This is a genomic window from Phaeodactylibacter xiamenensis (genome assembly GCF_965229835.1).
GTDB classification, from domain to species: Bacteria; Bacteroidota; Bacteroidia; order Chitinophagales; family Saprospiraceae; genus Phaeodactylibacter; species Phaeodactylibacter xiamenensis.
Genome location: NZ_OZ245931.1, coordinates 1,845,484 through 1,960,826, shown reverse-complemented (window position 1 = coordinate 1,960,826; position 115,343 = coordinate 1,845,484). Strand labels below are relative to the sequence as shown.

General features: G+C 52.3%; 80 protein-coding genes and 1 tRNA gene (2 of these 81 only partly in view). 39 read left to right on the top strand and 42 right to left on the bottom strand.

The genetic code is table 11. The annotated features are described in order from the left end of the window. A protein-coding gene (locus ACO08I_RS07205) for an OmpA family protein (RefSeq protein WP_421948918.1) crosses the window boundary here: on the bottom strand, positions 1-982 show its 5' portion. It extends 1,547 nt beyond the left edge of the window; only the first 982 of its 2,529 coding nucleotides appear in the window; the start codon lies at positions 980-982; its stop codon lies beyond the left edge, outside the window. Between the two features lie 124 nt (positions 983-1,106). Here ACO08I_RS07205 and ACO08I_RS07200 point away from each other — a divergent pair, with 124 nt between their 5' ends. The 6 genes from ACO08I_RS07200 (at position 1,107) to ACO08I_RS07175 (ending at position 12,026) form a co-directional block, all read left to right on the top strand. After that, positions 1,107-6,098, top strand: a complete 4,992-nt coding sequence (locus ACO08I_RS07200) for a hypothetical protein (RefSeq protein ID WP_421948917.1) — start codon at positions 1,107-1,109, stop codon at positions 6,096-6,098. Continuing rightward, positions 6,095-6,787, top strand: a complete 693-nt coding sequence (locus tag ACO08I_RS07195; protein WP_421948916.1) for a hypothetical protein — start codon at positions 6,095-6,097, stop codon at positions 6,785-6,787. The genes ACO08I_RS07200 and ACO08I_RS07195 overlap by 4 nt, the downstream gene beginning before the upstream one ends. A gap of 66 nt (positions 6,788-6,853) precedes the next feature. Continuing rightward, positions 6,854-7,228 (top strand): BlaI/MecI/CopY family transcriptional regulator, encoded by a 375-nt coding sequence (locus ACO08I_RS07190; RefSeq protein WP_044229401.1) that lies wholly within the window; start codon positions 6,854-6,856, stop codon positions 7,226-7,228. Further along, positions 7,215-10,157 carry a M56 family metallopeptidase gene (locus ACO08I_RS07185; protein ID WP_421948915.1) on the top strand — a complete coding sequence of 981 codons (2,943 nt, stop codon included), beginning with the start codon at positions 7,215-7,217 and terminating at the stop codon, positions 10,155-10,157. The genes ACO08I_RS07190 and ACO08I_RS07185 overlap by 14 nt, the downstream gene beginning before the upstream one ends. 7 nt (positions 10,158-10,164) lie before the next feature. Continuing rightward, the gene (locus ACO08I_RS07180) at positions 10,165-11,076 is read left to right on the top strand and encodes a DUF6624 domain-containing protein (protein ID WP_421948914.1); all 912 of its coding nucleotides are present in this window, start codon (positions 10,165-10,167) and stop codon (positions 11,074-11,076) included. A 26-nt stretch (positions 11,077-11,102) separates the two neighbouring features. Next, a complete protein-coding gene (locus ACO08I_RS07175) occupies positions 11,103-12,026 on the top strand; it encodes a DUF6624 domain-containing protein (RefSeq protein ID WP_421948913.1) in 924 nt (307 codons plus the stop codon). A 5-nt stretch (positions 12,027-12,031) separates the two neighbouring features. On the opposite strand, the gene ACO08I_RS07170 is transcribed toward ACO08I_RS07175, so the two are convergent. Further along, positions 12,032-12,508 (bottom strand): hypothetical protein, encoded by a 477-nt coding sequence (locus ACO08I_RS07170; RefSeq protein WP_421948912.1) that lies wholly within the window; start codon positions 12,506-12,508, stop codon positions 12,032-12,034. Between the two features lie 18 nt (positions 12,509-12,526). After that, entirely contained in the window at positions 12,527-13,750 is a 1,224-nt protein-coding gene (locus ACO08I_RS07165; protein WP_421948911.1) for a hypothetical protein, read from the bottom strand. A gap of 739 nt (positions 13,751-14,489) precedes the next feature. On the opposite strand from ACO08I_RS07165, the gene ACO08I_RS07160 reads away from it, so the two are divergent. Then, positions 14,490-14,618 carry a hypothetical protein gene (locus tag ACO08I_RS07160; RefSeq protein ID WP_282783865.1) on the top strand — a complete coding sequence of 43 codons (129 nt, stop codon included), beginning with the start codon at positions 14,490-14,492 and terminating at the stop codon, positions 14,616-14,618. 19 nt (positions 14,619-14,637) lie between these two features. On the opposite strand, the gene ACO08I_RS07155 is transcribed toward ACO08I_RS07160, so the two are convergent. Further along, positions 14,638-14,850, bottom strand: a complete 213-nt coding sequence (locus ACO08I_RS07155; RefSeq protein WP_282783866.1) for a hypothetical protein — start codon at positions 14,848-14,850, stop codon at positions 14,638-14,640. A gap of 36 nt (positions 14,851-14,886) precedes the next feature. Here ACO08I_RS07155 and ACO08I_RS07150 point away from each other — a divergent pair, with 36 nt between their 5' ends. From ACO08I_RS07150 to ACO08I_RS07100, 11 genes are all read left to right on the top strand, one after another. Beyond that, positions 14,887-15,876 carry a TOMM precursor leader peptide-binding protein gene (locus ACO08I_RS07150; RefSeq protein ID WP_282783868.1) on the top strand — a complete coding sequence of 330 codons (990 nt, stop codon included), beginning with the start codon at positions 14,887-14,889 and terminating at the stop codon, positions 15,874-15,876. Further along, positions 15,869-17,176: a YcaO-like family protein gene (locus tag ACO08I_RS07145; protein WP_282783869.1), complete on the top strand. Its 1,308-nt coding sequence runs from the start codon at positions 15,869-15,871 to the stop codon at positions 17,174-17,176. The genes ACO08I_RS07150 and ACO08I_RS07145 overlap by 8 nt, the downstream gene beginning before the upstream one ends. A gap of 21 nt (positions 17,177-17,197) precedes the next feature. Next, complete coding sequence (locus ACO08I_RS07140; protein WP_282783871.1) at positions 17,198-18,082, top strand: SagB/ThcOx family dehydrogenase; 885 nt, start codon at positions 17,198-17,200, stop codon at positions 18,080-18,082. Further along, on the top strand, positions 18,060-18,953 hold the full coding sequence (locus tag ACO08I_RS07135) for an ABC transporter ATP-binding protein (protein ID WP_282783872.1): 894 nt from the start codon (positions 18,060-18,062) through the stop codon (positions 18,951-18,953). Before ACO08I_RS07140 ends, ACO08I_RS07135 begins: the two co-directional genes overlap by 23 nt. Continuing rightward, the gene (locus ACO08I_RS07130) at positions 18,950-19,672 is read left to right on the top strand and encodes an ABC transporter permease (protein ID WP_282783874.1); all 723 of its coding nucleotides are present in this window, start codon (positions 18,950-18,952) and stop codon (positions 19,670-19,672) included. The genes ACO08I_RS07135 and ACO08I_RS07130 overlap by 4 nt, the downstream gene beginning before the upstream one ends. Positions 19,673-19,675: 3 nt before the next feature. Beyond that, complete coding sequence (locus tag ACO08I_RS07125; protein ID WP_282783876.1) at positions 19,676-20,161, top strand: hypothetical protein; 486 nt, start codon at positions 19,676-19,678, stop codon at positions 20,159-20,161. Positions 20,162-20,179: 18 nt separating this feature from the next. Continuing rightward, a complete protein-coding gene (locus ACO08I_RS07120) occupies positions 20,180-20,965 on the top strand; it encodes a hypothetical protein (RefSeq protein WP_282783878.1) in 786 nt (261 codons plus the stop codon). A gap of 120 nt (positions 20,966-21,085) precedes the next feature. Further along, positions 21,086-23,248 carry a TonB-dependent receptor plug domain-containing protein gene (locus ACO08I_RS07115; protein ID WP_282783880.1) on the top strand — a complete coding sequence of 721 codons (2,163 nt, stop codon included), beginning with the start codon at positions 21,086-21,088 and terminating at the stop codon, positions 23,246-23,248. A gap of 41 nt (positions 23,249-23,289) precedes the next feature. Next, entirely contained in the window at positions 23,290-23,499 is a 210-nt protein-coding gene (locus ACO08I_RS07110) for a hypothetical protein (RefSeq protein WP_421948910.1), read from the top strand. A 53-nt stretch (positions 23,500-23,552) separates the two neighbouring features. Next, positions 23,553-24,749 carry a glycosyl hydrolase family 18 protein gene (locus tag ACO08I_RS07105; protein ID WP_421948909.1) on the top strand — a complete coding sequence of 399 codons (1,197 nt, stop codon included), beginning with the start codon at positions 23,553-23,555 and terminating at the stop codon, positions 24,747-24,749. A 2-nt stretch (positions 24,750-24,751) separates the two neighbouring features. Continuing rightward, the gene (locus tag ACO08I_RS07100) at positions 24,752-25,966 is read left to right on the top strand and encodes an aspartyl protease family protein (RefSeq protein WP_421948908.1); all 1,215 of its coding nucleotides are present in this window, start codon (positions 24,752-24,754) and stop codon (positions 25,964-25,966) included. Positions 25,967-26,014: 48 nt separating this feature from the next. Here ACO08I_RS07100 and ACO08I_RS07095 read toward each other — a convergent pair whose 3' ends face one another. The 4 genes from ACO08I_RS07095 to ACO08I_RS07080 form a co-directional block, all read right to left on the bottom strand. Then, on the bottom strand, positions 26,015-29,305 hold the full coding sequence (locus tag ACO08I_RS07095) for a T9SS type A sorting domain-containing protein (RefSeq protein WP_421948907.1): 3,291 nt from the start codon (positions 29,303-29,305) through the stop codon (positions 26,015-26,017). Between the two features lie 164 nt (positions 29,306-29,469). Beyond that, positions 29,470-31,710, bottom strand: coding sequence for an ATP-binding protein (locus tag ACO08I_RS07090; RefSeq protein WP_421948906.1), 2,241 nt, complete (start codon positions 31,708-31,710; stop codon positions 29,470-29,472). A gap of 1 nt (position 31,711) precedes the next feature. Then, positions 31,712-32,461, bottom strand: coding sequence for a LytR/AlgR family response regulator transcription factor (locus ACO08I_RS07085; protein WP_282779204.1), 750 nt, complete (start codon positions 32,459-32,461; stop codon positions 31,712-31,714). A 200-nt stretch (positions 32,462-32,661) separates the two neighbouring features. Next, positions 32,662-33,048, bottom strand: a complete 387-nt coding sequence (locus ACO08I_RS07080; protein WP_044229326.1) for a hypothetical protein — start codon at positions 33,046-33,048, stop codon at positions 32,662-32,664. A 119-nt stretch (positions 33,049-33,167) separates the two neighbouring features. Here ACO08I_RS07080 and ACO08I_RS07075 point away from each other — a divergent pair, with 119 nt between their 5' ends. Then, a complete protein-coding gene (locus ACO08I_RS07075; protein ID WP_282779208.1) occupies positions 33,168-34,382 on the top strand; it encodes a dipeptidase in 1,215 nt (404 codons plus the stop codon). Positions 34,383-34,388: 6 nt separating this feature from the next. On the opposite strand, the gene ACO08I_RS07070 is transcribed toward ACO08I_RS07075, so the two are convergent. Then, the gene (locus ACO08I_RS07070; protein WP_282779210.1) at positions 34,389-34,952 is read right to left on the bottom strand and encodes a DJ-1/PfpI family protein; all 564 of its coding nucleotides are present in this window, start codon (positions 34,950-34,952) and stop codon (positions 34,389-34,391) included. 52 nt (positions 34,953-35,004) lie between these two features. After that, complete coding sequence (locus ACO08I_RS07065) at positions 35,005-35,754, bottom strand: DUF5995 family protein (protein ID WP_282779212.1); 750 nt, start codon at positions 35,752-35,754, stop codon at positions 35,005-35,007. Positions 35,755-35,904: 150 nt separating this feature from the next. On the opposite strand from ACO08I_RS07065, the gene ACO08I_RS07060 reads away from it, so the two are divergent. The 3 genes from ACO08I_RS07060 to ACO08I_RS07050 are packed head-to-tail and all read left to right on the top strand — an operon-like array spanning position 35,905 to position 39,210. Continuing rightward, the gene (locus ACO08I_RS07060) at positions 35,905-37,188 is read left to right on the top strand and encodes a S28 family serine protease (RefSeq protein ID WP_421948905.1); all 1,284 of its coding nucleotides are present in this window, start codon (positions 35,905-35,907) and stop codon (positions 37,186-37,188) included. Positions 37,189-37,203: 15 nt separating this feature from the next. Continuing rightward, entirely contained in the window at positions 37,204-38,286 is a 1,083-nt protein-coding gene (locus tag ACO08I_RS07055) for a TonB family protein (RefSeq protein ID WP_421948904.1), read from the top strand. A gap of 12 nt (positions 38,287-38,298) precedes the next feature. Beyond that, positions 38,299-39,210: an alpha/beta fold hydrolase gene (locus ACO08I_RS07050; protein WP_421948903.1), complete on the top strand. Its 912-nt coding sequence runs from the start codon at positions 38,299-38,301 to the stop codon at positions 39,208-39,210. 8 nt (positions 39,211-39,218) lie between these two features. Here the strand turns inward: ACO08I_RS07050 and ACO08I_RS07045 are convergent, their stop codons facing one another. Both ACO08I_RS07045 and ACO08I_RS07040 read right to left on the bottom strand, forming a co-directional pair. Then, complete coding sequence (locus ACO08I_RS07045) at positions 39,219-40,466, bottom strand: hypothetical protein (RefSeq protein WP_421948902.1); 1,248 nt, start codon at positions 40,464-40,466, stop codon at positions 39,219-39,221. Positions 40,467-40,527: 61 nt separating this feature from the next. Continuing rightward, positions 40,528-41,259 carry a DUF5694 domain-containing protein gene (locus tag ACO08I_RS07040; RefSeq protein WP_421948901.1) on the bottom strand — a complete coding sequence of 244 codons (732 nt, stop codon included), beginning with the start codon at positions 41,257-41,259 and terminating at the stop codon, positions 40,528-40,530. Positions 41,260-41,842: 583 nt separating this feature from the next. Between ACO08I_RS07040 and ACO08I_RS07035 the strand changes: the two genes are divergently transcribed. After that, positions 41,843-42,886, top strand: a complete 1,044-nt coding sequence (locus ACO08I_RS07035) for a sensor histidine kinase (protein ID WP_421948900.1) — start codon at positions 41,843-41,845, stop codon at positions 42,884-42,886. Beyond that, positions 42,871-43,569, top strand: coding sequence for a LytR/AlgR family response regulator transcription factor (locus tag ACO08I_RS07030; RefSeq protein ID WP_421948899.1), 699 nt, complete (start codon positions 42,871-42,873; stop codon positions 43,567-43,569). The genes ACO08I_RS07035 and ACO08I_RS07030 overlap by 16 nt, the downstream gene beginning before the upstream one ends. Before the next feature lie 34 nt (positions 43,570-43,603). On the opposite strand, the gene ACO08I_RS07025 is transcribed toward ACO08I_RS07030, so the two are convergent. The 3 genes from ACO08I_RS07025 to ACO08I_RS07015 all read right to left on the bottom strand — a co-directional run bounded on the left by ACO08I_RS07025 (position 43,604) and on the right by ACO08I_RS07015 (position 47,802). After that, positions 43,604-44,857: a tetratricopeptide repeat protein gene (locus ACO08I_RS07025; protein WP_421948898.1), complete on the bottom strand. Its 1,254-nt coding sequence runs from the start codon at positions 44,855-44,857 to the stop codon at positions 43,604-43,606. Further along, the gene (locus tag ACO08I_RS07020; RefSeq protein WP_282779233.1) at positions 44,854-46,191 is read right to left on the bottom strand and encodes an AAA family ATPase; all 1,338 of its coding nucleotides are present in this window, start codon (positions 46,189-46,191) and stop codon (positions 44,854-44,856) included. The genes ACO08I_RS07025 and ACO08I_RS07020 overlap by 4 nt, the downstream gene beginning before the upstream one ends. Positions 46,192-46,686: 495 nt before the next feature. Beyond that, entirely contained in the window at positions 46,687-47,802 is a 1,116-nt protein-coding gene (locus ACO08I_RS07015; RefSeq protein WP_282779236.1) for a PLP-dependent cysteine synthase family protein, read from the bottom strand. Between the two features lie 348 nt (positions 47,803-48,150). Between ACO08I_RS07015 and ACO08I_RS07010 the strand changes: the two genes are divergently transcribed. Beyond that, positions 48,151-48,579: an NUDIX domain-containing protein gene (locus ACO08I_RS07010; RefSeq protein WP_052516480.1), complete on the top strand. Its 429-nt coding sequence runs from the start codon at positions 48,151-48,153 to the stop codon at positions 48,577-48,579. Positions 48,580-48,582: 3 nt separating this feature from the next. Here the strand turns inward: ACO08I_RS07010 and ACO08I_RS07005 are convergent, their stop codons facing one another. From ACO08I_RS07005 to ACO08I_RS06960, 10 genes are all read right to left on the bottom strand, one after another. Continuing rightward, on the bottom strand, positions 48,583-49,374 hold the full coding sequence (locus ACO08I_RS07005; protein ID WP_421948897.1) for an OmpA/MotB family protein: 792 nt from the start codon (positions 49,372-49,374) through the stop codon (positions 48,583-48,585). A 72-nt stretch (positions 49,375-49,446) separates the two neighbouring features. After that, complete coding sequence (locus ACO08I_RS07000) at positions 49,447-49,935, bottom strand: hypothetical protein (protein WP_282779242.1); 489 nt, start codon at positions 49,933-49,935, stop codon at positions 49,447-49,449. A gap of 35 nt (positions 49,936-49,970) precedes the next feature. Further along, positions 49,971-50,939: a Gfo/Idh/MocA family protein gene (locus ACO08I_RS06995; protein ID WP_282779244.1), complete on the bottom strand. Its 969-nt coding sequence runs from the start codon at positions 50,937-50,939 to the stop codon at positions 49,971-49,973. Between the two features lie 15 nt (positions 50,940-50,954). Continuing rightward, complete coding sequence (locus ACO08I_RS06990) at positions 50,955-51,536, bottom strand: acyltransferase (RefSeq protein WP_421948896.1); 582 nt, start codon at positions 51,534-51,536, stop codon at positions 50,955-50,957. 47 nt (positions 51,537-51,583) lie between these two features. Continuing rightward, positions 51,584-52,633, bottom strand: a complete 1,050-nt coding sequence (locus tag ACO08I_RS06985; RefSeq protein WP_044229275.1) for a PorP/SprF family type IX secretion system membrane protein — start codon at positions 52,631-52,633, stop codon at positions 51,584-51,586. A 42-nt stretch (positions 52,634-52,675) separates the two neighbouring features. After that, positions 52,676-58,204 carry a proprotein convertase P-domain-containing protein gene (locus ACO08I_RS06980; RefSeq protein ID WP_421948895.1) on the bottom strand — a complete coding sequence of 1,843 codons (5,529 nt, stop codon included), beginning with the start codon at positions 58,202-58,204 and terminating at the stop codon, positions 52,676-52,678. Positions 58,205-58,217: 13 nt separating this feature from the next. Further along, positions 58,218-58,559: a hypothetical protein gene (locus tag ACO08I_RS06975; protein WP_044229270.1), complete on the bottom strand. Its 342-nt coding sequence runs from the start codon at positions 58,557-58,559 to the stop codon at positions 58,218-58,220. A 174-nt stretch (positions 58,560-58,733) separates the two neighbouring features. Next, a complete protein-coding gene (locus ACO08I_RS06970) occupies positions 58,734-59,324 on the bottom strand; it encodes a hypothetical protein (RefSeq protein ID WP_421948894.1) in 591 nt (196 codons plus the stop codon). A 156-nt stretch (positions 59,325-59,480) separates the two neighbouring features. Beyond that, positions 59,481-60,218, bottom strand: a complete 738-nt coding sequence (locus ACO08I_RS06965) for an RluA family pseudouridine synthase (RefSeq protein ID WP_282779251.1) — start codon at positions 60,216-60,218, stop codon at positions 59,481-59,483. Positions 60,219-60,230: 12 nt separating this feature from the next. Beyond that, entirely contained in the window at positions 60,231-62,228 is a 1,998-nt protein-coding gene (locus ACO08I_RS06960) for a bifunctional riboflavin kinase/FAD synthetase (protein ID WP_282779252.1), read from the bottom strand. A 110-nt stretch (positions 62,229-62,338) separates the two neighbouring features. Here ACO08I_RS06960 and ACO08I_RS06955 point away from each other — a divergent pair, with 110 nt between their 5' ends. Next, on the top strand, positions 62,339-63,436 hold the full coding sequence (locus ACO08I_RS06955; protein WP_282779254.1) for an Mrp/NBP35 family ATP-binding protein: 1,098 nt from the start codon (positions 62,339-62,341) through the stop codon (positions 63,434-63,436). A gap of 5 nt (positions 63,437-63,441) precedes the next feature. Next, complete coding sequence (locus ACO08I_RS06950) at positions 63,442-63,705, top strand: NifU family protein (protein WP_044229259.1); 264 nt, start codon at positions 63,442-63,444, stop codon at positions 63,703-63,705. A 1-nt stretch (position 63,706) separates the two neighbouring features. Here ACO08I_RS06950 and glgX read toward each other — a convergent pair whose 3' ends face one another. From glgX to ACO08I_RS06930, 4 genes are all read right to left on the bottom strand, one after another. Continuing rightward, positions 63,707-65,761, bottom strand: coding sequence for a glycogen debranching protein GlgX (gene glgX, locus ACO08I_RS06945; RefSeq protein ID WP_421948893.1), 2,055 nt, complete (start codon positions 65,759-65,761; stop codon positions 63,707-63,709). 80 nt (positions 65,762-65,841) lie between these two features. After that, entirely contained in the window at positions 65,842-66,123 is a 282-nt protein-coding gene (locus tag ACO08I_RS06940) for a hypothetical protein (protein ID WP_421948892.1), read from the bottom strand. A 3-nt stretch (positions 66,124-66,126) separates the two neighbouring features. Then, the gene (locus ACO08I_RS06935) at positions 66,127-66,894 is read right to left on the bottom strand and encodes a Rossmann-like and DUF2520 domain-containing protein (protein ID WP_421948891.1); all 768 of its coding nucleotides are present in this window, start codon (positions 66,892-66,894) and stop codon (positions 66,127-66,129) included. An 11-nt stretch (positions 66,895-66,905) separates the two neighbouring features. Then, complete coding sequence (locus tag ACO08I_RS06930) at positions 66,906-67,574, bottom strand: YggS family pyridoxal phosphate-dependent enzyme (RefSeq protein WP_421949712.1); 669 nt, start codon at positions 67,572-67,574, stop codon at positions 66,906-66,908. Positions 67,575-67,692: 118 nt separating this feature from the next. Between ACO08I_RS06930 and folD the strand changes: the two genes are divergently transcribed. The 6 genes from folD to ACO08I_RS06900 all read left to right on the top strand — a co-directional run bounded on the left by folD (position 67,693) and on the right by ACO08I_RS06900 (position 75,898). Further along, positions 67,693-68,571, top strand: a complete 879-nt coding sequence (gene folD, locus ACO08I_RS06925) for a bifunctional methylenetetrahydrofolate dehydrogenase/methenyltetrahydrofolate cyclohydrolase FolD (protein WP_282779269.1) — start codon at positions 67,693-67,695, stop codon at positions 68,569-68,571. 28 nt (positions 68,572-68,599) lie between these two features. After that, on the top strand, positions 68,600-69,424 hold the full coding sequence (gene prmA / locus ACO08I_RS06920; RefSeq protein WP_282779271.1) for a 50S ribosomal protein L11 methyltransferase: 825 nt from the start codon (positions 68,600-68,602) through the stop codon (positions 69,422-69,424). Positions 69,425-69,435: 11 nt separating this feature from the next. After that, positions 69,436-74,007 carry a hypothetical protein gene (locus tag ACO08I_RS06915; protein WP_282779273.1) on the top strand — a complete coding sequence of 1,524 codons (4,572 nt, stop codon included), beginning with the start codon at positions 69,436-69,438 and terminating at the stop codon, positions 74,005-74,007. A 96-nt stretch (positions 74,008-74,103) separates the two neighbouring features. Next, positions 74,104-74,247: a hypothetical protein gene (locus ACO08I_RS06910; RefSeq protein ID WP_160213975.1), complete on the top strand. Its 144-nt coding sequence runs from the start codon at positions 74,104-74,106 to the stop codon at positions 74,245-74,247. Positions 74,248-74,377: 130 nt separating this feature from the next. Continuing rightward, entirely contained in the window at positions 74,378-74,554 is a 177-nt protein-coding gene (locus ACO08I_RS06905) for a hypothetical protein (RefSeq protein WP_160213973.1), read from the top strand. 231 nt (positions 74,555-74,785) lie between these two features. Continuing rightward, a complete protein-coding gene (locus ACO08I_RS06900) occupies positions 74,786-75,898 on the top strand; it encodes a fatty acid desaturase family protein (RefSeq protein ID WP_282779280.1) in 1,113 nt (370 codons plus the stop codon). Here ACO08I_RS06900 and ACO08I_RS06895 read toward each other — a convergent pair whose 3' ends face one another. Further along, complete coding sequence (locus tag ACO08I_RS06895) at positions 75,899-76,390, bottom strand: CBS domain-containing protein (protein ID WP_282779282.1); 492 nt, start codon at positions 76,388-76,390, stop codon at positions 75,899-75,901. A gap of 61 nt (positions 76,391-76,451) precedes the next feature. On the opposite strand from ACO08I_RS06895, the gene ACO08I_RS06890 reads away from it, so the two are divergent. After that, positions 76,452-77,189 carry a DUF92 domain-containing protein gene (locus tag ACO08I_RS06890; protein ID WP_421948890.1) on the top strand — a complete coding sequence of 246 codons (738 nt, stop codon included), beginning with the start codon at positions 76,452-76,454 and terminating at the stop codon, positions 77,187-77,189. Here the strand turns inward: ACO08I_RS06890 and ACO08I_RS06885 are convergent. Then, on the bottom strand, positions 77,174-77,569 hold the full coding sequence (locus tag ACO08I_RS06885) for a DUF2177 family protein (protein ID WP_421948889.1): 396 nt from the start codon (positions 77,567-77,569) through the stop codon (positions 77,174-77,176). The genes ACO08I_RS06890 and ACO08I_RS06885 overlap by 16 nt on opposite strands. Before the next feature lie 54 nt (positions 77,570-77,623). Beyond that, entirely contained in the window at positions 77,624-78,217 is a 594-nt protein-coding gene (locus tag ACO08I_RS06880; protein WP_282779287.1) for a DUF2911 domain-containing protein, read from the bottom strand. 229 nt (positions 78,218-78,446) lie between these two features. Here ACO08I_RS06880 and ACO08I_RS06875 point away from each other — a divergent pair. Continuing rightward, positions 78,447-78,521, top strand: a tRNA-Pro gene (locus ACO08I_RS06875). Positions 78,522-78,785: 264 nt separating this feature from the next. Here ACO08I_RS06875 and ACO08I_RS06870 read toward each other — a convergent pair. From ACO08I_RS06870 to ACO08I_RS06855, 4 genes are all read right to left on the bottom strand, one after another. Further along, the gene (locus ACO08I_RS06870; RefSeq protein WP_282779291.1) at positions 78,786-79,823 is read right to left on the bottom strand and encodes an AI-2E family transporter; all 1,038 of its coding nucleotides are present in this window, start codon (positions 79,821-79,823) and stop codon (positions 78,786-78,788) included. 236 nt (positions 79,824-80,059) lie between these two features. Next, a complete protein-coding gene (locus ACO08I_RS06865; protein WP_282779292.1) occupies positions 80,060-80,509 on the bottom strand; it encodes a ferritin-like domain-containing protein in 450 nt (149 codons plus the stop codon). Positions 80,510-80,648: 139 nt separating this feature from the next. Beyond that, positions 80,649-81,761: an alanine dehydrogenase gene (gene ald / locus ACO08I_RS06860; RefSeq protein ID WP_282779293.1), complete on the bottom strand. Its 1,113-nt coding sequence runs from the start codon at positions 81,759-81,761 to the stop codon at positions 80,649-80,651. 142 nt (positions 81,762-81,903) lie between these two features. Continuing rightward, positions 81,904-82,731 carry a menaquinone biosynthesis family protein gene (locus ACO08I_RS06855; RefSeq protein WP_421948888.1) on the bottom strand — a complete coding sequence of 276 codons (828 nt, stop codon included), beginning with the start codon at positions 82,729-82,731 and terminating at the stop codon, positions 81,904-81,906. Positions 82,732-83,204: 473 nt separating this feature from the next. Here ACO08I_RS06855 and clpB point away from each other — a divergent pair, with 473 nt between their 5' ends. Further along, positions 83,205-85,823: an ATP-dependent chaperone ClpB gene (gene clpB / locus ACO08I_RS06850; protein WP_421948887.1), complete on the top strand. Its 2,619-nt coding sequence runs from the start codon at positions 83,205-83,207 to the stop codon at positions 85,821-85,823. A 64-nt stretch (positions 85,824-85,887) separates the two neighbouring features. Here the strand turns inward: clpB and ACO08I_RS06845 are convergent, their stop codons facing one another. Further along, on the bottom strand, positions 85,888-87,810 hold the full coding sequence (locus ACO08I_RS06845; RefSeq protein ID WP_282779296.1) for an ABC-F family ATP-binding cassette domain-containing protein: 1,923 nt from the start codon (positions 87,808-87,810) through the stop codon (positions 85,888-85,890). A 149-nt stretch (positions 87,811-87,959) separates the two neighbouring features. On the opposite strand from ACO08I_RS06845, the gene ACO08I_RS06840 reads away from it, so the two are divergent. Together ACO08I_RS06840 and ACO08I_RS06835 are read left to right on the top strand one after the other, a co-directional pair. Next, positions 87,960-88,106, top strand: coding sequence for a hypothetical protein (locus tag ACO08I_RS06840; protein WP_282779297.1), 147 nt, complete (start codon positions 87,960-87,962; stop codon positions 88,104-88,106). 55 nt (positions 88,107-88,161) lie between these two features. Next, positions 88,162-94,122, top strand: a complete 5,961-nt coding sequence (locus tag ACO08I_RS06835; protein WP_421948886.1) for a MopE-related protein — start codon at positions 88,162-88,164, stop codon at positions 94,120-94,122. Here the strand turns inward: ACO08I_RS06835 and ACO08I_RS06830 are convergent. The 5 genes from ACO08I_RS06830 to ACO08I_RS06810 form a co-directional block, all read right to left on the bottom strand. Continuing rightward, positions 94,112-96,103 carry an OmpA family protein gene (locus ACO08I_RS06830; protein ID WP_421948885.1) on the bottom strand — a complete coding sequence of 664 codons (1,992 nt, stop codon included), beginning with the start codon at positions 96,101-96,103 and terminating at the stop codon, positions 94,112-94,114. The two genes, ACO08I_RS06835 and ACO08I_RS06830, sit on opposite strands and share 11 nt — an antisense overlap. 180 nt (positions 96,104-96,283) lie before the next feature. Further along, a complete protein-coding gene (locus ACO08I_RS06825) occupies positions 96,284-104,473 on the bottom strand; it encodes a choice-of-anchor L domain-containing protein (RefSeq protein ID WP_421948884.1) in 8,190 nt (2,729 codons plus the stop codon). A 181-nt stretch (positions 104,474-104,654) separates the two neighbouring features. Continuing rightward, positions 104,655-107,615, bottom strand: a complete 2,961-nt coding sequence (locus ACO08I_RS06820) for a choice-of-anchor L domain-containing protein (RefSeq protein ID WP_421948883.1) — start codon at positions 107,613-107,615, stop codon at positions 104,655-104,657. A gap of 194 nt (positions 107,616-107,809) precedes the next feature. After that, a complete protein-coding gene (gene secDF, locus ACO08I_RS06815; RefSeq protein ID WP_282779303.1) occupies positions 107,810-110,884 on the bottom strand; it encodes a protein translocase subunit SecDF in 3,075 nt (1,024 codons plus the stop codon). A gap of 376 nt (positions 110,885-111,260) precedes the next feature. Then, positions 111,261-114,518 carry an amidohydrolase family protein gene (locus ACO08I_RS06810; RefSeq protein WP_421948882.1) on the bottom strand — a complete coding sequence of 1,086 codons (3,258 nt, stop codon included), beginning with the start codon at positions 114,516-114,518 and terminating at the stop codon, positions 111,261-111,263. A gap of 90 nt (positions 114,519-114,608) precedes the next feature. Here ACO08I_RS06810 and ACO08I_RS06805 point away from each other — a divergent pair, with 90 nt between their 5' ends. Then, positions 114,609-115,343 carry the 5' portion of an aldehyde dehydrogenase family protein gene (locus ACO08I_RS06805; RefSeq protein ID WP_421948881.1) on the top strand. Its footprint extends 690 nt past the window's final position, so only the first 735 of its 1,425 coding nucleotides appear in the window; the start codon lies at positions 114,609-114,611; its stop codon lies off the right edge, out of view.

Genomic DNA, 115,343 nt, shown 5'->3' with positions numbered 1-115,343 from the left:
CAATGTAATGCTGTAGGGCGAAGTAGGCTTTTTGGGTGGGCGCGCCAAGCTCAATGTACCGCTCAAAGGCATCCTTCCGGTCGTCCGTGAAACCCAGGTCAAGGTCGGGAGCCAGCTGAGCAACGGTAACGGCCCGTTTTAGGTTGAAGCTATCGGAATAGAACGGATAGCGGTTCTGGAACCCAATCAGGTCGCCCCAGTCGCCGGTGAAGTAGTGGTACAGGTAGATGACCCGCACGGTTTGGGGCAGGTCGCGGTGGTCGGCCTCACGGAGGATGTTTTCGGTTTTTGTAATCAGCGGAAATTCCGAAAGAGCCCGGCTGATGGGGGCATCGAGCAGGGGAGCGGCATCGGGGAAATCGCGGAGCAACCGGAAGAGGTCATTGAGATTGGTACTGTCCTGAGTGGTGAAGAATGCCTCAAATACGGCGCGTTCCAGTTGAGGCTGCAGGGAGGGCAGGTATTCCTTGAGCTGGGGGGCGAAGGTTTCTGCAAACGCCTTCAGGCTATCATACTGGCTTTCGGCCTGCAGCTCTTTGAAGCGGAGTTCCAAAAAGTACTTCGTACCCTCTGTGCGCAGCTCGTGGGAGAGGCGACCATAGTTATCGAGGTAATAGGCGACCCCTGCGCTGCTGCCATTGGCCTGATAATACTTTAGGCCCTCTTCCCGTATGTCCTGCTTCAGCTGATTGACCTGCTGCTCATCGTACCCCAGTTGCCCGGCTTTGCGCAGTTCCCGGTTGCTAAGCTTGCGGTACTGCCGTTGCCCTTCCCGCAGGTAATGATAGGCGGAGTCGGGCTGATAGCAGGGGCAGTCCGGGCTAAGGTACTGACGGGCGAGCTGAATGTAGGTCCAGGCCCGTTCTTCCGGTGCGGTATCCGGTGCAGACAGCTGTTGCTGCAGGTCTTCGGTTTCGGGCAGGCCAGATTGGGCAAAGGCCAAAATGGGCAATATCAAAAGGATTAGGGCAGTCAGTCGCATGTAAGGCAAGTCTTGCTGATAGAATCGTTCTCTTTATAAACGCTTTTCCGCCCTTTTTACTTTCTCCGTGGCCGAAATATTACGGATTTTCCCGGAAGGCGCAGATTTCTTACCTTCGGCAACAATGAGCAGACAAAAGAAATTCCGGGCTTTTGATGGGGTGTTTACGCCTTCCATTCTGACTATCCTTGGTGTGATCATGTACATGCGGATGGGCTGGGTGGTTGGTAATGCCGGGCTTTGGGGCTCGATTATCATCGTGGTCATTGCGCATGTGATTTCCTTTAGTACGGGGCTGAGCATCTCTTCCATCGCCACGGATAAGAAAGTAGGCGCAGGTGGAGTGTACTACGTCTTGTCGCGTAGTCTTGGGCTGCCGATTGGTGGGGCGATCGGTCTGACCTTGTTCGTGGGCACGGCTTTGAGCATTGCGCTGTACCTGGTGGGCTTTGCCGAGAGCTTCAATGCTTTCCTGGGGCTGAGTACCGATATCAATGGTATGCGGAGCACCGGGAGTTTATTCCTGTTCCTCCTGATGGTGCTGGCTTTCATTAGCACCTCTGTCGCTATCAAAACGCAGTTTTTTATCCTGGCGGCGATTTTAGCTTCCCTGGTGGTGATTTTTATGGGCGGCAGCCCGGCCGAAGCCGCTATTCCGGAAACGCTGGTCAGCGAAACAGTGCCTATGGAAACGGTTTTCGCCATCTTTTTTCCGGCGGTGACTGGCTTCACGGCAGGTATTGCGATGTCGGGAGATTTGGCTGACCCCAAGCGGGATATCCCCGTCGGTACAATTGCTGCTATCGTCGTGGGCTTCGTGGTGTACATTGCGCTGGCCATCTTTCTTTACAGCAACGTAGACCTGGAAGTCCTCCGGTCGGATTACAATATCTTGCGCAAAATATCGATTTGGGCCCCGGCGGTGATTGCCGGCATCTGGGGTGCAACGCTGTCTTCTGCTATTGGTGGCATTTTGGGTGCTCCCCGGATACTGCAGGCCATGTCGCTTGACCGGATTACGCCCCGCATTTTTGCTAAAGGTGCAGGGGCGGCCAATGAGCCCCGCAACGGGCTTATCCTCACCATCCTGATTGCGGAGGGCGGCATTCTAATCGGGGAATTGGACCTCATTGCCCGGATCGTCTCCATGTTCTATCTGGCGGCCTATGGCTTCATCAATATTGCCTTTTTTCTGGAAAGCTGGGCCAGTTCTGACTTTAAGCCATCTTTTCGCGTAAGCAAATGGATAGGGCTGGTGGGCTTCATGGCGACCTTTGCGGTTATGTTCAAGCTGGACATGCTGGCTATGGTGGCGGCGCTGGTGGTGATTGGGGGTGTATTTCTCTGGCTACAGCGCCGACAGGTAAGCCTGGGTACTGGCGATGTCTGGCAAAGTGTCTGGTCTACGGTCGTCAAATCGGGGCTCAAGCGCATGGAAGTTACAGAAGACCACAAACGGAACTGGAAGCCCAATATCATGCTCTTCAGCGGCAGCTCTGAGCAGCGCCCCCATTTGATCGAGTTTGGGAAGACGCTGGCTGGTCAGGTGGGGATGGTGACTAACTTCGACCTGGTGGAGAACCGGCAGTCCAAGGTGCTCTTCCCCAAGCATAAACAGAAAGTCAATGATGACCTCCTGCAAAAGTACGGCGTATTTGGGCGGCGCATTGAGGTCAGTAATGTATACAAAGGCATTGAGACGATAGCTACTACTTTTGGCTTTTCCGGGCTGGAGCCCAATACTGTGCTCATGGGCTGGGCCAAAAACACACAGGACCCCATCTGGTTTGCCCAAATGACCGAACGGCTGATCGACCTGGACTACAACGTGCTTTACCTGGACTATGACAAGCGCTGGGGCTTCCGAAAACGGGAGCAAATCGATATGTGGTGGCGGGGCATCAGCAATAATGCCGAGCTGATGCTGCACCTGGCCCGCTTCATCGGCGCCTCCAACGAATGGCGCAATGCCCGCGTCCGGGTGCTGCTGGTCAATGATTTTAATGTGGACCGGCGTATGATCGAGAAGCGCATTCAGGCGCTGCTGGATGAGTTTCGCGTGGAAGCCGAGATTAAGGTCATTAACAACGCACTGGACCGCACCCCTTTTTACGATCTGATGAAGACCATGTCAGCAGAGGCGGATTTGATCTTCATCGGCATTCCCAACATTCAAACCGGAACGGAAGCCACTTTCGTAAAGCAGACCAACGAACTGGTCGGGCTTATTGGCACTACGCTACTGGTCAAAGCATCGTCTACTTTTGAAACGACCGAGCTGGGCCTCAAAGATTTAGAACAGAAACAAATTTTTGAACCCGGAAAGAACCAGGCACTCGATGACCTGCAAATGCCCAAAGAAAGTCAGCTGGCGGAGGTGGTGCAGGCTCTGGATTCAGGCTTGGAAAAGGCTATGGATCAGCTATCAGCCCGGGCACTGGCGGTGTTACAGCAGCACTATCAGCAGTGGGTGACAGATCAGGAATCCGTTTTTAAGGCATTATTAGATTCGGCAGCGGAACACCAAGCCCTTTCTATACCTATGCTGGTCAGCCATTTGGAGGACCTTCGCGGGCGTTCCGCTGTTTTCCGGCATCAGGAACTGGACAGCCTGTCGCAGTTGCTTGCAGAAGCGCTGGAGCAGTATTTAACTTCCTGTGAGCAGGTTTTAGAAGCCTTGCCGCATCGTGTTCTACTGGAAAATGGCGCCGGGCGTGCAAAAAAAGTCAGGCTTAAGCGGCCTATTCTAAAATGGGCCCGCCGCCGAAACCAAATGGTCCTTCAGGAAGTCTTGCTGGATTTTGGGCAACTGAATGCCCGCCTGATGCTGGCTAGCCGGCAATTGGCCCGCAAACTTCACCAACAGCTGGAGCCAAAAAGTAACCGCCCGTTGGCAGTGTTGCTGGAAGAAGCCGCTACTCAGCTGGAGGAAGGTTTTGAACAACTCCGGCAGCAGGTGGAAGGGATGGTAGCGAAACCGCTCACCAGGCTCCGCAACGAAGACCGTGCCCTTTGCAATTCCCTTAGCCGTCAGGAACAGCCTGCTGAACTGAGCAAATGGCTAAAGCAGGAAAAACAAAAGTGGGGCAGAAGGTCTGCTAAATCGGCTGTAGAGGACATTGAAGCTTTCGGCGTTTCCTGGAAAAACAATCAGCAGCTGTTCCATCGCAATTTTGAAGTCAATCAGCAACTGACCCATACCGCGTTGTTGCTCCGCTCCGCCAAAACCGATGTACTGGACGCCCTCAGCGAGGTCTATGTAGGCGGGCTGACTGCACAAATGGCAAGCCTCAGTCGAGCCTGCCATACCTTAAAGACCCAACTGGAAAATGGGGCTACCGAAGCGCTGACCATGGCTCCTTTTCAGCGCGATGAAGAGGATTTGGACAATACAGAATCCGTACTCTGGCACTTTATGGAGCAAACCGGGCGCATCACCTCGCCGCTTCCGGTTGAAGTCGAGCTTATGGACCAGGCTACACGCCGTGACTTTAGAGCATTACAAACCAAAGGGCAGCCCCCACTGAAGTTATCCCTGCTGGAAATTGCCGACTACCTGGTCGACACGCAGTTTTCCCAAACGCTGGAGAACGGGCTCATCCGCCTGCGGCAGCAGTTGAACCCACTGAGCGGGCTGATTTTCAATATCGGGAGTTTACTCCACTACGGTGTGGATGCGGCTGAAGATGCGGAAAGTTATGAGGCCCTTTCCAGTATTCTGGATAAATCTGAGGAGCAACTCGCAGAGCTCGAACAGGAGGTGTCAGATGTATTCACGGCATTTCAGGCAGAATTGGAGGAACAATTTGAAGCCACGGAATCGGCACTGACTATTGATCATATCATAGCACAGGCAGAGGATTTATCTCAGTATGTACGCAAGGAAAGCCGCCGCCGCGGTATCGTCGCCTGGCGCCGCAAGCTGGAAGAGCGCGTAACGATGCATTGGGACCGGCTGCGGGAGTATGCTGCTCAAAAGCAGGAAGATGTGGCACAGGCTGCCATAGAGCGCCGGGAGCAAGCCCTGCGCAGTGACCGGGACCGGCTTCGGGTGTTTGCAAAATCCGTTGGCCCGGTTCAGGCTGTACGCGAAGCCTATCCTTATTATTACCGGCAGTTATTCTCGGGCAAGCACCTCAATCTACGGACCCGTTCGGAAAGCCGGGATGCGGAGTTGTTGCAGGTGCAGGAAGCCCTGGAAGACCGGAAGCAAGGGCCCGGTGGCGGTATTCTGATTACCGGGGAAGCACTAAGTGGCAAGAGCTACTTTTTGGAGTATGCCACACGGCAGATTTTCGGAGGCAGTTACCTGAAAGTCATTCCTCCGCAGGGCGGTGCCACCTCGCCCCGGGCTTTACAAAAAGCCTTTGAGCAGGCGACAGGGAAAAGAGGGGTGCTTTCGGCTTTATTGGCAGAAAGCCCGGACAGCACCGTATTTCTACTCGAAGATATTGAGCTGTGGTGGCAGCGCGGGGCAGATCAGGGGCAGGCCTTCGGGCAACTGCTGGAGGCGGTGCAGACTTTTGGAAAGCGCCATGTTTTCCTGTTGAGTTGTAATTTGAATACCCTGAAGGTGCTTCGGGCACAGAGCCCGGTGGATGAAGCCATGATTGCCACGGTTATCCTCCGGCCATTATCGCTTCAGCATTTGCGCGCTGCGGTTTGGGCCCGTCATAAGACCGGCGGAGTGCCTCTGTATATTGGTGGGCAATCCGAGGAGTTGGTGCGGATAAAGGCCTGGGATCAGTTGTTTGGCCGCCTGCACCGCCAAAGCGATGGGAATATTGGTATAGCGCTGCGCCTTTGGCTGGCCCATCTCAGAACTAATGGACAGGGCCGGAACAGGCTGGAAACCAAGATCCACCGCCCGGATTTTCCGGTTCTGGATGACGCCACATGGTACTTTATTCTGCTGCAGTTGTATTTGCACCGGGCGCTGACCCACCGGCGTTTTACCCGTTTGTTCGCTTCAGAAGGAGCAGATTGGGCAGGGAGCCGGATCAAAGAACTACAGCGCAGTCAGCTTTTGGTCCCCCACGAGCGTGAGGTGCTGGAGTTAAAGCCAGAGGTCCGATATTACCTGGGGCAGTTGTTCACCGAAAAAGGCATGCTATGATCCAATTGTCCACTTTGCCATTAGGGTTAGTGCTCATGCTTGGCCTGTTAGCCTTGCTGCTCCAGGCATTGCTGTACGCACTTAAAAAGTATGGGCTGCCTCTTGTGAAGAGCCGGCGGCAGCGGCAGCGCCTGGAGGGCTTGTTATTGAGAGCGGGCGTGGCCTTATGGCTGAGTTGGGCCGTTTTTGCATTTTACCGCCTGTTGCTGGCCTCCCCGGTTTTTGCACTGGCAACGATCATTTTGCTGATCGTGCTGGGCTGGCCCTGGTGGAAGGATTTCTACCCCGGGCTTTTGCTGCGGCTGGAAGGGGACCTGCGCCCCGGGGATTATCTGAGTTATGAAGGCCGGGCCTACAAAATTTTGCAGCTGCGTGGGAGAAGTGTGCAGCTGGCCGGAGAAGATGGTGGATTACTGGTGTTGCCTTATCATTTGATTCAGAAACCTGCAATTTACCGGTCGGTGGAAAAAACAGCACTCTCCCCGTTTTCCTTTGAGGTAACGTTGGAAGGCCCCAATGCCCAGCAGCGCCTGGAGCAATGGCTGGCCGCCTCACCCTGGACGGCACCGGCTTATCCGGCTAGCGTCGTACAGCTTGGGCCTGATACCTATCGCATCACTGCCTATGCACCAGACACCGATATTCAGGAGCGGCAGGAGGCTTATATCCGGCAGCAAATCGAAGGGTAACGATTTTTTCGTTACAAAAACGATATTTTAGTTGATATAACGAAAGTTTCGTTGTATACTTGTCCTATGAGACAATTGAACGAAAAAGAAGAAGCTGTCATGCAGGCGCTTTGGAAGCTAAAGCGGGCCTTTCTGAAAGAAATAGTAGCGGAGCTTCCACCGCCACCGCCACCAGTTACCACGGTTTCCTCCATGGTGCGCAAGTTGGAGGGGGAAGGTTTCATTGGGCATGAAGCCTTTGGGAAAAGCAACCGCTATTATCCGGCCGTGAGCAAGCAGGAGTACCGGAGCAAAGCCTTCCGGCACCTGATGACCTCCTATTTTGAAAGTTCTGCGGAGGCCTTGCTGTCCCATTTCGTACAGGAGGAGGAAGTTTCCTACGGTGAGTTGGAAGCCCTGCTTGACAAGATCAAAAAACAAGAGGATCATGATACCCAGTAGCGTCACGCAGTATTTACTGGAGTCCAGTATTTGTCTGGCGCTGTTTTACGCGCTCTATTACTTTTTACTCCGCCGCGAAACCTTTTTTCAGTTCAACCGGGCGTACCTGTTGCTGATGCCCGCGGTGTCTCTTGCTATACCTTTACTTCACATTGAGCAGGCCTCAGCTCCTTCCTCTATTGCGGGGGAGGTGCTGTTGCCAATGGTGCGGGAAGCACAGTCAACGAAGTTGCAAATTTACGGGCAGCTGGCTTCCCCAACGCCTGCTTTTGCCCTGAGCCTGGCTGATATTTTGCTGGGGCTTTATATGGCGGGAGCCTTATTCATGCTTGGCCGGCTCAGTATGCGTTTGTTTGCACTACGGGGGCTGATCCGGCGCAGCCGGCGGGAGCAAAAAGAACGTTATACTTTGCTGACGCCCGACCGGGACATTCCGGCCAGCAGTTTTTTTAGTTACGTATTTTGGAAAGGCGAAGTCCTGCCTGAAGCCAAGCGTATTATCCTTGAGCACGAACTGGTACACGTCCGGCAGCGGCACAGCCTGGATGTACTGCTGATGGAATGTTATCTGATATTGAAGTGGTTCAATCCACTGGTCTATGCCTACCGCACAGCGCTTCAGCAGGTACATGAATATATAGCGGATGCTTACGTGTCGCGGGAAATAGGCAGCCGCCATACCTACGCACAGTTTCTGGCCCTGCAGCGTATGGGGCACAGTTGTCATCCACTAGCCAATACTTTTGCCGCTCATCTGAGAAGCCGGTTGCAAATGCTGGCACAACGGTCTTCGGCTCCGTGGCGGGCGGTGAAGTACCTGTCGGTGCTGCCTGTTACAGGATTATTGGTGTTGCTGTTTGCATTCAATTTATCAGAACAACTTCCCGGAGGGGGCTTCGAACGGGCAGGTCAGGCGGTGGATGCCTTTGCCCGGCAGGACGTGTTTACCGCCTGGGGCGAACAACCGGAAGAAATGGCGGACGCCCTGGCCTGGGGACCTTATCGGTTGCCATTATTCAGCCCGGCGCAGCTCAGTGGTACGGACAATGCTCTGTCAGCTACCTTTCTGACTCCCGCTGCCCTGCGTGCCCTGAGCACTGAGCGCTTCGAGTTGGTGCTGGGGGAGCAGGTGTTGTGGCGCAATAAGACGCAGGCCTTGCTTTACAGGGGCAGTCAGCTGGTCCATTCCTTTTCGGTAAAGGGCAGGCTAAATGACTGCTGGCCAGCCGGGGTTGGCATGGAGGAGGATTTGGTACTCGTTTTGGCGGTGGAAGATGCCTGGGGGCGCCTGAGTTGCGGTATTATTGGTTTGGGTAAGGTGTATTCTGATGATCTCCGGATGGCTATGATGGAGGCAGGAGTGTACGCTATGATGGAGGTTGCTGACCCCAAGACGGAAGGCAAGAAGACCGAACTTTGTGTGGCTTTAGCTGATGAGAATATCCGGAAAATCAATACCCACCATCCCTGGGAAAGCAGCCCCTACCGGTTGCAACTGGGACAGGAATTACTGGGTGTGCAATGGTACAATCATCCGTTTGCCAGTACTGCCGGAACGATCATTCAGGAGGTTGAGCCAGGTCGATTGGCGAGGATAAAAAACACATCTTTTCAGATTACCAAAGGAGGGCAGGGCCTGGATGTTGAACAGCTGTGTGTAAACCTCATCAAAAAAAGCGGGCCTGACCGGATTTTGGAAGCGGCTTCGCCCGGTGAAGTTCAGGAAATCTGGAGGCAGGCAACGGCAGCCTTAAGCGAAGGAGATCAGTTGCACCTTCTTGCCCGTACCACAGATGAAAAAGCGTTCTACACCAGCCTGGGTGTCGGCATTTCACCGGAGCCCGGGCGGGTCTTTCAGGACGGGTTATTCAGTGAACGCTATGGCGAGTTCTCCCGCCGTAAAGTCGATCAGCTGCCCCGGCCAAAAGCATGGCTGCGCCGTTCCGGCACTGAAATCCAATGGGGGGATTACCACTGGGTTCTCCGGCAGCGGGACGGGCGGGCGAGTGAAGCGGTTCGTTACCTCCCGGCAGAAGCATTGACAGCCTTGTCGACGGCAGCGTGGTCGGCTACTTTTAATGGCGAAGCGGTGGGTACGGATAGTCTGATGTTGTGGAGTTATGACCGGTCAGATGAAGGTATGAAGTTTATGCCTTTGTTCTCCGAAACCGGGCAGCACAGGCTAAGAGTAGCTGCTCAGCGCACAGATGCCTTCGAGCTACAAGTGGTCTTTGGTTTAGACAACGGCGCCGACCGTGGGCGGCTTATTTTAAAAATCAACCAGGAACGGCCGATTGCAGCCGAAGCCGATACGCTCCGGCTGAAGCCATCTCTTGACCCTTTTCAGTTTGTTTACCGGCCGGGAGCGCCTACCCTCATCCGTTTGGATACGAGTGTGGCCCAGCACCGTTGGATGTACGAACAGTATGCCAATGATCCAAATGTCAATGTGTTGCCTATCCCCGGCTTTCGTACTGTAGAGCGCTTGCGCCGGGAAGGGGAGGCTGTAGTCCCTGAGCCGGAAATTAACAGAGTGGAACTGTTGCATGCGACGTATATTGATACGGATACCATACCGGAGTATTATGAGTTGTACGATAAGGCAATGACCTTTCATTGGCGTGGGCTGAGCGGCACCCGGAGTAATGAGGTGCAGTCCCTGCACGCCTTTCAGCATGCCACTGAGGATGGGATGCTGCTGGAAATTGGAGGTTTGGAGTACCCGGTGCTGCAATTCGAGTTGGTCATCATACCGGAAGACGGGAAGGGCGTGACGCTGAAATCTAAGTCTGCGGAGAATGCCACAGTGCAACAACACCTTGCTGACCTTAAGCCAAACAGTAGCTTATTCCTGACGGATATGGTCATTCAGGATACCGATGGGCAGCAAAAACGCCTGCCCGTCACCTTTAGTTTTAATTTAAAGTAGTGATGCAATGAAAAGAAGCTTTGTAGCCATGACCTCCATCTTGTTGATGGTGGGCTGTCAAACTACACCGGAAACCGAAGCGCCTTCGCTGAGCCCAACGGAGCAGTGGCAACTGGGCTGGCGTATGATCGTCAGTACTCTTGAGGAAGACTTTAGTACTGCTGCTCAGCAGTTTGATTCGCTTCGGGCCTATTCGGACACCGTAGAGTTACGGTTTTTAATTGCCGGATTGGAGGTACTGGAGAATCTTGGACAAGTGGAAAAACGGGATTCCATTCTGGCGTTGCAGTCAGAGCATACCTGGAGTACATTTTGCAAAAAGGGGTTATACCTTGAACAAAAGCCTAACCCTATTCCGTGTACGAGGGAGGATCAGCAACCTCAGGATACCGTGCTTCAGCGGCAACTGATCGCGATGGAAGTGCGGGACCAATTGGCGCGCGGCAATGTGCAAGACTATCTGATAGAAACGTTTAGTATTGATACTTCCGGTATGAGCTATGCGGATGGGGTAGAGGTGGATGCAGAAAACCGGGAAGCGCTAAAGGCAATCATTGAAGCGCACGGTTTTCCCACGGCCGAGCAGGTGGGGGAGGAAGGCATGCACGCTGTTTTCATCCTTATTCAGCATGCAGACCGGGACCCGGAATGGCAAAAGGCCCAACTGCCTTACATTGAAGCAGCGGTAAAAAATGGCGGCCTGGATGGTCAGGATTATGCTTACCTGTACGACCGGATTCAGGTCAATGCGGGAAAACCCCAGCGCTACGGTACGCAGTTTTCAAAAGTTGATCCGGCCACCAAAACCATCGAACTGGCAGCGGTCGAAGACCCGGACAACCTCAACCAACGCCGGATGGAAGTAGGTATGATGCCGATCGAGTCCTATCGTGCGCTGGTACTGAGCCGTTTTCAATAATTTATTATCGATAAAAACCATTTACCATGAGAAATCACCTGACTTTATTATTCCTTTTCTTGTTTACAATTTGTGCTCAAGCTCAGGAAAACCAGATGCCCGTTACCATAAAGGCAGACTCCCTCCGGCAGGCAGGGGATTTGGCGGAAGCCATCGCCCTATACCGGGAGGGCTATGAGCAGGATGCGGACGATTTTACGAATACGTACAACATGGCTTGTGCTTATGCCCTACTTAATAATCGGGATTCGGCATTCTACTTTTTGGAGCAAGCGTTGCCCTCTGATTCCACTGTGCTGATGATGCGCGACCCCGATCTCGTTTTCCTGTACGAAGATGACCGCTATCAGGCGCTGGCGGAAAAGCAGATGGAGAAAGTGCAAGCCGTGCACGGAAAGTACCAAAAACCCGAGCTGGCCCGTACGCTGTGGCGCATGATGCAAACCGATCAGGCTTTTTACGGGCATACCCGGGTAGCAGAAGGGAAGCTGGGCCGCCGCAATATAATGACACCGGCAATCTGGGAACTTAAACACCGCATCAACGAAGAGAATCAGGAAGCTTTGGTTGAAATTATAGAAGACAATGGCTGGCCCTTGCGTTCGCAGGTGGGCGGTACAGCTGCTTCTGCTGCTTTCCTGGTCATTCAGCACGCGGATTATGAGCTGCAAAAGCGCTACCTGCCCATGATTGAAGCGGCCTGCAAAGAGGGGGAGGCAAGCTGGTCGAGCTACGCGCTGATGTACGACCGCATACAGACCCGGGAAGATAAGCCTCAGAAGTATGGTTCTCAGGTACGGTTCAATCCGGAAACAGAAACCTACGAGCCTTTTCCTATTCTGGAGCCGGAATATGTAAATCAGCGGCGCGCAGAAGTTGGACTGGGCCCGATTGAGAATTACCTCAGCCGTTGGGATATCGACTGGGAGGTGGAGCAAAAGACGAAGTAGTCCTTTTAGGATTGGCGGAAAGCTTCAAAAGCTTCCATAAACCGGATGAGCGCTGGCAGAGAAAAGCGAAGTTTGTTGCTGTCCCAGTCTGAAAAGGTAGCGTTCAGGTCTTTATCCCATCGTACCTTGTCGTGACTGATGGCGTTGCGCAGCAGTTCCAGCACAAAGCTCAGCGTCATCGGCTTCCTGGAGAGGGAAGGGTGGAGGTTGAGGATTTCGAAGTCCGCCCAATCAGTAGCCATCATTTTTTTAAGCACAGACTTTTTGGGCTTGTTCCGTTTGAGGCGTTCCCAGGGGCGGGCGATTTGCCCGTAGAGTTGTTGCTGGAGGAACGCAGGGGTTAGGAGCTGCGCCTGGCCGGGGGGCACATCGGAGTGGGTATTCCAAAACTCGGCGAGGGTTTGGTTGGGGTGCTCCTGCAGGGCTTTTTGAAAAAAGGTCAGGAGCAAAAAAGTAGAGGGAGAAGCATTTTTATCAGCCATATCGCGAAGGTAACAAATCTACGTTTTTAGCTGATCGATGAGAAGATCCCAGGCATCTTCGAACGGTAGGATTTCCACTTCATGGTTGTAGACCGCCCGTTCTGTACCATGGTCACTTAGTTTTTTCAAGTGAGCTTTTGCCTTTCGGACCGCCGCAGCATGATGAAAGCCTGATTTCGGAAGTTCAAGCAAGGCCTTTAAAAAACAGTTAGCTCTGTAAAGATCGTTGTCCTTGTGCAGGTGGCGATAACAATACATGGAGATGGCTTCAATCCGGTCAATAGCTTTGAGGTGTTTATCATCAGCTATAAGAATGAGGATCTGGGCAACCAATATGGCAATATTGTACCCTTTTTTATCTTGCTGAACGGTTGTAGTGCTATTCAGAAACTTTTGAAACCGGAACCGGTTGATTGCCTGTAAGTCTTCAACACTTTTACTGGTAACCTGATCAATGGAGAGCAGGAAGTACAGGTAAGCTTCATAAATGTTCCAAACCTGTTGGTCCCGTTCTGGAAGTGTACGGAACTTTCGGTGTTTACGAGCGGAGGCAAACAGGTCAAATGCCTTTGAGTATTCCTTACAATGAAGCGCCAGATGAACCTGAATGCGAAGGGTGTTAAACCAGTTTCTGGTCCCTGGTTTATGCAACTTTAAGCTTTCTTCGCTAACCTGCCAGCCTGTATCGTACTGTTTGAGCTGTATGCACCCAATAAGGATAAAAGACCTAAGTGTCGTAAGCCCCCGGTGGTACTCAAAAGGCTTGGATTTAAAAAACTCGATACCATATTGGCATACATTTATGACCGATGCATAGTCGCGTTGCAGCATATAGCCTGAAGCCTGGACCAGGCGGGTGTAAAAATGGAAAAAGCAGGATTCATAATTGGATAGGAGAGGGGCAAGCTCCTTTCCATAAATAAGAGCCTGTTTGCCCAGGTCCCTACGGCTTAGAGAGGTGTTTATAAATTTCAACCGAATATCTTCATAGTACCCCAGCGCCAGATTTTCTGCCTGCTCTAAAGCATAAAATGTCTGGAATTCTTGCTGCAGCTCCGCATACTTTTTCTCATCCCCATCCACATTGGCACATTCGTGCTTAATAATCTTTAATAAAGATCTGCAGATAGCTGTGGCTTCATATTTCCTTGCTCTGATTAGTAGCTTCTCCGCCATTCTGGACGCAATTCGTAGTAAGCCAAAGTGTTGTAAAAGCTGGATGGCACAGTGTTCTCTTTCCAACTGAATAATGGCACGGCTATGAGGTGGGAACCGGGGATGCCCTTCATTGACAAAAAGAAGGGTATTTAGCAGCTTTTTTTTGAAGAGGCTTTTAAACTTTCGGAATCTGGGGGCAGAGGGCGTGCTATTGAATAAGTAGGCGGCTGCTTCCGTATCCGTCTTTAATTCCTGCTGGCTTACTTTTTCAAAAAAGGCAGCGTAGCGGCTCTCGTTGCCTTCATTGGTTAGAACATCGACCTGCTGCATTCGGTGTGCCTGTAGAAAATCTACAACGGGTTTTATATCTCTCATTAGTAATATACAGGTTATAAGCTCTTTGAATAATTCTGTATGCAGGTGAGTTATTGACAATAATATTTGGCTTTAGTTCAGGATTGCTGGGGTTTAAAAAGGAGTTTAGTGTAATTTGGTAGGATTATTTCGCGAGGTTCGGAGAGGACCATATAAAAAAATGTATAAGCCGATGGTTTTTATAAGTAATTGATTATTAGTTTTTTGTGAAAATCAAACCTGTGAGATAGTTTGTTTTTTCCTTTCACAGAGGCGGTTTCGTTGTTAGTGCAAATCGAAGGCAGGCCCCATATCTTTGTAATGTACTTAGAAAGAAAAGAAAGCAAATAAGCACTACAGAAAATCTTTGCCGGCAACATCCGGTTCGCTACCGGTTCCTTAAACCAATTTCAGAATCAGACCGAGGTATACCTCTCTTGGTATCCTGATCGTCGCAAAGCAACCTGTTATGCCTGTTATTACACTCGTGATTGCCCTGATCATGGGCTTCACACCAATTGACAACTACAACGCAGAGGATGGAACTACCGAAAATGAGCAAACGCACATTATTGATGAGGACATTCTCGGACTATAAGAATTTGTATTAACCATTTCTAATCATTTTCTAAATCCATTTTATCATGAAAATCCAGAACCTCACCAGCAACGCAAAGCGTAACAACCGTATTGTAGCCGCTGGCTGCAATTGTAACTGCTGCTGCTGTATCCAGATCGGTGGCAAGCGCAAGGTTAAGAACGGAGAGTAATCTTCGGCGTACAGCGATGCTAAAGGAGCAGGGCAATTGCCCAAGCAGGCAATTGCTCACTCCTTCCCTCTGGATTTATGAAAAAACTGAATGACTATGGAAAAGTTTCACGTTATTCCCGGACCTGATGAACAATATCAGGTTCGTACCCGAAATGAGCTATTCACGGTCACTTTTGATGAGCCGGAAAAGCGTGCCATATTCGAATCTATAAAAGAGCGGTACGAAAAGCCCAAACAAGGGTTCTCACTATTTCCTAACCGCTGGCTGAGCAAACTGGAAAAAGAGTATGGAAAAGAACGGGTGTTCACTGTGCTGGAAGAGCTGCGGGATTTTAATTTGCTGCCTGCTGCACTGTATAAGTACCTGGAGCCCGGAGCACAGGGGGTGTCTGAGGAGCAGGAAGCTCCGTACGTGTTGTCTCAGGTGAGGCTGGGGCTTATTGGTACAGGTACTGTACTTGAACTTTTTGAACAGCAAGCCAAGCCTATTGCATTCAGGTCGGTGGCGAAGCTGTCTACCGAAAAGCCTTTTAGTAAGCAACAGTTGGAGGACTTTTTGAGTGAAGTGGACTTTTTTATCGCAGAGGCTTCAGCCTGGAACCCTACTCAGTTCAAGGTCATCAACAAAGTAGCCATCGCGCAGAACAAGCCCTGGCTGTATATTGAAGGGCTCAATCTGGACCAGATCAAAATAGGCCCCATTTTCTACGGGAAAGAGACAGGCTGCTATAATTGCCTGATCAAGCGGATCAAAAGCAATAAGGAAGAAGCCGTACTGGCCTGCGACAGCATCTATGAGGACTACCTGGAAAAAACGGGCGAAGCGGCAAAACCAGACTATGCCCTTTATCCCCAGTCCCTCATTCACAGCACAACCGGCTCACTCGCGCTAATGGAAGTCATAAAATTCTTCAAGTACTGGTCAGTACCTGCCCTATGGCGAAACTACATTGTTTTGGATGTCAATAGCCTTCAGGTTACTTCACACCGGCTTCTGAAGGTACCGACCTGCGAGGTCTGCAAGCCGAAACTGGAATACAATTCTTCACCTTGGTTAGAATCCATAAGCTTACGCCATGAATAGTACGATCACAACTTTAAACCGCGGATATCAGATGATTTCCGGAGAATTAGGTTTGCTTTCCCACATTACTAAATTACCCACCATGAATGCCGACCCCAACCTCGTCGCATTCGGTATCTGGCCTTGTGACACCAGTGTGTTCAGCCAGGAAAAATTTGGAGGACGAAGCAGTGGCTGTGGCGCCAGTTGGGAACATGCCGTGCTCACTACAATCGGAGAAACCATCGAGCGTTACTGCCCCTCTATTTACAACCTTGAAGAGGCCACCTTTGCTTCTTACCGGGAGTTAGGCAAACCGGCAGTGCACCCCAGTGAATACGCCTTGTTTCACGAAGAGCAATACAAGTTTTATGAGGAAGATGGCTACCAAATGTACCGTTTCACGGAAGACCGCAAGCTCCATTGGTTTCCATGCAAGGACCTAACAACCGGTAAGGAGTCTTATGTACCAGGCGCATTCATTTATTTGCCCTGGACGGGCGAGGACGAGTGGATCAATATCAACACCTCCACAGGGCTGGCCGCCCACTCTGACTTTTACCGTGCCATTCTGCTGGGGCTGTACGAATGCATTGAGAGGGATAGCTTCACGATGACCTGGGCGCACAATATGTTCAGGGAGAAGATCCGTATCACGGGAGAAATTCAGGACTACCTGGATAACCTGTTCCCAACCTCCTACGAGTGGCACTTTTTTGACATCAACTACGACTTGGGAGTGCCTGCCGTGTTTGGGATTTGTTTTGGACAGGCCGATTTTGGCCCCTTTGTAGCGGTTGGCACCTCGGCAAGGGGCACCTACGGCGAGGCTTTCAAGAAGGTAACTCAGGAGATAGGGCAGGCTGTATCTTACTTCCGCTACCTGCTGGCCGAAAAAAAGGACTGGCATCCTACGGACGATTTCAACGAGATTCAAAACTTTGAAGATCACTCCATTTTCTACCTCAAGCGTCCCGAATTGCAGCACGCATTCGATCCCTGGCGGAATGCAAAGCCAACAAAGAAGATCGACTTGCACGAACCTGCGCCCGAAGGAGGAACTAAGGCTGAATTACAAAAGCTTTTGAAGCTGTTTCGGCGAAAAGGGTACAACGTATTGGTCCGTGACCTTACCCTGCCAGATGTGCGGGATTGTGGGTACTATGCTACCAGTACTTTCGTCCCTCAACTCCTGCAAATGAATGGTGCCTATCCATTCTACTTTTTGGGTGGGAAACGTCTATACGAAGTGCCGAAAGCACTTGGGTTATCCAACCGGGACTATCACAGCCTGAATAAGTTTCCTCATCCCTTTCCGTAAACCTGAAAACCTAAATTGACCATGCTCACACTAGAAGCCATAAAAGCAAAGTACAGGAAACGCGATGCATCACTGTATGCAAGTGAAGAGTACCTCAACTCCCTGGCACTGCTTTACCATGACAATTCCAAGTTTGCCTCCTGGGACTTAATGCGGCAGGGGCAGCTGGCAGAACAGATGAACAACCCCTACATTAATGAGCGGGCAAGTAAGCCTTATAAGGTACATCCGGGGACTCAATTTTTCAGTTTTGAGCCCTACGAAGCTGTGGAGGTGAATCTTTATCCGGATGCCCATTTGTTTGAATTGCAGCGCCACCGCCGCAGTGTGCGGAAGTTTCAACCCTATAGCATTTCCATGAATGAGCTTTACCACCTGCTGCATCATGCCTACGGGATTACTGCTCGTCAGGCTGGAGAAGGGGAGGCTGCTGGAAATTCAGAATGGAGCTGGCGCACTGTCCCGTCAGCCGGTGGATTATACCCGCTTGAGCTCTATGTGGTTGTGCTTGATGGGCAAATACCTAAGGGCTTGTACCATTACTGCCCGGAGCGCAATGGCTTGGAACTGCTTAGCCAAAAGGTTGATGCAGCAGCAATAGAGCAAGCCACATCCGCAAGTAGTTTCGTAGATGCTTTCAAGGCTAGTGCAGTGGTTCTTACAACGGCTGTATTTGAACGCACCTTTATCAAGTATCGGGAGCGTGCCTACCGTTTCATCCTCCAGGAATGTGGCAGCGTAAGCCAAAACCTGAGCCTAAACGCTGAGGCGCTGGGGCTGGGTAGCTGCCTGCTGGGCGGGTTTATGGACGAGTCTGTTAATGACCTGCTTGGCGTTGATGGTGTTTTTGAATCCATTTTAAGTGTACAATACATCGGAAAAAATGAAAACGACAACAATACTTAACTGTGAACGCCTTTCCTACCAGGTTCGGGGCAAAACGCTACTCAACGATGTAGGGTTTACCATCGAGCCCGGGCAGAGAGTGGCTATATTGGGGCACAATGGGGCTGGGAAGTCTACTTTAATTGACCTCCTCACCCATGCGCTGGAACCGGATACGGGATCCGTCTCGATATTCGGGCAGCCCTTTCAAAAAATCGACCGGCAACGGATCGGTGTTGTTTTTGATCGGTTGCAAGCGTTCGTTTTGCTGAAGGTCAAAGAAGTCATCCGGTATTTCAGAACGATCTATGGGTTGCCGGGCGCGCTGCCGGAACCAGAACTTTTGGAAGCGGTCCAGTTGAAGGATCACCTGGATAAGCAGATACGCTATCTGTCTAAGGGCGAACGCAAAAAGGTTTGGGTACTGCTCGCCTTAATGCATAATCCTGAATTTCTCATACTGGATGAAGCGACCAGCGAACTGGATCCGTTCAGCCGAAGGAGAGTCTGGGATAAGGGGATTCTGTCCAATCCCGACCGGACGGTACTTTTTACCACTCACTCCTGGGAAGAAGCGCAGGAACATGCGGATAGCATCATATTCCTTAGCAAAGGGGTGATGCCCATGCCTATGATTTCGACCAACCGGTTGCTTTCTGAGGAATACCTGCCTTTCGACCGGAAGGTTGTCGTTCGCCATGAGCCTGCACTGACTGCATTCCTTGAAGAGCAGCAAGCAACGTTTTACGAAGAGGATGAGCAGCTGCATATCCTGCCCTCCAACCTTGATGAACTGCTCGGGCGGATAGCGAGGTTGACCTCCAGCTACTCCATCATGAATACCAGTCTAATGGACGTCTATGCTTTATCCACTAAAAAACTTACGGTATGAAAACCTTTACTGCAACCATATATTACCGGTTAGTTACAGATTTCCGGGTGTCTCAGGCCGTCTTCTTCACCCTTGTTTTTCCAGTGTTCCTTTTCCTGATTTTTTCTATGATTTGGGGAGGAGCGGAAGACCCCGCCTATGTATCTTTTCTAATCACGGGCATTCTTGGGGCTACGCTGGCCAGCGAAGGCATGTTTGCCATCGGAGAGGTGGTCAAGGAGTACTACGAGTACAACATGATCCGATACTTTAGGGTGTTGCCAACGAGTACAGTCAGCCACTTTGCAAGCCTCGCTGTGAGTCGCTCCTTGTTCATTGTCATGATGGCGTTGCTCATGTTTGCTTTGGCTTTTGTCTTGTACGGCTACACGTTTACGCTTTCAGAACTGGCATACATAGGACTTGGCAGCGTTGTGGGGATGCTTTGTTTCGCTGCCCTGGGCCTAGTGCTCAGCTTCTCAAATATCCGGGTCCGGGTATCAAACGGGTTACTCAATTTCATCTTCTTTTTGCTGATTTTTTTGAGCAATGCCTATTATCCGCTCAGAGAGGTTAACCCCTCCCTTAACCGGATCGCTGATTTGTTGCCGCTAAACCATGTGCTAAACGTCATTCGAGGTGAGTTTCTCACGGTGAGCCTGATTTACTGTGGCGTAAGCATTGTAGTGTACTTTGCATTATTCCGTTACCTGTTTCATCACTATCAGCTAAAACGATAACTCATGTTGACCTGGATACTTACGTTTGTGACCATCCCCGTTCTCATGCTCCTCCACGAAGGAGGGCACGCGTTAAGTGCGACGCTTCTGGGCTACCGGGTAGAGGGGTTGGGGATTGCCCCACGGACTTACATGCCTTATATCAGTGTTCATATTCAAAGAAGAGAATATTGGAGAAAGATCATTTTTATGGTCAGCGGCTGCGCAGTGACCGTAGCCTTATTTGCCTGGGCTTACCACTATACATTCTGGGGGCTGGAGTGGTTGTTCTATGCGTTGTGGCTACAGATTGCCATTGAGACCAATCCCTTCTTCTCTGACTTTTCCATGCTGCTCTTCGAGAGGGACATCAAGGAAAACGCCAAGGAAGACATCACCAATATGCAGGAAGCAGTGAAAGCCTGCTGGTTTACCAACAGATGGTACGCCCACGTTATGGCCTGGACTTTGCTGATTTCCGTGTTAATGAGTGTGAAACCAGAATTTTAACTTCAAAATTGATTCATCATGAAACCTGTTTATTTCATTTTTCTGTTTCTGCTGAGCATGCAGGTCAGCGCCTGCAACCAAGGTAACTCCCAAACGGTAGAGTTAGATTATCACCTGATCGCCTCGGACTCCCTGTTCAAGGGCATACAGGATAAGATTTTCAATGCCTTCGTCTCTGCAATGCTTCAAGAAGACATTCAGCCGGTTTTGGACCAGGAGAAAAAACTGGCTGAAGCACTGCCGAAAGCCCCACAGATTGGGCCCTACTGGCTTGCTTATAACTACTTCTACAAAGCCATATTCTTCGGTGAGATCGAAGACTACGAGAACAGCGAAGCCGCCGTCCTGAAAGGAATTGAAATCCTGGAAGCCAAAGAACGCAAGAATGCCGAAGACCTGGCATTACTGGCTTACATGCAGAGCTTTTCGATTCAGTTTGTATCGGGTATGAAAGCCGGGATCATATCCAACCGGTGCAAGAAAAATGCGCTTGCTGCTGTTGACCTGGATCCTGAGAACTTAAGAGCACACTACGTTTTGGGCAGTATCGACTACTATACCCCTGCTCAGTACGGTGGTGGCAAGAAAGCAGAAGACTATTTCAAAAAAGCCATTGAACTGCCAGACCAGCGCATCGCTAATCTCTATCTGCCAAGCTGGGGAAAGGAAGACGCCTATGTACTGCTCATTGAGCTTTTGTTGGAACAGGACCGTAAGGAAGAGGCCGTTACCCTGTACAAAGCGGGCGTAGCGCAATTCCCGGATAGCTATCGACTAGGTGAGGTGGCCAAATTGTTGATTTAGTCACAATACCAGCTCCATTTTCCCGTGAGATCTGAAGGCATCTAAAATGTAATAACAGGTATTGTGCCCCGGCCAAATCCCATAAGACTATGGCGGCCGGGGTTTTAAAACCGCTGAGTCATGAAAGTGTATATCCAATATTTTGGTCTTTTGTGGATTTTGCTTGTTCCTGTTGCACTGCTTGGCCAGGAAAAGGTATCAGGCCAAATCATCGACAAAAACGGGGCACCTGTTTTTGCAGCAAACGTATACCTGAAACAGCACCCCGCCACCGGCGCACTGTCTGATATGGATGGGCGATTCTCTTTACCGTTCAGCAGCCCTGAGGACACATTGGTCGTTTCCTTTCTTGGCTATAAAACACAGGAGGTGCCGCTGTCCCGGGATGGAGAAGCCCTGCAGATCATTCTGGAGGACAACACCAATATCCTGACAACGGTACAGGTGGCAGCGAAGCGGCCCGTTGCTCAGGATTTTGCCCTTATGGAGCTCAATAGATTTGACATCTACACTATCCCCTTTTCTTTTGCTGACCCACTCAAGGCATTAACGGTTTTATCGAGTTCTACCAATACAGAGGAGTCTGCTGAAGTAAACCTTAGGGGCTCTTCCAGTGGGCGAAGTATCGTGGTACTGGACGGCGTGCCTTTAGCTAACCCGGTCCGGTCTACCAATCTGGGAGGGAACGGCTTCTTTAGTATTTTTAATACCGAAATGGTAGAGCGGGTGACTGTATTCGCCAGTAACCCTTCCCTCGCATACGGCAATGCCACTGCAGGCATGGTAGAGGTGGAAACGGTGGAGCAGGTGGACGATCCATTCTGGCAGGCTTCCGCAGGATTGGGCAATGCGGGGCTTTTCCACGGGCGCCCTCTCGGCAAGCGGAGCAGCCTGCATGTGTATGGTAATCATCAGTTCTCAGGCGCCTTCCTCGAGGTAAATGGCAGCAATATCCCTGACCTCCGGGGATTCAGCGTGGCAGACGGTGGGTTTAAGCTGCACAGTCAGCTCCGTACCAACCTTTTGCTGGATTGGTATGGCTATGGCTTATCTGAGCGCAGCGCACTCGACCTAAACTTATTTACCCATCGGGGGCCGGCGGAAGCCCAAACCAACCGCCATTTTCAGGTAGCGAGGTTGCGTTTGCTGGGAGATATTTGGTCGCTTTCGGTAAATGTCAGCGGAGATTTCACCGCATCAGCGTTTGACTTTGGTAACCTGAGAGATGATAATCAATCCCAGCGGTATTATGCCTCACTCAATGGTCAGCTCAACTTGTTTGAGACCTGGACCCTGTCAGCAGGGATCACCACAGAAGAGGTGCGGTACCAATTCCGGGGATCAGAGCCTGATTACTACTTTGCGGTAAGGCCAACAGACCCAGACCGCCCAATATTAGGTATTGCCCGAAATAATAACACGGAGCTTTACCTGTTGAGCCGAAGCCGGTTCTTCAGTGAACGGTTGTCTGTGATTTCCGGATTTAGAAAGAACATCCCGGTCCTCTCCGGCCAGCCGGATTACTTTTCCAGGCAGCTGATCACAAAGTTTCATTTCACAGACGAGCATACTTTATCGGGCACAATTGGACAATACAATGGCTATCTCAACCCCAATTTTTTCAACCGGGCATTTAACTATGTCTACAGCGATCAGGGTGCTCTGGAATATGCCTATGACACGGAAAAAATCGGCCTGAATGCGGCCATCTTTCATAAAAGTGAAGGTGGAGATGTCCGGTTTGGACAAGATGGGATCGCTACCGAAAGGCGGCTTATTAACGGCGTTGAGACGCAGGTGCGCTACCGCTTTCAGGAGCACCTGGAGCTACAGGCTTCCTATGCCTACCTGGATGTAGAAAATACAAGCCCTGAAGGTATGGTGTTTAATGGTCAGAATGACCTGGATTACTTTATCAGGGTATTCCTGACTTACGACAACCCATCCCTGTTCAACCTCTCTGCTGCCTGGGTACACCGGCAAGGCCTGTGGTACACACCGGTCATCGGGAGCCAATGGCAGCAGCAGGCCAACGCCTATGAGCCTGTCTTTGCCGCATTGCCGAATCAGGCTCGAATGGATAATTATCACAGCCTAAGCTTTAACTGGTCGAAAACGATACCGCTGCAACGGTCGTTCCTGGTCGCTTTTGTTACCCTGAATAATGCACTAAATATTGAGAATCAACAGGAACAGGTTTTTACAGCACCGGACTACTCTGAGTTCGCCTGGCAATACTTACAACAGCGATCTCTTTACTTTGGAGCCGTGCTGAATTGGTAAATCCGTTGTAAATTTGCGACCAACCAATACTGATTGTTTTTATGTCTTTGCTCAACGACTGGAAATTCGTCCTCCTGCTCTGCCTCACCCTCGGCCTGGCGCCTTTCTATCCCGAGCCCCACATCTGGGGCAAGATCAAGTGGATACGTGGCGGGGCAGTGGGCATGCAGGCACTTGACTGGTTTGATGTCGTTCTGCATGGCTTTCCCTGGGTGCTTCTGATCCGGCTGCTCATAAGACGCCTACCATAGATTCCCGAAATTTTGGTTAGCTTTATACGTCTGAATCACTAAAACCTATTGATTTGAAACGTATACTGCTACTCCTGACCTTCGCTATGGCGCTGGGTCCACTGACCGCCCAGGAAGACTTCAAAGTCATTGGCTATCTGCCTTACTACCGGTTCAACTACAACAGTCAGATTGAATATGAACGACTGACCCACCTCAACCTTGCTTTTGCCAACCCGGATATGGAGGGCAACCTGGATATCGGTGGACAGGACATCACCCCGATTGTCAATGCCGCTAAGGCGAAGGGCGTGGAAGTCTATATTTCTCTGGCAGGCGGTGCCCTGACCGACGAATGGGAACAGGCCTGGGAACACCTCATGCTGCCTGGAAACCGGTCAGCTTTCATTCACAAAATTATGCAGTACGTCGAGCAGTACGGGCTGGATGGTATTGATTTTGACCTGGAATGGGGGCATGTCAATGAAAAGTACAGCCCCTTTGTGCTGGAATTGCGCGACTCCGTGGACGCCCACGGGCTGACGCTCACTGCAGCCCTGCCCGGTACCTATCGCTACCCCGATATTTCGGACGAAGCGCTGGCCGCCTATGACTGGATCAATATGATGGTGTATGACCTGACTGGTTCCTGGGACCCCGGCAACCCCGGGCCACACTCCCCATACTCCTTCGCCCTTAATGCGATGTTCTACTGGCAGGGACAAGGTGTAGCCAAGTCAAAGCTGACCCTCGGCGTGCCATTTTATGGTTATGATTTTGGGAGCACTCCGGTTTCCTCCTACCGCTATGGCACTATTGTGGACTGGGATCCGGCTAATGCCTGGGTGGATCAGGTAAATCAGGTATACTACAATGGCATCCCTACGATTGTACAGAAAACCCAGTTGGCAGAAGCTCAGCTATCCGGCATCATGATCTGGGAGTTGGGGCAGGATCATTTCTCTGACCTGTCCTTACTGCGCGCCATTGATGAAACGCTTAATGTGGTAGACGTTGAGGAGCCAATAGCAATGACTAAAATGCTGGAGGTCTTCCCCAACCCTTTCCGGGAAAGTCTCACCGTGGCCAACACTTCCGATCAGACCGTTCAGTACCGTATCAGCAATGTGAATGGGCAGGTGCTCAGGTCTGCTGTGCTTAACGGGCAGTCTCATATGGAAGTGGGCACCTGGGACTTGCCGGGTGGTTTTTACCTGCTGACGGCTCAAACTGCTGAAAGTCAGCAAACTTACAAGCTTGTGAAACGATAGACATGCAAAAAGTAATTGGAGTACTCCTTATACTGCTGCTGTTCAGCTGCGGTAAGCAACGCCTTTGGGTCAAAGGAAAAGTACAGCAAAAATCGTTTGCCCGGGAAATCCCGGTACAGATCAAAAACGGGCTGATTTTCGTGGAGGTATTTGTAAATGGCAGGCCCTGCAATTTTCTGATAGATACCGGTGCGCCTACCCTGATAGATGCCCAATTGGTGGAGGAACTGGGGCTCAAAACCAAAGCATTCGGTACAGCTGTTGATTCTTACGACCGGCGTAACCGTATTGACTACACCGTATTGGAAACCATAACCATAGACAGTATCAACTTTATCCGGCAGGGCGCTCTGATTTCCGATTTACGGAGTGTACCTGTCTTCGATTGCCTTGATATCGATGGGTTGCTGGGGGCTAATCTCATGCGCAATGCCTGCTGGCAAATGGATTATAAAAATGAAGTAATCCGTATTCAGGAAGATTGCGAGGGCTTTATTTACAGCGCAGATTGGATCGTGATGCCCTTCCGTGTCAATAATCAGGGAACGCCTAAGCTGTCGGTAACGCTCGGTGATAGTCTGCGCCTAAGTGACGTTACCCTGGATTTTGGTTCTTCCAGTGGCTTGTCGCTTGACTTAGAAGCCGTGGAGGAGATGTTTGACCCTGCTGGAGCAGACTTGTTTACCGCTGGTGCAGCCGGTGTAGGGCTCTATGGGGTGGAACTGGATTCCATTTGGTTTATGTCTCCGAAAGGGCTTTTTACTTCCCGTCAGGATCTGATTTTACCCGATGTCCGGGCGCGCATCCGGCGTAAAGGAGGCCATTTGTTTGGCACACAAATACTCCGGGAGTTCCGTTCTACGATCGACTGGCAAAACAATGAGTTGGTACTTGAGCCTGTGCCTATGGGCGAAAAGAGGAGCCCGGTCTGGAATAACTTTGGTTGCGCGCTGCAGCCGAATGGGGAGATACTCGAAGTCGCCCAACTGGTTTATCCATCTTTGGCGGTGGAATCCGGTCTAGTGCTTGGGGATACAGTCGTGGCCATCAATAGCCGCCCGGTAGATGCAACGGATTTTTGCGAAGCCAGAGCACTCTTTGGAGCGACTGACCCAATTGAGCTGACCATCCAAAGGCAGGAGAACCATTTGACAGTGAACCTACGGCAGCAGGATCTTTTTGATGCCCCGCAGAACAAGTCTAATAAAAAGCCCTGAAGCACAAAGCATGCTTCAGGGCTGTAAGTCAATTCCCCTTTATGGCTCTTATTGTTTCATCCACTTCAGAGTTTGAGTGGTACCATCTGATTTGGGGATTTCCAGGAAGTACAAGCCATTTGGCAGGTTTTGAGTTTGCCAGGGTAGTTGCTGTGCACCTGGTTCGAACTGCCGCTGCTCAATCAGCTGTCCCATTGTATTGATTAGGGAAACAGTTATTGGGAGCAGTGTTGGCTGGCCCAGGTCCACGGTAAATTGCCCGTTGGAAGGATTGGGGAAAATACGCGCCAGAGTTTCGTGGTCAGCGGCTACTTCTGGGCCATCATGAGGCACAACAAGGCTTGGTGAAGCCCCCTGAACAGTTACGTTGCTGACAACCGCATTGACAGTGCCATTCGGAGTATGGGTGAAGGTCGCGATGCCTACTTCAGCGCACTCCGGCAAATCCATGTATACCTGATGGATCAGTACCCAGTTATTGCCAGCGTTTCTGTAGTACCCCCGGAACCAGTTGCCCTGCCGTACGATGCGTAGCCAGAAGGGGAAAGAAGCATACAGATGGGTGTCATTGTGTGGTGCACCGGTCTGATAGCGTGTTTCCCAGCGGGTCATGTTCGTGCCATTAGAGTAGAATGCAATCTTGCGGGCACCCGGAGCATCGCTCTCGCGAATCATCAGGCCAACGTATCCGCCTGTGACTTCCCGGACCCGTGCCTGTATACCGCCATTGCCGCATAAGGTTTGACCAATGAAGCTTACATCATCAGAGGTGTCGTCGCCCAGGTTGTTGGCACCTGAACTAAGGGTGAAGTCTCCGTTTGCAGGGTTGTTCCGTGTACAGGGGTCGAAGCTATAGGTGCTGCCATCGCCCTGATCACCGATGTCGGCAGTAGTCCATGGCGCTGGAAGTGCAGTACCTTCCACTACCGTGATTACGCCTTCACAGCTTACATTATTGCCATCATCGTCAGTGGCTTGCAGGGTGACAATATGCTCGCCCCGGGTGGAGCAGTTAAAGGTGTTGGGCGCTACGGAAAGCAGGTTGATGGCGCAGTTGTCAACGCTGTTGGCTTCATCAAACAGATCATCAGGAGTAAGGCTGGCATTGCCGTATGGATCAAGCTCTTTGACAAAGCTCTTGCAGAATACAACGGGGGCAATATTGTCCCGTACCGTAACCGTGGCGTTGCACTGGCTTTGATTGTCGCTGCCATCCTTCAGGCCAAGGGTAATTGTATTGGAGCCGAGGTCATAGCAGTCAAAAGTGCCCTTGGAAATGCTACGCTCACTAATGCCGCAGGCGTCAAAGGAAGCATCGTCTACATCTCCGGACGTGATGGATGCCAGGCCCTCTTCATCCAGGTAAACCGTTATGTCTTTGCAGTTGGCCGTGGGCGCTATAGCATCGATAACCTGAATGGATGCTGAATTGGAAGCCTCATTCCCGCTGAGGTCAGTCGCTTTTAGCATCACGGTTTGAGGGCCAAGGTCATTGCAATTGAATACGGACTTATCCAGTTCATAGTCCGCAATGCCACAGTTGTCGGTCGAATTGTTGTTGACATCTTCCGGGTTTAGTACCGCTTCTCCATTAGCGTTGAGGTACAGATCATAGGATTTGGTATTGACGACTGGCAGACCGGTGTCCATCAAGGTGAAATTTCGGTCATAGTCTGCCTCATTGCAACGATTGTCTGAACCTGTCCAGCTGTACACGGTAGGGCCAACATCCGCACAGGAATAGGTTTGAGCGGATGCCTCAAGGATTTGGGTGCCTCCTCCTTCCTGATCGGTAAAGGAATCCAGAAAGTCATCCAGGTCCAAATCAATAGTAGGGGTGCTCAGGTTAATGACCTGGGAGCCGGTGGTGTAGGTGGCAACCGGTGCCTGCTGGTCGGGCTGTAATTGTATGGGCGTGCCCTGAATGTCCTCAAATGCGCCATCGGTGACATCAAAGGTCTCATCATAGATAACGATATCTTCAACCGGGAAATGAAGGTCATCATCAAAGATGAAAAACTCTTCCATTATTGGTTCGAACTCAATGTTCAAACACTGTACGCCGTCGAAATTAAACGGAGGAATATTGGGCTCACAGATTTCCTGCTCAAAGCCTCCAACTTCGAGTTCCCCCTTCAGGATTTCAAGGCCCACTTCAAAAACTACCTCTTCGGTGATAGCGGTAGACAGTTTGTCGTTGACCATGATGAAAGAAGGGGTGACCATCGTTGGCTCAGGGGCACCGTCTGGGTACCTTACCCGCAATGTGTGGCCGGCTTTAATAGTCGCTGTTGACCCTGTTCCAGTATTGACCACACTATTCGTACCTGGGTCAACCTCTTCGTATTGCAGCGTCTGACTAAATGCAAATTGGATATTGACCTCCCCTTCAAACTCCACTTTTCTGCGCTGTGCTATTTCCAGCCCCAGGGGCGTATTAAATGCCGTGAAATCGACAGAGGCGATGCCGGCATCAAACCCGATACTCAGAGGGATACCTGTAAAGTACTGCTGGAAATTGAGTGGGCTGAAGTGAATATTAACGAAGTTTTTCAGGGAGTTGTCACTTAATTTTTTTCCCGTCAGGTTGTCCGGGCCATCTCCGGCAAAGGGATTATCGATTGTTCCACCCAAAAAGATAGCATCTTCAATGAAGGCAGGGATGGTAACCGGAAAGGAACCAGGTATTGCCCCGCTTGGTGCGCTCAGGCCTGGGATGTAGTCCCAGGGCCAGGTAATACCGGTATTGGTATTCAGGCCAAAGAAAGGATCTTCCCAACCATCGCCAAAGTCCTGCCAGTTACTTGAGGTAGCGCTTCCAAAGCCCTCAGGAGCCGATATTTCCTCCAGATTGCCAATCGAGGCAGAAACCCCACCGGTAAAAGAAGTCCCCAGCTCAAAGTCGAGGGTAGGTGGGGTAACCGCGAGGTCGTACCCTGCACCGACAGTGCAATCGGTTGTGATTTCGATCCAGTCGTTGCAGCCAAACGTATTGGCATCCGGGTATTGAATAGTGATGTCAAGAGGATAGGTGATGTCGACCTGTCCGCCATTCAATTCTTTGAGTTGGAAATAGGCCCCAAACTCTATGCCTCCCTTGAGGAACAACAGATCAAGGATCTTCTCATCCACGAACTGAGAGACCTTCCCATCGCCGAGAAATTGCTTATCGAGGTTTAGGCCCGCTGGCGTACCGCCGTTGGCTTCGAATAAGCTCTGTCCATTGGCTTGAAAAACAGGGTTGAAATTTGCAGTCTGCTGCCCGTAGGATAGGCCAGGCAGGATCATACCAAGCACAAGCAGGAATGCCCGGAATGTAGTGAGGTGAAAATAGTGCATGTTGATTAGTTTTGATAATGTGACTTTTCCGGGCCATAAAGGGGGCGGCCCCGGACTGAACAATACAAAACTAAATGCCGGTGATTGCAGCTAAACGGTGATGTCGCCGAAGGGCTGAAGTAGATGCATGAATGTCAAAACCAGGAGCATGAATGACATTTGCTTTAACCAGTAACGGGCAGCCGGACAAGGCATAGCGTACCGCCACCCGGTTGGGGCTCAATGGTGAATGCGCCCTGATTGCGTTCAGCAAAAGCCTTGCAGAGGGGTAAGCCCAGCCCGGTACCCCGCTCTCCGGAGGTCCCTTCCCGGGATTCAACAGACCGCCCTTCCATTACGGCAGCAATTTGATTAGCAGACATGCCTTGCCCGGTATCTTCTACAGATAACACTACCTGCTGCCCATCCTGCTTTCCCGATACCCGGATACGGCCAGATGAAGGGGTGAACTTAATGGCGTTGCTGATCAGGTTGCGCAGGATGAGCTGCACACTGTTTTGGTCGGCAAAGGCATTGAGGTTGGGCGGGACCTCATCGATCAGTTGGATGTCCTTCAGTTCAGCATGGGATTCGAACAGCTGGAGCGTATGTGCAGCTTCTTGTTGCAGATGCACAGAAGTGGGCTTCAACCGAACACCTTCCAGTTGAGTGAGCGCCCACTGCAGGAGGTTATCAAGCAATGTGTTGAGGTTGGCTGCACTTTTGTTGACCTGCCCAAATACCTGTTCTAAGCGGTCCAGGTTGCGGTTTTTGAGATGGAAACCGACGATTTGTGCCAGTTGCTGGAAGGCACTGGCTTCTCCCCTAAGGTCGTGGGCAATAATGGCAAACAACTGGTCTTTGGTCTGATTGAGCTCGGCAAGCTTTAGGTTTTGGGCGGCAATTTGGCGCCTGCCCTGAAGGACCTTGTGGTACAGTACACCCAAAACGGAGAGGAGCAACAATAATATGGCTACGGCGGCCAGAATACGGTTGCGCTGTTTGATCGTTTGCTGGTTCTCCAGCCTTAGGAATTCATTCTCTGCCTCTGTTTGCTCCGTTTCGTACCGGGTCCGGATTTCCTGTATCGCCGCGCGGTTTTCAGCTTTGGAAAGGCTATCAGCGATGGCAGTGCTTTCCTGATAGGCCACTAAGGCATTGACATGATCCCCTAATTCCTGGTACGCCTTAGAAAGTAGTTTGGCTGCATCCCCCCTGAGGTGAGGAAGCCCGATCTGATCGGCAGTGCGCTGACATTCTAAAAGTAACCCAATGGCACGCTGAGGCTGCCCCAGCTGTATGTACCCATCCGCAACATTAATTAAACTGTAAATGAAGTATCCGGGGTCCGCACCTGCTCTGGCCTGAGCTTCTGCTTCAGAAAGGTAGCCCATGCCCTGCTCTTTAGCGCCTTGCTTCAGGGACAAAAGGCCTAAAATGGACAACGCGTAGCTGGTACTGGAAGGGTCCTGCATCTTTTTACCCATGTCCAGCGCATAATCCAGAACTTCCCGGGCGGTTTCCAGCCTGGACACTTCAATCAGGTACACACCATAGTCTGACAGGCCTATCGCCAGGTCTCTGTTGACGAACTGATGGGTACGGACCAGTTGCCAGGACTGTTCCCGGTAGCGGCCCTCCTGCAGGGTATCGCCCATATTCCCATAAATGGTGCCAAGGTTCTCATATAGTCCGGCAAGGTGGTTGTTGTTGCCCAGCGCTTCATCAATGGCTATAGCCTCCAGCAGATAACTGATCCCCTCTTCCTGATCAATCTGCATATTGGCCAGGTTTTCCAGTATATAGGGCAGTATTTCTTTGAAATCAATACGTTTTGCTGCTTCAAGTGCCTGGTTATAATTGAGTATAGCAGAATCCGGTTGCCCCAGCTGCCGGAAGGTACTGCCGAGGTTGAACAAGGCAGCAGTTGCCTTTTTGCGATAGTCCGGGCTGGGGGCTTCCATACCGGATACAATGGCTTCCATTAGTGTGTAGTAGTATCTGGCGGAGTCGGGCTGGCTTTGATAGAAGAAAATATTCCCGAGCAGGTTACAGGCTTCGAGCCGGACTTTGTCTGAGGGGTTGGGGTCAAGCGAAAGCGCTTGGTGTACCATGGTTTTAGCAGGTTCAAATCCACCATTCATACACTCGTAATCGGCGAGGCAGATTTGAGCAAGGGCGAGCCGTTCTTTGTCCTGAGTAGCTTCCGCTATAGCCATAGCAGCTTCCGCAAAGGTGAAGCCAGACTCCGGATTGATTTTGAGGTACTGGTTGGCGAGTTGAAGGTTGATGGTAAACCGCTCATCTTGTGAGAGGTCATCCTTCAAAAGTTGCTCCAGGCTGTCGAGGCTGGCAGGCTGACCGCTCAGAAGGGCCGGCATTAGCAGGGTGCTCAGGCTGATGAGCAGCCAATAAGTCTGTTTCACACTACAATAAATTAAGATTGTTCAGTAATTTTTCACGGTAGGTTTTGCCAATGGTCACGGTCTTATTGCCAACGACCAGCCAGGCGCCGCTGCTTTCAATACGCTCGATGGCTGAGGCCCGGACGATGGCGGAGCGGTGCACCTGCAGAAAATCCTGCATCGGTAGTTTGGCGGCAATTTCTTTAAGCGGGCTTCTGACCAAAAAAGTGTCTTCGGCTGTGGTTACCGTGCAGTAGCGGTCTTTCGAAACCTCTACCAGCAGGATATCTTCAAAACGGACCTTGTGGATCATATCCGCGGCTTTGACAAACAAAGCTTGCTGCAATGCAATGCCACTTTCCCAATCCGGACTGACCTGCAGGGTTTCCCGCTCTATCTGATCAGCAGCAAAGCGGTAAATCGCCAGTTCCAAAGCGGCCTGTAGGTCTTGCTGTGTGAAGGGCTTTACCAAATAGCCATAGGGCAGGGTACCCTTCACCCGGTCGAGCGTAGCCTGATCAGCTCGGGCGGTAGTGTAAATGAGGGGTGTTGGTCGCAGTTGGTTGATGCGGTTGGCTAGTTCAATTCCGTCTTGCTGCCCGTTGATTTCGATATCCAACAGTACAACATCCGGCTTAGTAGCGAATAGCAACTCCAGAGCTTGTCTGGCATTGTCGGCCAGACCTGCCAGTTCGTACCCCAGCTCCTGAGTAACGACAAACAAGAACTCCTGATGAATCGGATTGTCTTCTACACCAAGTATTTTGATCATGAGTCCAGTATCCGGGGTTAATTTCCAATCGAAAACCCATATTGTAAGCTTTCTGTGCTTTTTCCTCAAATATATACGGAAGATCAGCCAGCAGGATGCAAATTTAATTCAATTTCAAGCAGTAGGGAAGGTGCCTTGTGAATACATGGCGTTTTGATTTAAGTGGGGGTACTGTATTGGTGTTCATGAAGCAATGACCACTATTCGTACGCCAGTACCTCCACCAGGTAAGCACCGGAATACCCTAAGTCTTTGAGTTCGCTGCGCATATCCTCTGCTTCCTGCCGGGAACGGAAACACTTCTTAGTTTCCACCACCCATACCTGTTCACAGGGGCGGTAGCGTGCCACCAGATATTTGTGGAAAGGGTAGTCCTTGGGATGCGTGAACTTTAGTATAGCCACCTGCACCTTGTATTCGGTTACAGGAGTGGTCTCAAACTTCGGTAAGGCCGGAGGCTTTGCCATAGCCCCCTTGTCATACATCACAGGGATTTCATCGCAATAAGAGGGGCGCTCTTGTGCCTGGCTTAGAATTGGCAACAGGCAAATGTTGATCAGGAGTACAAAATATTTAGCTATATTCATGAGAGTCTGTTTATGGTGTCACAGCTTTTTGTCTGTGTATTGACCAAGGCAAAATAACGATTTTATTGCAATAATAGTGTTAGGCGTTTTATCTTCCTGCCAGAATCAATTTATGACTAATGAATCGTTTACTGCTGCTACTGTTATTTCTTGCTTTCAGCTTCACTTTTCTTCTGGCTCAACCCGATGACCCGCTGCGTACTAAAGCCAATGAGCTCGCCCGGCAGTTTATTATCACCGATGGGCATGTGGACTTGCCATACCGTCTGCGGGTACAGAATTTCCGCCTGGAGCGGGAGTACCTGGGCATCCCGGTAGAAACGGACAAAGGCGACTTTGACTATGTTCGGGCCAAGGCAGGCGGGCTGGATGCTCCTTTCATGTCTATATTCATTCCTGCTTCACGGGAAGATAACGGAGCAAGGGCGCTGGCAGATTCCCTCATTGATATGGTGGTGGGTATTACACAAGCCCACCCGGATAAGTTTGCCCTGGCCAATTCCCCGGCTGAGGTGGAGGCTAATTTTAAAAAAGGCATCATCTCTTTGCCCATGGGCATGGAAAATGGCTCGCCTATTGAGCGGAAGCTTGAAAATGTGCAGTACTGGCATGACCGTGGCATCCGTTACATCACCCTCACGCACAGCAAAGACAACCACATCTGCGATTCCTCCTATGACACCACCGGCACCTGGAACGGCCTCAGCCCTTTCGGGCAACAGGTAGTCCGTGAGATGAACCGTGTAGGGATCATGGTGGATATCTCCCATGTCTCCGATAGCACTTTTTGGCAGGTGATGGAAATGACGGACGTGCCCTGCATCGCTTCACATTCTTCCTGCCGTAAATTTACCCCGGGTTTTGAGCGCAATATGAATGACGATATGATCCGCCGCCTGGCAGAGAACAACGGCGTCATGCAGATCAATTTCGGCTCCACTTTCCTCGATGGCAATATCTCAAAGCAGATGGATGAAAAACGGGCGGAACTTACCCGGCTACTGGAAGAAAAAGGCTTAAGTTACGACGACGAGGAAGCCCAACCGGTGATTGACAAATTCCAGGAAGACAATGAGGTGCTGATGGCGGATGTGAAAACCGTGGCCGATCACATTGACCATGTGGTGAGCCTGGTAGGCGTGAACCACGTTGGGTTTGGGTCGGACTACGATGGAGTGGGAGATACCCTTCCTACTGGTCTGAAGGATGTCTCTCAGTACCCCAACCTCATTTACGAACTACTGCAGCGCGGCTATTCAGAATCTGACATTGAAAAAATCTGTTATAAAAATGTGTGGCGGGTATGGCAGGCGGTAGAGGATGCAGCGGAGTGACCCCTGTTACCAGCGGGCGTATTCAATGTATTTGGCGATAGCATCTGCTTTGGCTTTTCCTTCAAGCCTTTCTACGAGGTATAGCGCCCCGTCAATCCCGGAAGAAACACCGGCTGCGGTGACGATCTTGCCGGAGTCTACATACTTTACGCCAGTTAATACTTCGCTCTGTGGCGCTTCCTGCTTCAAGCGCTCAATTTCCCCGTGGAAGGTAGTCACGCGGTGCCCGTTCAGCAGCCCGGCGGTGGCATAGTAAAATACGCCAGTGCAAACGCTGAAAAGTACCTGGCAGGCTGGGGCGGTCTCCTGTATCCATCGAATAACTTCCTGCTGTTGGACCGCTTCCTCCGAATTGCCCCCGAAAGTAGCGAGTATATCTATCGGCGGGCAGTCAGTGATATCGTATGGTGGCAGTATCTTCACTATCCCCTGACTGGTCACCGGGCTTTTATCCCGGGCAACGATGAAAACCTCCCATCCTGCATTGGTGAACACTTCAACCGGGCCGGCAAAGTCAAGGATTTCCATGCCTGGATGAATAAGGGCTGCTATGCGTATGGCGTTGGGCATGAGGATTGGTTTAAAATATTATAAGGTGTAGCAAGGGCAATAGTTTGGAGTTTCATCGCCGAAGGGCTTCAATGATATCGCCTACATTCCGGCGTTCAAAGGTTTGCATCAGCCTGAGCCCGTTTCTTAGTGCCCACCCCGGCGGACGGGCGACAAGGCCTCCAACCTGGTGAACCCAATAGTCTGCCTGTTCAAGCCGTTGCTCGTAGGCTGAGCCGTTAAGGCGCCAAAGCTCACAGGCCAGTTCCCAGGAAAAGGCCCGGGCGTTGCCCATACTGAAGTTGATGATGGCTTCATCTTTATCGTTGCCCAGCCAGTCTGCCAGAAAAAACAGAGGAGAAACCCGGCTCAGCCGGTCCTGTAGCTCGTTCACGATCTCAGCCAATATTTCATTGACTTTTTCGAAGTCATGTTTCAAGGGTAGGAGCGGCTTGTCTTTCATCAGCTGGCTGGCGGCAATAGCCAAATCGTAGTTGATGTGCGCATTCATACCTAGTAAGATGTGCTGAATAATTGCCACGGAGGAACGGGTGCTTTCAAAAGCCAGGCGCCAACACCGGGCGATAGGCTTACCATGCTGCCAATCCTCATAGGCATCCAGATAAAGATTGGCGAACGCTACATCGAACCGTTCCATGCGAGGCCCATCTTCGAAGGCTCTCCTGGCAATAGCCCGTTGTACCTGATCGGTAGTCCGGCGGTAGATATAGGCAAACAGCCCTACAGGGTCCCCATTGGCAATGGCTGTGGCTATGATACGGTCGAGGGCATCAAGGACCTCTCTTATGGTTGTTGGGCGCATGATCGTGGGGTATTAGGCTTTCAAAATAAGAAAAAATTGATGAACAACCTTAATCTTATTATTTGTCGATGGCCGTTAACTGTAGCCATTCAAGCGCTGAATTCCGCCAAAAATTCTATTTTTGCCCGTCAAGTCCAAAACCAAATCGCCATGCGGAATAAATTTCTTCTTTTCTTTCTGATCCTGTCTTCCTCTGCTTTACAGGCACAGTTTAGTACGCTGGAGCAGCGCCTTTTCGAATTGCCCGATGTGCTCTTCAAAGCCATTGATGCGCCTGATGGGTTCGAAGCCGCCTATGAGCTGCATATCAAGCAGCCCATTGACCATGAAAACCCGGAAAAGGGGTACTTCTATCAGCGCGCCTACCTTTCACACCGTAGCTTCGAAGCGCCAATGGTACTGGCCACTGAGGGCTACATGCGCCCTTCCAACCGTATGTACGAACTCACTGGCTACCTCAATGCCAATCAGGTGGATGTGGAGCACCGCTACTTTGGTACTTCTTCCCCGGATTCTCTGGATTATACTTACCTGAACCTGAAGCAGGTGACAGCCGATTTGCACCATATCCGTACCCTGCTTGGCCAACTGTATACGCAGCCCTGGGTGAGTACGGGCATTAGCAAAGGGGGGCAAACGACCATCTTTTACCGCTACTTCTACCCCGATGATGTAGCGGCTTCTGTGCCCTACGTAGCCCCACTCAACCTGGAGCTGACGGATGACCGGATATACGAATTCCTGGCGAATGTGGGTACTGAAGAATGCCGCAAAGGCATCCGCGATGTGCAAATGCGCGTATTAAAAAATCGGGAGGAATTGCTGCCCCTTCTTCGTTGGCACGCCAAAGGCGCAGGCATGGAATTTACCTATCTCAGCCTGGAAGAGGCTTTCGAATATGCGGTTTTGGAATACCCTTTTTCTTTTTGGCAGTTGGGGCACGACTGTGAGGCGATCCCAGGCAAAACAGCTGGCCTGGAAACCCTGCTGGAGCACTTTGTCAAGGTTGTGGGGCTGGACTTCTATTCCGATGCCTCCATGTTTGGCTATGCCTCACACTACTGGCAGGCGGGCGATGAGATGGGCTACTACGGCTTTCAGACTAAGCCCTTCAAGGGATTGCTGAAGGAAATTACAGAAGAGGAGCCTACCGCCATCTTTATGCCGGGCAAAGCTCCGATGAAGTTTGATCCTGCTTTCGTAAAGTCTGTATACAACTGGACGCAGCGCGAGGCCGATGAAATGATCTACATCTACGGCGCGATTGATACCTGGACCGCCACCGGCGTCCCCGTTTCCGATAAGGTGGACGCGAAGTGGTTTGTCATGGAAGGCAAAGACCACGGCAGTGCCCGCATCCGCAATATGAGCGAAGCGGAGCGTGCAGAGCTCCTGCAAACTCTGGAGCAGTGGATGAATGCAAGTAAACATTAAAAGATATTCAGAGCTATGAGAATTTTGCTGATTTTGCTGGCGCTAAGCCTTAATGCGATTGGGCTGATGGCGCAAGACACGCAGGCTGGCGATACGACGATTTACCGGGCACTGGAGGCCCCTCCCCGTTTTCCGGCCTGCGAACAACTGGATACCACGCTGATAGTCATACAGAAATGCGCAGAGCAGTCTTTGCTCGAGTTTATGTACAGCAACATCCGCTACCCGCAGGAAGCCCGGGAGCAGAACCTGGAGGGTAATGTTGTAGCTACATTCGTGGTGGAAAAAGACGGCAGCCTTTCCAATCTGTCCGTCCTGAAAGACATCGGCGGTGGTGCAGGGCTGGAAGTCCTTCGTGTGGTGGAAGCCATGAATAACGCTGAAATCCGATGGGTGCCTGCAGAAAAAGACGGACAACCCGTACGGTTTCAGTATACCCTGCCGATAAAGTTCAAACTGGAGGAAGCACCTCCTTACACCATGGTTGGCCGGGATTCGGTATATACCATCTATGACACGCCCCTTGAATTTACGGGCGGGCAGGATGCTCTTATGGCTTACCTGCAGGATAACCTGGATTACCCGGAGGTACCTGCTGATACCTGTATCGTGGGTCGTATCGAGCTTCAATTACTTGTGCGCCCTTCCGGCGAAGTACGCATTCTTGACCTGGTGGATTACAACGACCTGGGCTTCGATTTTTGGTACGAAGCAATAGATGCGGCTACTTCCACTTACGGTAAATGGGATATTGCCACCTATGAGGGGCGGGGAGTTTCAGCTGCATTCGATCTGAGCTTGCCCTTTATCCCCGAAAACACAGCTTGTGCTACTCTGGTGGAAGAGTACGAAGCTGCGAATACCCTGGCTCAGGAAGGTGCCAAGTTGTTTGCTGATGAGGAACAGGAACCGGGTCTCGCTAAACTGACGCAGGCCATTGATATGTTTCCGAACAATGCGGAATTCCTGCTCATGCGGGGGCAGGCTTATCTGGACATGCAGCGCTACAGTGAGGCTTGTTCTGACTTGCGCCTGGCGCGGTCCATCTCCCTCGTAACCTGGTATGATGCGGTGCTGCCGATCATTTGCCGGCAGTAAAAAATGAGGAGCATGAGAAAGTGGGGGCTGGCTATATTGATTGCAGTACTGGCCCTGCCGGTGATTTTCAACTACCATTCGGAGCAGCCGGTGGAAGCCCTGCGTGCGGCTTATACCTATCCGGAGTCTGCATTCACGGAAGTCATGGGCATGCCGGTGCACTATCGCTCCGCTGGGGAGGGCCCGGTTTTGCTGCTCCTGCATGGTACCGGCGCAACCCTCCACACCTGGGAAGGCTGGACAGCTGAATTGCGGGATTCCTTCCGGGTCATTAGTGTGACTTTACCTGCCTTCGGGCTTACCGGCCCACGTCCGGATGAGGATTATTCTATCCCTGCCTATGTGGATTTTGTGCAGGCTTTCGCCAAAAAGGCAGGCTTGGAGCGGTTTTATCTGGCTGGCAACTCACTTGGCGGGCTGATTGCCTGGGAATATGCCCTGGCCCACCCGGAGCGCGTCCAAAAGCTGGTGTTGCTTAATGCCTCTGGCTGGCCCCGCGATAAGGAAATGCCGCTGGCGATGCGCCTGGCCAGAAAGCCGGTATTCAGGCAGTTGTTGCAGCGAATTACCCCCAAAGCGCTCTTCCGGAAGTCCCTCCGCGAAGTGTACGCCAATCCTGACCATATTTCGGATACTCTGGTGGACCGGTACTTTGATCTCTTCCTGCGGGAGGGCAACCGCCGGGCCTACGTGCAGCGCTTAAATCAGTCTTATCAGCCCGATCCCGATCAGCTTTCCGAACTTAACATTCCCACCTTCATACTCTGGGGCGAGCAGGATGCCTGGATTCCTGTTGCGGATGCGTACCGGTTTGATGAGGTACTGCCCAACAGCCAACTCCTGGTTTATCCGGATGCCGGGCATGTGCCTATGGAGGAATGGCCGGCACGCACGGCGGAGGATGTCCGAAGCTTCCTGCGATAGTGGGTTGCTTAGGGCTTCACGAGTGGTGTGCCTGCATAATCAGTTGGCAGCAGGAGTTCATAATCGAACCCATCCAAAAGGGCTTGCAGGCGCTCCGATTCAGGTGGAGCAACCTGGCCATTAGCGACCGCTTCCCGGATTGGGCGGAGGTCAATGAGTGCAAAAGCATCCTTCCGGGCTTGCAGGATTAAGGGCAGGTTTTGGCAATAGTAGCGGTTGCGTTTTTCGAGCCAATCGATTACCACTCCCTCTTCAGTGCGGTAGTAGCGGTTCCAGACCGCGATGTTGATGCTTTCCAGGCCCGCTTCGCTGGCAAGTGTGTGGGTGAGTTCCCCCAGGTCGAGCTCTCCGCCTGATTCGACTTTACTGGCGTGCAGCCGGCCGATTTTGACAAAAACTTTGGGCGTCCCGCGCCTGTCGTACTGTTGTTGAAAATTGTTCCTGATGTACTGCACCCGGTCGCCGTGTGAGGCACCGCCCCGGTAGCGGTCGTAAATATCCCAGCTGATTTTCAGGTCGTGCAACAGGGCCTGGGCTTCCGGGGAATGGGCTTCCAGAGCATTGAAATAGGCTTTTACCGCTGGCTCTTGTAAAATGCGCTCAAATACGGGGAAGCCCTCATCGTCCTGATCTTCCTGTATCATCCACTTCCGGATAGTGGCAACGGCGGCTTGATGTAGTGCTGTGGGCACGTCCTCGGGTTTTAATTGGCGTTGCAGCCAATCCAGCAGAAAAAATACCGATGAAAAGTACTCCTGATCCAGCCCCCAAATGGAAAAGCCTTCCCGGCGGAGCGCCTGAAGAAAGGCGGCATCTTCCTGCAGTTCGAAAAAAGGCATGGGTACGTCAGCGATAGCTTCAAACTGGTACTGCTCATAGAATGCGGCGAGGTTGGCCGGTATATTTTCGGGCACTGTGGTCAGTTGTTCCAGGTACTGTGCAGAATGAGGCCCGATTTCGCACGCAAAGTGCCGGAAACCGTTTGTGCGGAGCATGGGGGCCAGTTGTTCCACAAAGCGGGACAGGGTAGGGGAGCCGTGGGTTTCTCCCAATACCAGGATTTGGGCAGTTTGTACGGCCTGTTCGAGCGTTTGGGCCCCTTCACCGGTAAACCCCTCCGGCGTAAGTTGGAAATAGTGCGTATGGGAAGCGACAAAGGCACTGTCGAGTGCGGGTAATGCTGAGCTTGGGATGTTGGTTTTGGGAGTCTGACAGGCCCAAACCACGAATAAGGAAAAGTATAGCAGGTATTTCATAGCTGGAGTAGTTTGTGCCCGGCAGCTGTTGTGGCCACCGGGCAGTTGTCAGTCGGGTGATTTATCGAACGGTAAAGTCGTTCAGGCTGTCGAATTCTACTAATTCATAGCGGGGGGAGCACTCGTAAAGCCAGCGCAGGATGCCCATGTGCCCGGCCCCAAAGAGGATAAGTACCCGGTCATCGTCCTGAATATCCAATTGCTGGATTTTATGAAAAATACGCAGATTGCGGTTCATCCAGAACATAGACAGCGCATCCGGTCCTTCAAAGGCCTCCGAGTCAAACTGCCCTCCGGAAATGTACGCCCCGAAGTAACGGTCGATGACCTTATCCTGATTGAGGTACAGGAAGTTTTCCAGCAGGGTATTGTGCGGCATTTGTTTGTCGCTGTAAACGTACCATTCCTTGTAGCGCTTCATCCACTCATCTTTGCCCCCAAAGTAATGGCGGTCGCCAACCTTTTTAATGTATTGATCGGCTTCCGAGTCTCCAATTTTGTCATGCAGATCGCCCAGTAACCCCCATGCATCGCAGCCGTAGATCGTATCCAGCCCCAGCTGATCCATCAGGCGAATGCCGACCTGATCGCGTTCATTGGCATATAGTTCCTCTTCGCCTTTTTTCCAGCGGCGGTAGCGGTTCATGAGGTAGCCCGTATTGGCACCCGATTCCACGATGATTTTGGTGGGCTGAAACTGGGCTACATAATCCAGGAGTTCCTGCAGTTCTTCCTGCCGCTTAGGTGTGAAAATATTGATCTTGTCTTCCTCCCTGGTCTTGTGCTCGTCCAAACCAGGGTAAGCAAAATGCAGGTGCCCATGAGCAATACCTGAGGCACCTGCCGGTCGCCAATGAGAAACTCGTCCGGCCCCTTGTAGGGCATCTCCTGGGCGTTGGACAAGTGAAGGAAACATAGAGCGATGAAAATAGGGATAATGGATTTCATTGGTGATAATTTTTTGTTTTCGGTTGAGTAGAGAAATGGTCAAAAAAGCATTTATGGATCAGTCCTGTTGAAGCAGCAAGACTTCGGAGAAGTCACATCTTAGTATCCCTTTAAACACCATAGCTGACCGACTTCGTAGAAGTCGAACGTTGCCCACTGTTAAAGGAAATAATCCAAGTACTTTCATCTGTAATCCAGCTTGTGATTGTTATAGATGACTAAGCACAAACACAAAAGTGCAGCCCCCATCCACGGCTTCCAACCGTAATCGGTAACCCTGAGGATTTCCCCGGTCAATCCCAAAATTCAAAACAGTGGGCATTCACCGGGCAATCCTACCCATTCACCGATAGAATCTCCCTGCCAGCCTATCCTTCGGGGGGATACTGCCCATGAATTGCTTAGTTTTAGCTTAAAATTGATCTGGGATGAAACCTAAATACGGCGTTTTACTCATCTGGAGTGTGGCCTTTTTCCTGATGTACGTGGAGCTTAGGGATATTGCCGACGATGGCATTCAAAGCTTTGTGGATACCTGGACCAGCCAAAAGGGCGTCTTACTTTCTTTGTCCTCCCTGATTGCGGATATTCTGTATGCCTTTGGTTGCTATTCTGTGCTTTTCTGGCTCAGGGGCAAGCCGAACCTGCTGCTTGGCGTACTGCTCGTTGGGGTTTATCCGCTAGCCACAGCTATCCGGTTTCTGATCGAGGAGGTGCTTTACCTGCGCTGGTTTGGCTTCGACAATTACTACGATCAAATGAGCACCGGTGCTTACCTGCTGGACAATTTGTACTACGCCATCCCATTTTCAGCCGTAGGTATTGTGTTTTACTTCTCACAGTATTCCCGATTCCGGGAGCGGCAAAGCCAGGAGTTGCTCATTCAAAATCAGAAGACGGAGCTGGCCTTTTTGCGGTCGCAGATCAATCCCCATTTTCTTTTCAATACCCTGAATAATGTCTATACCCTGGTTTACCAAAAATCAGATAAAGCACTGGAAGCCATGGAAAAGCTGACGGGCCTGCTCCGGTACGCTCTGTATGAGAATGCTGATCAGGTGCCCCTGGAGCAGGAAGTTAGGTACATTGAGGACTTCATTAGCCTACAGCGCCTTCGGTACGGGTACGAGGTGCAACTGCAATTTGAGGTGCCCGACAACCTGGACGGGCTGGTCATCCCTCCATTTGCGCTCCTCCCCTTTGTGGAGAATGCCTTCAAGCACGGCGAGCTGCGGAATCCGGAGCATCCGGTAGTCATCCGGCTGGAGCGTACGGCAGAGGTTTTGGTCTTTCACACCCAAAATGCCCTGCGGGTGCAGCAAAAGGATCAGGTGGGCGGCATCGGCCTGGCCAATATCCGCAAACGCTTATCTTTGATTTATGAAGATCAGCATGAGTGGACCGTCGAAGCAACCCAAAATCAATTCGAAGTCACCCTGAAAATCCCCATTGCCTTATGCTCCGATGTGTAATTGTGGATGATGAGCCCCTGGCCATACAGTTGTTGTCCGACTACGTCCGGAAAACTCCGGATTTGGAATTGGCAGAGGCTTTTTCCAACCCCATTGAGGCTTTGCAGTACCTGCAGGGGCAGACGGATTTGCTGCTTTTTCTGGATGTGCAAATGCCTGAGCTCACCGGCATTCAGGTGATGAAAATCCTGAATCAGCGCCTTCCGGTCATCCTCACCACTGCTTACGAGCAATATGCGCTGCAAGGGTACGAACACAACGTGGTGGATTACCTGATGAAACCGATCTCTTACGACCGTTTTTACCAGGCCGTGCAAAAGGTAGAGGCCGGTGAAAGGAATCCGGCTTCAGAAGCTCAGGAGGCAGAAGCGAGCGCCTCCTACTTATTTGTGAAAACGGAATACCGCCTGCAGCGCGTCGACTACGCTGAGATCGCTTATTTGGAAGGGCAGGGCGACTATGTGGCCATCCACACGCCGTCCGGCCGTATAATGACATTGGAAAACATGAAGCATTTTGAAGAAGTTCTGCCGACAGCTTTATTTGTGCGCACGCACCGGTCCTATATCGTGTCCATTCCCAAAATCGACTACATTGAGCGCAACCGGGTGGTGATTGGAAAGGAGCGCCTGCCGATTAGTGAGGGGTACCGGAAGAGCGTGATGGGTAGATTGAAAGGGTAATAAGATCGGCTATCTTAGCCTTTGCCTAATCCACTCAAAAAGCTTTCGCATCCTGACCAATCAGATAATTCGCCACCCAGCCGTAAGCGAATATGCCCAGTGCAAAAACAATGATCAGCCAACTGCCGAGGGAGGGGACGAGCGCTCCAATAATGCCAACAGCTGCCAGTGCCAGGCTGTAAATGGTCAGGGAACGCCGGGCTTTGGTACCTTCACTGACGGAGAAAGTGCCACCGGCAGGGACTAAAAGCAATCCAAAAACAAGGCCCAGGAATAGCAGTTGCCCGGCATCGCTAATGAAATAGCCCGCCAGGGAGAGGAGCGATAACCCAACCAGGCCACCAGCGATATTGGAGCCCATTTTTTCATCTTCTGTCAGGGCATGTTTGCCGATAGGGTGCAGGCGCAGGAAGAGGTTAGCTATCGGGATTGCAATCCATGAAGACAGCGCAAACAGTACGTACAGGGCGATAATAGGATAGAGCAGGGGCGCCAGCGCAGGGTTGCTACGTGCCACGCCCAGTACTACCCGGTAGATGATGTAAGCTCCGATCACCACTGCCCAGCGGTTTTGCTCATTCATTTTCGCCATCCAAAGGAAATACTTCAGTAGGCCGCGGTAGAAAAAGTTCTCGCCTTTGATTGCTTCCTTGAGGCCAGACCGGGCGTATTCGTTATTGGGGTTCAGTCGGAGGGCTTCCCGGAAGTTTTGCTGGGCTTCCTTGAAACGGCTTTGCTCAATAGCCACCCAGCCACGGTTGGCGTGGGAGTAACTGTCCTCGGGGGCTTTGTGCAGGGCGTAGTCGATAGTCTGAGCGGCTTCGGCTTTGCGGTTGAGTTTCACCAGGGCTTGTGCCCGTATGTTGACCAGGTTGACATTTTCAGCATCCTGTTCCAGCCCCTGTTCGGCAGCGTCGAGGGCTTCCTGCCATTTTTCCTCGTAGAAGGCAACATGAGCGAGCAGCAGGAAAAAGTCTGCATCCGCCGGGTTGAGCTGAAGCCCCTGCCGGATCATTTCGCGTGCCTTTTTCGTGTTCTGATTGTAAAAGTACGCCCTTGCCATGGTGTAGAGCAGGAACGGATCGTTGGGGGCGTACCCCATGGCACGTTCGCTTAGTTCCAGGGCTTCAGCGTAGCGTTTGCCGCTGAGGTAGCATTCCGCCAGCCAGGCCATGGCGTAGGCGTCATTGGGCGCATGGCTTAGGGCCTGCTTGAATTCTTTTTCGGCATCAGCCAGCCGCTTTTGGGCCAGGAGCAGCTTGCCTCGTTCCAGATGAATGTTGATCATTTCTTAATCTTGAGGTAGTCGAGGATTTCGTCATAGATGCCCGCCTCATTGGCAAAGAGGGCGTAGTTCTTGGCGGTACTAAACCATTCCTTAGTGGTGGCCCGGTGCTTTTTGATGGCTTGCTCCAGATCTTTTGTTTGCAGAGGCTGAGGGGTTCCCGTGCGAATGGCTTCTGCCAGTTTGCCTTCTATGGCGCGGTCGATGATGGCCTCCAGGTCGGCCCCGGAAAAGTCACCGGTCTTTTTGACCAATGTACTGTAATTGAGCTCGCTTACCGGCTTGCCTTTGAGCTTCAGCTTTAGTATGGCTTCGCGGGCAGCTGCATCAGGAGGTGGCACGAAAATGATACGGTCGAAGCGCCCCGGACGACGGAAAGCGGAGTCGAGGTGCCAGGGTGCGTTGGTGGCTGCCAATACCAGTACGCCTTCATTATTATACTCCACACCATCTAATTCGGCGAGGAACTGATTGATGACATTCCGTCCGGCACTGTGGCGCATATCCGACCGGCTGGCCCCCAGGGCATCCACTTCGTCAAAGAAGAGAACGCAGGGTTTCAGGCTTCGGGCTTTTTCAAAAATAGCGTGGAGGTTGCGCTCGCTCTGCCCGATGTACATATCCAGAATATCGCTGATCCCTACGGCCAGGAAATTGGAGCCAACCTCACCGGCAGTAGCTCTTGCGAGGTGGGTCTTGCCGCAACCGGGCGGGCCATACAGCAAAATGCCACCACCAATTTTCTTCCCATAGGCCTGGTAGATTTCCGGGTGTTTCAGCGGATGGAGAATTTTCATGCGGACTTCCTCTTTTACCTGTTCCATTCCACCGACGTCTTCAAAGGTGGTCTCGGGCCGCTCTATGTCTATGCTTTTATCCTGGTCTTCGCCTTCGTCTCCTCCGGTTTTGAGCTTGATTTTTTCCGGTTCCGGCTGGTCTTTAATTTGCAGATTGATCTCTGATTCCAGGTAGGCGTCCCGGAGTTTATCGTTGATGGCGATGGCATTTTCGTAGGCTTCCTTAGCGGCTTCGGCTTGCTGGCTTTGCAGCAATAGTTTGGCGTATACTAGCCATGCTTTTGCTGGTGGGGCAGGGGCTTCTACTAACTCTTCGATCAGTACCAGTCCGGAGCCGGTTTTCTGCTGGGCGCGGAAGGCATCGGCGAGGCCGATTTTAAGGTCGGTATCCTCTGCGTTGAGGCGGAGTGCGGCTTTATACTCGGCTTCCGCTTCTTCATGGCGGTCCTGCTTCATCAGTGCATTGGCCAGGAGTTTCCGCAGCGGGAGGTTGTCAGGAGCGCTTTTGAGGGCTTCGCGTAGTTGTTGTATTTCGTCCATGTGGTCCTTTCTTCTTTTGGGAAGGGCAAGGTACGGAATTTGGGGGAGAGTTGGGAGGGGGGAGTATTGCAGTCTTGTAGTGGGCAGTATTGCAGTGGGGCAGTCTTGCAGTGGGGCAGTATTGTAGTGGGGAGTATTGCAGTGGGGCAGTCTTGCAGTGGGCAGTCTTGTAGTGGGGCAGTATTGCAGTGGGGAGTCTTGCAGTGGGGAGTCTTGCAGTGGGGAGTCTTGCAGTGGGGAGTCTTGCAGTGGGGAGTCTTGCAGTGGGGGAGTCTTGCAGTGGGCAGTCTTGCAGTGGGCAGTCTTGTAGTGGGCAGTGGGCAGTCTTGTAGTGGGGCAGTCTTGTAGTGGGCAGTGGGCAGTCTTGTAGTGGGGCAGTCTTGCAGTGGGGCAGTTTGGCATGTAGAGGGAGCGAAGGTAGCCTGATGTGAGGCGGTCTGGTTTTGGGCGGGTGCCGGGTTACAGTCAACAGGTTGCCTTCGCTCCGAGGTGTTGTTAGCTCATTGCTTTGAGGGTTTGCCGGAGGTAGCGCTTGTACTTGATGCGGTACGCCCGGTAGATTTTGCGGTAGCGGGTGTAGGAGTCTTCATGATCCATTACGGGGTGAGGGTGCTCGCCATTGAGAGGGGCAGGCTGTTGCATAAAGCCCTGCTGCTTCATCCATTCATCGTTGTAAATCTTACCGAGGTAGCGGGTGCCGTGGTCGGGGAAGAGGGCGACGACTACATCAGTTGGCTTGAGCTGTTCCTTGAGGCGGAATACGGCCTGCATGGCAGAGCCACTGGAGTAGCCTACGAGCAGGCCTTCCTGGCGGGCCAGCTGACGGGCACGGTGGGCGCTGCTACGGTCGGTAACTTTGATAAAGTCATCGATCAGATCGAATGCTACGTTGCCGGGGATGATGGTTTTACCAAGACCTTCTACTTTGTAGGGATAGATTTCACTTTGATCAAATTCGCCGGTTTCCCAGTACTTTTTGAGTACGGAGCCATAAGCATCCACCGCGATGATTTTGATGTCCGGATTTTTCTCTTTGAGGTAGCGGGCGGTGCCGGACAGGGTGCCACCGGTACCTGCGCAACAGACATAGTGGGTGATTTTGCCCTCAGTCTGCTCCCAGATTTCCGGGCCGGTAGAGCTGTAGTGGGCCTGGGAATTGTTGAGGTTGAAGTTTTGAGCCAGGTAGTAGGCCCCAGGGATGTCCTCAGACAACTGTTTGGCGCGGGAGTAGTAGGAGCGGGGGTCTTCGGGAGCTGCATCTGCAGGGCAGACGACCACTTCGGCGCCCATTGCTTTCAGCAGGGACAGCTTTTCCTGAGAGGCTTTGCTGGAAACCGTGAGGACACAACGGTAGCCCTTCAGGCTGCAGATCATGGCCAGGCTGTAGCCGGTGTTGCCGGAAGTGGCCTCCACGATGGTATCTCCGGGCTTGATAAGCCCTTCGCGCTCTGCCTGTTCGACCATAAACAACGCCGTCCGGTCTTTAGCCGATTGCCCGGGGTTGTAAGCTTCTACTTTTCCGTAAATTTTCGCCGGCAGGTCCTTAGTGATCCGGCTAAGATGGATGAGTGGCGTATTGCCGATAGTTGCCAGTACGTTCTCGTATCGCATATAAGCTTGCTTTTTGCTCACGATAGGCTGTACTTTTGTACAGCATGTTTGATTTTTATAGGCTTAGTTGCCCGGAGTGTATGGTCCGGAAACTAAGTACAGATTTGCAGTCCCGATACGATTGTGAAGCAAAGGTAATAAATTTTTTGCCTCTGGGAAGATCGGTATTTCTATTTCTCCTTTGTCCCGAAAAGTATTTTAAACGCAATGATCAATATAACCTCCCTGCAATGAAAAAAGTCAACAATCAGAATAGGAAGCCGTTTTTGACGTATCTTGCTATTTATTTATTTGGTACGCGCAGCCATTGCTGTATCGGCATAAGGCCACCCAAACACCCAACACTTTATGGCAGACACACGGATATCCTTTAAAGCACGATTGATTCTATACCATCGCGGTCGTATTCTGTTACTTAAGCAGACGAAGCCTAACGGGGGCAATTACACGCTCGTGGGCGGTACGGTGGAATCCAGGGAGTTTGCCCGGCAGGCGCTCATCCGGGAGAGCTTTGAGGAGGCAGGGATCATCCTGCGGGAAGAGGACCTGGAACTGGCTCACCTGTTGCACAAAGTGAATGGAGAAGAGCACCGCATTGTCTTTTACTTTAAAGCTTACCGTTGGGAGGGCGAACTAAAAGCAAAGGAGACGCACAAATTCAAGGAGGCAGAATGGTTTTACCTGGAGGATTTACCCAGGAATCTGACCTCAACGGTACGCCACGTACTTGAGGCCTACCGTCATGGCCAGTTGTATTCCGAATACCTCAAAAAATAGCTCTTAGTTTGCTACCACCGGAGGTTCCAGTAGCTGGAAAAACTGGTCCAGGCGTGGCATAATCACGATCTCAGTACGGCGGTTAAGGCTGCGCCCGGTTTCGGAGTCGTTATCTGCTTTGGGTTGTTTGTCGGCCCGGCCTGCAGCGATCATGCGGGTGGGGTCTACATAATGTTCTTCCTCCAATGCCCTTACCACTGCCGTAGCGCGTTTTACACTCAGGTCCCAGTTATCTTTAATACAATTGTTGGAAATGGGTACGTTATCGGTATGGCCTTCCACCATCAGGTTGAGGTCGCTATGATCGCTGACCACCATAGCTACCTTGCCAAGTACTTCGTTTGCTTCTGCTGTGATCCGGGAACTACCGGACTGGAACAGGAGCTGATCGGAAATGGAGACATGCACCACACCGCCCCGGACTTCCACCTTCACATCATCGTCGTTCAGGTCGGAAAGGGAGCGTTTGAGGTTGAGCACCAGCGCCAGGTTTAGGGAATCCTTTTCCTGCATTTTGGTCGTCAGGTCCTCAATGAACTGGTACTGTTGGTTGATGTTCTCCAGGGACTCCCGAATACTCGTAGCACCTTCCTTACTCACAATGGACAAGTCGGACATGCGGTCAAGCAGGCTGGAGTTCGTAAACTGCAGGTGCTCAACCTGGTCTTCCAGCTGCTGGATTTGCTTGTCTTTTTCACTTACCTGCCGTTCCAGGCTTTCGACTTTGCCCTTGTTGCAAGCGGAAAACGTGAAGAGAGTGATGATTAGTAAAGCGAAGAGGGTTGTTTGTTTCATCCTGTTTTAGCATTAATGGTGGATGGAAAGAACTGAATTGCCCCTCCGTTTAGTATATCCGGCTTTAACTTATCACTCTGTGGCAGAGCTGATTTTCCGGTGAACGCCCACATAGTCATCATCTTCTTCGCCATCTCCGTCCCAATCCATTCGGGCTTTCAGGCTAATCAGCCCGTTCTCAATGCCGGCTTCATAGTGGTAAGTGGCATTGGGCTCCACCATCATGAGCGTATCCCCGAACACATTCCACATGCCCCGGCTCGTACTGAGTATGGTATCGGTAAGGCTGGTGAAGACCTGCTCGTATTTATTATCCAGTTTATAGTAGGTCTTTACCGGCTTAACACCTAAACGGCTTATCCACTCTTCTTCCCGGACTTCAAAAACGTAGGAGGTATCGGTGCCGTTAGCCGTATTAATATCTACACGCAAAGACACCGATTCCCAGGTGCCGGGCAGGGTCTTTTGCAGGTCTGCCTTTGCGGTATCTATGGTGGAGGCCGGATCTGACGAACAACCAATGGTCAGCGCCAGAAAAATGAAAAAAGGTAGCTTATTCATACTGCTTCAGTTAGTTTGTAGCGCAAAAGTAAATCTTACTGATGAAAAGGATGAGGGGCCAGGGGCAATTTAGCTAAAGGGTGAAAATCCCCTTTTAGCCCGAGTGGTTGCTGATGCCGGATGTCGTGTACAATTTCAATGGCTGGGCGGGCAGCACTCAGGGGGAATCCTTTCCCATCAAGGATGGCCTGATAGCTTTGGGTGTGCAGGTCGGTAAAGCCTCCGCTGAATTCAAATTCTTCTCCTTCAATAGTGAGCGCCCGGAAAGTGCGCCCTCCGGCAGTTTTTACGATATCCGGCAGAGTGTCCGTGTTGATACTGAGAAACCAGCGCACCCGCGCCCGCTCGAATTCCAAAAAGCCCGCCGCCCGGTCATGCGTATGCAGGTGGACGGTATTCTGCCGGACCGGCCCGAAAATCCACTGCAGCATGTCGTAAAAATGTACGCCAATATTGGTGGCGATACCGCCCGACTGCGGCTCCCTGCCTTTCCAGCTGGCGTAGTACCAGTTGCCCCGGGAGGTGATGTATGTCAGGTCTACATCAAACTTGGAGTCACCGGGGGCTTGCTGTATGCGCTCCCGGAGCTGCTGTACGCTGGGGTGCAGGCGAAGCTGCAGGATATTGAATACAGACCGGCCGGTTTCAGCTGCTATTTCCTCCAGGGCATCCAGGTTCCAGGGATTGAGTACCATAGGCTTTTCACAAATGACATCTGCTCCATGCCGCAGCCCAAACCGGATGTGGGCATCATGAAGATAGTTGGGAGAGCAAACACTGAGATAGTGAAGTGGTGTGCCGGAGCGCTTCAGCTTTTCGAGGTGCCGGTCGAAGCGTTCGTACTCCACAAAAAAGGCGGCATCCGGAAAAAAGGAGTCGATGACCCCCACGGAATCATGTTTGTCAAGTGCTGCAATGAGGTCGTTGCCGGTATTCTGTATAGCTTGCATGTGCCGGGGAGCAACGTAACCGGCCGCTCCGATCAGCGCAAAGTTGTATTTCATGGTTGTGCAGTTGGATTAGGAAAGGGGATGGATTCGGTCTCCGTTTTTCAGGTAGACGGTCCCTGTTGCCGGGCAGATGGCGCGTAGGTCTTCCCCAAAGGAAAGTTTTTCGCCGTGGGCGCTCATCCATCCAGTCTGCCTGGCAGGTACCCCGGCAACTAGCGCATAGGCAGGAACATCGCGGGTCACCACCGCACCAGCAGCTATGAAAGCATAAGTGCCGATGGAATGGCCACACAGTAAGGTGGCATTAGCGCCAATGGTGGCCCCTTTTTGGATCAGCGTCGGCCGGTACTCCGTCTTGCGCTCCACACCAGCCCGCGGATTGATCACATTTGTGAAAACCATGGATGGCCCCAGGAATACCTCATCTTCGCAAATGACACCCTCGTACAGAGAGACGTTGTTCTGGATCTTCACCCGGTTGCCAATTTGCACACCGGAAGCCACGAAAACATTCTGCCCAAGGCTGCACCCCTCACCAATGACAGCGCCGGGCATCAGGTGGCAGAAGTGCCATATTTTTGTGCCTTTGCCGATTTGTGCCCCTTCATCCACCCAGGCAGAGGGGTGCACATAGTAATCCTTGCTTTCCATACGTTGCGTAAATGATCTACGCCAAAAGTACGGTACGCCAACGGTAATTAAAACTTCGGGCAGGTAACATTCGTACGCCAGCGGGCCGGCTGTGTGTAAATAAAGCTGACCTCGAATGCACCACGGGAGTTATTAGCCGTAGCCAGTACAGAAGTGGTGATGTCGTAGCTCAGCCCAATATTCCAGCGTTCCATTTCAAGTACGGTGGTGGCTACGATGGCATCCATGCCTACGCCAGAGTCCAGCTGATTGGAAAAATGGGTCCATCCACCGGCCCGGATGGCTACTTCCCGCCAGTCGCGGTTGGTATAGCGGAAGTTGGCACCTGCCATAACACTCAGGTGCGGGCCCTGACTCATCACTGCCGCTGCCGGCAACAGGCTAAGCCCTTTGGCTAAAGGGAACTCTCCGCCCATATGGCCTACAAAGCGCATGTCCAGAGGCGTGGCATCGGCACCCAGAAAGGAGATGTTGGGCTCATTGAGATGCATAAGGGAGCCGCCAATGTAAAAACTTTGGTTGTCTTCAAAGGTGATAAACCATAGCAGGCCGGCGTTGAAGTCAAGGTACATATTTGTACTCATTTCATCGCCGAAGGCTTCGCCGTTGTCGGCTCCAAAATCAATAGAGCCATTATTGGCATCAAATTGCTGGGAAAACCACAACCGCTGCCAGTTCAGGCCGTGCTGCCCGAAGCCTACCTGTGCACCGGCCACCAGGTACTGCGTATAGGGACGGTAGCCAGAGCCACCGAGCTGCTTCAGGAACGAACCCCCAATATTTGCTTTAGTCCGGTTGAAATTGGCCAGGCCTACCTCGTCGCGCATGGCACTGATGCCGAGCCCAAAGTAGTCATCATTCTGCACCCGGAAGCGCATGTCGAAGCTGGCGGCCAGGGTACGGTAGGGGTTATTGTCCAAAATGGCCGGATAAAGGTCCCGGTAGTTGGCCACAAAGCGCATACGCCCTTCAAAAACCCCGATCATCGCCGGGTTCATTTCCAGAGGAGCTGCGTAGAACTGAGACAGTCTGGGGTCCTGTGCCTGCAGGGCAGACAGGGTGCCCAGTAACAATAGTATGGTGTAGATATAACGCATAGTCTGCTTTTTTCGGTTTGAGTGTGTCAAAATCGGGTGCTGTTATCGGATTAAAGTGGTCTGCCCTTCGAGGGCTTCCTCCCGCCCGTCCGGATAGGTGACGATGACCTGCCAGATGTAAACACCGGGCATAAGCGCTTTGCCACGGTAGTTGCCATCCCAGCCGTTGGCTTCGGAGTTGACTTCAAATTCACTGCGCTCGAACACGAGTTCGCCCCAGCGGTCGTACACCCGGAACGTTTCCACGAAAGTGCCTTCCTGCCCGTGGACGATCAGGCGGTCGTTCGTGTTGTCCCCGTTTGGCGTAAAGCCGGTGGGCACTTCCACGATCCTCGGTTTTTCTACGTAAATACGCAGCTGATCGCTATCCGTACAGCCCAGAGAGTCTACGCCAACCAATTCATACAAAATAGAAAATTCCGGTGAGGCGACCGGATTGAAACAGTCGGTACAGCTCAGGGTGCCTTCGTAGGGTGGGATCCAGGTGAAACTAACATTACCCGTGGCATTTTCACTTGTGCCATAAATCCGTATGCTGTCTCCAAGGGTGATGGTGTAGCTCTGAGGCCCGGCGTCAATTTTGAGTTCCGGTGGATTGCTGATAGATGTATTTTCACTGCTGATACAGCCGTTGTTATCCCTTACATAAACGATGTAGTCATCTGCTTCCAGCCCAATCAGCAAGCTGGAACCTGAGAAGAAGTCATTGTCTAGGCTGTATCGGTAGGGGGGAGTTCCTCCTGTGGCATTAACCTGAATGCTGCCGTTTGCCTCATCAAAGCAAATCGGATTTTGAGCGGAGAGGTCCACCATGAGTGGTTCCGGAGAATCCACGCTATCGGTTAAAATGATCTCACAGGCGTTAGCGTCCGTAAGGGTTAGGGTATAGGAACCTGCTCCCAGGCCGGTTGCGGAACTGCCGTTTTGCCCGTTTGACCAGTTGAAGGCATAACCCGGTGTGCCTCCAGCCGGTAGTGCTGTAAGCGTGCCATTGAGGTTGCCAAAACAATCGATATCCTCACTTTCCAGCGTCGCTTCAAGTGGCGTAGGCTCTGTAATTCTGAATTCTGCAATGCCAGCGCACCCATTTTGATCATTGACCGTGAGGGTGTAGGTACCTGCTGCCAGGCCTGCAACGGTTTCTGTGGTTTGACCGTTGCTCCAGTCATAGGTGAATGGGGGCGCATCTCCGGTGACTTCCACAGCGGTAGCTGTACCATCTGCTCCGCCATTACAACTTACACTATCGGTAGCGACTTCCACTGTAATGGCTGGAGGTTCAGGCAGGAATCGGTCTCTAATCCGTTCGCAGCCTTGTCCATCTGTTACGGTCACGGAATAAGTCTGCCCACCAGCCAGTCCGTCGGTAATAGGGCCTGTATCTCCTGTACTCCATGTAATGGAATAGTCTTCAAAGGTTTGGCCGTTGCCACCAGTGATCAGGTTAATCCCAAGCCGTCCGTCGACCACCCCATTACAGGAAGGCGGATTGGTGATGATCAGGAACGATATTTCTTCGAGGTCGGCTGGAAGGATCGTATCCACTGCGGTACACCCGCTGTCATCTGTCACGGTTACAGTATAAGGTATGGTGTCCAGGCCGGTAGCCGTTGCCGTACTCTGGCCGTTACTCCAGCTGTACGTAAAGCCGCCTGTGCCGCCAAAGCCAGTCGCCGTTGCCTGATTATCCTGTGCTCCGAAACAGCCCTGCTCGGTCTGCATGACTTCAAGGGTTACTGCTTCCTGCGGTTCATCGAGGGTTATCGAAGACTCCAGCATACATCCGTTGTCATCTGTAATTGTAACCTGTACGGCTCCTGCCTCTAAACCGTCAGCGGCAGGCCCTTCCTGCTGATTGCTCCAGCTGAAAGTGTAAGGAGCGGTTCCGCCTTCCGGCAGTGCAGTAGCGGAGCCATCTGAGCCACCGTTGCAGCTGGCATCCTGTATTTGAAAGGTCACGCTGAGCGGCTCCGGTTCAGTGAGGGTCACAGATTGTTCGGTCATACAGTTGTTGTCATCCGTTACACTGACCGTATAGGTTTGTGCGCTAAGCATATTTGCGGTTGCACTGCTTTGAGCAAGATTATCGCTCCAGTTGTAGCTGTAAGTTCCGGTCCCGCCGCTGACAAAGACGGTAGCGGAGCCATTGTCGCCTCCGTTGCAAAGGGGTGGCGTAAAGGTTAATGAGTCGATAAGTAAAGCCGGGGGCGAAGTAACCTCTGTACAGGCGATCTGTTGGCATCCATTGCCATCGGTGATGGTCAGGCAGTAGTTGCCTGCCTGTAAGCCATTGATTTCCGGAGTGGTGGCATTATTACTCCAGGAATAGTCATAGGGCTGCACCCCTCCGGTGACCACACTCTGCAAGGCGCCATCCTCCAAATCAGCACAACTGGCAGCCTGCGGGGCGAGTTGGATGATGATAGAATCCGGTTGGCTGATTGTGACGGTATCGCTAGCAGTGCACCCGAGCGCGTCAGAGACCTGCAGGATATAAGTACCTGCGGTTAGCCCATCCGGCGTTGGCGTATCCCCTATGCCGGGGTCTTCCCAATTGTAGCTGTAGCCACCATTGCCGCCGTTGGCTGTCGCTGAGATCGCACCGGTAGAGCCGTTATGGCAATCAATCGTTGCTGTGATTTGAAGGCTGACTGTGAGCGTATCCGGTTCATTGAGCCCAAATTGCAGGGTGTCTGCGCAGCCATTGGCGTCATTGAGAATGACCTGATAATTGCCTGCACTCAGCCCGGTGAAGGTAGGATCAGACTGTGGCGTACCTCCATCAAGGCTGAACATAAGTGGTGCGGTGCCCCCCTGCGTTGTAATGGTTGCACTACCATCAGCAGCGCCGAAGCAGGTGGGGTCGGTTAGTGCATCCGCTGTTCCGGTAAGGGTGCAAAGCGCAATGGAACAAACCGTTTCGCCTACGGCAACTTCGCAGTCCAGCTGAGCCCCCCCTGTGAAGACGCGTACCTCAAAGGTGACGTTGTCGCTATTGTTCAGTCCGGTAAGCTCATAGGATGTACCCATAACAGGCCCTTCCCAGTTGCCGGTCACGCCGTTGATCGTTGCCCGGATTTCGTATTGTGTGAAGTCACCTACCGCTGTCCAGTCAAACTGCAGCACGCCAGGACCGGTAACCACGCAGCTCACCTGCGGGGCAGGGATGTCCGAAACCACACCGACCAATACCGTATCCATACCCACACAACCGTAGCTGTCATTGGTTTCCACAATATAGCTTGTGGTCATGGTTGGAGTAGCAACGGGGTCCGGACAATCTGTGCAGGATAAGTTATTTCCTACCCAACTGTAGGTAACATCATTATTGTTATTGAAGGAAATGGACCAGGAAATGAATTCGCCAACATCATTGGGCGCAAAGGCATCAGAAGCTCTTAGGATCCAGTTGCCGTTGATATCACTGCCGGTCAGGTCTGCCCAGTTCCCTTCGGGCTGAAAATCACCGGTAAAGGGCCCTGTCCCGGTATTGATTGGAGTGGTTGCCGCAGGCGTGAAGCAGGTGTTCGTATAGTTGTCAGAGCCACCACCGTTGCCGGTACTCAGCTCAAGGGTCTGCCCGGTTGGCGATTCCAGGAACAGATTAATGTCTCCGTTCCAGTTGGTTTCAATATTAACGCATACCGACTCAATCTGCGTGGTGGGGTCCGTTAATACCAGCGGGTTGATGCTGTTGACACTGATGACGGATTCGTAAGGGTTATTGTTAGGGTAATTGGCTGCACCGAAAGGAATTTGCGGAATTTGCTCAAATGTAATTGGTACCATGCCTGCAAGGGGCGAAGTGGCATCGAGCGCCACACTTTCGCCCTCACATATAACCGTATCGGTCAGCGGGCTGTCTGAAGTACCACAGCTGTAGCAGTCCGGATGCGTAATAGGCAGCGCCTGTATATTGACGGTAGTGTCGAAAGTGCAGCCAAAGTCATTTTCCACGGTGAAGGTATAGCTGGAGGTGCCCGCATTTTCCGGGATCGCGGAAATAGAGTCCTGGCTGTAGAAAATCATATTATCCGTTTCGATCCAGCCCCAGTTAGTGATGACCGGCTGAAAAGTTTCCAGGTTGGCAAACAGGCTGGGGTCAAAATTCAGGCCCCACTGGAAGAGCCAGCCATTGTCCTGTGAGAGGTTGTCCTGCACCCGGATGGTCCATTCGCCATTGAGGGGGCAGCCTTCCAGGTTGGAAAAATCTTGTTGGGGCAAATAACTTCCTTCCGGGAAGTAGGAATCCATATAAGAAAAGGTCTGGCCTGTATTCTGACTCGGCACGGTCGTGTAGGTGTATTGGTAGTCACCGGCTTCAGCATTGAGTGTGCCATAATCCGTGCCTGTCATGCTAAAGCAGTATTCGTAGGGTACGCCGGGGGTCAGGTCGCTGGATTGACTGTCTACTCCCCCTGTGGCAAAGGGCTCACCAAAGTTGGTGGAACCAACGGAAGACGCGCCATAATCTAAGATGAAAACAGATTGCCCGTTGGGGCAGATGAGCTCGATGTCCAGGTCACCACCGTAGGAGTGTTCCATAATCAGGCATACGCTGGAAAGCAGGTCGGAGTTGGTCAGGGTCGCTCCCGGAGGGAACTGGTTCAGGCCTACCGAGGAGAAGTAGCTCGTGCCGTTGCCATCAGGGAGCAGCAGGGTGTCAGAACGGCTGCCCCCTTGCTGAAAGCTGCCTTCCACCGTAGAAGCTGCAACATCCACGCCATTGAACGTACTATCCACGGTTCCAACCAGACTAATGGTATCTCCTACGCAGCCTGGCAGCAAAGCGTCGCCAAAGTTGTACTCAGGGTAAGTTGAAACCCGCACCCTTTGCGAGATAAAGTTAGTGCTGGTACAGCCCTCCGTATCTGTGATGGTAAGCTGCACGGTATATCCTCCAGGTTCAGAGTACTCATGGGAGACGTTGGGCCCAACGGCTTCGGAGCCGTCGCCGAAATTCCACAAAAAAGTGGAGGTCAGATCGGACTGAGGGTAGTCCAGGTTATTTTGCGGATAGAGGCCTGCCCCTTCAAAGGATACCCGGTCTCCGGGGCAGATGTCAATATAACCAGTATCGGCAGGTACAATCGCAGGGTTGGAAAAAGCGATAGTAGACAAGATCGTCTGGCAATCCTGAATACATTCAATATTGGCACTCCAGCCTGCATCTTCGGCGGTTGCATCAGAGGTGAAGGTCACGGTTACACAGCCAGAAGGGTTAGCCGCTGTTGCCTGAATAATAATACCATTACCATAGGTCAGCTCGTCGGAGCAGGCCAGTAGCGGGGCACTGGTATTCTCCCCGTCATAAAAGCACAACAGGTCACCGGGCTGAATATTCATGCCCGGAAAGGTCAGCTGAATATTCTCGCCAGCGCCCGTGGGGCAGAAGGTCGTCTCCAGGTTTTCATTGGGCCCGTATCCGTTCATATTGCCGCCCGTATCCAGGAACAACCCGTCGCAGGTATTGATCAGGGGCGATTCTCCCATGAGGAAGTTCTGGGCCTGGCCGGAAACGGCAGAAATGAAGAGGGCAAAAAATACGAGTAGGCGTTTATGCATGCTCATGAAGTGAGAATTTCTATTTGGTTTGAATGTAGAATTCCGGATGCTCCGAAGTCAATTTTGCGGATTGAGCCGTAATTATCTGACCGTTAGCGTCCCACCTCCGGAAAATATCTGAGGGTGGACATGCTGCCGAATAATCCAGACTGGCCGTACCAGTGTCATGGTTTCCGTAAATTGGTGGGATAAGATAGATAGATTTAGCGGCTTGACGAAAGGGTGTTGCTGTTTTAAAGCATGAGTTGCCGCCTGCCCTCTTGTTATAAGGGCTGAACAAAAATAACAATTTAAAATGGTCTTCAAAGCAGTCTGCTTTTTTTTCAACAGGGACTACTGCTGTTGGGGGGCGGTTCATCATCGTTTGGTGGTTTGCTAATCAGTATGTAGAACCCTTTGCCCCCAACCAAGTGATCTGAAGGCAGGACTGCTGCAAAAATATTCTATTCCACGTGCAAATCCCCATCCAAAAGCTGTTAATTCTACTTTATTGGCGACAAATATTGGGAAAAGTAGCGGGCAAACGGAGCACAGGCTAAAAGGACCATCGGTTATTCCGGGTCCATTCCCTGAGCAGGGCGGTCCGTTTGGCCGCAAGGGGGATGCTTCGTTCGTTGACTTTTATACGGAGAATGTCATGCGGCAGGTACTGTTCCGTGCTGCTGTTCCACCGGTATTGGATCCAGATACTGGCCCGGTCCTCCATGCCATCGCCATCGTAATCCCGGCTGCCACTGTCCACATGAAGGTAAACGAGGTCTGCCGGCTGATTACCAGGCTGAGGCACACTGCGCTCAAAGTAACCGAACAAGCCCAGAATTTGCTGGTAGGAAGGGCCACGCCGTGCATAAATCTGACCGCTGCATCCACCGGAACCACAATGGGAAGCCGAGTTGATTTCGATAAAAAGGAGGTCCGGATTTTGGCTGCTGCCAATGAGCGGAATGTATTCAATGTTGCAGTTTGCGCAGGGGGCGCTCTCATACACTTCCCCGCTTCTGGAGGTGAGTGGGTCACAAAGCCCAAGCTTGCCTGCGATCTCCAAGCCTGCCTTTTCGGGCTGCGCCCATCCCCACAGGGGCAATAGCAGCCCCACCCATATTTTCAGTACCGTTCTAAAAGGCATATCCGCTGTAGTATAGCCTGTGTGTAAGCGCAACAGGCCGGGTGTAGAAATAAAGACTACAAAAACTCAGGGTCGTCTTAGTGATTGTCAGCGAAGGGTATAGGAGTATTTTCTTTGCAAGGCAAGCTACAAAAAAATCGCATTTTTCAAAGAGGGCTAAGGTGTTTTTCCCCATTTTCTAAGCTGATTTAACACCGCACGCAGGTCCTTGGGCATTGGCGCCTCAATGAGCAATGGCTGTTGACTGCCCGGATGCACAAAGGAGAGCCGGCTCGAATGCAGGGCAATCCGGCTCAGCAGGGGGCGTTCTTCACTGGTTTTGCCGAGTTGGAAGCCCCGGGTTTTGATTTCAGAAAGATAAAGGGCTTCGCGCCGCCCGTAAAAGGCATCCACCGCCAGAGGGTGCCCAATGGCAGCGGCATGTACCCTGATTTGGTGGGTACGCCCGGTTTCGATCCGGAATTCTGCCAATGCGAATTGCCGGAAGGCTTCCAGTACCTTGTAGTGAGTGACGGATGGCTTACCTTTCCTGACGACCATCATTTGACCGGGTTTGGCCGGGTTGGGACCGATGGGGCGGTCGATAGTGCCTTCTGCTTCCGCTGGGCAGCCGTCAAGGATAGCGGAGTAGGCTTTTTCTACCGTGCGTTCCTGAAACTGCTGTGATAAGCTGCGGTGGCTTTCTTCATTGAGGGCAAAGACCAACAGCCCGGAAGTCTCCCGGTCCAGCCGGTGTACAGTCCAGACCTTGCCAAATAGCTGGTCTAGCTGGGTTTTCAGATTAGGCTTTTCAGCTGGCTTAAAGCGGTCGGGGAGGGTTAGCAGGCCCGCGGGCTTGTTCACGACCACGAGGTCATTGTCCTGATGCAGGATTTCGGGTTGGTATTTTGGCATGGACAGGTTGGGTTAAAGGTCTTTAAAATACTGAATGTTGCGGGCGTAGAAGGCCCATACAATGCTTTTGGGGTAGCGGCCGCAGAGATTGGGCTTGCTGGCAATGCTCACTTTAGCAACCCGGTCCTGGTTTTCCCGCCGCTTGCGCCAGGTGGCCTGCCACTGACCGAAAAAGGACCAGTGGGCCTGCACTATGGATGCGATGTGCTGAAATTTACCCTGGGATAAAAACAGCAATCCGGCCACACCATCGAGGAGGAGGCGGGCCGGCAAGATCCAGGCCAGCCGGCTGCCTGTCTCATTTTTAACCAGGGTGAACAGGCTGTTGCGGAAGTTCAGAAATGCCTTGCGGGGGGTATTATAGGAAAGTGTGCCGCCGCCAACGTGGTAAACCACGGAGCGGGGCCGGGCCATGATTTTGTAGCCCGCGCGCTTGATGCGCCAGCACAGGTCGATTTCCTCAGAATGAGCAAAATAATCACCGTCAAAGCCTCCGAGCTGCCGGTACAGGCTCGATCTTACCAGAAATGCAGCCCCCGTTGCCCAAAAGACTTCCTGCAGCTCATCGTATTGCCCTTTGTCGGTCTCTGTAACGGAGAAGATACGCCCCCGGCAAAAAGGGTAGCCCAGATTGTCCAGCCAGCCGCCGGCCGCCCCGGCGTATTCGAATTTTTCGCGCTCATGGTAGGCCAGAATTTTGGGTTGTACGGCACCCACCGCAGGATCGCGTTCCAGGAGCTCCACAAGGGGAGACAGCCACCCAGGGGTAACTTCCACATCAGAATTCAGCAACAGAAAATAGGGGGCATCAACCTGGGCCAGTGCCTGATTGTAACCTTCCGCAAAGCCGTAGTTTGTCTTGAGGTCGATGTGCCTGAGCTCCGGGTAGGCTTCCGCCAAAAAGGACAGAGAGTCATCTGTTGAACCATTGTCTGCGATAATGACCTCAAAGTTGCCGGAGGTATGCTCCAGGACCTTCGGCAGAAACTGCTCAAGGTAAGTTCTCCCGTTATAATTGAGGATGACGATGGCCACGCGGGGTGCTTCCGCTATTTTTTTTTTCGCTTGTTTGCTTTCCCGGGATTCGATGATGGCTTTGGTTTCCAGCCGGTCCTGTGCAAGCCGCTCACTGAGCTGATCCAGCCCGGCAAAGGCCTCGTCGTCCCGGGTACGGGCCACAAGTTCGAGCCTCAGTTTATCGCCATAGATGTCTTTATCAAAATCAAAGAGGTTGACCTCAATAGTTTTGTTTTGGTACTCTTTGAGGGTGGGGCGGTCGCCAATGTATAACATGCCGCCGTACCGTTGCCCTTTGTGGTAAGCGTAAACAGCGTATATACCGGTTGGGGGAAGCAGTTTGTGGCGGTTGTTCAGATCCAGATTAGCCGTTGGGAAGCCCAGCTTTTTCCCGATCTTATTGCCGTGCACCACCGTGCCGGTCAGAAAAAAATAGTGGCCCAGCAGCCGTTGCGCCTGATCAACAGCGCCCTGCTCCAGCGCCTTGCGGATTTTGGTGGAGCTTACCGCGATGTCTTCCACTTCGTGCTTGCCGATTTCCACGACTTCATAACCGGATTGTTCGCCGTGCCACTTGAGATAGTTGATGTCCCCCTGCCGGTTGAGCCCGAATCGGTGGTCATACCCGATAACTATATAGCGGGGGTGGAAGGTCTCTACCAGGAATTTCTGGATGTACTCATCGGCGCTCTGCTGAGAGAACTCCACCGTAAAGGGTACCACCACCACGTTGTCGATACCGTAGCGCCGCATCAGGTCTACCTTTTCGTCAATGGAAGTGATGAGCTGCAGGGTGTTGTCCCTGGGATAGATGACTAGCCGGGGGTGGGGGTGAAAGGTGATTACGATACTCTCGCCCTCGCACTGCCGCGCTAGCCCTTTGACCCGTTCCAGGATTTGCTGATGCCCCAGATGGACACCGTCAAATGAACCGATGGTGACAACAGCGTTTTGAAAATCCGGTAAATCATTCAGATCATTGAAAACTCTCATGCGCAGTAGGCTGATGTATAAAACAGCTAGAAAACTGTTCTGGGCTTTTAATTGTTTGTAATTTTGCTTTTCTTCTTAATCCTATTCAATCTAAATAGAAATTAGCTCGAGTGAGTTTTGATAAAACAAAAATAGTAAAGGCGCTAACCAAAGTCACTGATCCGAACTCCGGTCAGGACATTATCACGATGAATATGGTGCGCGACCTTGAAATCGACGGCAATAATATCAATTTTTCACTGGAATTGCCATCCCTGGATTCCAGGAATAAGTCGGATATGAATTTTGCGTGCATGCAAGCCGTCCAGGAAGTATACCCGGAGGCGAACGTGAACGTCCATATGATCAGTGCTGCGCCTGGGGTACAACAACAGCCCAACAGCCCGGTCAGCCACATTAAGAACATCATCGCAGTGGGGTCTGGCAAAGGCGGCGTGGGCAAATCTACCATTGCCGTCAATCTTGCACTGGGGCTCAAACAGCTGGGAGCAAAGGTGGGCCTGATCGATGCTGACCTCTACGGCCCTTCCATCCCAACGATGCTGGGCTTGCAGGGGCAGCGGCCACAGGTAAAGCAAATCTACGATCAGCCCAAGATTATGCCACTGGAAGCTTACGGTATGCCGGTGATGTCCATTGGCTTTATTATTGAACCAGAACAGGCAGTGGTGCTGCGTGGGCCCAGGCTGTCCGGTATTATCAAGCAGTTCTTCAATGATACCGTCTGGCCGCCTCTGGATTACCTCATCGTTGATCTGCCGCCTGGTACTGGTGATATTCAGCTGAGCCTGGTACAGACGGTCCCGGTAACGGGCGCTATCCTGGTGACCACGCCGCAGGAAGTCGCGATCGCTGATGCCATCAAGGCTATGAATATGTTCCTCCTGCCTTCGGTCAATGTACCAATTCTCGGGGTGGTGGAGAATATGTCCTGGTTTACGCCGGCTGAACTGCCCGACAATAAGTACTTCCTCTTTGGTGAAGGTGGTGGTAAGCGGCTGGCAAAGGAAAGCAATTCTGTTCTTCTTGGTCAGGTGCCTATTGTACAGGGTATACGCGAAGGCGGTGACGAAGGCAAGCCGGTCGTCCTGCGGGACGTACCTCACGCCACGGAAGCTATGCAGCTGGTGGCTAAGAATGCCGCCCGTCAGATCGCTATCCGCAATGAAACCAAAGACCCAACCCGTATTGTAAAAATGAATAATTAAGCGCCATGTCGAATACCAAAAAGCAAGAACTGATTCAACGCGTCGACGAGGCGCTCAACGATGTCCGGCCTCACCTGGCTGTCGATGGGGGCAATGTGGAAGTGGTAGATGTTACCGAAGACCATATTGTCAAAATCAAATGGCTGGGCACCTGCGAAAATTGCAGCATGTCTATGATGACGATGAAGGCTGGCATCGAGCAGGCACTGATCGGCAAAATCCCCGAGGTAAGTGCGGTGGAAGCCATTAACGGGCTGAATGTGGGATAGACTATTGCCCATCCAACAATACTACGACCGACCGGGCATTGACATATACTCCGCCGCCCCGAATGACAGGGGCATCTTCGAAGCTCAGAATGTCGTTCGGGCTTTCCACTGCTGTATTAATGATCCGTTTCCAGGGTTGTCCCCCCTTTGGTTTTGGAATCTGAAAGTTCAGGTGTTCCCAGTAAGCATTCACCATGACATGCATGCGGTAAGGGTAAGCCCTGTTCTTTAGGGTATAAGACAAGGTATGGGAGTGATGGCTCCAGTCCGGGTGATTGTTGCGCACTCCTCCGAACTGGCAACGGGAGCCGCCCAGTGCTTTAGGGCTGTTCCAGTAAAATTGTTCCTGAAAGTACGGCGTTTTGAGGTTAAGTTGGATCAGCTCCCGGGTGAAGCGCAGGATGTCCTTATGTTCTTCTACGGCGCCCCAGTCGAACCAGCTGAGCTCATTATCCTGGCAGTACGCATTATTGTTGCCCCGCTGTGTACGGCGCACCTCATCTCCCATTAACAGCATAGGAGTACCCTGGCTTAGCAGCAAAAGAGTCAGGTGGTTCTTTACCTGCCGCATCCGGCGTTGTTGTACCACGAGGTCTTTTGTGGGGCCTTCTGCGCCGCAGTTCCAACTGTGATTGTCATTATGGCCGTCCCGGTTATCTTCGCCATTGGCCCAGTTGTGCTTTTGGTTGTAAGAGACCTGGTCGTTGAGGGTGAAACCATCATGGCAGGTGACGAAGTTGATGCTTCGGTTGGGGTCGCGCAGCAATTTGCCAAATAAATCCGGGCTGGCGTTGATCCTGTTGGCTGCTATTTGTGTCATACCCTGATCTCCTTTCAGAAAGCGGCGGATGTCGTCGCGGTAGGCTCCATTCCACTCTGCCCATTTGTCACCGACGAAATTGCCCAGCTGATATTGCTGTACATCCCACGCTTCCGCAATGATTTTTGTGGGGGCCAGGACCGGGTCAGACTCGATCTCCCAAAGGATGGGCGGGTTTTGTACTGGCCGTCCGGCTTCGTCTCTGGACAGAATAGAGGCGAGGTCAAAGCGGAAACCATCTACATGCATCTCATCCACCCAGTACCGCAGACAGTCACGGATGAGGCGGCGTACCACCGAGTGGTTGGCGTTGAGGGTGTTTCCCGTGCCGGAGTAGTTGCGGTAATGGTAATGCTCATCGAGCATGTAGTAGGCTCGGTTTTCAATGCTTTTGAAGGAAAGGATGGGCCCGTCGGCGCCTCCTTCACCGGTGTGGTTGAAGACCACATCCAAAATCACCTCGATTCCAGCACGGTGCAGAGCCTTGACCATATCCCGGAATTCATTGATGGCACCAACCGGGTCATCCGTACTGGCATAACCGGTATGTGGCGCAAAGAGAGCAATGGGCGAATAGCCCCAGTAGTTGGTCAGATTGGAATCGGGTACATCAGCCGGGTCAAACTGCTGTACGGGCATGAGCTCCACGGAGTTGATACCCAGCGCTTGCAGGTAAGGGATTTTTTCAATAAGCCCCCGGTAAGTCCCCCGCAGTTTATCGTCTACGCCGGAGCTTTCGTGTTTGGTAAAGCCTCCGACATGCAACTCGTAAATGATGGAATGGGAATAAGGGTGGTTAAGCGGCCGGTCGCCTTCCCAGTCGTAGCTGCCATTGGCCACGACCACGCTTTTGATGGCTTTCGCGGTATTGTCCCCGGGCTGAATTGCTGCTGCCCGCTCGTAGGTATCCATCACGACTGCCCGGGCATACGGGTCGGTCAGGAGTTTATTCCCGTCGAAATAGTAGCCAATTTCCGGTGCATATGGGCCATAAACCTTCCAGCCGTACAATTGTCCCTCGTGCACTCCCTCCACAAAGATATGCCAGTAGTAGAAGGTTTTGTTGGCTTCCGGGTCCAGGCGGAATACCTTCAGCGGCGTACTGTGGTCACCTGCATCAAATAACAGCAGCTCAACGGCAGAGGCATGCTTGGAAAAAATGCTGAAGTTGGTGCCTTCCGGGTAAACGGTGGCGCCAAGCGGTGCACTTCGGCCGGTCTGGGCGTGATAGGACATAAACAGCAAGGGTTTGTTCCGGGCTGAAGATAAGCAAACCCGTGCCGATATAGTACAGGATACCTGGTCTGAATTCCGGCTTACAAAATATCGTCAAACTCGTCCTCGGCTTCTTCGGGCTGCAGGCGTTGCAGGGCGCTCTGATGAATGCGGTGCAGGCGGCTCATTTCGACCATAGCTTCCTCTATAAAAGCAGCATCTACCAGCCGGCGGATGTCGTTGACAGAATTGATGTACTCGCCCGTCCTGAATTTGTAGGCTTGTTCGTGTTTCCCGTCTTCAAACTTAACGGTGAAGCGGTTGTCCATCTGAAAAATGGTGATTTTGAGTGTGGGGTGCTCGATATAGCCGGCGATGCGCATGCTTTAGAAAGTTTGAATGTAAGAAGTGATGGCTTTATAGACGGTTGAAAGCTCAGGATGGTTCGCCAGTTGCCTGAGGTGCCGCTCAATGGTTTGCTGGTCCCTGCGTATGGCGGGGCCGGTCTGAGCCATGCGGGGCTCTTGCCGGGTACCTTTTTGGATGGTGGCCTGGAGCAGGGGGCTGAGGATCTCGCGGGGCAGTTGGGCTTCCTCCGTCAGGGTATGGCTGGCTTGCAGCATAGCGTTGGTGAAGTTGTTGATAAACACGGCGGCCAGGTGCAAGGTGGCGCGCTGCTCATCATTGACCAGGTGCACCTGATGGCTGATCTGCCCGGCGATTTCCTGCAGGGCCTGCTGAATGGCCGGAGTCGCACCATCTATGCACATAGGGATTTGTGTGAAATCAGCCGGCTGCCCTTTGGAAAGGGTCTGTAGAGGATAGAATACGCCCCAATTCGCCCAGGCATCTGAGAGGAGAGTGGAAGGAGTAGCGCCTGAGGTATGAGCCAGCAAAGTGGTTTTGGGCAAAAAGGGAGACAGGTTTTGGGCCACTACTCCGATTGCATCGTCTTTGACCGCAAGCAGGCAAAGTTCACTTTCGGTGCTTACTGCGCTTAGCTGATGAATGGGGGCGGCGCCGACTTGTTCGGCCAGCGGCCGGGCTTTTGAAAGCTGACGGCTGTAAACCTGTAGGATAGTGTAACCGGCCTGATGAAGCGTCAAAGCCAGGTGGCTGCCCACATTGCCTGCGCCTATGATGGTGATTTTCATAGCGGAGGCATTTAGTTTCGAGGGCCAAATAGCAAGCTGCCGATGCGGACCATGGTGCTGCCTTCTTCCTGAGCAAGCGGGTAGTCGCCCGACATGCCCATAGAAATTTCCTTAAAGTGGGGCTGATCAGAAAAATACGCTTCGCGGAGGGTATCAAAAATCCGGTGCAAGGCCTGGAATTCCCTGCGGACTTTATCCTGATCGTCCGTAAAGGTCGCCATGCCCATGACCCCGCAGATGCGCACGTGCTCAAAGTTTTGAAAAGCGGCTCCTTCCAGCATAGCTTTAGCTTCCGGCAGGTCAAAGCCAAATTTACTTTCCTCCTCTGCGATGTGGAATTGCAGCAGGCAGCCGATCACCCGGCCGGACTGCTTAGCTCGCTTGTTGATCTCCTTTAGGACTTTCTGTCGGTCTACGGAATGGACGAGGTGCACAAAATCCGCCATGTACTTGACTTTGTTGGTCTGCAGGTGGCCAATGAAGTGCCACCGGATATCTTTGGGCAGGGCTTCGTATTTGTCTGCCATCTCCTGTACCCGGTTTTCACCGAAGTCACGCTGCCCCAATTCATACAATTCCATAATCTGCTCATTGGGCTTGGTTTTGGAGACTGCGATGAGGCGGGTGTTGGTTTGGGCAAGCTGCTGTTGGAGTTCCTTGAAATTCATATTTGCGTGGATCGTCGTTTTTGCTTTTTGGTTCTAACACTTCAGCGGCACCAAGGTTGTCCGCTTTGCCGCCACAGAATTGACTGGAGTCTATTGATTAATTCCTACCTTTGAAGCAAAAATAAGCCCTATGCAGATACTTGATGGAAGAGCTCTGGCCAAAACAATCCGCGCAGAACTGGCAGAGGAAGTCCAACAGCTGAAAGCTGCCGGCAAGCGTGCCCCGCACCTGGCTGCTGTGTTGGTGGGGGAAGACCCCGCCAGTCAGGTTTATGTGCGCAACAAAGTCCGTTCCTGCGAAAAAGTCGGCTTCGAATCTTCTTTGGTCCGCCTTCCTGCGGACACTTCAGAAGAGGAAGTCCTCAAAGTGGTGCATAATCTAAATGAGGATGACGCTGTCGACGGTTTCATCGTGCAATTGCCTCTCCCGGCCCACATCAATGAAGAGCGGGTAACCCTCGCCATTGACCCCCGAAAAGACGTTGACGGTTTCCATCCGGTCAATTTCGGGCGTATGGCGCAAAGCATGCCCTGCTATTTGCCTGCCACACCCGCCGGTATTCTGGAAATGATCCGCCGTTATGAACTGCCTACCGAAGGCAAAGAGGTCGTGGTGCTGGGCCGCAGCAATATCGTGGGCACGCCCATGAGTATTCTGCTTTCCCGCAAGGGCTACCCCGGTAATGCTACGGTGACGCTTTGCCATTCCCGCACCAAAGATCTGGCGGAGCATACCCGCCGTGCAGATATTCTGGTGGCGGCCATTGGTATTCCGGAGTTTGTAAAGCCGGATATGGTCAAGGAAGGAGTAGTCATTATTGATGTTGGGATCAACCGTGTGGAGGCACCGGAGCTTGAAAAAGGCTACCGGCTCTGCGGAGATGTGGACTATGAAGCGGTGGCGGAAAAGGCCTCCTGGATTACTCCTGTCCCGGGCGGTGTTGGGCAGCTTACCGTGGTTTCGCTGCTGATGAATACGCTGCGGGCGGCCCGGGGTGAAGTCTACTAGGAGTTTAGAGTTTGAAAAACCAACAGTTATGGACTACTATCGCTATATCATTACGGCTGATGCGCCCTCCCGTGAGATTATCCTGGCATTTCTGGGAGAGCTTCCTTTCGATACTTTTGAGGAAACGGAAGACGGGCTGCACGCTTATTTACGCGCGGATGCGGATGCTTTCGCTATTGAGCAGCAGCTGAGTGATATTTCCGGTAAGCTATCTTTTTCTTTTAAGCGGGAGCTGGTGAAGCATCAAAACTGGAATGCGGTGTGGGAGTCCAACTTCCAGCCTATTCAGGTGGAGCAATTTTGTGGCGTAAGGGCGCCCTTCCACGAACGGCTGTCGGAGGTCCGGTACGAGATTGTGATCAATCCGGAGATGGCTTTTGGCACCGGCCATCATGAGACCACTTATATGATGATGGCGCAGATGGAAGCACTCGACTGGGAAGCCAAAGCGGTATTTGACTATGGCTGCGGGACCGGTATCCTGGCGATTCTGGCAGGGATGTTGGGGGCGGCTGAGATCGATGCTGTGGATATTGAGAAACCGGCATACGAGAGTACAGTAGAGAACGCCAGGCGCAACGGTGTACCTCACCTCAAAGCCTATTTTGGAAACCTTTCCAAAGTGCCAGAACGGACCTATGATATTATTTTGGCAAACATTAACAGAAACGTAATATTAAACTCCCTTGAGGCGTTATATGAGCGCCTAAACGCCGGCGGGCAGCTGCTGGCTTCAGGGGTTTTGCAGGTAGACGAAGCTATGGTGACCGAACGGGCAGCCCAGGTCGGGTTTGAATGCCGGAAAACGATGCACCGTGGCGACTGGTGCTGCCTGCTGTTTGAGAAACAATAGCAAAATTCAGCATGGCCAGAATCATTACGATTGTCCTTTCCTTTCTCTTTTTGTTGACCACCATTTCAAATGCGCAGCGACTGGAGCGCTTCTCTGAGGACCACGCCGAGTTCATCCGGCAGTTGGAAGAGTATATGACCAGCAGCAAGCGTGAAGTGCTGGAGGAAGCCTACAAGGAGTTTGCCGACGTTTTCGCCAGCGGGCAGTTTACTGAGGAGGAAGTACAGCAAATTCTCAAAACCGGCAATGCCATGCTGGAGCTGCGGATGACTGCCGGTCCTTATTTTCAAAATTACCTGCGCGCACTGACTAAGGTAAAAAATACGAAGGACCCGGCCCGGGTTTTTCAGGAATGGCATTCTGTAATGGACCAGATGCTGGCTGGCATTGAAAACCGGCGGCTTCGCCCCTTTGATGACTTCCTGGAGTTTTCCAGCCAGTTTTTTGAGCGCCGCGCACTGCGCTATTCCGATTCCGGCGGTACTTCCTGGTATGCCTATACGGACGACTTTACTTTCAAATACGAAGAGGAGCAGCCTGTGGTCGCTTTTGAAGGGCTCGACCTCATGGCGCAGCGGCGCACCGATTCCATATTCATATACCAGACTTCCGGTACTTTCGAGCCGGTAGAACGCATGTGGCGGGGGACCGGTGGCCGGGTCACCTGGGAGCGGCACGGCCTGCCTAAAGGGGTTTTCGCGGAATTAGGCGACTATGAGTTTGAAGCGATCAAGAGCTTGTATACCGTGGAAGACGCGAAAATGCACTACCCGGTATATTTTGGGAACAAAGCGGTAACGGGCACTTTTAGTGACAAACTCGTATCGAGTAGCGATGCCGTGGAAGGGTCATTCCCAAGGTTCGAATCTACCGAGCGCCTGGAAGTCAGTAATATAGGCGAAGGCATCGCTTTTGAAGGGTACTTCCGCCTGCACGGTACCACCGTTTATGGCTTTGGGAATAAGCAACAGCCCGCCAGAATCAATATACGGGATGCGAACAGCACGGCATCTTTCCGGGGCGCATCAGAGCTATTCACCATCCGGCGTGAGGACCGCATTGCCGGCAGTGGGGTGGAAGGCGTGCTGTATTTTGGCAAGGACAGCATTTACCACCCTTCTGTAGATGTTCGCTTCGAAATCAAAGAACGGGAGATGACCCTTACCCGGGGCGAAAGTGCGGCAGACCAAAACCCTTTTTACAGCTCCCTGCATGGCATCAACTTTTACGCTAATTCCATGACGGCCTATCTGAATGGCGACTCTATTGCGATCGGTCGGGGCAAACTGCCGTATCAGCGGAAAGAGGATGTGATTTTCGAATCCCTGAACTACTTTACCGAACAGGATTACCGGCAGCTGCAGAGCATCGCTTCAGTGAACCCGATTGCCATTCTAAAGGTGATGTACGATAACAACAGTGGGGTGAAGACACTTCCGGCCGCTGACGTAGCTCAACGCCTCAACCCGAAATTCGGCATTGAAAACATCAAAAGCCTGCTTTACGATATGGTAGCCCGGGGCTTCATCAACTACTACCCCGAAGAGGAAATCGTAGAGGTGAAAGACAAAGTATTTTTATATGCAGATGCTTACCGGGACCTGATCGACTACGATGTGCTCCGCATTCGGTCCACCACGGATAGTACCAATGCGGTCATGAACCTGTCGAACAACAGTATTGACATCCGAGGAGTGGATATGGTGGAACTGAGTGCCAAACAACGCGTCGCCCTGAAGCCCGAAGGCGATCACCTGGTGGTGCAGGATAACCGGAATATTGACTTCGACGGGGTGCTTTTCGCCGGCCTGACGACCTTGGAGGGTAAAGACTTCCATTTCAAATACGAGCCTTTTCAGATTGACCTGGACTCTGTCCGGTTTTTCGATCTCTTCGTACCCACCGGCAAATTGATGAAGAGTGGCGAGCCTGAAGCCCTGTCCATCGGCTCACGGCTGGAGCACCTGACCGGCGTACTGTTGATCGATGCCCCTTCCAATAAGTCCGGGAAGGAAGATATCCCCATGTTCCCTTCGTTGCAGAGCAAGGATTATTCCTATGTTTTCTACGATTATCCTTCGGCTCAGAAAGGGGCCTACACGCGCGACTCCTTTTACTTTGAGGTCAACCCGTTTAGCTTTAATCACCTCGATTTTTATACCCGTGAGGATGTGCAGTTTGAAGGCACGCTGTACCCGGCGGGCATTTTCCCTCCCTTTGAGGAAACGGTCAGCCTGCAGGAGGATGAATCCCTCGGGTTTATACACGAAACAGAAGGAGAAGGCTACACCGCCTACCTGGAGCGGGGTTTGTACAAAGGAGAACTGGCGCTGAGCAATTCCGGCCTGTTGGGAAAAGGGAACCTGACTTATCTGGGCGCTTCCATCGACTCTGAGGACATGATTTGGATGCCGAAACAGATGCTGGCGAGTGCCGAAGAGTTTAACCTGGAGGAATCAAGGGAAGAAGGGCTGGAAGTGCCGCAAGTACGCGGTATTGACGTGAAAATTGACTGGCGGCCTTATCAGGATAGCATGTATATCCGCTCGGAGGAAGAAGCCTTTAAACTTTTCCCGGAGGAAGTCCATACCCTGGATGGTACGCTCATCCTGACACCGGGCGGCCTGAAAGGCGACGGTACCTTCGACTGGGAAACGGCAACGATGGTCTCCAGCTTATTCTCTTTTGGAGCTTTCAGTTCTACTGCGGATACCACAGCCGTAAAGATCAAAACGCAGGACCTGGACGATATCGCCCTGGAGACCACAAATGTCCAAAGTGATGTCGACTTTGATGAGCAATTGGCGACCTTCAAAGCCAATCAGGCGTTTTTGGAAACCAAGTTGCCCGCCATTCAGTACAAGACCTCTATCAACGAGTTTACCTGGGACATGGCAGATGAGAGCATCACCTTCAAGGCAGAAGAAGGCTCGCCGGGCAAGTTCACGTCCACTCACCCTGGCAAAGACTCGCTGAACTTTGAAGGTGGAGAGGCTTTCTACGACCTCAAAACTGATGAGCTCAGCGTAAGCGGTGTCCCTTACCTGATTGCAGCAGATGCATTCGTTTATCCGGACAGTAACTTTGTGAGGATCGGTCAGGACGGCGAGATGGCTACCCTGGAGAACGCCAGGATTGTAGCTGATACTCTTAATCAGAACCACGTTATCAAGCGGGCAACGGTAGATGTCAAAGGCCGCAGGTTCTATCAGGCATCAGGGTTTTACGAGTACAACGTTGGTGACCGGGAGCAGGAAATTGAGTTTGAGAATATCGTGGGGCAACCGCTGGGCAAAGGGGCTTATGATGAGCGCCCGGTGGTGACGGTAGGTAAAGGAGAAGTAACGGAAGAAGATGAGTTTTATATTGATCAGCGTACCGAGTTCCAGGGTGAAATCGGGCTGAGAGCAGAAACCAAGAATCTGAGCTTTGACGGTTTTGCCCGGCTGGATGCGGAGCGCCTGCCCTACCGCTATTGGTTTACGGTGCAAAGTGAAGCGGACAAGAATGACCTCGCCATCAGCTTTGATGAGCCCAAAAACCTGGAAGGGGAGCCCCTCGCTACCGGTTTCTTCCTGAGCAAGGAAACGGCTGAAATCTATCCACGGGTTATGATGCCCCTTTTCTTCCGTAAGGACCGGCAAATTCTGCCTGTAAAAGGGATATTCAAATACAACAGGGATAAGGATTACTTCATTTTTGGGGATTCCATTCGCATCCAAACCAATGGCATACGCGGCAATCAGCTGACCTTCTGGAATGGCTCCGGGAAGCTGGAGGGCAAAGGGAAATTTAACCTGGGTACCGGGCTGAATTATGTGAGTATAGATGCTTCTGGGGTGATGGAGTCCCGGTACGAAGAAGTAGTCAATCCGGATGAAATGATCATTTCGGATACCATGTCGCTCATCCCATCGCTCGGACAGCAGGAAGAAGGGGTGCAGCGGTATGAAATCAACGCCGAGTTCATGTCGGGCGTAAAACTGATTGTGCCGGATAGGCTCATGAAAATCATGATGAATGACATCGAGGCGATGAGTTTTGATGCCAAGCCCATTGTTTACCTCACGGAGCTGGACTTTTACCGGGAAGCGCTGATGAACCTGCTTCCGGAAGGGACGGAAGCCAGGGAAGCCTTGGCAACTTTAGGTAATGGCATTCTGGATATACCGAAAAAGATCAACCCCTACACTTTCCTGTTTTCTAAAATTCCGATGAAGTGGGATGCGGAGTATCAGTCCTTTGTGTCCAAAGAGGAAAAAATCGGCGTCGTATCCGTAGCTGGTGAGCCCCTCAATAAGATGCTGGAAGCTTACGTAGAGTACAAAATGCCAAGCAATGAAGACGACCGTTTGTACATTTATATCAAGTCGCCGAGCGAACTGTTCTACTTTTTTGGCTTCAAGCAGGGCATTATGAGCATCACCTCCAACAATCCTGAGTTTATGGATGCCCTGGGCGGAATGAAGAGCAAGGAGTTAATCACCAAAATGGATGATGGCAACACCTACGAGATACAGGCGGTGGATGTGGGCTCGGCACGGCTTTTCCTCAACCGGGTGAAGGCTGCTCAACAAAAGTAATGACAAATCACACCTTACAGCACTGTGATCTGTCAGCAATAGAAATACTATTGATCTGCATATTGAAGGTATCGTTGTTCACTTAATTTTAATCCAATGATCCTTCTTGAAATCATAAGGGCGAAGGCCATCTTCTTATTGCTGTTGTTTGTGACCGTTGTACTGCCGGTGTGGGCAATTGTTGCTTACTACCGGCGGAACGCAAAAAAGAAGGCTGCTGAGCCGGAAGACGAAGCTTAGGTGCCGTAAAAAGCCTAATATTTTTCATGGACACAGGGTGACAAAGGTCATTACCTGGATTTGTGAACTGCCGTATTATTGATGTGAAAAAGGGGCAGGCTGCCTCACTTACTCACAAAAATATAAACCAATGTTCCTGTTAGACCTTTTTGCTGCCAAAGTTGCCTTCATTGCAATGGTGGTGTCCCTGATTGTGATTCCGGCCTGGATTCTGCTGGTGGCGTTCACCAAGAAGAAAGGAAAAGCTGATAATGTCAACGCCCCTTCCGAAGAAGAAACTGAAAAGGACCCGGCAGAAATGGTATGACCAATGCCGGCACTCCTCCAAATTTACAGCCTCGGTCAATAGCTGGAGAAGCCTTTTGCGGTTTGTTCAGCTATTTCCATTTAGTAATTCCGGTGTCATTTTTTTAGTAGTCATGTACTACAGGGCATCAGGATTGATTACCTTTAACCAAGCTATAAACAAATAAGTCTGCTGAAGACTGTTCAGTATCATCAAACGATTTCTATCTCCTCTACGCTAATTTTTTCCAAAATGAACATTCAAGACATTCGATTCAGCCGCGACAAGGGGCAACGGGAATTTGCTATGGCCCTCCGAAAGCGGGTCAACGATTATTTCCAAGAGAACAATATTTCCAAATACGCTAATGCAGCGATGGTGACCAAGACGGTTGTTCTCGTGGGCACTTACGCATTGCTCTATGGCGCTATTGTCGGTGGGTTTGTCACCAATCCCTGGCTCACCTTACTGGCATGGACCGTTTTGGGTATTGTGACCGCCGGTATCGGCTTCTCCGTGATGCACGATGCCAACCACGGCGCCTACAGCCGCAATAAATACGTCAACGGCGTATTGGGCTGGGTGATCAACCTGATTGGCGGTTTCGCGCCAAACTGGAAGATTCAGCACAACACCCTGCACCATTCTTTTACAAATGTGCATGGTATGGATGAGGACATCGACGCGGGTAAACTGCTTCGGTTTTCTCCGGAACAGGAGCGCCTTTGGTTCCACAAATTTCAGCACCTCTATGCCTGGTTCCTCTACAGCCTTATGACGCATATGTGGATCACGACAAAAGACTTTAAGCAATTGGTGCGCTATCATCGCTCCGGCCTGCTGGAACAGCACGATATGTCTTTCCCTAAAGTATTTGCGGAGTTGATCTTCGTGAAGGTGGTTTACTACATCTACCTGCTGGTCATCCCACTGGTATTCTCTCCGGCGAGCTGGTGGATTACGGTGATTGGTTTCGCTATTATGCACTTTGCACTTGGCTTCCTGCTTGGTTGTGTTTTCCAAACGGCACATGTTATGGAGGCTGCGGTGTTCCCGACAACGGACGAAGAGGGTAACCTGGGGCAAAACTGGGCTGTCCATCAATTAATGACCACGACGAACTACGCGCCGAACAACCGCATCCTGTCTTGGTTTGTAGGTGGGTTGAACTATCAGGTGGAGCACCATTTATTCCCAAATGTCTGCCATATCCATTACCGTCATATTTCCAAGATTGTACAGGAAACTGCCGAGGAGTACAACTTCCCCTACAATACGCTGCCATCTTTCCGTTCTGCTTTGCGCATCCACTGGAATATGTTACGCAGCTTAGGTACCGGGCAGCCAATGCCGCAGATTGCCTAATTACGAATTCTTACCATAGAAGGTCTGTTTGTAGGTCGGCATTGCCGGCTCGCGGCCACGCCAGCTGTCAGGGATATGCTTGACAGCTGGTGTCATTTTCTGAATAGCCCGGAGAATATCTACCCGGCTGACTTGCCCCACAAGGCGGCCTTCTTCAAGCACCGGCAGTCGCTTGTAACCACTGTGCACAAATTCATAGGCGGCATCAAGGATAGTTTTGGAGGATTCGATGTGCTTTACCCGCCCCGACATATAATCCCCTACTTTGATTTTAGCGGAGGAAGGTTCATGATTGTAGGGGCCTTCGATAAGAATGCGCAGACAATCCGCTTCAGACAACATACCGATGAGTTGCCCATTGGCATCCAAAACCGGAGCGCCCGAGATTTTCTTTTTCAGCAGGATATCAATAGCTTCCCGTATATCCATATCGGGATGAAAGGTGACGAGCTTAGTCGCCATATAGTCGGTGATGGGCGGATAGGGTTTCATAATTATTTTGTTTGTTTGTGTAATCTTACAATAAAATACCGAGGGTGTCAAATTTTTCGAAATGAGTTTTATTGGGTTTGAATTGAAACCTTATGCAGGCTGGGGTTTTCCGGTTCTTTTGACGGCAGCGGTTCTGCTTAGTATCCGGGCAAAAGCCATCAGTTGGAGCGGAGGGCTGGCCGGAGCGCTTATTGCTACAGGTATGTACCTTGGCGGTGGCTGGTTGGGTGTGGCTTTGCTCGGGCTGTTTTTTGTGACGGGGTCTATGGCTACGAGGTGGGAGCGTTCTGTAAAGGAAGCGATGGGCGTTGCGCAGGAAGCCGGTGGGCGCCGAAGTTGGGTGAATGCCATATCAAATGGTGCTGTGGCAGGCGGTCTGGGGTTGGCCGCATGGGCTACCGGATGGGTGGAGCCACTGGCTTTTCCTATGATGGCGGCTGCAGTGAGCAGTGCCACATCAGATACACTGTCATCAGAGCTCGGTACTTTATATGGACGACGCTACTGGAATATTCTGACCTGGCAGCAGGGGGCTCGTGGTGCAGACGGTATGGTAAGTCTGGAAGGTACGCTGTTTGGAGTGCTTGGGGCGGTCTTAATTGCGGTGCCCGTTGGCTGGCAGGCGCAGTCCTGGTTGGCAGGAGGAGTGGTTGCAATAGCAGGAATCGCAGGCAATTGGTCGGATAGCTTGCTGGGAGCGACGCTTCAAAGACAGGGCGTACTTAATAACCACACCGTCAACTTTTGGAGCAGCTTAATTGCGGCTCTCTTTGCCGGGCTGGCCTATGCTGCATTTTGAGAAAAGTACCAGCTGAACCACCCTACGAGGGCACAGAGCACCGTACCCCAGGCGATATCAATCAGGACGATTGGCCAGGGCCAGTCTTGCAGGACCGCCCGGTTGGTCAGCTCATAGGTACTGTAAGCCACCATTCCGAAAAAAGCCCCACGCAGGAGGACCGCCGTTCCTGAATTATTGGTGCCCGGCTGTACGACGAAGTATATGATGCCAGACAGAAAAATAAAATAAAAGAGAATAGCAGCAATCCAATCGGTAGAGGGCCGCATATGCTGCCCAAGGTAGCGGGCATAAATACCCCGCGCCACCACGCCCAGCCAAAGTAAGTCCAGGGCGGTAAAGGCAGCCGCAGCAAGCAGGAAGGGTTTCAGATAGACCATGATGGGCAATTGAGAAGTACTGGGGCTTTCCGGAGAAAGCACCCAGGATCGGATTTACTCTACAGTAGAAATTTTGAAAGGCACAGCCACATCTGCCCACCGCATGGTGACCATATCGCTGCCCACTTCAAATTCCAGCATCTCTGCATTTTCTTCCAGGGCTTCCGGTGCCACTTCCACCCGGAGGGCATCCATGCTTTCGTCATAGTCGTAGGCACCCCACTGCTCCGCTTCCTTATTGAAGATAACCGTCCAGGTTTCCTTGTTGGGAATGGTAAACAACGCATAAGTGCCGGCAGGCAGCGCCTCGCCTTCCACCATGACCTCCTCGCTCACGGTGATGGTAGTCGCCTCATTGGCACCGGTACGCCAGATGTTGCCGTAAGGTATGAGGTCGCCAAAAATGGTACGGCCACGTACCGACGGGCTGCCATAGCTGACTGTTACGGTAGCAGAGCCAATTTCGCCTTCCGCAGTGCGGGGCGGGCTTTTGCGGGTGGATTTGTCTTCTTTTGGTTCTTCCTCCGTCACGGTTTCTTCCGTAGCGGTGGAATCAGTAGCAGAACCGGCATCGCCTGAGTCGGTACCGGTACCCCCGCAACTTGCAAAGGCGAAGCCAAAGGCCAGGGCAAATAGTAAATGCTTCATGCTCATAATGTGGATAGATTGAATTGTTAAAAACCTAAAATTACATTTTCTTGTCCGCATGTCAGAGTAATGCAAAAATCAGAGGTAGTGTTCAAGCTGCGTGGCAGGTACTTGGAAATTTTCTTTTGCCAAAATTATTGCACCGCATGCCGGGGTTGCTTATATTTGCGTTCCCGGAAAAGAAAGGAAGTCCTAAAAGGGAATTTCAGTTTTCGGAAAACAATAAGAGCGGGATGTAGCTCAGCCCGGTTAGAGTGCACGTCTGGGGGGCGTGAGGCCGGAGGTTCGAATCCTCTCATCCCGACAACACAAAAGGTCATTTCGCAAAGCGAAATGGCCTTTCGTCGTTTAGGCCCGTTGCGAACACATTCGCATAAGGGCCTAAACGACGAAAGGCTAAACCAAGGGTTGACCTTTTGTGTTGTCATTTCCCACCTGAGGAAGGGCGCAGCCCATCCGCCCGTCAAATGCAGTTTATAATTAGGTGAGGGCTTGAAGTAGGTTTTCTCAGTTGTCGGATAAGGTGTCGTTTTTCCACCGTGGCAGAATCGATGACCTTCACTCCATCTCATTCCCCATCCCCCGTACCCAGTGCAAAAGCAACCGGCTTCAGCCCATCAACATGCTCAAACACTTTTTTTACCACACCGGTGATGGGGATGGCCAGGATGGACCCCGCGACGCCCCAGATCAGGCTGAAGCCGATAACGGTAGCAAAAGTCGCCAGTGGGTTGAGGTTGACTTCCCGGCTCATGATCCATGGAGTAAGGACGTTATTCTCCAATACCTGCGCCAGGGTCATTGTGCCAATAATGCCCAACAGCAGGGTGGTGGAGCCGCCGGTCGCTACGCCGAGCATCAGCGCAAAGAGGCCGCCAATAATGTTGCCAATATAGGGGATGATAGATAAAACCGCTGTTAGCAGAGCAACCGGGATGGCATACTGCAATCCGAAAACGAGGAAGCCAATGGCGTAAATCAGGGCAAGAATGCCAATGAGCAGCAGCCGGCCTGCAAGGTACTCTGAGGCGGTTTGGCGGGCGCTGTGCATGACCTCCCGGGCTTCTTGCCGCCTGGATTTGGGTACGAGATCGAGCGCCGCCTTGACCAGCCGCCGTTGTACCATCATGATAAAGACCATATAGACCAATGCAAAGATCAATCCGGTAAAAAAAGAGAATAAAGAGCCCAAAAAGCCCCCAACCATATTCGCAATGGCTGACTGTTGCTGGGCTAGTTTGTCTTTAGCTTTTTGGATCCGTTCTTCAGAGGCAATACCAATGTTTTTTATGACAAACTGCTCGGCCTTATGCTGCTGTTCGGCGAGTTGCTCCTGTATCTTGGGCCAGTCTTTGACCAGAGACCGCGTTTGCATCACCATTACGCCGCTCAAAATTCCTAAGGCTAAAATGAAGAGGAAAAGAGAGAGCCCGATACTGGCCCATCGGGGCATGCCTCTTTTTTCGGCCCACGAGGCCAAAGGGTGAAAAATCATAGCGAGTAAAATTCCAAAGGCGAGGGGGATCAGAAATCCGCTGCCGTAGTATAGTATGGCAACCGTCAATGCTATGATCAATAGAATGGCTGCTGTTTTTTGAGGCTTCATGGTTTGCGGGGTACAGGGGTTAATAAATAAGGTTTTTAGTTTTCATTCGGCTCATTTTTGCAACCTTTCGGACCGGTAGAAGTTCGAAGGGGAGGCTATCAAAAACAAAGCCCAGCCGAAGCGGCTGAGCTCTCGTCCTGCTCGGTTTTCCATTGATTTTTTGGGGTCAGAATATCCTGACTAATGGCTCAACGGAAGATAAAACCGGCATACTATACATGGTCATGGGAAAGGTCTTAATTCAATGCATCTGCCATAGCGTCTGCCCGCTCCAAATCGGATTTGATCTGATCGCGCTGACGCAGGACCATCGTTTTAGTGGAGGCAGGCCAGGAGGTGTTTTCCAGTAGTTTGTTGTAGGTCTTGAGGCTGTTCTTTTCGCCGCGTACACATTCTTCGAATACAGCTTCCTCGTCGTTGGAGGACAGTGCGGATTTGATATCGATCCAGCTGTGGTGCAGGCTGCCTTTGACGGTGGTTTCCCGCTTCGCAGAACCGCCAAGGGTGATAATCTCCTGTGTGATGGCTTCGATGAAGGCTTGTCGTTGGACTACCTTGTCGGTCAGGTAAGATTCAAGGATAGACTGCTCAACGTCAGAGCGTGCCTTCTCGTAGCCCTGCCGGGCATCTACATTTTGCTGCAGCAAATCATTTAGCGCATCAATCACTTCTTGTGGGTTGGTCATATCATTTGATTTTTGGTGAAATAGTGTGCCTGTTACACGCAGGAGCCAGTCCGGATGTTCGTTGCCATTCGCAAAAATAAAAAGCGGGGCTGCCTACCAGGTTGGTAAGCAGCCCCGCTCAGGCTATAGTTGGAGAAGTTTATAAAAACTGCTCAACCGGCGTGAATTCCAGCCCGAAGGCATCCGCCACGCCTTTGTACACTACTTTTCCGTCAATAACATTCAGGCCCTTTTTGAGGGGCTCGTTGTCTTTGCAAGCCTGCTTCCAGCCTTTATTAGCCAGTTGGATGGCGTAAGGCAGGGTCGCGTTGGTCAGGGCAATAGTAGAAGTGTAAGGTACCGCACCAGGCATGTTCGCCACACAGTAGTGCACCACATCATCAATGATGAAGGTTGGGTTTTCGTGCGTGGTCGGCTTGCAGGTTTCGATACAGCCGCCCTGATCTACGGCAACGTCTACAAGGACCGTGCCCGGGATCATATCTTTAAGCATATCACGGGTAATCAGGTTTGGTGCCTTGGCGCCGGCAATGAGTACGCCACCAACGATAAGGTTGGCCTGCTTGATATGCCTGCGGATGTTCATTTCGTTGCTGTACACTGTGTTGACATTAGCGGGCATCACATCAGCCAGGTAGCGCAGGCGGTCGAGATTGATATCCATAATGGTGACCTGCGCACCGAGCCCGGCTGCCATTTTAGCTGCTTGTGTACCGACTACGCCACCGCCCAGAATGAGCACACGGCCCGGTTCCACGCCCGGTACACCGCCCAGCAATACGCCGGAACCGCCCAATGGCTTTTCCAGAAACTTAGCGCCTTCCTGAATAGCCATACGGCCAGCTACTTCAGACATAGGGACCAGAAGCGGGAGGCTGCCGTTGGGGTTCTCCACTGTCTCGTATGCCAGGCATGTAGCTCCGCGATCGATCATCGCTTTAGTCAGCGGCTCGTAGGACGCAAAGTGGAAGTAAGTGAACAGCAGCTGATCCTTTTTGATCAGGTTGTATTCCTGCTCGATAGGCTCTTTTACCTTCATGATCATTTCGGCTTTTTCATAAACCGCTTCGATGCTCGGTAAAAGTTGTGCTCCGGCAGCCGTGTATTCATGGTCTTCGAAGCCGCTGCCCAATCCGGCAGTGGTCTGAACGTAAACCTCGTGGCCGCGCTTGGTCAGCTCCATGGCACCGGCCGGCGTAAGGGCCACCCGGTTCTCATTGTTCTTAATTTCCTTAGGGACACCAATGATCATAATCGCTAAGTTTTTGCTTTCTGGTTAGGGAATCTAAAATGCAGCGCAAAAATAGTCAAAGTGGCGATATTCTTGCACCTTGGAGCAGATTTCCGGTGGCGAAAACGATCTTTCTCCGAAGTTGGTCTGCAGGCAGGGCAAGCTACACGAAAACGGGGGTGTCAGAAACAGGCATAACGCCCTTTTTCATAGCGACTTTAAACAAGTGCTGAACCGCCGCTCTGCCTCGTTCGCCCAAATCACGGGTGTAGTGGTTGACGTACAGGTTGATGTGTTTATACATGACCGCTTCTTCCATTTCCTGGGCATACTGCCGTACAAAATCTCTGGGCGCATCAGGGTGGTCTAATGCATAGGCTACACTTCGGGCCAGCACGCGGTCCACTTTGTGTTGCACCGCTTCCGGTAAGTCCCGGCGTACCACAATGCCGCCGAGGGGAATAGGCAGGCCGGAGGTTTCCTCCCAGTAGTCGCCCAGGTCCATTAGCTTGACCAGCCCTTTGTCCTGATAGGTGAAACGGTTTTCGTGAATAATCAGCCCTGCATCCACACTGCCCTGAAGGACAGCATTTTCGATGTCTGAAAAGAGCATTGCTGTACGCTGTTGCGCCTTTGGGAAAGCGAGGCTTAGCAAAAAGTTGGCGGTGGTATACTGTCCGGGAATGGCAATATGCGCGGTATCGATTTCGTCAGGTGTGAGCGGCTTTTTGGCGATGAGCAGCGGGCCGACTTTTTCACCCAGGGCACTGCCTGCATGCAGTAGTGCATAGTGGGGTAGGAGGTGGGCAAAGGCGTGGTAGCTGAGTTTGGTGATGTGCAGCTCGTGGCGGAAGGCCATTTCATTGAGCGCCTCCACATCTTCGATAACCGGCTGAAAGCTCAGCCCTTCGGTATCGACCTTGCCGTGCAGCAGGGCATCAAATATGAAAGTATCATTGGGGCAGGGAGAAAATCCGAGTGAGAGTTGCATAAAACAGGGCAGCTTTTGTTTCGCTTTACAGAACGACAAAGCTGCCCTGTTGGTTGCAAGCGGTTAACGTAGGGCACGCGACTTTTTTCCAACAGCAATAACAGCAAGGGCGAGCACTAACATCGTTGTAACCGGCATGAGCATCAGTTTTGAGATCGTTAAAATAGTTGTGTTCCAAATTCATTATGCCCAGACAGGCACGGGGTTGGAAAGGGTTGGGCAAAAATGAAAAAAAGATATCGTTTTTTCTGTAGCACAGTATAGTTGGGGAGATTTAAGGTCTGTTGTGGCTTGTTTATCAGGGGATTGTGTACCAATCGGGCAGGTATTTTTTTTTGGATGATGCCAAATTGACAGCTGGGCTGGCAAAGAGGTGCCAAGGTGGCGCATTTAGGTGTTTGGTACATCATTTGAAGTTAAATTGCTGTTCAATTCCTGTAGGGAAGATTTTAAAGCATACAACTCAACGATAGATGAACCTCAATAATTTCACCATCAAGGCTCAGGAAGCCGTGCAGCACGCGCAGCAGATCGCTATGCAGGAGCAGCATCAGGCGATTGAGCCGGCCCACCTGCTAAAGGGTATCCTTCAGGTGGATGAGAACGTGACGCCTTTTGTGCTCAAGAAGCTGGGTGTCAATTTCGACAATATTAAGAAGGCAACGGACAGCATCATTCAATCCTACCCGAGTGTCAGTGGCGGCAGTCAGTACCTGTCCCGCACCGCTACGGAGGTGTTGCAAAAGGCGAATACTTACCTCAAGGACTTTGGGGACGAATTCGTCGCTCTGGAACATATCCTCCTGGCGCTGCTGGGTGTTAAAGACAGCACCACGCAAATGCTCAAAGATGCGGGCATCACCGAAAAGGCATTGAAAGCGGCCATTGAGGAGCTTCGCAAGGGCAAGCGCGTCACCACCCACAGTGCCGAGAACAGCTACAACGCCCTGGGCAAATACGCCGTCAACCTCAACGAAATGGCACGCAACGGCAAACTCGACCCGGTAATCGGCCGGGAGGATGAAATCCGCCGCGTGCTGCATATCCTGGCCCGCCGTACCAAAAACAACCCCATACTGATCGGCGAGCCTGGCGTAGGTAAAACGGCAATTATCGAAGGGCTGGCCCACCGCATCGTGGATGGAGATGTGCCGGAAGACCTGCGTGATAAAGACATCTTTTCCCTGGATATGGGCGCGCTGATTGCCGGGGCCAAGTATCAGGGCGAATTTGAGGAGCGCCTCAAGTCTGTGATCAACGAAGTCAAAACGGCTGAGGGGCAGATTTTCCTCTTCATTGATGAGATTCATACTCTGGTTGGTGCTGGTAAGGGGCAGGGCGCAATGGATGCTGCCAATATCCTGAAGCCTGCTCTGGCGAGGGGCGAGCTGCGCGCCATCGGTGCCACCACCCTTAATGAGTACCAAAAATACTTTGAGAATGACAAAGCACTGGAACGCCGTTTCCAAACCGTTCTGGTGGACGAACCGGGCGTGGATGATGCCATTTCCATCCTGCGTGGTCTGAAGGAACGGTATGAGACGCACCACAAAATCAACATCAAAGACGATGCCGTAGTCGCCGCCGTACAGCTATCGCACCGCTACATCACCGACCGGCACTTGCCTGATAAAGCCATTGACCTGGTAGACGAAGCTGCTGCCAAACTCCGGCTGGAAATGAACTCCATGCCCGAAGAACTCGACGAAGTGGAGCGCCGGATCCGTCAGCTCGAAATTGAGCGGGAAGCCATGCGCCGGGAAAACGACGAACTTAAAATCAGCAGTATCAACGAGGAACTGGCTAACCTCGAAGAAGACCGCAATGCGCTGAAGGCACAGTGGGAGAGTGAGCGGGAGGTCATCCTTGGTGTACAGCAAGCCAAAGAGGAAATCGAACGCCTAAAACAGGAAAGCGCCCGTGCAGAACGGGAAGGCAATTACACCGATGCTGCCGAAATCCGCTATGGCCGCATTCCTGAAGTCGAACAGCAACTGGAAGATTACACACAGCGCCTGCAGGACATGCAAGCCAACAACAAGCTGCTGGTCAAGGAAGAGGTGGATGCAGAGGATATCGCGGAGATCGTCAGCCGCTGGACGGGCGTGCCGGTAACGCGTATGCTGCAGAGCGAGCGCGAGAAACTCCTTCACCTGGAAGAAGACCTGCACAAACGGGTCGTCGGGCAGGACGAAGGTGTGGAAGCCGTTGCCGATGCCATACGCCGTAGCCGTACCGGTCTGAGCAACGAACGCCGCCCCATCGGTTCCTTCCTCTTCCTGGGGACTACCGGTGTAGGTAAAACGGAGCTGGCTAAAGCACTGGCCGAATACCTCTTTGATGATGAAGACCTGCTGACCCGGATCGATATGAGCGAGTATCAGGAGCGGCATGCGGTCTCCCGTCTGGTAGGTGCGCCTCCGGGATACGTGGGCTACGATGAAGGCGGTCAGCTGACGGAAGCAGTGCGCCGCAAGCCCTACAGCGTGGTCCTGCTGGATGAGATCGAAAAAGCCCATCCGGATACCTTCAATATCCTCCTGCAGGTGCTCGAAGATGGCCGCCTGACGGATAGCAAGGGCCGCGTGGCGGATTTCAAGAACACCATCATCATCATGACTTCCAATATGGGCTCCAATATCATTCGCGAGAACTTTGCGAATATGGTGCCCGGAGACGAAGAGCTGGTAATTGAGGATACCCGGGAACAAGTCTTCGAATTACTCAAGCAAAGCGTACGCCCGGAATTCCTAAACCGGATTGACGAGACGATCATGTTCCGTCCGCTTTCCCGTACCGATATCGGACAAATTGTCGACTTGCAACTGGAAGAGCTGCGTGCCAACCTGGCCAAGCAGCAGATACAGCTGACCATCGCGGATGAAGCGAAAAAGTGGCTGGCTGACAAAGGATACCATCCTGAATTTGGTGCCCGGCCGCTGAAGCGGGTCATTCAGAAGAAGGTCCTCAACGAGCTGTCCAAGCAGATGCTGATGCAAAAAGTGATGCCGGACAGCACCGTGGTCCTCGATGTTTTTGATGACAAAATCGTATTCCGGCAGCCCATCAAGGAAGAAGAATTGATGGCGTAAGAAAAGTGTTTGAAACAGAAAGTCCCGGTGGCCGTAATGCTTGCCGGGGCTTTTTCTGTTGTACCTATTCGTACTCCATCATTTCGAGTTGGGCGAGTTCCCAGACCTCAATGGCATCTTCCAGTGCGGCCTTCAGGTCGGCATGCTTTTTGGTGATCTCCGCGGCGTCATCCTGCATGTAAAACTCCGGGTTAGACATGACCTTCTCCACCGCTTCGATTTCTTCCTCAATTTTCTCCACTTTCTTTTCGGCATTGGAAATGGCGCGCTGCAGGCGTTTGCGCTCTTCGTAGCTCAGCTCTTTTTTGGGCGGTGCTTCTGCGATGGCCGTTTTGGGTTTACCGGAGGACTGACTGATTTCCACATCCCGCATATTGTCGAGCTGCCGCTTTTCCAGGAAGTAGTTGACATCGCCCAGGTGCTCGTGCAGTTTCCGGTCGCGGAACTCCAGGGTGCGGTCTGTAAGTCCAGCGAGGAATTCCCGGTCGTGGGAAACGACAATCAGGGTGCCATCGTAGTCTTTGATGGCCTGTTTGAGTACATCTTTGGAGATAATATCCAGGTGGTTGGTCGGTTCGTCCAGCACCAGCAGGTTGAAAGGGCGCAGCAGCAGGCAAGCCAGGGCAAGGCGTGCGCGCTCTCCGCCTGAAAGTACAGATACTTTCTTATCCGCATCCTCTCCACTGAACATAAATGCACCGAGGATACTCCGCAGCTGAGTGCGCATTTCAGCGGGCGCGTAGTTTTCCATGGTTTCCAGTACCGTCAGCTTGGCGTGCAGGCTGTCAGATTGATTCTGGGCGTAGTAGCCGATTTCAACGTTATGGCCCAGTTGCAATTCGCCCCCGGTCAGGGTCAGTTCGTTGACGATGATCTTAGCCAGGGTGGTCTTGCCCTGCCCGTTTTGCCCCACGAAAGCCACACGGTCGCCCCGGTCCAGCTTAAGGTCCACTTTGTCGAGCACGTTCAGGCTGCCATAGCTTTTGGACAGGTTTTTGGCCTCCAGGGCGACCTGCCCGGACCGTGGTGCCGGCGGAAAGCGGAGGTTCATAGCGGCGGTATCGAACTGTTCGACCTCGATGCGCTCAATTTTGTCGAGCTGTTTTTGCATGGACTGCGCCATCTTGGTCTTGGTCGCCTTCGCCATAAACCGGTTGATGGTCCGCTCTTTATCCGCAATGACCCGCTGCTGGTTTTCATAAGCCGCCAGCTGTTGTTCGCGCCTTTCCTTGCGGAGGTCCACATACTCGCTGTAGGCCGCTTTGTAGTCGTAGATTTTGCCGAGTTCGACCTCAACCGTTCTTCTGGTGACGTTGTCGAGAAATTGCTTATCGTGGGAAATCACGATGACCGCACCGGCGTAATCCTTCAGGAATTTTTCCAGCCAGATGATGGATTCGATATCCAGGTGGTTGGTCGGTTCGTCCAGCAGGAGGTAGTCGGGGCGCTGCAGCAGCATTTTCGCCAGCTCGATCCGCATTTGCCAACCGCCGCTGAATTCATCGGTCAGGCGGTCCATATCGGAAGCTTTGAAGCCCAGGCCGGTGAGTACGCGCTCGGCATCCGCCTCCATGGTCTGACCGCCCAGGAGTTGGAAGCGGTCGTTGACTTCGGCGAAATTTTCGAGCAGCTTCATGTAAGAATCACTTTCGTAATCCGTACGGGTCGCCATTTCATCATTTAATTCGGCAATTTGCTTTTCCAGTTGGCGCACCTCGTCAAAAGCGGTGAGGGTTTCTGCCATCACCGTTTTACCTTTTGGCAGGCTCATTTCCTGATGCAAAAAGCCCAGCGTGCTGCCGGAAGGCCGGTCGACGTTGCCATCATGCGGTGACATATAGCCGGCGATAATCTTGAGCAGGGTGGATTTGCCGGCGCCATTTCGGCCCACCAGGCCCACCTTGTCCCGCTCCACAATAACCAGGTTAACCCGGTCGAGGAGCGTACGGTCCCCGTATTTGACAAAAACATTATTGATGTTGATCATATCCTTTGCGCTTTGTGGGTGCGGCCCTGCCTTCTCTCCATTATCGACTCCACCGCTGTGCCATTTGCCGCAAAGGTAAGAAATACGTGTGACCTTTGTCACCCTGCAAATGGCTCTATGCCCTTAACTTTAACCAAAATTTGAATACTATGTCAGGTAGCTGGGGCACTTACATCGTTCTGTTTTTGATCCTCGCGCACTTTGTGGTGGGATTCGCATTCTTAGTCAAAAAACTAAGCGGGCCGGTAAAAGAAAAACAGCCGACAGAAGAAGAGGAAACAGCCGAAGTCCGCTAATACATCTGAATTCTTTCTATTTTTGGGGTAAATTGCCAGTGTAAACTGTATGCTGATGAACTCCCCAATGCCGAATTATCTACTACTCCTGTTTTGCCTGCTTGGTGCACAACTCTCTGCCCAGAGCGTAGTGATCAACAATAATTCCTGTAATATCGGGCTCAACCTGAAAGACGGTGGCTGCGACCCCAGTCTTAATGTTATTCCTGATCCTGACGAGATTGTCATCAATGTGAATGGTGCACCCGGGACTGCTCTCGGTGTAGATGTTGCCCTGCAGGAAGTGCAGCTTATCATTCGCCACACCTGGGCTAATGACCTTGAAATGACCCTGCGGTCGCCTGCCGGAATTGATGTCCCACTTTCGTTTGATAATGGTGCAGGCGATGACAATTACGGAAATCCGGATGCGCCGGACTGCGCAGAGCCCGCCCGCTTTACGATGAGCAGCTGTGTGCCGGTATCGGCATCTGTGCCTCCATTTACCGCCGAAACCATCCGGCCCGAAGGCAGCCTTTATGATTTCAATGACGGTACCACTGACCCCAACGGTCTTTGGGAGCTCATTATCTGCGATGATGCGGAAGGGGATATCGGCCGCCTCGAATTTGTCAATCTGGTGTTTGCCCCATTGAATTGCCAGCCTGTGGAGACCGTGGAGGTTGTCGATTCCGACACGACTACAGTTGTTTTGAACTGGTTACCGGAAACCAGCTGCGGGACGACCTTACTGGAATACGGGCCCATTGGCTTTGCGCCGGGCGGTGGTGCCACAGCGGGCGGGGGTACATTGGTGTCGTACACGGGCTGCCCACCTTTTATGCTAATGGGGCTGGATGCGGAGACGGACTACGAGCTTTATGTGCGCAAGGTATGCGGTGGAGGGGTATCTGAAAATTCCTGCCCGGTTACTTTTTCCACAGGCTGTAATCCGCCAGGGCTTACCTTTTCCACTGGCTTTGAATCAGAAGGCTTATGCGGTACCCTTTGCAATACAGAGTGCCCGCTAACAGGTATTTGGCAGAACAGCCAACAAAATGATTATGACTGGCTGGTGGCAACGGGGCCTACGGTTACCTTTGGCACCGGTCCTGAATCAGGTGCCGATGGCTCTGCGCAGTACGTTTACCTGGAAGCTTCCGGGAACAATTGTAGTGCGGGCAAGACCGCTATATTGGAGTCAGAGTGTATTATTTTGGATAAGCAAGGGACCGATACCTGCCATTTTTCCTTTCAGTATCATATGTTGGGAGAGGGCATTGGCAGCCTCACCCTGCAAGCTTCCGGCGATGGTGGTTTCAACTGGACCTCCCTTTGGTCGCGTTCCGGCGCCCAGAGCCCCGATTGGCAAAAAGTCTACATCGGGCTAAGCGATTTTGAGGATGGCGATACTCTGCGCCTGCGTTTTGTAGGGCAGGAAGGCAGTAATACGCGAGGAGACATTGCGCTGGATAACCTGCAATTTTACGGGGCTACACTTCTTGGAGCCCCCGGCTTCACCTTTTACGTCGATGCGGATGGCGATGGCTATGGAGATGATAACCAACCGGTTTTCACCTGCTTGAGTACTGCACCCGAAGGCTTTGTTGCTGCAGGTGGCGATTGCAATGATAATAACCCGGCAATCAACCCCGGAGCAGAGGAAATCGCCTGCAATGGTCTGGATGAAAACTGTAATGGTATGGGCGATGATCCACTGCTGCCGCCGCCCACGGTGGTGCACGATACGATTTGTTCAGGGCAGCCGGCCCTGCTTAGGGTGTCTTCCAGTTTGAGCAACAGCCTCTTTTTTTGGTACCCTGCTGCTGATGCTACCAACTTTATAGGTTTCGGACCAGCTTTTTCGCCTACCCAACTGCTGGTCAATAATGGGCCTGAGCCGGTAGTTTACACCTACTACGTGGAAGAGCGCAACCTTACTTGTATCTCTGCCCAACGGGCTCCTGTTTATGTAGTGGTCAATCCTACGCCGAACCTTGCCCAGCAAACCACTCCGGAGGTATGCCCGGAGGATTCCCTTAATCTGGAGAGTATCATTTTCAATGATGCCAACTTTACAGGCAGCAATATTACCTTCCACACCGGCAGCCCGGCTACTCCTGCTAATCAGCTGGCTGACCCTGTGATTGCCTCCATGGTGGGGAGTAGTTTTTATTTTAAGGCGACCGCTGATTTTGGCTGTTCGGATGAGGGCCAGGTACAAATCGATTTTAAGCCCGGCCCGGCCCTGACTTTCCTGCCTTCGGATTCTATGGTGCTTTGCCGGGAGACGACTGCCACCCTGTCTGTACAGGCCACTGGAGGCAATCAGCCCTATACCTACCAATGGGGGAATGGGGCGTCGGGTGCATCCATTGAGGTGGACGCAGGTTTTCAGGCGGGCGTAACGCAAACCTATCCGGTTACCATCACGGATGTGGAGGGGTGCTTTAGCGTAGGTAGCGCCCGGGTAAGGACTATTGTAAGCATTGATTCGTTGCGAAGCTTTGTTACGGATGTTAGTACCTGCGATGGGACCGATGGTGCAATCACGCTGGTGCCCCTCTCCGGAGAACCGCCCTACGACTACAGCTGGGAAGGGGCCAACGGAGTAGCTGGAAATGCTTCTGCCGTTTCGGATACTCTGGTGGTCGGTAACTTGCCACAAGGGAACTACCGGGTCTCCATCACAGATAGCTCAGTAGAGGGCTGTCAGCTGATCATCCGTTCGGTGTTGGTCAACGGGCCCGGTGCTGCCGTACAGGAGATTGGTGTGAATGACGTGAGCTGTCCCGGCAGCGGGGATGGGGAAATCTGCCTGACCGTATCTGCCGGCAGCCCGGTTTTCGAGTGGAGCAATGGCGGCGCTTCTGCCTGCCTTGAGGACCTTCCGGGTGGCTTTTACAGCGTTACCGTTACCGATGGGGATTGCCAGACAATTATAGATAGTATCGAGGTCAAAGCAGCAACACCACTGCAGCTGAACTTTGATGGTATTTCGCCCAGCTGTGCAGCGGCTGCGGATGGTGCCATCACAGCCACCGCTTTCGGTGGTACGCCTCCCTATAGTTATTTGTGGAGCAATAATATCAACTTTCCCAATCCCTTCAATCTCTCCGCCGGAACTTACACCCTGACCCTGACCGATAGCAAAGACTGTCAACTGGTGGAAAGCTTTGAGCTGGAAGCCCCTGCGCCTCTTGAATTGGAGTTGCAGTTCCGTCAGGACATGTCGTGTGCGGGCCAGGAAGACGGGCGCCTGCTGGTTGGAAGCAATGGAGGTACTCCCCCTTACCATTACGAATGGGCGGACGGTAGCGATTCGCGCCTGCGGGTGAACCTGAGCGCGGGCAGTTATAGCGTGACGGTCACCGACTTTCAGGGGTGTACAGCGAGTGCTGCTTACCTGATTCAGGAGCCGTCTCCGTTAGCACTCACACTCATTGATACGGATAATCCCACCTGCGTTGGAGAGAAAAACGGCTCGATTACAGTGAGCGGGAGTGGAGGGAATCCGCCTTATGTCTACGCCTGGAGTGAAACCGGAGCCGACAGTACGCTTAGCAACCTTGCTATTGGAACTTACTTTGCGTACCTGACCGATGCTAATGCCTGCCCGGGAGATACGCTGGAAGTTATTCTGGAGGCTACTTCAGAACCTGATTTCACCGCTGAAGTTGTACAACCCTTTTGCGAAGGGCTGGAAACCGGAAGAGTGACGCTCAATCCACAGGGCGTACCTCCGTATCAATACACCTGGAGTACCGGCGCCACTACGAATGAGATTGACGATTTGCCGGTAGGTGTTTACAGCGTGCAGGTGGAAGACGGGCAGGGATGCCTGTACGATACGACCTTTGTAATTGAAGCCCCTCAGTTATTCGGCAGTGCGATCAACGTTGTACAGCCTGCCTGCGATAATACAATGGATGGGCTGATCAACGTTACAGCCACCCAAAATTCCGGTACGCCCTCCATCCTGCCGCCTATTCAATACCGTTGGAATGATGGTATAATTGGTCCGAACCGGATTGGGATTGGTGATGGTGATTATGTTGTATCCATTTCAGATGGACGTGGGTGTGAGCTCATCAGCGATACGATCCCCATTGTAAGCCCGCAACCCCTGGAGATTGGTTTGGAAGGATTCGGGCCCATTGCCTGCCGGGGTGATTCTACTGGTTTTATTGAGGTAGATACCCGTGGCGGGACTCCGCCCTATGGATACAGCTGGATTGGAACGGATGTGGAGACAGAGGACATTTTTAATATTCCGGCAGGCGCCTATCGTTTGGTGGTAGATGATGCGAATGCCTGTTCCTATGATACAACCTTCATACTGAGCGAGCCGCCTGCCCTGAGTGTTGCCATTGCCGTGGAAGCAGAGGATATCTGTGAAGGTGGGCAGGTGGAGCAGCTTCAGGCAGTTGTGAGTGGAGGCGTGCCTGGCTACGAGTATCATTGGAGTAATGGTATGGATCAGCCACAGATTCCTGATCCTGTACCGGCAGACTACAGCCTGACCGTTGTCGATGCCAATGGCTGTGAGCGGGAAGCTTTGCCGGTCAAGGTCAAAGCTTTCACTGCTGCTTTTGAGTTGGATACCTTTTATACAGTGGATGTGAGCTGTAATGGTCAGGGCGATGGTTGTGCGGTAGCCCGGGTAGCTGGTGGCTCCTCCAATTATCAGTTCCACTTTAGCAATGGGTATATTGAGGTGACGGACACTAATACCGTCTCTGTTTGCAACCTCAGCCCGGGCAACTATCGGGTGACGGTAACCGACTTGTCCACGGGGTGTAATGAAAAATCCCCTCTTACTGCGCTGCAACAACCTGAGCCTTTATCCCTCACCCGGGATAGTATTCGGATGGTGGACTGCTTCGGGGACTCAACCGGTGGGGTATTCACGACCACATCAGGAGGCACGGCGCCCTATTTCTATTCGTGGTTCAACAGCAACAACGATGTCTTTGAGCCTGTTGCGGACTTGACCGGAGTGCCTGCCGGAACTTACACAGGCGTAGTCATTGACGAACGGGGCTGTACGGATGCGGTGAACGCCATGGTCACCAACGCTCATCCACTGATTACGGCAACAGTCATGGATATTGATCCGGTACCTTGTAAGGGAGACCTCGCCGGGAGCATTGACCTGAATGTGGCCGGTGGTGTACAGCCTTATATGTATTCGTGGAGCAATGGCCTGATGACTACTGATTTAAATGGAGTGGCAGCGGGCAGCTATACTTTGACAGTGACGGACCAAAAAGACTGCCACCGTGTTTTTGGCCCTTATGAGGTTGAGGAGCCGGAAGAGGCTTTGCTGCTGGACACGGTCCGCTTCGATACGGTCCAATGTTTTGGTGGTTCGGATGGGCACATCGCGGTGGACATAACCGGTGGTGTGCCCGGCTATGATTACGAATGGCTTTATGCCGGACAGTTATTGCCCTTCACCGGCGATAGCCTGGCTAACCGGCCGGCAGGTATGTACCAACTGAATGTCATAGACGATAACAACTGCCTGCGCACTTTTGAAATAGAATTACCGGAACCGGAACAGCTTACCGTTACGCTCAGTACGCTTAGTGATCCCTTCCGTGTATTGGGGCAGAGCATTGGGGGGACTCCGCCCTACACCTTCCTTTGGAGTACCGGTGCGAATACGGATACCATTGAGGTGCCTGTTTCCGCTATCTATACCCTTACCGTGACGGATGCTAATGGCTGCACCGCAACTGAAGAAGAGAATTTGGTGGAGGTACAGGCGCTGGAATGGATCGATGAGGTTCATCTGTTCCCTAATCCTGCTGACAGCTATATAGAGTTGGAAGGCAGGTTAAAAGTCCCTGGCCCGTTGACGCTGGCTATCGTGGATGTGACGGGCAAAATCCGTTATGAGCAAGCGTTGGGGCAGCAGCGCAATTTCCGCCAACGTATTGAAGTAGCGGACTGGCCGGCCGGCGCGTATTGGGCAATGCTTAAAATAAAGGGGCAGGCGATTTACGCTGCCCCCGTTATGATTATTCGATAATTTTAAAAGTAGTCCGCCGGTTAATCTGATGTTCTTCCTCCGTACAACGGTTGCAGATGCAATCGGCCTCGGGCTCGCTTTCCCCGTAGCCAAAGGCAACGAGCCGCCCCGGGTCAATACCTAGCGAAATCAGGTAATCCACTGCGGCTTGTGCACGGCGCTGGGCAAGATCCTGATTGTACCGGGAGCTGCCCCGGCAGTCGGTATGTGAGCCCAGCTGAATACGGATGTCCGGGTTGAGCTCCAGGTTGCGGGCCAGGTCATTAAGCGTTGGCTGGGCATCTTCTCGGATGTTGGCTTTGTCGAAATCGTAGTAAATGTTCTCCAGCCGGATTTCCTTATCCAAAAAGATGCGGTCCAGTACGATTTCTATTTCGAATTCCTGTACGGGGTTATTGGGGTCGCGCCCGATACCACGGGTGGAGAAGGCGGCGTCGTTTTTCAGGTAGCCTTCTTTGGCTGCCAGGAACGTGTAGTCGGCTTCTTCTTCCAGCTCCAGCTCAAACATGCCATCTTCTCCGACGGTCACTTCCTCCTTGCGGGGGCCAAACTGTATCTGCACGGTAGAACCAGGCAACGGTTTGCGGCCGAGCACCACGCTGTTCGGGTCAGTGGGCACCTCGTATAGTTTTTCCAGGACAAAGCCTTTAAGCAATAGCTTGTATTCGATTTCTTTTGGAGGCTCTTCATCCTGTACGACCTCTTCCGGCGGCAGTTTCCGTTTGGTGAAACGGTAGATGTCATCATTCCCGATACCTTCCTCCCGCCGGGAAGTGAAATACCCGGAGTACAGCACATCCTCGTCTTGCCTGGGAGCATTGTAGTCAATGATGTACCCGAAATCATCAGAGCCAGAGTTGACCGGTGGTTTCAGGTTGTACGGAGAAGCCCAGCCCCGGCTTTGCAACTGGTAGGTTTTAAAAATATCGAGCCCGCCCATACCGGTATGCCCCCGGGAGGAGAAGTAGAGGGTATCCTTATCTACGAAAGGGAACATTTCATCGGCTTCGGTATTGATCACCCTCGTCATGAGTTGAGGAGGGCCCCAGGTGCCATCCGTTTGCCGCTCGCTGTAGTAAAGATCGTGCCCGCCCCAGCCATCGGGGTGATCGGCAGAGAAGTAAAGGCGCTGCCCATCTTCAGAAAGCGCCGGCCCGCCATAGTTGATGCCTTCTTCCATAAATGACAGAGGCTGTGGTATGCTCCAGCTGTTGCCACTTACTTCCGAACGCATGATCTTGCAATGGTCTGCATCCCATTTGCCGCCGCCGAAGCAGCGGGTGAAGTATACTTCAGTATAGTCGCTGTTGAAGATGGCCGTCCCTTCGTTATCTTCTGTATTGAGCGGGCCTGTGAAGTCAGAAACGGTATTGGATTCCAGGTCGACCAGGAAGAGGTCGGAAAAAGCGTTGCCGGTCCAGTTGTAGGTGTCATCGCCGGTGCTGTTTGCGCGGTCGGAAGTGATCACCAGCTGGTTGCCCTTGTAAAGCACAGGCGCATATTCCGCCCGGCTGGAATTAAAGCCCATGACTTCCACCTCGTACTCCGGGCGCAGGTCCTTCCAGCCCTGGGCGATCTGACAGGCGCTGATTTCCCGGCGGTATTCATAGGGGCTGCCAATTTCTATGCCCAGGTCTTTAAATGCCCGGGCGGCTTCATCGTAGCGTTCGGCTTGTTTCAACGCAAAGGCATACTCGCGCAGGGATTCCCACCCGTACTGATTGTCATAGGCAATTTTGTACCAGCGGATGGCGAGGTCGCTCTGATTGAGGTTTTTGTAAGCTTCGCCAATTTTAAAAGCAATGCGCCCTTTCTCAACGCGGCTTTTGGATTTTTCGTATTCTTTCTGGAGGAGTTCGAGTGCTACGGCATACTGCTTGACCTCGATCGCAGTCTGCCCATCCCTTACTTTTTCAGTGTAAGTACAGCTGCTGAGTGCCGCAAAAAGAAGCGCAAATAGAATATAGGAATACCGGATCATAGCTTTACTTGGATTTGAATGATATAGGGTGTACGCCACCCAACCGCCTGGAACGGTCCTGTAGCGCATAGGAATAAAACGCCAGAGGATTTTTTTTGTTGCTGGCCGCCCGAAACGAAGGCCGCCTTAGCAATGCTAAAGCGGCCTTTGGTCTGCTAAACAGCGCGTTAAGCGATTCTGCTAACGGGACAACTGTACGTCTCCCTTGAAGTGCTCAACGGTGCCATCAATGAATTCGATCTCTGCATGCCAGGCAAAAACCGCATTGTTCATCTGTTCACCCCGGAAGGTGCCGTCCCAACCGTGCTCCGGGTTGTTAGGCGAGAGGTTGTAGCCTTCAAATACAGGCTCTCCCCATCGGTTGTAAATCCGGAATGCCCGGATGTTTTCTATAACGCCGCTGCGGGCAAAAATATAGAACAGGTCGTTGGTGCCATCGCCGTTTGGCGAGAAGGCATTGGGTACATAAACCGTTTGAGTCCGGTCTACAAACAGGCGGAAAGGTGCCTGATCAATACAGCCGTTTTGACTGACTACCGTGACCAGGTAATCCGTGGTGCGTAGCGGTCGGGCGGTCGGGCGCAGGCAATCGTCGCAGCTGAGTGAACCTGGATTAGACCAGAAGATGTCCGCAATTTCACCCGGTATAAGGTTGGTCTGCCCGTTGATGGTGTAGCTTTCGCCAAACTGAATCGTTGCCTCGGCAGGTTCAATAATGGCTACTGTGGAGTCGGGCTGAATGATGGCGGCGCTTGCTTCGTAGGTGCAGCCGTTCTCATCGCGTACAATCAGTTCGTAGTTGCCGGGCGTCACGTTGGCAAAAATGCTGCCTGCCTGATAGGAGTCTCCTCCGTCAATAGAAAACTCATAAGGTGGCGTTCCACCCGTAACCTGCGGGAACCGTATAGTGCCCGGATCGCCGAAGCAGGGCGGTTGGATAAGGTCGAAGCTGGCCTCCGGAACGGGTTGGGTCACGAGTACCTGATCCTGAGCTGAACACCCATTCTCAGTATTGGTAACAAGTAGGGTATACAGTCCCGGTGCGTTAATCACGGGAGCCGAGGTCGTGGTCCCGGAGGTGAACCCACCACCAATTGTCGTCCACTGATAGGTGATGTTCGGCCCTTGCTGTGAATTGGAGCCGTCGAGATTGGCGGTGTCCTCCCAGCATTCCAGGACGAAGGTGTTGCCAGCTTCTGCTACCGGGGCAATAATATCCTGATCAACGACTACCTGATTGCTGTTGGAGCAGCCGGTGAGCATATTCTCAATCGTCAGGTCGTAGGTGCCTGGCTCATCGATGGAAACGGCCAGGCTGGTGGTCGAGCCCACGAAGTTTCCATCCAAAGTAGACCAGTTGAAGGTAAAATTATCGCCTTGTGTACTGGCACTGGCATCGAGCAACACCGTCTCTACGGCACAAGTCAGTATACCTGGTGGCGTGAATACTACACTCGGAAGGTTCACATCCTGTGTGATTTCCACCGCATCCATGGCTGTGCATTGATTGAAGTTGTTGGTGACGACCAGGGTGTAAGTGCCCGGCAAGTTGACAGCAGGATTGAGGGTGCCGCCACCATTGAGCACGCCTGGCCCCTGCCATTCGTAACTAAAACCGCCAGTGCTGGACCCGGAACCACTAAGGGTTAGGCTGGGGCTGTCGCAGTTGAGTTCGGCGGTGGTACCTGCTTCTGCCACTGGCGCCAAAGTGTCCTGCACAACGGGAATCGTCAGTTCGCTGCTGCAGAAGTTGGCGGTATTGGTCAATACGAGAGTGTAGGTACCGCCACTGCTCACGGTAGGGCTATTGGTCTGCCCACCTGAGATAATCTGTCCGTTGGAAGTGGACCAGTTGTAGTCAAAGTCGGGGCCACTACTGGAGGCACTGGCATCAATTGCTACGTTGGTCACGGCACAGGTCAAAGTGTCTGGCGTGAGGGCTGCCACCTCGGGAGTGATGGTGTCTTGTTCGACAACAATACTGGCAAGCGCATCGCAACCGTTACTGGTATTCTCAATCAGCAGGGTGTACTCGCCGGGGGCATTGATAGTGGGCTGCAGGGTTTGGCCGCCACTGTTGATATTGCCATTTGGTGTGGTCCAGGTGTACTGGAATTCGGTACCCTGGCTGCTGTTGCCGGCCTGGAGTTGCTGAGCGGTCAGATCACAGTTCAATACCTGTGGATCGCTAATGGCAATGGTCGGGGTAATGGTATCCTGTGTAATAGCCACCACATCCGTAGCCGCACAGCCATTGAAATCGTTGGTCACGGTAAGCGTGTACATACCCGGCTGGTTGACTTCGGGCGAAAGCCCATTCGTGCCGCTGAGCAGTCCGGGGCCATCCCAGTTGTAGGTAAAGCCGTTGGTACTCGACCCTATACCGGACAACGACAGCACCGGGAAGTCACAATTGAGTTCCTGTGGGCTACCGGCTTCGGCTACCGGAGCTATGGTGTCCTGCACTACACTGACTTCCAGAGTACTGATGCAGTTATTTTCTGTATTGGTAAGCGTTAACAGGTAAAGCCCTCCGCTGCTGACCACTGGAGTAGGGGTGTTGGTGCCACTCTGAAGGATACCATTGCTGGTACTCCAGTTGTAGTCAAAGACCGGTCCGCTGCTACTGCCGCTAGCGTCGAGTTGCAGGCTGGTAGTGGTACAGGTTAAAGTATCAGGAGTGCTTGCTGCAACTACCGGAGGCGTGATATCCTGGCCGACTTCAACACTTTGGCTGCTGGTGCAACCATTGTCGGTATTAGTGATCAGGAGGTTGTAGGTCCCCGGTGCTCCAATATTGGGCTGTAAGGTGTTTGCGCCTCCGGTTATGCTGCCGTTAGACGTCGTCCAGTTGTAGGTAAAGTCGCTACCCTGGCTTGAACCCGTGGCGTTCAGCAATTGCTCAGTAAGCGCACAGTCGAGCATTTCGGGCGCATCAATAGCGATTGCCGGTGGCGTAATATCCTGGGTGACCAGGGCTTCATCGGTGGCACTGCACCCGTTTGGGATATTGATAACTTCCAGTAAGTAAGTCCCGGGCACTTGTACTGCAGGATTCAGCCCGCTGGTTCCGGAAGCCAATCCGGGCCCTGACCAGTTATACAGGAAGCTGCCCTGACTGGAGCCGGTGGCGTCCAGGTTGAGCAAGGTGTCTGTGCAGGTCAACCGGATGGGGGCACCAGCATCAGCTACCGGCGAAAGCGTATCCTGTAGTACCTCGATGCTAACTTGTTGCTGGCAACCATTGCTGTTGTCAGTGACCAGAAGCGTGTAGGTGCCGCCGCTGCTGACCGTTGGATTAAGCACATCTTCGGGGCTGTCCAGCTGCCCGTCAGGGGTGCTCCAGGCATAGGTGAAGCTACCGCCCTGACTGGAACCGCTTGCATCTAATTGCAGGCTGGTTGTGGTACAAGTCAGCACATCAGGAGCCAGAGCTGTTGCTGTTGGCAAGATGGTATCAATGGAGACTTCGACTTCATCCAGCGCTTCACACTGATTGTCAGTATTAAGGACGGAAAGCTGGTATAGCCCGGGCTGATTGGCCTCGAAAGTCGGGCTGTCTGCACTGGCAATCGGAGCTCCGTTCAGAGTCCAGGTATAGACCAATGGGCCATCCTGGCTGGTATTGCTGCCGCCAATGCTGATACTACTCACATCGCAGTTCAGAATGCCGTTTGTTCCGGCATCGGCCTGAGGTACAGCAGTATTTTCCACTACGGTCACCGCTTCCGTTACGGTACACAGGTTGTCAGTATTGGTAATTTGAAGCGTGTAGGTACCGGCCTGAAGTGCCGTTATGGTCGGGGCGTCTGTCGCCTCGTTAAAATTACCATCCGGCGTGGACCACTCATAAATCAGATTGGGGCCACTGTCGGAATTGCTGCCATCCAGGGATGCCGTTGGGCTGTCACAGTCAATTTGCGGATCCGCATCAACAGTGATGGCAGGCAAAGCAACGTCCTGATCAATGCTAACGCTGCTGCTGTTGGTACAGCCATTGGTCTCATTGATGACTTGCAGGGTGTAGGTACCCGGTGCATCAATGGTAGCATTCAGATCGTTGCTGCCAGTTGCGATATTGCCATCCTGTGAGGTCCAGGCGTAGGAAAGGGGCGCATTGCCACTGGCTGAGGCCTGCAGGGTATAAGTGGTCTCCGCACAGTTTAGCGTAGTGGCTGGGCCCGCATCAACCGTTGGTATTTCCACGTCCTGACCGACCTCCACGCTGATACTTTGTGCGCATTCATTGGTGGCGTTGGTCACCTGAAGAGTGTAAGTGCCTGGCGTATCGGTGGACAATTCCGGTGTGGTAGCTCCGCTCAGCAGGTTCCCGTTGGCGGTGCTCCATTCATAAATCAGGGCGGTACTGTTGGCTGTTGCACTGCCGGAAAGTGCGATGATCGTATCTGCACAAGTCAACGTTGCGGGCGGTGCGATGGCCACTTCCGGCAGTAAAGTGTCAATTTCCACCAGTGCGGTTATCGTGTTGCTGCAACCGTTTTCAGTGTTTAGTACCTGTAGCTGGTAGGTCCCTGGCTGATCAATACCCGTCAGTTGATTGATATTGGAGCCAATAGCGGAGGAGTCCGGGGCGGTCCAGGCGTAGCTGAAATTAGGCCCACTGCTGGAGGAAGATCCGTCAAGCGTAATGCTGGCTGTTCCACAGTCGAGCACCTCAGGGGCAGCAATAGCAGCTTGTGGGATAGCGATATCCTCCTGCACCATGACTTCAGCTGTGGTGGTACAGCCATTGACGGGGTCCGTAACCTGCAAGGTATATAGGCCGGGCTCGGTAATGCTTTGCTCCAAAGGAATGCTGTCGGTTGGCATCAGCCCGGAAGGGCCATTCCAGGTCAGAATGTTCTCGCCGCTATTAGTGGCCGCACTACCGAGCAGCAGGAGGCTGTCGTTGTAGCAGTTGAGTATGCCCGGCGATGGCAGGCCCACCTGTGGCGAAAGGGTGTCAATGGCGACCAAAAAAGTGGCGGTGTCATAACAGGCAATGCTCGGCGCTGAAATGATTAATTGGTATTCGCCCGGCGCATCAATAGTAGGCGTCAGGGTAGTGGCTCCGCTGAGGATGTTCCCATCCGGAGTAAACCAGTCGTAGAGGCCATCCGGGCCAAGATTGGAATTCCCGGCATTGAACTGCAAGGTAGGGTTGTCGCAATTCAGTACTTCAGGACCTGATATAATGGCAACGGGCAGGTTGTCATCCTTCAGAATAGAGACAGTATCTGCCGCTGTGCACCCATTGAGAGTATCGGTTACCTGTAGTTGGTAGAGCCCGCCTGCGTTCACTATTGGGTTTAGGGTATTCCCCCCACTGACAATATTTCCATCGGCAGAAGTCCAGGTATAGACATAATCGCCGGTGTTGCCCATGGCGGTAGCGGATAAGGATACCTCCGGCTCTTCGCAGGTGAGTTCACTGCCCGGGCCTGCATCAATGGCAGGGACGGTGGTGTTTTCCGTGATTTCCACGGCGCTGCTGCTACTGCAGCCGTTTTCATTATTTGTAATGAATAAGTTATAGGTGCCTGGCCCATCCACAGTAGGGGAGAGGCTGTTAGCACCGTTGACTACTGCAGGGCCCGACCAGGAATAGGAAAAGGCGGGCCCGCTGCTGCTGCCGTTAGTATTGATTTGAATTTCGGGTGCATCGCAGGTGATAGTACCCGGAGACAGCACTACGTTTGGCGCTGCATTATCGGCTGCAACGGTCACAGTATCGTAGGCGATACAACCATTTACGGTGTTTGAGATGGTGAGAATGAAATCGCCACTCTGCTGTGCAAAGGCGGTCAGCCCATCCGTTGGAGGCAATCCCGGGCCCGACCAGGAAGCTGTAAATTCAGGGCCTGTGGATGAACCCGTGCCATCCAGTGTGACAGCAGGCTGGAAGCAGGTCACGGTATCCGGGACATTGGAATCCACCGTTGGCAAGTCAAAGTTTTCTTCCACTATTGCAGAAGCTGTAGTGGTACACCCTTCATCATCCGTGACCGTCACAAAGTATTCGCCCGCCTGAAGATCAGTGGGGTCCTCGCTGCTGGCACCATTGCTCCAGTTGAAATCGTAGCCCGGCGAACCTCCGCTTACCTCCAGATTAATACTGCCACCATTCGGATTCAGGCAGTTGACTCCTTCTGTGGAGGTGATGCTTGCTGATACCGGCATGGGTTCTTCCACTTCCACCTGAACGGTATCCGTACACCCAAACCCATCGACGATGTAGGCCTCATAAGTGCCGGGGGCAAGATCTGTTAAAGAGTTGCTCTCATCGGGCAGGGGCTGGTTATTGGTAACATCATACCAGCTAAAGAAAAATGGTGGAGCACCACCACCCACATTTATCGAGATTTCTCCATCTGTGGCACCAGTACAGGAAACAGGCTCGGCATCCACCTGAGGATTGAGATCGAGCAGCTCTATAAAGGCAGAGCCCTGAACCTGCCCAATACAAGTAGGGTAGGCCTGAGGCGCAACATATTCCGCCTGATAAAAGCCAGGGGAATTGACTTCTATGATTAGCGGGTTTTCTGTGGCGACGATATCTGGTTGGGGAATACCATTCAGGGAATAGGCAAAAAGCCAGGGCCCATTCCCCTGAAAAGTCACCTGGAGTTCTGCAGTGAAAGGAGCTTCACAAAACTGCCCCTGCCCGGTAAGGGTAGCTTCTGATGCACCACTGACGGTTACCGTCGCATCTGTTGTTGCTGTAAGGCCGCACTGATCGGTGACAGTGACGGTGTAGGTGGTCGTTTCGTTGGGCGTCACCGTGATTGCAGAACTGGAGGCCGCATTGCTCCAGGTGTAACTAAAACCCGGGATGCCTCCGCTGACTGCTGCAGCCAGCGATGCGGGCTCTCCGGGGCAGACTTCAACAGGAGGGACCGTCACATCAAGGGGCGGGCTGTCCTGAATAATGAGTTCAATGGTGCCATTAATGCAGGAGCAGGAATTTTGAATCTCAAGGATAATGGTTTCCTGGCCTTCTACGATATTGTCTGCAAAAACATCAATTGGAATCTGTATGGTAGACTGCCCGGGGAAGGCGGTTACGGATAACGGGAAGCCTGCATAATCTACACCCGGTGTTGCTGTGCTGTTTGGCGAAACAATCAGGTCAACGACACGGGTAGTAGACAGGTCGCCACCTACATTAAGCGAAAAATAGCCATCTGAACAGGCCTCATACGTGATATTGCTGTTGGTGGTGGGAGAAAAAGCTTCACCCGTTGCAGTACCACCGGCAGCGAAACTGTTGGCTTCAAGGAATACGGCAGAGTCATAGATGCCATCGCCCACATCACCTACCAAAAGCCGGATGGTGTAGGTTTCGCATTCCTGCACATTAGCGATCGCCGTGAGCACTTTGGTAAAGCCATCAAACTCAATATCGTTGTTGATGGTACCTGCCCCGCAACTGCCCGAGTTGGGTACGAAGAACACGCTATTGTCCTGGTCATTGATATTATCGATGGTCACCCCAATGTTTGAACCGGGCAGTACGGCGATATTTTCACCATTGCCGGTAAAGCCGCCATTGATGCCGGGGCCGCTGATGAAAAAACCAAAAACGTCGTTGTAGCCGGCATCTACGAATTCGCAGTACTCTTCCGAAGCGAAGACATAGTTGAAAGTGATGTTGTCTACAGTGGGGGTGAACTGGAATTCGATACCCGTTGCATCAAATACGGTATTGGAGCCTGCCAGGTCTGCAAGGTCAGGATGGCTGCCTCCGCCCATGTTGTTGCCGGTACTGCCGGAGCTATTGGGGCCGGTGGCAGCACTGGCATTACCACTGGAGATGATGACGCCCGAGTTAATACCCACTGAGGAGGCGCCCATGCCAAATTGCCCGGCGCTTGAAGGGCTGCCAATCAGGGTGACGTTGGACACATCGAAGCAGTTGCCACCGATAAAAACATCCTGGATGAGTGTCAATGCATCCACACCGGGGCTTACGGTCAGGCCGGCCATGCGGTTTTCGCCGGGAGGCCGCTCACAGGATTCACAACTAACAGACAGGATAAAACGGGCCTTTAGTGCTCCCGGGGCCAACTGCGTAACCGGAATGCTCTGGCAGGCTGATACAGCGGTAAAGCTGTAGGTGATTTCAGGAGTGCCTGCTTCTGAAAGAAAACGAACTTCGCCACCTTCCTGTGCCTGTGGGCTCAGCCAGAGCTGGTATTGCTCTCCGGGCTGCAGCTGGCAAAGGGTTAGCGCAAAAGGGCCTTCTGCCTTTGTGGACAAGCGATGCCTTGACCTTGTGCCTTCCAGCTCCACCACAATGGGGTCAGTGGTGGCTTGCAAAATTGAAGTAAGGAAGAGCAAAAAGAAGGGAGTTAGTAAAAGTTTTCTCATATTCCGAGTTTTGGGTGATGGCACACCGTTTGTACTGTGCTTAATTGTCGTTTCCTCATCTTAGGGTAAAATAGTCGCTACTCCACAATAAATATACGGTTATTTCCGTAGCGCAAAAAAAATAGGACTGATCCTTTGCCGGTCCAGCCCTATTTATATGGTTTATGTCGCAATTTGTGCGCTAGCGGAACAGTTGCAAATCCCCTTTGAGGAGTTCTACACTTCCATCGGTGAATTCGATTTCGGCAAACCAGGCCAGCACACTGTTCCTGACTACTTCTCCATGGAAGGTGCCGTCCCAACCGTGGGCGGGGTTATTGGGAAGGAGGTCATCGCCTTTAAAGACGAGCGCTCCCCAACGGTTATAGATTTGGAAGGTACGGATGTTTTCTACAGTCCCGGCCCGTGCAGCGATATAGAACCGGTCGTTGCTGCCATCTCCGTTTGGAGAAAAGGCATTGGGCACGTAAACGGCCTGAGAACGGTCTACAAACAAACGGAACACGGCCTGATCCGTGCAGCCATTTTGGCTGATAATGGTCATCAGGTACTCGGTTGTGCGCTGCGGACTGGCGACCGGGCGTAGACAGTCCTCACAATCCAGCGTATTAGCATTGGACCAGAAAACCTGAGCGATGTCTTCATCGGGGAGGTTCGTCTGTACATTGATGGTGTAGTTTTCTCCAAAGGCAATAGTGGCTTCAGCCGGCTGAATAATGGCAATAGTGGAATCAGGTTGGCTTATAAAGGCGCTGGTTTCAAATATGCAGCCGTTATTGTCCTTTACAAGCAGGTCGTAATTGCCGGGCAGCAAGGCCGCAAAGCTTTGACTCTCCTGATAAGTTGCCCCCCCATCCACAGAATACTGGTAGGGAGGCGTACCACCGGTGGCTTGCTGAAACTGAATGCCGCCCGGGTCTCCGTGGCAGAGTGGCTGCTGGAGCTCGAAGCTGGCCTCAGGATTCAACTGGGTGACAATCACTTCATCCTGGTCCGAGCATCCATTTTCTGCATTGGTAACTAGTAGTGTATACACACCGGCAGCACCAATGTCTGGCGAGATTGACGTGGGCTCTGATGCGAACTGCCCGCCAACGGTAGACCATTGATAGGAGATATGGGCGCCACGGTCTGAGCCAGCGCCATCCAGGCTTGCCAAAGTTGCACCACAGTTGATTACAAAGTCATCCCCGGCATCTGCGGTGGGCGGGATCGTGTCTGCTTCCACATAGATCTCCCCCGAATTCGTACATCCGGTTTCCAGGTCTGCTATGGCCAGGGTGTACACTCCAGCGGCATTAACGTAGGCTGTAGGCCCATCCGGCTCTGTAGCGAATTGCCCATCCTGAGTACTCCATTGCAGTAAGAACCCTGTTCCATGGGTGCTATTGACCGCACTCAGCTCAACGGTGTCAGCCAGACAAGTGAGCCTGGGCGGCAAATCAAAATTGACCTCCGGAAGGTCATTCAACTGTATAGCAGCGGTAGTTGTCGCTGTACTGCCGCATTGATCGGTCACGGTCAGGGTATAAGTTACGGTGCCGGTGGGCTGCACCGTAATATCAGGGCTGGAGGCACTGTTGCTCCATTCGTAGCTGTACTCCGGAACACCTCCCAGCACCACAGATTGCAGTGATATGGTATCGCCGGGGCATATTTCCGCTGGCAGGGTAGAGGCTTCAAGCGGGGCGCTGTCCTGAATCCATAGCTCCACTGTCCCGTTGGTGCAGGAGCAGGCGTTTTCAATTTCCAGAATAATGGATTCCTGCCCTTCTGTAAGGGTATCGGGAAATACATTCACAGGAATCTCAATGGTAGATTGCCCCGGCAACGCCTGTACAACCATGGGGATACTATCAAAATCCACACCCGGAGTAGCAGTGCTATTTGGCGATAAGGTAAGGTTGACCGTTCGCGTGGTAGATAAGTCCCCGCCCACATCCAGACTGAAAAAACCATCGGAGCAGGTCTCGTAGGTTGTATTCTCATTGGTAACAGGGGACAGGGCGGACCCGGTGACGGTGCCTCCTGCAGAAAAGCTGTTGGCCTCTAAAAAAACAGCAGAATCGTACAGCCCGTCGCCAACATCTCCGACGAGCAGGTTAATAGTGTAAGTTTCACAGGCCTGAACCTCGGCAACCGCAGTAAGCACTGTAGTGAAACCATCAAACTGTATGTTATGGTTGATGGAGAAAGTCCCACAGCTCAGAGAATTGGGGACAAAAAAGGCTGAATTGTCGCCGTCGTTGATGTTGTCGATGGTCACCCCAATGTTGGAACCGGGTAAAACGGCAATATTTTCCCCATTCCCCGTAAAACCGCCATTCAGCCCCGGGCCGCTGATGAAAAACCCAAAAACATCATTATACCCGGCGTCCACAAATTCGCAGTATTCCTCAGAGGCAAAAGTGTACCGGAAAGCGATGCTGTCAACGGTTGGCGTAAACTGGAACGATATCCCTGTGGCATCGTAAAGTGTATTTGATCCGGCCAGTACTGCCAGGTCCGGGTGGCCGCCACCGTCCATCTCATCTCCGATATTCCCCGTGAAATTAGGCCCCATCGCGTCAGAGGCATCGCCACTGGAAATGATCACGCCCGATTCGATGCCGATCGAGGAGCTGCCCAGCTCAAACTGCCCTACACTTTCTGTACTGCCGATCAGGCTGACACTGTCTACATCAAAACAGTCGCCACCAATAAAAACATCTCTTATCAAATTGGACGCGGCAATGCCTGAGGTTACCGACAGGCCATTAGAACGGGCGCCTGTCGACCTGCTGCAAGATGAACAGCTGACAGACAGGACAAAGCGGGTGTTTTCAGCGTTTGGTGTCAACTGAGCAACCGGAATAGACTCATAAGACTGAGACGCTCTGAAGCGATAAGTTACGGTTGGTGCTTCATCCTCAGCCAGAAACCTTACCGTACCGCCCTGCTGTGCCTGCGGGCTCAGCCACAGCTGGTAGTCTTCTCCGGGCTTAAGCTGTCGCAAGACTAAAGAGAAAGGCCCGAAAGCGGCTGTTTGGAGCCGTTGCCGAAAGCGGTCCGCCTCTACATCGACAACTAAAGAATCGGTGGCAGCAAAAATGGAGGGAAGCTCCAATAGCAGGAGCAGGAGGAATAGTGTAAATCTTCTCATCTCGGTTTTTTGGCTTAAAAACTCAAAATACAGGCAAGGTGCCGAAGGGGCACTTCCTGGTTTTTGGTGAGATTGAGATAGAAACTGCTATTCCGTCTTAAAGATAGGACGATTTCACCAACAAAAAAAATAGAGCTGACCCCAAACGGAGCCAGCTCTTATTTTTAGCCTTAAATTGCTATGATTGCAGGATTCTAGCGGGCCGTTTCTGCAGCCTTAGAGAACCCTTTTTTATCGGATTTAGTATCCTTCGCCCGAAGCTCGCCTGTCAGGTCTGACATGATTGGCGTGGCCACGAAGATCGAAGAGTAGGTACCAACGAGGATACCGACAAGCAATGCGAAGGCAAAGCCACGGATACTCGCACCACCGAAGAAGAACAGGATGGCGACCACAAACAGGGTCGTCAGCGAGGTGATGATCGTACGGCTAACCGTGCTGTTGACGGCGCTGTTGATCACTTCCTCCTTAGAACTCTTCGTATAGTTGTTCAGGAATTCCCGGATACGGTCGAATACAACCACGGTATCGTTGATGGAATAACCGATCACAGTCAGAATAGCTGCGATAAAGGCCTGATCAATCTCAAGTGAGAAGGGCAGGATGCCGTGGAAGATGGAGAAGATACCCATAACCACAAGCGTATCGTGGAACAGGGCGGCTACTGCACCAAGGCTGTACTGCCACTTGCTGAATCGGATGAAGATATACAGGAAGATAAGCAGCAGAGCGAAAGTTGCCGCGTAGAATGCGCTCGACTTGATGTCATCCGCAATCGTCGGGCCCACTTTGCTTGAACTCTCTACGTGCGTGCCATTTCCATCCGGTGCCTTGAACTGCTCCAGATCAATATTACCGCCAGTGATGCCGTTGACGCCGTTGTACAGCGCCATCATCACTTTTTCATCGGCATCATCATCAGTGGATTCCACCAGGTAGTCGGTCACGACGTTGTAGGTGTTTTCCGTATCCACAGACTTCACAATGGGCTCGTTGCCTTCGAAGGCTTCCGTCAGTGCGGAACGCAGTGCAGAAGCTTCCACTTCAGCGCCCTCGATCGTCACATTGTAAGAATAACCACCTTTGAAGTCCACACCCAGCTCAAAGCCACGGGTCGCCATAGAGACCAGGCCTGCCAGGATGATCGCTCCTGAGATGATGTAAGCCATCTTACGCTTGCCCAGCCAGTCGATAGACAGGTCGGCGAAGGCATTCTTGGATAAGCCAGTGGAGAAAGACATGGAACGCTCCTTGTTCTTCAGCCACTGATCGATCATGAGGCGGCCTACCAATACGGCTGTGAACAGCGAGGAGAGTACACCAATGATCAATACAACTGCGAAGCCTTTGATTGGGCCGAGGCCGAAGTAGGCGAGAACGAATGCCGTCAGCAGGGTCGTAACGTTGGCATCGATGATAGCAGAATAGGAATTCTGGAAACCATCGCTTACCGCCATCAGCAGAGACTTGCCTTCCCGCAGTTCTTCCCGGATACGCTCGTAGATGATCACGTTGGCATCCACTGCCATACCGATCGTCAGTACGATACCGGCGATACCAGGCAGCGTAAGGACTGTGCCGTAGGAAGCCAGTGCACCGAAGATGAAGAAGATGTTCAGGATCAGTGCCAGGATGGAAACGATACCACCACCGCCGTAGTAGGCGATCATGAAGAGCAGTACGAGGATAAAGCCAACCGTCAGGGCAATCGTACTGTTGCGGATGTTCTCCTCACCCAGGGAAGGTCCAACCAGGGACTCCTGAATAATTTCTGTATCCGTAGGAAGCTTACCGATCTGCAGGATATTAGCAAGGTCCTTGCCTTCCTGAATACTGAAGCTACCTGTGATCTGAGAGTCACCGGTCAGGATAGGATTGATAACACGTGGTGCAGACACCACTTCATCGTCCAGTACAATCGCAATTTCGCGGTTGTTATCCTGTGCAGCTTCTGTTGTCAGTTGTCCCCAGATTTTAGCGCCGGTATTGTCCATTTTCAGGGACACGGCCACCTCATTGGTCTGAGGGTCAGGGTTGGCACTTGCATCTACTACGTGATCACCGGTCATAGCCGCTTTGCCATCACGCGATGGCTTCAGGGCATAGAGTTCGTAGTTGTCCGTGACTTCATTGGTCTCGAAGTCCTTCATGGGGTCTTTGCCCCAACGCAGCACCATATCCCGTGGGAAAAGCGACTTTACATCCGGCTTCGCCAGCAGGCTATCGATGTAGCGGCGCTGGTTTTTCTTGGCAAAACCAAGAACAGCCAGTCCCTGAGCACCAGTGGTGTTGAGGGTCAGCGCTTCGAAAAGCGGGCCAGACTGAGAAGCACTGCCATAGATGGTGTCAATGCTTGTAATCTCGCCGGCAATCACGTTGCCCAGAGAATCCGTAGCGAAAGTAGTATCAATACGCAAGATTTCCCGGTCAACCGAACTGCCGCTCATAGTCTGAGCCAGGCGCTGATTAGCCTCGATAAAGGCTTGTTGAACACCTGGGTCGCTAATGCGGAATACGTTGTAGAACTCAAGCTTGGCCGCCGCCTCCAGGAAAGTACGGGCACGCTCCGGGTTGTCGATACCCGGCAGCTCCACGATGATAAGGTCGCGGCTGGCATCCAGAGAAACATTAGGCTGGGTAACGCCCAGCTTATCAATACGCTCCTTGAGGAGCTTAAAGGTCAGGTCTACTGTTTCGTCTGCCTTGGCGCGAATCACACGAACCACTTCACCGTCACCGGTTTCGTAGTTGATTTCATCACGAAGGGCTTCGTTGCGGGTGAAGATCGGAGCGAGTTTCTTATCGCCCTTTACTTCGTTCCATGCGTCGAAGAATAGAGAAACAAAGTCGGCCTGTTCGGTTTTCTGCGCTTGAGATGCTCGGTTTAACGCTTCCTCAAAAGTCGGGTCCTTGCTGTCATTAGCTAACGCTCTGATAAATTGCCGCAGATCAACTTGCAGCACGACGCTCATACCTCCCTTGAGGTCGAGGCCGAGGGCCAGTTGCTGTGACTTTAATTCCTGATACGTGTAGCTCTTCAGCAGAGGGATTTTAAATACCTCTTCCGAAGACATGGAGTCCAAAAACTCCGCGCGCTTCATCTTGAAGGCGGTCTTCTGAAGGTCTTCCGATAGGTTTGAGGTCGACGCGCGTGCGTACTCTTCAGCGGCTTTCTCAACTTTCTGCGTAGGCAGGATGAAAAAGTACTGTACGAGCGTTACGATCGTCATGACCACAAGGAAGAACTTCACTACTCCTTTTCCTTGCATAACTCGAAGTGACTTTTAGAAAATGTTAAAAAATGAGCATCTGTCTTTCTAATCCAAACACCTAAGTCGCTGATAAATAGGACTTTCTAAGTGTCCTTTAAAGAAAAACTGCGCAAATATACGCGTTTTGAGGCGCTAATGAAATCTTGTGGTCGAAAAGTTAAGCCAATGGGCTTCATGACCTCAGTAATTAACGGTTGTTAATCCCGGGGTCAGTAGGGGAGCAAGCTAGTCCCGGTACTGCCTTTGACTTATCCTTTCTCATCAGCCTGCTGTAAAAGGCTGAATCCGGGCAAATACCCGAGTCAATTCCCAAATGATGCCACGAGCCTTTTCCGGTTTTCCGGATTAGGGCTCGTAGCTTCTTTGTTTCACTTTATCGCTGACAGGCGCACTGTGTGGGCATGAGCGAATTGATATCCGTCATGGTAGGCCAGGCATTGCCGCTGCCTTCCAGCTCAAAGTAGAATGGCTTGCGCTTCCGGTCGTAGTTGCCGGTCTCGTTCAAAGTTGCTGCATCGTAAAGCCGCCCGTTCACCATAGTATAGCGGACAGACTCAGAATTCCGGATGTTTTCCAGCGGGTTTTCATCCAGGACGATCAGGTCGGCCAGCTTACCGGCTTCCAGTGAACCAATCTGATGGTCCATCCCCAGGTATTTGGCACCGTTCATAGTGGCGCACCGCAGTGCCTGATGATTGCTCATGCCGCCCTGTTCCAGCATCCAGAGTTCCCAGTGGGCACCGAGCCCCTGCAGCTGCCCGTGGGCACCGAGGTTGATGTTGACACCGCTGTCCTGCAGCTTTTTCAGGGATTTGGAAGTCAGGATATGTCCGTTTTCGTACTCCTCATCGGGGATCATCGTCCGGTGGCGGGCCCGGGCATCTACCACTGCTCTGGGGGTGAAGGTGAGCAGGCGGTCCTTTTCCCAAACATTGGTTTTTTGGTACCAGTAGTATTCTCCGTTCACACCGCCGTAGTTGACGATTAGGGTAGGAGTGTTGTGGGTCTCTGTTTGGGACCAAAACTGCACCACATCATCGTAAAGCGGGGCGACCGGGATGTTGTGCTCCACACCGGTATGGCCATCGGCCACCATGCTCATGTTGTGGTAGAAGAAGGACCCGCCTTCAGGGACTACCAGGATATCGAGTTCCCGGGCAGCCTGCATGACCTGTTGCCGCTGCTCCCGACGTGGCTGATTGTAGCTCTTGACAGAGAAAGCGCCGAAGGCCTTGGTCCGGCGGATGGCTGATCGGGCATCGTCCAGATTATTGATGACCGCCTTAAAGTCTCCATCTGCACCATATAATATGGTACCAGTAGAGAATAGTCGCGGGCCAACTGTTTCTCCAGCTTTGATCATCTCGCTGTGGGAGAAAATCATCTCTGAGTTGGAAGAGGGGTCATGCGCTGTGGTGACGCCATACGCAAGATTGGCATAGTAATACCAGTTTTGCTGTGGGCTAAGCCCGTAGCGGAAATCACCGAGGTGCCCGTGCACGTCCACCAGCCCGGGCATAATTGTCTTGCCCTTGCAATCGATAACTTTGGCAGATTTTGGCACCCGTACCTTTGTGCCTACGGCTTTGATGAGATTGCCTTCCACCAGTACAGTCCCCTTTTCAATAACCTCATCGCCTTTCATGGTGATAATCCGGGCATTGGTAAAGGCTACGGTGCCTTCCGGCCGGTCGGCTTTCAGCTCCAGCCCGATGCGCAGCCCAACGGTATCCATAGGCGGCAGGCTGTCGAGGCTGCCTTCCAGAAAACTGAAGCGTTCGGTGAGGTCGTCGCTAAACAGCTCTTCGCCCAAGGTCCAGTACAGGCGCTTGCTGTCTTTAGACCAGTGGATATTGATACCGGCATCGCGTGCGACCTGTGCTACGGGCACGGCTTTGGTTTTGGCACTCAGCCCAACTGACTGCCCGGTATGCGGCATGGGCGCTACGTACACCTTGTGCAGCTCTGACCATGCCACCCATTGGTTATCGGGGCTGGGCACGAAGCGCTGCGCGTATTTGCCGTCGAAGTGTTTTTTGTCGTCACTGCCATCGGGTTTGATGGAGTGGTAAGCCTTGGTGATGCTGCCAAAAAGGTAGCCGCCGGTCTGATAAAAGATTCGGCTGCCATCGGCACTGAAGACCGGGTATTCGCCCTGAGGATTGACCAGCGTGGGCTCGCCTCCTTTGACAGGCAGGGTGTAAATACCGGGTTCCTTGCAAAAAGCATACCCCTGATGCGAGTTCCCGCCATCTTTGCGGTAGACGATGGTTTGGCCATCGGGGGAGAACTGTGGTGTGCGGTAGATGCCTTTTTCGGTGGTCAGCTGCGTTTGCTCACCCGTTGCCAGGTCAAGCAATTGAATGCTGCCCATTTCCTGATCGTTCCAGGTGACGTAGGCGAGCGTTTTGCCGTCTGGCGAAAAGGCAGGCTCAAACTCAAGGTCTGAAGCACCCGTCAGGCGCTCGGGCGTGCCATCGGGCAATGCCTTCTTCCAGAGGTGACCAACAGCGGAGAATACCAGAGATTGCTCATCCGGGGCAGTCACGGCGTGCCGGATGACCTTGGCGGTAAATTGCTCATCGAAGGCGTTGTTCTGAAAGCGGACGGTTTCCTGGAAGCGGTGTTTCGCTGTAGCTTTGAAAGGGATTTCGGTGGCCTCGCCGGTAGCGACTTCCACCTTCCAGATTTTGCCCTGTCCCCAAATCACAATATGCTTGTCGTCTGGTGTCCAGTCATAACCGGTATACACCCCAAAAATAGCCCAGGCCTCCTGCTGATCCTTGCTCAGTCCCTTGAAGAGGGGGAAGTTCTGCCCGGTAGCCAGGTCGTGGATAAACAGTACAGACTCGGTACGGATCCGGCGCACGAAGGCGAGCTTTTTGCCATCGTGGGAGACCTGTGGGCGGCAGGCTCCGCCCGGTCCCGAGATGAGGGTCTTTTCCTCTCCCTTTTCCCGGTCGTACCGCTTGATAACATAAATCTGGCTGTTCGGGTCTTTGTTGTATTGGAAATAGCCGCCCGGGTACATGTCCTCACTGTAATATACGTAGCGGCCATCGGGTGAAACGGCAGGCTCGTTGACATCCTGCTGATCGTTCTTGCGCTCGGTCAGCTGAAAGCCGCTGCCACCGGTTTTGTGGTACATCCACATCTCTCCGGCACCCAGTGAACGCGAAGAGGTGAAGTGCTTGCGGGCAACGAAATACTGCCCGTCAGGCATCCAAACCGCATTATTCAGCAGGCGAAAGTCTTCTTTTGTCAGCTGTTTGGCGGCACTGCCATCGGCATTCATCACCCAGATGTTATCGCCCCCACCGGCATCAGAGGTGAACAGGATTTGGTTCCCGTCCGGGCTGAACCGGGGCTGTACTTCCCAGGCCAGGCCACCGCGCAGGAGCTTCGCTTCCCCTCCCGATACAGGCATGGTGTAAATGTCCCCCAGAAGATCGAAAGCGATGGTTTGTCCATCCGGGCTTACATCGAGGTTCATCCAGGTCCCTTCGGTAAAGGTCAGTTCTTTTTCGTGGTGCGCTCCGGAGGGGTTATTGACGTCCCAGCCTTTGTCTTCTTCCTGTGCAATTAGGTTGCCGGTGACCAGGAGCAGCAACAATATCAGTCGTAAATTCATTATCTGGTTAGTTTGTATGCAGAAATTTTGAGCTTGCAAGTCTATGAAAAAATTACCTATTATTGTTGTTCTTGACCTAACCATCAGAAAATGACCACCCAAATCACTACCGCCCCCAACCGGCAGGAAATCAAGTCCTTATTCGAAAAGCAGCGTGTCCATCAGTTTGTGGTGGCCCGGACTACCGCCCGCGGGCGCATCCAGAAGCTCCAAAAGCTCAAGTCCGCCATTCTGGAGCGGCGGCAGGCCATCCGTGATGCTGTGTACGCCGATTTCAAGAAGCCGGCTGCTGAGGCTGACCTGACCGAGATCTACGCCATTACTACCGAAATCAAACATACAGCCCGACATCTTAAGAAATGGATGAGCCGGCACTCTGTAGGGACGCCCCTGCCATTCCTCGGCAGTTCCTCCTGGGTGCAGTACGAGCCCAAAGGCGTTTGCCTGATCATTGCGCCCTGGAATTTCCCGCTACAGCTGGCTATTGGCCCCCTGGTTTCGGCTATTGCGGCCGGGAACACGGCTATTGTGAAGCCTTCCGAGCACACGCCACATACTTCGGCTGTGGTGCGGGAAATCGTGGAAGCGGTTTTCGAGCCGGAGGAAGTCGCTGTAGTGGAGGGAGCTGTGGAGACTGCTTCCGAGCTGCTGAAATTGCCTTTCAACCATATTTTCTTCACCGGCGCCCCGGCGATTGGTAAAATCGTGATGCGGGCAGCGGCAGAGCACCTGGCATCGGTCACGTTGGAGCTGGGCGGGAAGTCACCGACCATCGTTGATGAAACAGCGGACCTCAAAGCTGCAGTGCGCCGCATCGCCTGGGGG

Coding starts and splice junctions, on each gene's coding strand:
- ACO08I_RS07115 (WP_282783880.1), top strand. CDS start 21,086: ATGAAAGTGTATATCCAATATTTTGGTCTTTTGTGGATTTTGCTTGTT.
- ACO08I_RS07080 (WP_044229326.1), bottom strand. CDS start 33,048: ATGAATATAGCTAAATATTTTGTACTCCTGATCAACATTTGCCTGTTG.
- ACO08I_RS06865 (WP_282779292.1), bottom strand. CDS start 80,509: ATGACCAACCCACAAGAAGTGATTGATGCGCTAAATGATTTGCTGCAG.
- ACO08I_RS07170 (WP_421948912.1), bottom strand. CDS start 12,508: ATGGCTGATAAAAATGCTTCTCCCTCTACTTTTTTGCTCCTGACCTTT.
- ACO08I_RS07015 (WP_282779236.1), bottom strand. CDS start 47,802: ATGCGATACGAGAACGTACTGGCAACTATCGGCAATACGCCACTCATC.
- ACO08I_RS07110 (WP_421948910.1), top strand. CDS start 23,290: ATGTCTTTGCTCAACGACTGGAAATTCGTCCTCCTGCTCTGCCTCACC.
- ACO08I_RS06990 (WP_421948896.1), bottom strand. CDS start 51,536: ATGGAAAGCAAGGATTACTATGTGCACCCCTCTGCCTGGGTGGATGAA.
- glgX (WP_421948893.1), bottom strand. CDS start 65,761: ATGTCCTATCACGCCCAGACCGGCCGAAGTGCACCGCTTGGCGCCACC.
- ACO08I_RS06810 (WP_421948882.1), bottom strand. CDS start 114,518: ATGAATTTACGACTGATATTGTTGCTGCTCCTGGTCACCGGCAACCTA.
- ACO08I_RS06840 (WP_282779297.1), top strand. CDS start 87,960: ATGTCAGGTAGCTGGGGCACTTACATCGTTCTGTTTTTGATCCTCGCG.
- ACO08I_RS06965 (WP_282779251.1), bottom strand. CDS start 60,218: ATGCCAAAATACCAACCCGAAATCCTGCATCAGGACAATGACCTCGTG.
- ACO08I_RS07200 (WP_421948917.1), top strand. CDS start 1,107: ATGAGCAGACAAAAGAAATTCCGGGCTTTTGATGGGGTGTTTACGCCT.
- ACO08I_RS06980 (WP_421948895.1), bottom strand. CDS start 58,204: ATGAGCATGCATAAACGCCTACTCGTATTTTTTGCCCTCTTCATTTCT.
- ACO08I_RS06830 (WP_421948885.1), bottom strand. CDS start 96,103: ATGATCCGGTATTCCTATATTCTATTTGCGCTTCTTTTTGCGGCACTC.
- ACO08I_RS07020 (WP_282779233.1), bottom strand. CDS start 46,191: ATGGACGAAATACAACAACTACGCGAAGCCCTCAAAAGCGCTCCTGAC.
- ACO08I_RS06905 (WP_160213973.1), top strand. CDS start 74,378: ATGTTCCTGTTAGACCTTTTTGCTGCCAAAGTTGCCTTCATTGCAATG.
- ACO08I_RS06960 (WP_282779252.1), bottom strand. CDS start 62,228: ATGAGAGTTTTCAATGATCTGAATGATTTACCGGATTTTCAAAACGCT.
- ACO08I_RS07140 (WP_282783871.1), top strand. CDS start 17,198: ATGCTCACACTAGAAGCCATAAAAGCAAAGTACAGGAAACGCGATGCA.
- ACO08I_RS07005 (WP_421948897.1), bottom strand. CDS start 49,374: ATGAAACAAACAACCCTCTTCGCTTTACTAATCATCACTCTCTTCACG.
- ACO08I_RS07185 (WP_421948915.1), top strand. CDS start 7,215: ATGATACCCAGTAGCGTCACGCAGTATTTACTGGAGTCCAGTATTTGT.
- ACO08I_RS07120 (WP_282783878.1), top strand. CDS start 20,180: ATGAAACCTGTTTATTTCATTTTTCTGTTTCTGCTGAGCATGCAGGTC.
- ACO08I_RS07160 (WP_282783865.1), top strand. CDS start 14,490: ATGCCTGTTATTACACTCGTGATTGCCCTGATCATGGGCTTCACACCA.
- ACO08I_RS06950 (WP_044229259.1), top strand. CDS start 63,442: ATGTCGAATACCAAAAAGCAAGAACTGATTCAACGCGTCGACGAGGCG.
- ACO08I_RS07070 (WP_282779210.1), bottom strand. CDS start 34,952: ATGCCCAACGCCATACGCATAGCAGCCCTTATTCATCCAGGCATGGAA.
- ACO08I_RS07060 (WP_421948905.1), top strand. CDS start 35,905: ATGCGGAATAAATTTCTTCTTTTCTTTCTGATCCTGTCTTCCTCTGCT.
- ACO08I_RS07195 (WP_421948916.1), top strand. CDS start 6,095: ATGATCCAATTGTCCACTTTGCCATTAGGGTTAGTGCTCATGCTTGGC.
- folD (WP_282779269.1), top strand. CDS start 67,693: ATGCAGATACTTGATGGAAGAGCTCTGGCCAAAACAATCCGCGCAGAA.
- ACO08I_RS06985 (WP_044229275.1), bottom strand. CDS start 52,633: ATGCGTTATATCTACACCATACTATTGTTACTGGGCACCCTGTCTGCC.
- ACO08I_RS06935 (WP_421948891.1), bottom strand. CDS start 66,894: ATGAAAATCACCATCATAGGCGCAGGCAATGTGGGCAGCCACCTGGCT.
- ACO08I_RS06885 (WP_421948889.1), bottom strand. CDS start 77,569: ATGGTCTATCTGAAACCCTTCCTGCTTGCTGCGGCTGCCTTTACCGCC.
- ACO08I_RS07085 (WP_282779204.1), bottom strand. CDS start 32,461: ATGATCAAAATACTTGGTGTAGAAGACAATCCGATTCATCAGGAGTTC.
- prmA (WP_282779271.1), top strand. CDS start 68,600: ATGGACTACTATCGCTATATCATTACGGCTGATGCGCCCTCCCGTGAG.
- ACO08I_RS06995 (WP_282779244.1), bottom strand. CDS start 50,939: ATGAAATACAACTTTGCGCTGATCGGAGCGGCCGGTTACGTTGCTCCC.
- ACO08I_RS07180 (WP_421948914.1), top strand. CDS start 10,165: ATGAAAAGAAGCTTTGTAGCCATGACCTCCATCTTGTTGATGGTGGGC.
- ACO08I_RS06835 (WP_421948886.1), top strand. CDS start 88,162: ATGAACTCCCCAATGCCGAATTATCTACTACTCCTGTTTTGCCTGCTT.
- ACO08I_RS07010 (WP_052516480.1), top strand. CDS start 48,151: ATGGCAGACACACGGATATCCTTTAAAGCACGATTGATTCTATACCAT.
- ACO08I_RS06855 (WP_421948888.1), bottom strand. CDS start 82,731: ATGCAACTCTCACTCGGATTTTCTCCCTGCCCCAATGATACTTTCATA.
- secDF (WP_282779303.1), bottom strand. CDS start 110,884: ATGCAAGGAAAAGGAGTAGTGAAGTTCTTCCTTGTGGTCATGACGATC.
- ACO08I_RS06845 (WP_282779296.1), bottom strand. CDS start 87,810: ATGATCAACATCAATAATGTTTTTGTCAAATACGGGGACCGTACGCTC.
- ACO08I_RS07050 (WP_421948903.1), top strand. CDS start 38,299: ATGAGAAAGTGGGGGCTGGCTATATTGATTGCAGTACTGGCCCTGCCG.
- ACO08I_RS07055 (WP_421948904.1), top strand. CDS start 37,204: ATGAGAATTTTGCTGATTTTGCTGGCGCTAAGCCTTAATGCGATTGGG.
- ACO08I_RS06970 (WP_421948894.1), bottom strand. CDS start 59,324: ATGCCTTTTAGAACGGTACTGAAAATATGGGTGGGGCTGCTATTGCCC.
- ACO08I_RS07125 (WP_282783876.1), top strand. CDS start 19,676: ATGTTGACCTGGATACTTACGTTTGTGACCATCCCCGTTCTCATGCTC.
- ACO08I_RS07190 (WP_044229401.1), top strand. CDS start 6,854: ATGAGACAATTGAACGAAAAAGAAGAAGCTGTCATGCAGGCGCTTTGG.
- ACO08I_RS06880 (WP_282779287.1), bottom strand. CDS start 78,217: ATGAAGCATTTACTATTTGCCCTGGCCTTTGGCTTCGCCTTTGCAAGT.
- ACO08I_RS06870 (WP_282779291.1), bottom strand. CDS start 79,823: ATGAAGCCTCAAAAAACAGCAGCCATTCTATTGATCATAGCATTGACG.
- ACO08I_RS07075 (WP_282779208.1), top strand. CDS start 33,168: ATGAATCGTTTACTGCTGCTACTGTTATTTCTTGCTTTCAGCTTCACT.
- ACO08I_RS07030 (WP_421948899.1), top strand. CDS start 42,871: ATGCTCCGATGTGTAATTGTGGATGATGAGCCCCTGGCCATACAGTTG.
- ACO08I_RS06900 (WP_282779280.1), top strand. CDS start 74,786: ATGAACATTCAAGACATTCGATTCAGCCGCGACAAGGGGCAACGGGAA.
- ACO08I_RS06820 (WP_421948883.1), bottom strand. CDS start 107,615: ATGAGAAGATTTACACTATTCCTCCTGCTCCTGCTATTGGAGCTTCCC.
- ACO08I_RS06940 (WP_421948892.1), bottom strand. CDS start 66,123: ATGCGCATCGCCGGCTATATCGAGCACCCCACACTCAAAATCACCATT.
- ACO08I_RS07065 (WP_282779212.1), bottom strand. CDS start 35,754: ATGCGCCCAACAACCATAAGAGAGGTCCTTGATGCCCTCGACCGTATC.
- ACO08I_RS07150 (WP_282783868.1), top strand. CDS start 14,887: ATGGAAAAGTTTCACGTTATTCCCGGACCTGATGAACAATATCAGGTT.
- ACO08I_RS07130 (WP_282783874.1), top strand. CDS start 18,950: ATGAAAACCTTTACTGCAACCATATATTACCGGTTAGTTACAGATTTC.
- ACO08I_RS06915 (WP_282779273.1), top strand. CDS start 69,436: ATGGCCAGAATCATTACGATTGTCCTTTCCTTTCTCTTTTTGTTGACC.
- clpB (WP_421948887.1), top strand. CDS start 83,205: ATGAACCTCAATAATTTCACCATCAAGGCTCAGGAAGCCGTGCAGCAC.
- ACO08I_RS06890 (WP_421948890.1), top strand. CDS start 76,452: ATGAGTTTTATTGGGTTTGAATTGAAACCTTATGCAGGCTGGGGTTTT.
- ACO08I_RS07100 (WP_421948908.1), top strand. CDS start 24,752: ATGCAAAAAGTAATTGGAGTACTCCTTATACTGCTGCTGTTCAGCTGC.
- ACO08I_RS06825 (WP_421948884.1), bottom strand. CDS start 104,473: ATGAGAAAACTTTTACTAACTCCCTTCTTTTTGCTCTTCCTTACTTCA.
- ACO08I_RS06895 (WP_282779282.1), bottom strand. CDS start 76,390: ATGAAACCCTATCCGCCCATCACCGACTATATGGCGACTAAGCTCGTC.
- ACO08I_RS07135 (WP_282783872.1), top strand. CDS start 18,060: ATGAAAACGACAACAATACTTAACTGTGAACGCCTTTCCTACCAGGTT.
- ACO08I_RS07045 (WP_421948902.1), bottom strand. CDS start 40,466: ATGAAATACCTGCTATACTTTTCCTTATTCGTGGTTTGGGCCTGTCAG.
- ACO08I_RS07145 (WP_282783869.1), top strand. CDS start 15,869: ATGAATAGTACGATCACAACTTTAAACCGCGGATATCAGATGATTTCC.
- ACO08I_RS07175 (WP_421948913.1), top strand. CDS start 11,103: ATGAGAAATCACCTGACTTTATTATTCCTTTTCTTGTTTACAATTTGT.
- ACO08I_RS07025 (WP_421948898.1), bottom strand. CDS start 44,857: ATGATCAACATTCATCTGGAACGAGGCAAGCTGCTCCTGGCCCAAAAG.
- ACO08I_RS07000 (WP_282779242.1), bottom strand. CDS start 49,935: ATGAATAAGCTACCTTTTTTCATTTTTCTGGCGCTGACCATTGGTTGT.
- ACO08I_RS06975 (WP_044229270.1), bottom strand. CDS start 58,559: ATGATGAACCGCCCCCCAACAGCAGTAGTCCCTGTTGAAAAAAAAGCA.
- ACO08I_RS07095 (WP_421948907.1), bottom strand. CDS start 29,305: ATGCACTATTTTCACCTCACTACATTCCGGGCATTCCTGCTTGTGCTT.
- ald (WP_282779293.1), bottom strand. CDS start 81,761: ATGATCATTGGTGTCCCTAAGGAAATTAAGAACAATGAGAACCGGGTG.
- ACO08I_RS07035 (WP_421948900.1), top strand. CDS start 41,843: ATGAAACCTAAATACGGCGTTTTACTCATCTGGAGTGTGGCCTTTTTC.
- ACO08I_RS06910 (WP_160213975.1), top strand. CDS start 74,104: ATGATCCTTCTTGAAATCATAAGGGCGAAGGCCATCTTCTTATTGCTG.